Raw genomic sequence first — 111,166 nt, 5'->3', positions numbered from 1 at the left:
AAACCCACAATCCGCACCAAACTTTCGTAAGAAACTTCAGAGCGAGTTCGTCGGTCGCCAGCAGCGCCGCCGCCCTCGTTGGTGAGCGGTTTATAGTCCCACACCCCAAAAGAAGTCAACACACAGTGGGAAAGAAAATCATGTTTCTTGTAAGTAGCTGTATTTGCTACTGTATTTCCAAAACAACCAAACACACCACAAAAACCATCGAAACACCCGGATTCCAACGCCAAGAATCTTGTCCAGATAGTCAAAACGAAAGCGTACGAGATTTGCCGATATTCGCACTATCCCAAGCAGCCTGCAGGATGGTGGTTTCCCGGCCCGATATAGAGACCTCCCACCATGTCACATCCTTAACCACAGCCCTTTTTAGGGCTTCCTGTCAGTTCGTATTCCCGCGACAGTTCATTAAGCTGCCCGCGATCGACAAATGCGGCCCTCCTTGATCTGACCGGCCCTGGCCGAAGCCTCGGTTCCCAGCCGTGGAATTCCATTTTCAAATCTAACGGTCCGGCACGGCCAAACAACGCTTGAATCGCCTCTGCAACTTCTCTTGCCTCATTGAGCGGCTTGGGGATCGCCTCATTGCGCCACTGTTGCGGCCAGGGCCTGATCTCCAGTCCCTTCATTGCGCCGGATGCATGCTGGTTAGCGTGGATAATAACGTTGCTGGGGATCAGGCATTCGAAACCACCATCATCTGACATTGCCTGGAAGAGACGCGATCAGGCGCCTTTTCGGTTCCAACGGCTAAGACGCCGAAAGGCGCCGTTCCAATCGCCGAGCATCCGGCAGTTCCCGACAAGGCGCGCCAGTTCGCTCAATCCACAAGACCGCCTCCACGAACATGCGATTATCGCGCGCCGAAGAACCCCCGTGCCATAATCGCCAATGACACTGCCGCGATATCCGATCCCAGTCACGAAGAGAAGATCGGTGCGCCCGCGGACACTATCTCCAAAGCACAGCCTCGAATAACATCATCAGCTGTTTGGGATTTCTAAAAGTCCACACCCCCTGGCCTCGGTTAGGTGCGCGCGCTGGCTCTACAGTCCGAGAGCTTCCCGCAGGTCGCTTCCCCTATTTTCGCGCATGTCAAGGTCGGCTTCTATGTGATCGATGTGGTGGACCATCAGATGACAGGCACGGTCGAGGTCGTCGCTTTCGATCGCTGTGACGATATCCTGATGTTCCTGATGGCCGCAGCTTGAAATGGCTGATTGACCATAGAGGGCAATGACCAGTGAGGAACGGGCGACAAGCTCATCCATAAAACGCTGCATGACGGCATTCCCGGTTATCGAGGCGAGCGTCAGGTGAAAATCGCCAGAAGCCTTAATCTCGGCACGTCGTGCCGTCTGGCCACGTTCGCCCGTCAGGCGGCCTTCTTCCGTCAGCAATTGCCGAAGATGCTGCAGATGCGACGGCCCGATATGTTTCGCGGCTTCGCGCAAAATACCCGGCTCGATCACCCGGCGCGTGGCAAAGATCTGGCGTGCCTCTTCCGGCGAAGGGTAGGCGACGAAGGCGCCGCGGTTTTTCTCGACATTGACCAAACCCTCATAAGACAGGGCTTGCAAAGCACCACGCACCAGGGTGCGGCTGACCTTGAACAGCGCTCCGACATCTGCCTCTGATAGTTTTGTTCCGGGCGCCAGTCTGCGGTCGACGATCGCATCACGAATGGAATCGCGGATATACTGCGTGCTGACGTCGATCGGGTCTTCGGCGGGCGCTGCTGCTGATGTCATCAAGTCGTGTTCCGGGTTGTGTGCCTTAGCCTAGCGCGCTTCTGGAGCAAAGTTAATGGGAATTTGTCTGCATCTGCGTGATCAAATTGTATACGATCATTTGAATGCATTGCTGACGAACGGCTATATTTTAAGCAATCCTTAAGGTGCGTAAAATCACGGCAATTTTGTCATGTCGAAAATAATCCAGTCAATTCAGCTTCTTGTTGCGGCGCACACAGTTTGGCACGCTTGATGCATGGATATTCCCGTCACAGGGGAGACTTGATGTCCAAAGCGGCTGAAATCGATATCGTATCCGTTTCCAAGATTTATGGCAGCACGACTGCCGTCCATTCCATCAGCCTGAAAATACCGTCCGGCAGTTATTGCTGCTTTCTCGGGCCGTCCGGCTGCGGCAAAACCTCGACGCTCCGGATGATCGCCGGCCACGAAAGCATTTCCTCGGGCGACATTCGCCTCGGCAATACGGTGGTCACCGACTTCCCGCCTGCCAAGCGCGGCACGGCAATGATGTTCCAGTCCTATGCGCTGTTTCCGCATCTCGATCTGATCGACAACGTTGCCTTCAGTTTGAAGATGAAAGGCGTCGAGAAGGAAGAGCGTCGCGCCAAGGCGCTGGATATGCTCAAGCTAATGCAGATGGAGCCCTATGCCAACCGGCGTCCGGCCCAGCTTTCAGGTGGCCAGCAGCAACGCGTGGCGTTGGCGCGTGCGCTAATCACCGATCCGGAAGCACTGCTCCTCGATGAGCCGCTATCGGCGCTCGATCCCTTCTTGAAGATCCGCATGCGCGCAGAACTGAAGAAGCTGCAGAAGAGGTTGGGGATCACCTTCGTGCACGTCACCCATAGCCAGGAAGAGGCGATGGCGCTCGCCGACATCATCGTCATCATGAATGACGGGCGCATCGAGCAGGCGGCGCATCCGCGCGAGGTGTTCGAGCGCCCTGCAACGGCTTTCGTCGCACGTTTCATGGGCGATCACAATGTTCTCACCGGCCGCGTCGTTGATAGCGGCGAGGGTAAGGTGACCCTGGAGGTGGCCGAGGGCCAGACATTTACCGTCGCCGGACCGGCGCAGCAGCCTGGAGCACCGGTCGATATTGGCGTGCGCACCGACCGGGTGCGGCTGGCGCAGCCATCCGAGAAAACGCTCGGCTTCAATGGCGTCGTGTCCAATGTCGAGTATCGCGGATCGTCCGTGAAGATCACCGTCGTCGGCGCTGGCAGCGACGATTTTACCGTCATTGCCACAGACGCCGACTATTTCGAAAAACCCGTATCGGTCGGCGACGCCGTGCCGCTCAGCTGGGGCCTTGAGGATGCCGTCCTGCTTGGCCGGATTGCCGCCTGAACCTTTCCATCACCATCAAAAAAGAGGGAACTGATATGACCACTGAAACCAAGACTCCCAAAGGCATTTCACGTCGCGGCTTGCTGAAAACCGGCGCAGCCGCAACCGGTGCCATGATCGGCTCCGGCCTGATCACCGGCTTCCCGACCATCTGGGCGCAGAACCCGATTACGCTGCGCCAATTCGGCACCGGCGTATCGAACATCAACGCCATTGCCGAAAAGTGCAAAGCCGACCTCGGCATCACGCTTGAAATGACGGCAACGGACAGCGACGCCGCCGCACAGCGCGCCGTGACGCAGCCGGACAGCTACGACATTGCCGACATTGAATACTGGATTCTGAAGAAGGTGTTCCCCGCCGGTGTCATCCAGCCGATGGACATCAAGAAGCTGAAATATTACGACAAGATCGTGCCGCTGTTCAAAACCGGCAAGCTGAAGCCGGACAGCGTGATTGCGCAGGGTACCGCGCCTCACACGGTCGGCTATGTCGAAGCAGTCGGTGACAAGACGTTTGCCAAGGGCGAAACCCAGTTCTTCACCATGGTTCCGACCATCTACAACGCCGATACGCTCGGCATCCGTCCCGACCTCGTCGGCCGCGACATCACCTCCTGGGCCGATATCATGGACCCCGCTTTCAAGGGCAAGACCTCGATCCTCAACATTCCGTCGATCGGCATCATGGATGCCGCGATGATCATGGAAGCCATGGGCAACATCAAATATGCCGACAAGGGCAACATGACCAAGGAAGAGATCGACGCAACGATCGAATTCCTGATCAAAGCCAAGCAGGACGGCCAGTTCCGCGCCTTCTGGAAATCCTTCGACGAAAGCGTCAACCTGATGGCCTCCGGCGAAGTTGTGATTCAGTCGATGTGGTCACCCGCCGTTGCGGCCGTCCGCTCGAAGGGGATCGCCTGCAAATATCAGCCGCTCAAGGAAGGCTATCGCTCGTGGGGCGGCGGTCTTGGTCTTGCAGCCCATCTCGAGGGTGCGCAGCTCGACGCGGCGTATGAATATATCAACTGGTACACGTCCGGATGGGTCGGTGGCTACCTCAACCGCCAGGGCTACTATTCCGCCGCCATGGACACCGCCAAGGAGTTCATGACCGCCGACGAATGGGGTTACTGGATCGAAGGCAAGGCCGCCGCTGGCGACATCATGTCCCCCGAAGGCAAGGTCATGGAGAAGGCCGGCGCCGTCCGCGACGGTGGCTCGTTCGAAGAGCGCATGGGCAAGGTCGCCTGCTGGAACTCGGTGATGGACGAGGACCGCTACATGGTGAAGCGCTGGAACGAGTTCATAGCGGCGTAAAGGGCCGCCCCCACCTAGCCCTCTCCCCGTAGATGGGGAGAGGGGACGACAGAGCCAACCGCTTATTCCTTCTCCCCGTTCTAGGGGAGAAGGTGCCCGACAGGGCGGATGAGGGTTTTTTGCGACTCAAAGATCAAAACCGGAGACCGACGACGTGACAGCAGTCATCACGGAAGAAGAGACGCAGGCTTCGGAGCCAGGAAAGTCAGCGTTCGCTGCCAGCATCGGCAAGGTCGCGGTTCATACCGCCTCTTATCTGCAGGCTGCGCCCCTGGCGCTGATCCTCGGCTTTTTCTTCCTGCTGCCGATCCTGATGATCGCCGTCGTCAGCTTCTGGGACTACGATTTTGCCGGGCTCTATCCTGATTTCCTGACCATGAACTACAGTGACACGCTCGGCTCTTGGGTCACCTGGAAAACCTATCTCAACACGCTGAAATACACGGCGATGGTCTGGGGACTGACGTTGTTGATCGGCTTCTGGGTCGCCTATTTCCTCGCCTTCCATATCCCGCACGACAACCATGCAAATGGTGCTGTTTCTCGTCTGCACCGTGCCGTTCCTGACATCCAACATCATCCGGATGATCTCGTGGATTCCGGTTCTTGGCCGCAACGGCCTGGTCAACACCACGTTGATCGAGATGGGTGTCATCCCGCAGCCGATCGAATGGCTGCTCTATTCCGATTTCGCCGTGGTTCTGGCGATGGTGCATCTCAATACGCTGTTCATGGTGACGCCGATTTTCAACACGCTGATGCGCATCGACCGGTCGCTGATCGAGGCGGCGCGCGATGTCGGCGCCAATGGCTGGCAGGTCCTCTGGAACGTCATCATACCGCTCGCCAAACCCGGCATCGCCATTGGTTCGATCTTCGTCGTGACGCTGGTGATGGCGGATTTCTCGACAGTTCAAGTGATGTCCGGCGGCCAGAGCGCTTCTGTGGCGCTGATGATGAAGAACCAAATGTCACTGCTGCAATATCCGGCAGCTGCCGCCAACGCAGTGGTGCTGCTGATCGTCGTGCTGTCAATGGTCGCCGCCATTCTGCGTGTCGTCGATATCCGCAAGGAGCTGTGAGATGAGCCACGAAAAGCGCACCCTCGAATTCTACGTGCTGGCGGCCTTCTTCACGATTTTCGTGTTGTTTCTCTAAGGTCCGCTGTCGGCCGTATTTATTCTGTCCTTTCAGGGGCCGGACGGAGGCCTGACGTTTCCGCTCAATGGCGTCTCCGTGCACTGGTTCTTCAACCTGTTCGAACGGCAGGCGGTCGGGGATTTCGGGGCGTCCTTCAAGCGCTCATTCTCGCTCGGGCTGATGGTGATGATCGTCAACGTCACTGTGTCGCTGCTGGCTGGCCTTGCTTTCCGCCGAAAGTTCAAGGGATCAACGATGTTGTTCTATCTCACGGTCGCAAGCCTCGTTGTGCCGTCGATCATCATTTCGCTCGGAATTGGCGTTGTCTTCCAGCAGTTCGGCCTGAAACCAGCATGGTATACCTCGGCCTTCGGCGCACACCTGACCTGGACGCTGCCCTTCGGCGTGTTGATCATGTTTGCCGTGTTCAACCGGTTTTCGCCTGCCTATGAGGAAGCCGCCCGCGATCTTGGCGCCACGTCCTGGCAGACCTTCCGCCATGTGGTATTGCCGATGATCGCACCCAGCCTGATTGGCGTCGGGCTGTTCGGCTTCACGCTTTCCTATGATGAATTCGCCCGCACATTGATGACCTCCGGCACCTACAACACGCTGCCGCTCGAAATCTACGGCATGACGACCAACGTTACGACGCCGGTGCTTTATGCGCTCGGTACCGTCACAACCCTGTTTTCCTTCTCCATCATCCTGCTTGCGCTCGCCATTATCCTGGTCATGCGCCACCGGCAGGCGAAAGTGGTCTGATCCCGCATGCGCATCCTCGTCGTCAATCCCAACACTACCCGATCCATGACGGACAAGGCGGTGGAAGCTGCCCGCGCAGTTGCAGCCGCCGGTACCAAGATTGTCGCGGCGACCGCAAGGATGGGGCCGGCTTCGATCGAAGGCCATTATGACGGCGCGCTGGCGGTGCCGGGCTTGCTCTCCGAGATCGCCGTTGCGCAGGGCATCGATGCGGCCGTCATAGCCTGCTTCGATGATACGGGACTGGATGCTGCCCGCTCGCTCGCCCACTTTCCGGTGGTGGGGCTGTGTGAATCAGCTCTGGTGACTGCAGGTTTCCTGGCGCGGCGGTTCACCGTGGTGACGACGCTGGAGCGGTCGCGCGTCCTGCTCGAAGACTTGACACGCCGTTACGGCTTTGGCGGCCGGGTGCGGGTCAGGGCGGCCGATATTCCCGTGCTCGAACTAGAGGACCCTGCCTCCGGGGCACTCAGCAAGTTGCGGAGGCAAATAGAGATCGCGCTTGTGGAGGACGGCGCCGAGGCGATCGTTCTGGGCTGCGCGGGCATGGCCGATCTCGCCCACGCGCTGCAACAGCAATATGGCGTACCCGTTATCGACGGTGTATCTGCAGCCGTAAAGCAGGCAGAAGCACTGGTTGCCCAGCGCCTGACCACCAGCAAGCGTGGCTCCTACGTCACGCCGCTCGCCAAGACCTATGAGGGCGCTCTAGCTGAGTTCTCGCCGATCGGCAGGTAGGCTGCAAGTTGATCCTAGAGAGAAAACATTCCAAATACAGGTTTAAGGGTGGCGTCAGAACAAGACGCTATATGCCGAAGGCACCGTTAGTGCCGCAACGATGAGCTGGTCATGATCGAGTTTCTGCGCCGCGATCAGAACCTCGAGCCGGTTACGGAACGTTTGGCTTTTGCATGAGGACAGTCATGCAGTTTTTACCGGTCTTTTCGCTGATTTTCAGCGCGGATGCGTAGTGGCGATTGGTACAGCTCCGTGTCAGCATGGCGATGATTTGGGCTTCTTGAATGCTCAGCTTGACCGGGGGCCTGGCGGCAATCCGCAGCGAAGCCAGCCGTGGCTCCTCGACAAGTTTTCAGGCCAGGCTCAGGGCGTATTAATTAAGCTCTTTCCAATTTGGAGGAGTTTCGATTCACTCCTGGCAGGAGGACTTGTCATGAGCGATTTGTTTTTTCTGACGCCATCGCAACTTGGCCGGATCACGCCGCAATTCCCTCTCCCCAAAATCACCACGGATTTTGCACAAGCTCGAGCCGAGAAAAGGGTTTTTGCAGGTCGGTAGTTTGAAGGATGCTGGCGATTATCTTGCGGAAAAGCGCTTGGACCCTGTCAAAATTATGCAAGTTGTTCATTCACGCATGCTGGGCGCAGTTTCTCATCTACCGCGGTTTCACAAAAATACCTTGGAAATCGGATGGTTTTTTTGGCCCCGTTGAAAATGCGCGAATGCCTGTTCGGTGGCGGATTCCACGTCTGCTTGGCTGATATTCGTCGTTTTCACGATCTCGCGCGCAAATTCCTCGTTGGTCGTGGCCCCGAACGCATTGCCATGCGAAAGCATTTCGGCCATCGCCATCTTATCCGAATGGATGATCAGTTTGCGGGCTGCAACCGCGTCCTGCACGACGCCCGATCCCTGCAAGCTATACAATGAGACTTCGTAGGGCAGCAGCACGGCATCGACGGATTGGAAAAGAGCAATAAAGTCATCCTGATCCATCAAGGCCGAATGCTGTTCAACACTCACCTTCCCGTTATGGGACGCAAAAGAGGCGAGATCCTTATAGATGCCGGAATTCCCAAAATCAGGCTCTGAGCCTTGGATAATAAATTGGATCGGGGGAGTACTGCTCTGTGTTGCCTGCGCGGTGGCCTCTACAATGCCGTGAAGTCGGCGGCTACCCTTTTCTAGCCTTGGAGCTCCGAAGATTCCGACTCGGAACGTGCGTATGTTGCCTGTTTTGCAGGGCTGCGTTGCCGTGAGTTCGATGCTGCAAGGAAGGTAAAAATAGGGGTGAATCGAAAGGCCAAACTGTGCCTGTGCGTATCCGGCGAATTCCACAGTCTCCGAAAAGAGGGTAATTCTATCCGAATTCATTTTTGCTGCTGCATTTAGTGCCCGCTTGCGGATAGCGTGGTCGTGCTCGCCAAAGTCGGGGCTTAAAAAGCGCAAGCAAATCGCTGGAGCCTTACTTCCCAGGCGTTCAGCGACAATTTGAGCAGCTTCAAGCATGTTCAGGTCAGCGGACGGTATAATCACAAGGTCTTGGCGGCTCAGACCTAATCGTTTGCAGGCTTCGACAAGCGTATCGACCATGGGCTCAGGTGGACGCAGCGACGGTTTCCCACGCATTGCAATTGTCAGAAACGCGGCCAGCTTTTGTCGAATACTTCCGTACTTCGCGCGCGCGGCAAGTTTCGCCAGCTTGCTCGCATCTACGCCGAATTTTCCAACCGCAGGCCCGAGAAAGTCATCGTAGCCGTCGCCCGCCAGTATATGGCAGGAATGATTCGGCAAAAGGCGCTGCAACGCCGATATTTGCGTATGAAAGTGGCCGTTATTGCGAACAAGCTTCCTTTCAACGATCAGCATTTTGCGGACCTGTTGCTGCGCCGACGTTTTAGGTTTTTCGAGCAATTGACACCCTTTAGTTGCCGACAGTTTTAATAAGTGAAACCTGAGGATTTGGCGAGTTCAATTTTTCTAACGTGGATGCGTACGCGCAAGTTTCTTGCATTCCACGCAGGCTTCACGTAGCGATTACTTGAAGAGTTAACACTAACCCAGGCAGGTTACGACGTGGGCATTAGAAAATGGTTGGGACTGAAGAAGACCCCCCCTTCAGTGGAGCGTCCGGCTTTTTGGAACGCACACAGCTTTTCCCAGTTGCAGCAGGACCGTTGGGTTGTGGCGGAGCTGAGTGGTAAGCGTGCGGGCTTCTTTGTCGAGATAGGTGCCTTTGACGGCAAGCAGCTTAGCAACACATATCTGCTCGAAACCGAGTATGATTGGAAGGGAATATTGGCTGAGCCTAATCCCTTGTTTGCCGACGGTATTCGTCAGATCAGGAGAGCTTCGCTCTATACACAGCCAGTCGATGCGGTGACTGGCAAGTCGGTGACGATGCGGTTTGTCGCCGATCATCCTGAGCTTTCGTCCATGACCGATCATGCTTTCAAGGACCGCCACGCCGATATCCGGCGAAAGGAAAGCGTGGAAATCGTGCAAACGACAATCAGCCTCAATGAGCTACTTGATGCCCATGGCGCGCCCGCGGATATCGATTTCATCAGCATCGATACCGAAGGCAACGAGCCGGATATCCTCTCTACCTTCGATTTTGACCGATTTAACGTCCGCCTGTTCTGCATTGAGCATAACAATACCGACGCGAACGAAAAGCTGGATAAAATCCTCCTCCCGAAGGGGTATGATCGTGTTTATCGTGAATGGTCCAGATGGGATGCGTGGTACCGGAAGCGCTGAGCAATGAAGTTCGCTTGGATAGTCGGGGTAACGTCCACGCTCCAATCTTCTTCGATCGATGGCTTAGGGAAAATGGATGCTTAAAAGACTGCTTAAAAAGGTACGTGGGTCCCGTATTCCGAGAGCCTACGGAAATCCGGCCACGCTTGATAAAGCAAATATTGTCATCGAGAGATATAGAGAGATTATCTCCGATCCGCTCAATCTGTTGATCGCGAAGGTTCCCGCAGCCGGTTACGTTGACAGAGACAAATGTGTGATCCTACACAACGGTCACCGTGTTGCCGTCGAAGGCGACCTCGCCTATTATAAGGATTTTAGCGATATCCTGATCTTGAACCGCGGCGTTCACGAGCCACTGGAGGAATATTGTTTCCAGGAAACCTTGAAGCAGATCAAAAGTACTTTACCGCGTATGATAGAGCTTGGCGCATACTGGGCTCATTACTCGATGTGGTTCCTGCAGAACTTCCCGGACGCGCAATGTTTTATGGTTGAGCCTGAAGAAATCAACCTGCGATGCGGTCAGAACAACTTCAGGATCAATAACTACTCGGGCGAGTTCATCAAATCCTTCGTGGGTGTGGACTCATTTCAGGTCGATGATTTTACCGTCAGCCGCAAGTTAGATCGCCTCGATATCTTGCATTCTGACATTCAAGGATACGAAGTCGAGATGTTGCGAGGTGGCAAAAACTTCCTTAGCGAAAAACGTGTCGATTACGTTTTCATTTCGACACACAGCCAGAGTATGCACGCCGAAGTTGTAGATATTCTTGCCGGGTATGGATACAGGATCGAGGTCTCTTCTGACTTTGACAATCAGTCGACAAGCCTCGACGGTTTTATTTTGGCCTCATCACCGAATGTTACCCCCGTATTCTCGGAATTTTCTCCCCTCGGACGTCTCGATATTGCGGCGGCCGACCCGAGGCAACTCGTGGCGTATCTCGACTCGGCGCCCTGATATCCGGAGTAGGCCTCGGCGTTGGTTCGAGTGAGTGTTTGGCATCATATCATTCTATATTCAGCTTCCGAAACAGCGCTCATGTTCATTTTCTGATTGGGACACCGGGTCAAGTCTTGCGACAAGCGCCGTGGCGCTAGCGCTTCTTAAACGGCACTCCAGTTTGGAAAAGGTAGTGCAGTCTAGACAATCTGCTACCGGTCAGGTTCCTCGACCATAAAGGTTGATTGTAATCCATCACAAGCTGTAGACAGCATGCGCTTGTTAGATAATGAGGGTCGGTTTGACAAAGACAGCATTAATCACGGGTGTAACCGGTCAGGACGGCGCCTACTTGGCGCGGCTTCTGCTCGATAAAGGTTACACAGTTCACGGCGTAAAACGGCGCTCTTCGTCGTTCAATACCGGGCGGATTGAAGGCATATATCAAGATCCGCACGAGGCGGATCCGCGTTTCATCCTCCACTACGGCGACATGACGGATGCAACCAATCTGATCCGAATTGTGCAGGAAACGCAGCCCGACGAAATTTATAATCTTGCTGCGCAAAGTCATGTGCAAGTTTCGTTTGAGACTCCCGAATATACCGCAAATGCGGATGGAACAGGAACCCTCCGTCTCTTGGAAGCGATCCGGATTCTTGGACTTGAAAATAAAAGCCGTTTCTACCAAGCCTCGACATCCGAGCTGTATGGGCTTGTGCAAGAGGTACCCCAGAGCGAAAAAACACCTTTCTATCCGCGGTCTCCATATGCGGTGGCGAAGCTCTATGCCTACTGGATCGTCGTGAACTATCGCGAAGCTTATGGGATGCACGCATCCAACGGCATCCTGTTCAATCACGAAAGTCCGCTGCGTGGTGAGACCTTCGTTACGCGAAAAATTACCCGCGCCGTGGCGGCGATCTCCCTTGGCAAGCAGGAGAAGCTTTACCTCGGAAACCTCAATGCAAAGCGGGATTGGGGCCATGCGAAAGACTACGTTCTGGGAATGTGGCTCATGCTGCAGCAGGACACGCCGGATGACTATGTTCTCGCCACCGGCAAGACCACCGAGGTACGCCAGTTTGTTGAGTGGGCGTTCAAGGATGTTGGTATCGATATCGTGTGGAAGGGAACTGGGGTCGACGAAAAAGGCTACGATGACGTAACCGGTAAAATGCTTGTCGAGGTTGATCGCCGCTACTTCCGGCCGACAGAAGTTGAGCTTTTACTCGGAGATCCCACCAAGGCTAAGGAAAAACTCGGGTGGGTTCACGATACCAGTGTGCGTGAATTGGTGTCCGAAATGGTAAGGGAAGACTACGATCTCATGCAGGCTTCTGCGATCACGAAGGACGTCTGATGTTTGAACTGGCGGGCAAGCGCGTATGGGTCGCTGGCCACCGCGGGATGGTGGGCAGTGCGGTCGTTCGGCGTCTTGCTTCCGAGGCGTGCGAGGTGGTGACTGCTGACCGCAGCACAGTTGATCTCAGGCGCCAGGCGCAGGTGGAAACCTATCTCAATGATGTCAAGCCCGATGCGATAGTCTTAGCTGCGGCGAAAGTGGGGGGTATACTTGCCAACGATACTTATCCGGCAGACTTTCTCTATGACAACCTGATGATTGAGGCCAACATCATGCAGGCGGCGCACGAGAATAACATCGGGCGCCTGCTTTTTCTTGGTTCGAGCTGCATTTATCCGAAGCTGAACGCACAGCCGATAACCGAAGATTCGCTGTTGACCGGGCCACTCGAACCCACAAATGAGGCCTATGCTATCGCCAAGATTGCCGGGATAAAGATGGCACAGGCTTACCGCCGGCAACATGGGCACGATTATATTTCCGCGATGCCGACAAATCTCTATGGACCGGGCGATAATTTCGATCTGAACTCGAGCCATGTCATCCCGGCTCTTATTCGCAAAACCCATGAAGCTAAGCTCAACGGTGATAAGGAAGTCGTTGTCTGGGGCACGGGTTCACCGCGCCGGGAGTTTCTTCATGCCGAAGATTGTGCCGACGCACTGGTATTCCTTTTGAAAACCTATTCGGGCGATCAACATGTGAATGTAGGGTACGGCGATGATGTGACGATCTTGGAGCTTACACGAATCGTCTGTGGTGTAGTTGGCTTTACGGGCAAGATCGTTCAGGATTTGTCCAAACCGGATGGCACACCGCGCAAGCTAATGAGTTCGGACAAACTGAGAGGCATGGGATGGGCGCCGTCAATTCCATTGCGGGCTGGAATTGAAAGCACGTACGGGTGGTTCTTAGAGTCTACCTCGAAAAGGTCTCAATGACTGTCAACGCCTTGCAAGACACCTGCTCACGAGGAGAATGTGGGCGATCATGATCCACGCCTCGACTGAGACGATGGACTTTTCGACATCCTTAGGAAGCGCCGAACATTTGCCGCTGCGGCTTTAGGGATTTGGGCTGATAGTATAGTTCCATTCGCCATGGAACTCGTCGGTGATGATGTTGAGCGCGCATGACGGCGTCGGCAATCTTGATGCCGGCGGGATAATGGGTTCCATCGAGTTCGCAGCGTACCATCAGGCCTGTCGTTGACGTTGTGGCACCGATCAATTCGACAATGGTTTGGTAGTCAGTGAGCGGCCGCCCGCGCCAGTTGCGAGAGATGAACGAGAAGCGCCTGAGTTCGATCTTGTTCCACTTGCTGGCAAGTTTACAGGTGTTGACGAGGGATGCGATGACCGCGAAGGTCTATCCACCCCGCTCGTTGCCAACGAACAAAGAGTCCTTTCTCGTCAGTGCCACGGATTTCATCGAACGCTCGACGACATTTTAGTCTTCCTCGATCCGGTCATCATCGAGAAACGCTGTCAGCCCACCTCAACGGTTGAATGTGTAGGAAACTGCCTTGCCAAGCGCCGACTTCGACGAGACCTCGTCTTTCAGCTCGGTAAGCTTGGCCTTCAGCTCCCCCATGATGGACGCCGTCTCGCGATGCCTGACGATGAGCCGGGTATCGGCATTTTCCCCGCGCAGGCCTGCTTCGATGCGATAGATTTCGGCGATCCTGGCGAGGATCGACAAAGCCTCTGAAGAGCCGGTCAGCTTGACGACATCGACAAACTTGCGTCGCGCGTGAGCAAGGCAGAAGACCAGTCGCACTGGCGCGATGTTGCTCTTTCGCCTTGTCGCTGCGCCGGATAATCTCGACTATCCAGCCCCCGATCTACTTCAGCCGGACCGAGTTCGATGCTCTGGAGATTTTCAAGGCCGGCGAAGCCGTGAGATAATTGAAAACCGCCTCCAACAGCGCTGACTTGCTTTCCGGCGAAAGCAGTGTGTTGAGGACCAAGCGCGCGTCGCGCAGATTAGGCGCGCGCTGCGGCATGAGTCCTACCCACGGAACGGCAAGTATGTTGTCCTGAGGCGCTATAACCTCTCCCCGGCATCGCCTTTGGCGCGGCTTTCTGACGCCTGTAAGCGCGGTTGATATGACCGCTGGCCCTGATCATGAGACCCGGCCCGCTCCCTGTCATATTACCGTGCTTGATCGCTCAATACGGTGCAAAGGGCTCGAACGATCCATGTCGGTCCACTCTGCTTTTGCCTTCACATCACTCCATCATGACGCCGCCAGCTTTCTTGTCCCAGCCTTTGTTCCCCAAGCGCAGTTCGGATAGGGCCTATCTTATCGAGTTGTCGAGTATGCTGGATATCGTCCTTCTCTGGTCATGATCGCCCTTGCATTGCGCGCCATTTTGTCAGCCAGAGCGACAGCGGTTGTGCACACCTTTCCCTTCGAAGCAGAGACGGCTAGACGCGGTTCGTGGGTTTGGTTGAGCCGTACACAGCTATCAACGAGTGAGCCTCAGCAAAATCCGTTCAGCTTCAGGATCTTATACGCCTCGATCGAGGCACGAAGCTCGTCTTCGGAGGTTCGATTACCCTGGTTGGCGTCGGGATGGTGCATTTTGAGCCTTTCCTTATAGCGGCTCCTGATCTCCTCCGGTGTCGCGTCTTCCGAAAGACCGAGTGTTTCGAAAGCCTTGGCCTCGAGAACCTTGAGTTTTCGTCTTTGAAGGCTTGTGTTTTGTGCCTGGCGCTTTGTGGCGGTCTTGCGGGCGTTGATTGTCTTGGCAGAACCGGAGCGGAGAGTAGACGGCATCGGGATCTCGGTCGCTTCGCTCACCCTCGTTCCAAAGGTCGCACGACTACCGGTCGTCGCTTCCTTTTGGTAGCGGGCGACGTCCGCGTTCGATGGAGGCGTCGTGAAACTGTAGCCTTTGTTATATTCTTTCACGTGCTCAAGACAGAACAACAGATACAGGCCTTCCGCACCTGGTCCAACAGGCGCGCGATGCGTGCCAGTCTTTTCACAACCGTCCCATTGGCATTTCGGACCAGCGGGTTCGCCGGTGGGAACGGATTTTTTCCGGGCAGACTTCAGCCCTACAAATATCTTCGAATCAAGCGTCATGACGCCTATATGGACGCAGATGGGTCATTTCGGCAATAATTGATGCGTTTTGAGGAGTTGTTTTTCAATCTGCCCTAAATAGGCGCCTGTGGCGGCGTCTCGTGCGCGACTAGGAGAAGCGCATCGACTGCTCACAGGCCGTGATCCACATCGCAATGGGAAGCCTACTCATCAGGCGCAGAGCCCATCAACAGCTATTCTCAAACAGATGGGGTGATTGGTGTCTGCGCCGCGGGTGTGGCTGCTCCCTTGAGGATGTTGTTAGAAGGTGGTCCGTGTTGATCGGCCACAAGCATCGAAAGGAAGCAGCCATGACCGGGGCGGAAATCCACGGGTCGAACGCCCGAAACTGTTCACACGGAACCAACCAACTCTGTCCAACATCCGGGTTTCAGCGTCACGGATTATTGAATTGATGAAGACGGCGTGGCTCTTCAAAATGAAAACCGGACAGGCTGGAGTATCGATGCAACACATCGCTTCAGTTGCAAAAGAACCATAATTGGTCCACCAACGTCATCTGTGAACGACACGGCTTTAAGAATTGGATCAGAGCAGAATGCGTATACAATACAGCGTGATTGGTATTTTCCTGGCAATCGCGTCAACCGCATATGCTCTGGAAGCGGGATCGCCGCCGGTTTTGGAGCCATTGCAGGAGCAGGCGCAAGCCGCTCGATTGAGCGCACAATTTTTGACGCGTTCCGGCTACAAGCCCGTTCCGCTCGATAATGCATTATCGGCCAAGATTATGACCCGGTTCATCAAGTCGTTGGATCCGGACCGAATGCTGTTCCTACAGACGGACATCGATACGTTTGCGGCCGACAGCACAAAGATTGACGATGCCATCAAACGGGAAGACCTGCGGATTCCGTTTTCAATTTTCAACGTCTATGCGCAGCGCGTTGCCGGCCGTATGGAATATGCGCGCAGTGTGCTCAAGCAGAACTTCGATTTCGGTGCGCAGGAAACCTATTCGTTGTTGCGCGATGACGCTCCTTGGCCGCAATCTGAAACCGAAAGCGATGATCTCTGGAGAAAACGCGTCAAAGGCGACTGGCTGCGGCTGAAACTGGCGGGCAAGACAGACGCGGTTATTCGCGATACGCTCGACAATCGCTATCAGAATTCCCTTGAGCGCGCTTTCAAGTACAAGAGCGCCGACGTTTTCCAGTCTTTCATGGATGCCTATACGACGTCGGTTGACCCGCATACGGACTATTTCGGCGCGAGGGCTGGGGCTGAGTTCGATATTTCGATGAAGCTTTCGCTGGTTGGTATCGGCGCGGTGCTGCAGGAACGCGATGACTACACGACGATCCGTGAACTCGTGGCGGGTGGGCCTGCCCAACTGTCCGGCAAGCTCGCGGTCGGAGACCGCATAACCGGTGTCGGGCAAGGCGAGAGCGGCCCGCTCAAGGAAGTGGTGGGCACCCGCCTGGACGAAATCGTGCAAATGATACGAGGGGAAAAAGGGTCTGTCGTGCGCTTGGACATTTTGCCTGCGGATGCCGGGCCAGATGCCAGCCATCGGCTCATCAGCTTGACGCGCGATAAGATAAGCCTCGAAAAGCAGGCCGCCAGAAAGGCCGTTCTGTCTATAAAGGATGGCGATGCAACGCGCAAAATCGGCGTGATTACACTTCCGGTGTTTTATGAAGATTTCGAAGCGCGGCGAAAAGGTGACGCCGATTACAGAAGTGCAAGCCGCGATGTCGCCAAGCTTCTCGTCGAACTGAAGCAAGACAATGTTGATGGGGTTCTGATGGACTTGCGCAACAATGGCGGTGGTTCGCTGAGCGAGGCGATTGATTTGACCGGCCTGTTTGTCGGCAAGGGGCCGGTGGTTCAACAACGCGGCGCCGACGGCAAGATAGAGGTCGGGAGCGATGACCTTCCCGTGCCCGCGTGGACAGGTCCGGTTGGGGTGTTGATCAATCGCGGGTCTGCCTCGGCTTCCGAGATTTTTGCGGCCGCGATACAGGATTACGGCCGTGGCGTGATCGTCGGCGAGCCCAGTTTTGGCAAAGGTACCGTGCAAACCGTGGTCAATCTCGACAAGGCGGCCAGCAACAGCAAACCAAAATTCGGGGAACTGAAATTGACGATTGCGCAGTTTTTCCGGGTAAACGGCGGTACGACACAGCTGCGCGGCGTTACGCCCGATATCAGCTTGCCGGGCCTTTCGGACCCAAAGACCTTTGGTGAAGCGAGTTATGACAACGCGCTACCGTGGACCCAGATCAAGCCTGCGAAGTATACGGCTGCCGATACGATCGTGGCATTGCTGCCGAAACTGCAAAGCAGCCACGATGCTCGGGTGCGCAACGATCGGGATTTCCAGCGCTTCGTGGAAGATATTGCCGAATTGAAAGCCCAGCGCGACAAAGGCGTCATCTCCCTCAATCTCACCGAACGTCGAAATGAACTGGCTGCTCAAACAACACGTCTCAAAGAGCGCGCGCAAGCAAACGATGGTGTGGACCTTGGTACAGACGATGGGCTGCAATCAAACGAGCGCAGCCTGAGCGCTGATATTGCCATTGAAAATGCCCGCAAGAATGCAAAAGACGTTTTGCTCAATGAGGCGGCAGCCATTCTTGCCGACGAGGCAAATCTGCTGGAAGGAATGCGATAGCCAGCCACACGACAATTGGGAAGCACGGACCGAAATTCGCCCATTGCGAAGAGCGTTACGGCATGCGGTGTTTTGAATCGTGTATTCATTCTCCAAACGGTGATGCCTCAGGCATCACCGGACCTTGCCAAGGTTTTGAACGGCTACTCAACAAGGTGCCGTCGCTCGTTCTTGTTCTGACCCAACATCGCGCCACGAACGCGATACCCCGTCAACTCTGGGACACAGCCGAAGACAAGGGTGACAGATCGGGGGGCACTTGGGTCCGTGTTGCCGCTTCCTGGAAAGGGAGCCCCCCAAATAGCGTCTCAGAGAAAGGCCCATACCGTTCTCATTCCATCTCACCGCTGGAGTTTCGATTTCGAACGCGCTTTCATCCAGCGCCAGACCCAGGCCATGGCGAACATTGTGAGCAGCCAACCAAGCAAGACATCCGACAGGAAATGGGCACCAAGAAGGACGCGATTAAGAGCCACGAACATAAGGCACGGCACCACGACTATTGCAGCACCCAACCTGAATTTCGGTGGCACCAGGATCAGCAGTGACAGCGACGCGGCAGCAGCAGAAGATTCGCCGGACGGGAAGGAGCAGGCGCGGCTGCATGCGGCGGAAAACTGCCACACCGGCGTAAAATCCGCGGTGCCACCGAACTCGACAAGCGCGCGGGGGCGCACACGCCCGATGACAATCTTCAATGTCTGGACCACGAGAAGCGGGCCTGCGGCGAAACTCAAAAGGACGAACAGGGGCTTGTGAGGCGGGCAGATGTACATTCGCGCCGGCAGGAATTTCCACAGCGCGATCAGCACGATCATCGAGCCGATGATATAGGGCTGCGCCAGGCGGCTGACATCTCTTACCTGCAGCAAGAAGGAATTGTCGGCCATTACGAAGGTTTGTCCACTGACAAACCAGCGTGAGACCACAAGATCGAGGTTGGGAAAGACAATGAAGACAAAACTGACCCAGACGATCGAGGTTCCGATGATGGCAAGCGCGCTGTCGGCCTTTGAGAGCGGGACTGGCCGGTGCAGGCCCACGGCCCGGGAACCAGGATTCCAATAATCGAACGCAAATTTTCGCATGCCGGCATCTCCGAGGGCTGAACCGGCGACAAAATGAAATTGGATTGTCAAGAAATGGTGGGGATGCAATCAAGTCCCTGTTTAGAACCGTGCGCCTTGCGGTCGAAAGCGTACTTGGAAATTGCAGAAGTTTTTTTGTCCGTGATAGTGTCTGTCAGGTAGCAAGGCAGGCACAGAAAATTGATGAACCGCAAGGCATTAGGGTGGATAACAGTCTCGTTCTGATCGTAGAGGATGAACCGGCAATCGCGCAGATACTGGAAGCATATCTGTTGCGGGACGGCTTTCGTACGGTTCGCGCTGGCGACGGCGAAATCGCGCTTCAACATCATGCCCATCTGAAGCCGGACATTGTGTTGCTCGATGTGCGGCTGCCGAAACTCGATGGTTTCGGCGTGCTTGCCCGCTTGCGTCAGGCCGGGTCAACGCCGGTGATTATGGTGACGGCGATTGCCGACGACATCGACCGGTTGAGCGGTCTGCGCCTTGGCGCCGATGACTACGTTGTGAAGCCCTTCAACCCGCAAGAAGTGGTTGCCCGGGTCAAGGCCGTTTTGCGCCGGACGCAGGGAGAACGCGCCGACGCCATCAAGCGGTTCGGCGCCATAGAAGTCGATTTCACCAGCTATACCGCATCGGTCACCAAAGATGAGCGGCGCACGCATCTCTCCCTGACGCTCAGTGAATTTCGAATTCTCGCTTATATGATCCGCCATCCGACCCAGGCTTTTGCGCGCGCCGATATTCTCGACGCCTGCCTTCCGGAAAGCGATGCTTTGGTGCGCACCGTTGATACGCATATTTCCAACCTCAGGCGCAAACTGGAAGACATGGGGCAGAATGGCTTCTTTCCAGCCGTGCGGGGCATCGGCTACCGTTTCTCGGATCCAAGATGAAGAGACCCGGGCTCCCTGCGCTGCCGCTTGCAACGCTCACGGCGATGATCATCACAGTCATGCTGCTTCTCAGCGTCGGCATGACGTATTTTGGAGTCACGTGGTATTCCGCCTATTTGGAGCAAGGCATCACCGAAGGCCTGCCGGCGAGAGCACTCGCCGCCTATCACGATCTGGACAAAGGCGTTCTCCCCGATCAGGGTTCTCTCAAGCTCCTCCTTGATCACCTCAATCTGCTGCAAGAACCGACAGATTTCAAAGTCCAGATGTCCATTCTGGTCTGCGGTCTGCTTTCTGCCCTGGTCTGTGCCGTTATCGGCATATTCCTGGCGCGGCGGATCGCAGGCCCTCTCGCAGACCTGACATCCGCTGCTGCAGGCCTGAAATCCGGCGATTTTTCCGTGAGTGTCGCGGCATCAAACCACAGCGCTCGTGAAGTTTCGAGCCTTGTCGATACCTTCAATGCGCTTGCGACCAGCCTTGACAGCATGGAAAAAAGATTGCGCTTCAACAACATGGCGGTCGCACACGAATTGCGCACGCCGCTGACGATCCTGCAGGGGTCGTTGCAGGGCATGCTTGACGGTGTCTTTCCCATGGACAGGAAGATCATATCCGATCTCCTGCTTCAGGTCGAAGGCTTGGGTAGAATTGTTGAAGATCTGCGCACCTTGTCACTGGCCATCGGCCAAAAGCTCGTGATGGAGCGGCAATGGATCAACGTATCCCAGGTGGTTGAAGCAGTGCTCACGTCGGCAAAGCCCATGTTGGGAGCAAGCAAGCTAGAGCTCGAAACCGGCCTGCAATCTGCCTTCATCTCTGCGGACTCGCCCCGCATTCGCCAGGCCGTGCTGGCGCTGCTGGAAAACGCTTGCCGCTACGCCGCTGACGGCAATTGGCTGCGATGCGAGACAGAGACATTGCCAGATGAAAGCGTCGTAATCCGCTTTCTCGACCGGGGGCCTGGATTCCCGCACGGTTTGGATGCTGTGGCCACCAACCCGTTCTGGCGAGGTGATCCTTCTCGGTCCCGGGCAACGGGTGGCACAGGTTTGGGACTGTCCGTAGTACAGGCCATCGCACTGGCGCATGGTGGGAGTCTCGAATTCGCGAACCGGGAAGGCGGCGGCGCGATGGTCGCAATCCACTTGCGCCCGGAATAGTCCGCAAGAACCAGCATGACCGTGATTTGAACTGCTCTGCGCAGCCTCTTGCGCCAAGCCCACCGTAGGCTCGGGCCACGGCCAGCCGGTCAGGCTGTGAATTCCGTCAACCCATCTCAATAGGAATCAGGCCGACGTTCAGTGGAACAATTCGCCGACCGTGTGAAAGCAAATTTTACTGCGGCTGCGGCCGTCCGTTCCGCGGGTCACAGATTTTGGCACCGTGAACCCGTAGGTATCTTCAGGCTCGGCCGAACGCTCCGCCCAGAAGGTATCGATGGCCGAGAGCATCATCGACCGCCGTTTGCTGCTTCGATACTGGATCGGCTGTCTCGCCTGCGAGATGGCATAGAAATGCGGCATGCCGCCTTCGACCGTCAGCCCTTGCAGCACCATCAGGATCGCCTCTTTCGGGCGAACGCCGAAGAGATCGCGTGTCGCATCGACTGTCAGCCGTTTGCCGTTGCGGGGGCCCTGCATGCTGCCGACGACAAAGGTGTAGCTATCCCGCGAGCCCTTGCGAAGGAACGTGAACCTGCCGGTGCAAAGGAGGGCCATATCGCTCGAGCGGACAAGTCTGATGGCGAAAGCACCTTCGTGACGCCCGCCACACCGGTCGGCCAGTGCGATGCGACACATATAGGCCTCGTTTCGGCCATTGATCACGCCCATGTCCAGCCACTCCCCTTTCCACAGCTTCATGAGGCTTTCTCTGGACAGGATTTTTTCCGCAATACGGAAATGATCAACAAGAAGTGCGAGCCGGCGGGAACTGTGCATTCCGTAAACCAGGAACTTCGACAATGGCTTTTGTAGCAGTTCGTCATGTGGAGCCGGGAACCCTCGCGCTGTGGTAAAATCCGCAAGGAAGCGCCACCAGCGAAGGGTGAGCAGCGGATTGGCGGCAAAGCGAATCCAGAAAAGAGCAGCGCGCTTCCAGCGCGCCCGCAGGACGAAAGTCAGGATTTTTCTGAGTACGAGATATCGGAATTTCTCCGGTTCGTTGGCGATTTCCGAGGCTGTGCCCCGGCGCTGGGTGCTGGGGATTTCGCCTTTTGCCGCTGCAGCGATCAATTCGTTTTGAATCATGTTCTAAGCCCGACGAGTATGGTTGCGGCCAACCATCTGCGGCGGGATTGTCAAGAACGTGCGAAGAAACGATGGTCATCCGCTGAGGTTGCGATCGCCTTCGTCAGCCGAAAGCCGTCTGGCTGTGGCGCCGTCATCGAGAAGGTCAGCGGTTTCTAGAGGCGCATTAAATTTCTGGCTTTGAGTTGCAGGGCAGTCTCTTCAATTTCCTTGTCTGCGCGTTCAGCGTTCCAGCCGCAGGCACGGGCTACAACCGGCACTATTGCCTGCAGATCCTTGATCGTGAGGGAGCCGGTAACAGCCAACGTCGTGCGGCGCATCACGACGTCGGCAAGGTGTTCGACAAACTCGTGGCGCACGATGTAGTCGATCTCCAACAGGCTGTAATCGCGCGAGTCGGGCAGGTGGTCAGCGTCGCTCCAAGCACTTTTATGCAGCGCGACCTGCAAAGCCCGTGTTCCGTAGCGGGTCAGAAGGGTGTCCACCCGCTGCGGGTCCAAGCCGGATGCGGCGGACGCTTCGGTCAGCCATTTTGAACGTTGGGCTGCGTCTGCCGGAAAGTTCCTGCCGCCGCCGATCGGCATCGAGCGCGTGCTGACGGATCGACTGCGTCCCAGGCGCTTGAGCACTGTATCGGCCACTTCCTCTGCGAAGCCGCGAAACGTGGTCCACTTGCCACCGATCAGCGAGATGATCGCAAAAGGGCGTTTTTGATCGGGTTCAGTCACCGGTGCCGAATGATCGCGGCTGATCAGACCGGCGATGGAGGCATCGGAGGCGGGCAGGGGCCGGATGCCGCTATAGGCATAGACGATCTGCTCGCGCTCGACACGGACACCCGGCATCAGCGCGCTTACGCTGGCCAGCAAGTAATCGACTTCATCCTGTTCGCAGCGAACCGTATCCGGATTGTCGGCCTTGGTATCGGTCGAACCGACAAGGGCGCGGCCCAGATAGTCGAACACCAGACAGATACGCCCATCGTCGGCTTCGAAATAGACCATGCGGCCGGCAAGGCTGCGCACGAGTTCGTCGTTCTTCAGAAGAATGTGCGAGCCCTTGGTGCCTCCAATCATCTTGGAAGGCGCGCCGAGCGAGGTGTTGACGTGGTCGATCCAAGGGCCAGCGCCGTTGACGACCAGTTTCGGCCGTACCGAAAACGTCCTTCCGTTCTGGGTGAGGAAAGTCAGAAGGCCGTCAGAGGCCGATGTCATCGTGGTGTAATTGCCCGCCGCCGAGGTCGCGCTGGCCGTCAGGCCATCTTCGATCAATTCAAGAACCAGCCGTTCGGGATGGCTGATTTTTGCATCGTAATAGGTCCCGGCAGCGACGATCGACTTGGTCAAAACAGGCATTTCCCGCAGTGCACGGCTACGTCCGACCAGCCGGTGTCGCGGCATGACCCGGTCGCGCGACCCATAGAAATCGTAGAGTGCCAAGCCGATTTTTATCAGCACGGCGCCACGGCTGCGCGGAGCGCTGGTTGAGCCGAACAGGGTGCGCAGAGCAGCGGTTATGCCGTTGAACCAGGAAAAGATCGGGATCAGTGTCGGCAGTGGGCTGACGTAATGAGGGGCGTTTTTCAAGAGCAGATTGCGTTCCAGCGTCGATTGCGCGACAAGGCCGAATTCACCTGTCTCCAGATACTTGAGCCCGCCATGGATCAACCGCGACGGTGCAGCGCTGGTCCCGGAGCCGAAATCTCCCTTGTCGACGACAAGGCATCTCACCCCCTGCGCGCAGAGATCGCGAAACAGGCCGGCGCCATTGATGCCGGCACCGAAAATGACGACATCGAAATCCTCCTCTGAGCCGAGTGCGGTCAGCCGATCGGCCAGAGATGTTTCGTTTTGCAGTTGGTTCATACCGGGGCTGTCCTGACGACGCGCAGGCGTACGCCCGCCTGTTCGAGTTTTTGCGCTTGAGCGTCGCTGATGCCGTCGGTCACTAGAACGGTGTCGAATGCGGTGAGTTCGTCCAGGGCATGGAGTGCGACATTGTTGAGCTTGAAATGGTCAACCAGCAGGATGCGCTGGTTGGACGCTGCCATCATCGCCTGCTTGACGCGCACCACCTGTGGATCCTGGATATAGGTGGTTGTGCCGATGATGGCGGAGACCGAACAGAAGAGGACATTGGCGCGCAGCCTGGAAACGGCGTTTTCGCAAACGATGCCGATATACGCATTGTATGTCCGGTGATACTGGCCGCCAAGGCAGATGAAATCGATATCGTCGGCGGCAGTCAACAGTGCCGCTGTCGAGAGACTGTTGCTGATCACGGTCAGCGGTTTGATATCCTGCAATAGTGGCGCAATGGCGCAGGTCGTGGTCGAATCGTCCAGCATGATGACCTGACCGGCTTCGATGTAATCAAGAGCAGCGCGCGCCAAAGCATTCTTTTCAGCGGTTCCCACAGTCATGCGGTAACGGAAGGCGCTTTCGTAAACACCGGATGGCTGCGCGCTCACGGCCCCATGCAGTTTGCGCAAGACCCCTTGTTGCGCCAGATGGTCGATATGGCGGTGGATGGTCATGCGCGACACACCGAAATGTTCGGCCAGATCGTCAAGCCGGACCTGACCGAGCTTGATGACATAGTTGGCGATTTCTTCGCGCCGTTCGTCCGCCTTGATCACGCGCCGTCCCCCTCGTTTTTCTCTGCCAGTCGTTCGATATCCGGCCATAACGGCTTCAGTGTTTCCGCAATGCGGCAGTAGAGCGAGAAGCGTCGGTTGAATTCCGCGCTGCGGGCTGGGTCGGGATGATATCTGCGGCCGGTTGCGCTCAGGTCGCGGGGATCGTCCTGGACCGAGGCATAGAGGCCGACGGCGGCCCCGGCACACAAGGCCGCCCCAAATGCCGCCGCCTCGTCGGTCGATGTCACCATGACCGGCATGTCGAGGATATCGGCAAACATCTGCGCAAAAGCTGGGTTGCGCGATGCGCCGCCGGTAAGGCGCGCTTCCCTGACGGTAAAGCCGTCCTGCAGCGCGTCGATATGCGTTCGATGATTGAACGCGATCCCTTCGAGCACGGCTTTGAGCATGTCGCCGCGATCGTGCCAGCCGTGCAGCCCGAGAAAGCTGCCGCTGGCACTATTCCCGTGGGGCGATCCGAACAGATAGGGATGGAAGAGGATGGTCGACGGCCTTTGCAGCGCAGCGTCGATCTCATGCGCCAGCGTTTCATGGATGGAGGCGCCGCCCTCAATGGCAGCGTCCTGGTCCTTCCGGCACAGCGTGTCGAGGAACCAGTCGTAGTTCGCGGCTGACGCTGGCGAGATCGCCATGTTGTTCCATCGCCCTGCATCGATCGCATTGCGGCAGAACCAGCGGGGATCGACACGCACATCCCTGGAAATGACCTGGTTGATCGAATAGGTGCCTGCAACGATGCTGATGGTATCATCGACATGGCCACCGATGCCGAGCGCGGATGCGGTAACGTCATGCAGGCCGAATGCAACCGGGGTGCCCGCCGCAAGCCCTGTCAGCGCAGAGGCGTCGGATGTGACGTAACCGGCGACCTCAGCGGAATGCGCCACGGGCGGCAGAGCCTCAAACAAGTCCTCAAGGCCGAACAGACGCATTGCTTCTGGCGAAAAAGCCTGAGTACGGACATCGGTAAACGATGCGCTCGCCTCGGTCCGGTCGGTTCCGATCGTGCCTGTCAGGCAGAAGCGCAGCCAATCCTTGCAGCCAAGCACATGCCGGATGCTTTTGTAACGGTCCGGTTCGTGCTGCTTGATCCAGGCGAGCAGTGCCGAGGGCGCGGATACATGTGGGATCTGGCCTGTCAAAGCCAGGACTTCGCTGAACACCGCGTTGCCGGACCACGCATCAATGAGTGCACCAGCTCGGCTGTCGAGCGAAAGAATGCCCGGACCAAGGGGCAGCTTGTCTTCATCGAGCAGGTAAAGGCCGTCGCCGTGGGCTGTCGCAGCCACCGCCTTGATGTCTGACGCGAGCCTGCCGCTCAGGGCAATCGCCTCGCGGATCGCCTCGGCCGTGGCACTCCAAAGTCCCGTCATGTCGCGCTCGACGAAACGCGCTTGTGGTATGGATTGCGGCACGCGCCGCCGCGCGACCGAAAGCTGCGTGCCATCGATATCAAAGATGACAGCCTTCGTTACAGTCAGTCCGTTGTCGATCCCCAGCAGGCTCGCCATGGTTTTCCTCGTTGCTGATCTGGCATCCGGATACCGTTATCCATGCTGAAGACGATATCATTTTGTGATTTGATATCGTATTTCAGTGTGAAATTAACGTCAAGTCTTGTTATGTTCTTGGAGGGCTTTTTGGTGGCGGTCCATATGACCGCAAGCGCCTATCCGAAAGCGCGATGCCGCTCGGGAGGCGACAGAAACCGTATCTGAGCAGGGCTTTGGCTGGAAGGGGGCCGAAGGCATAATCCCGCACAGCATAACGGAATTGCGTGCGGAAGGCCTGAGGCATGCATCGACAGCTTATCGATTGGAAAATAAGGGAGAGGGCGCCCGAAGGCGCCCTCAGATATCACTACTCGGAGAGCGTGAACGGAGCCGTGTACTTGTCGACATTGTCCTTGGTGATCAGCAGGCAATCGAACAGCTGCTTTTCAGTCGCTGCGCCGGTTTTGCCCGTCTTGATGAAGGAGTCTGCCTGCTTGACGGCTTCGGCCGAGAAGATTGCGACCGGCTGAAGCACGGTGTATTCCAGTTCGCCTGCCTTGATGGCTGCTACGGCGTCCGGGGAGCCGTCGAAACCACCGACCTTGATGTTGGCAAGCTTGCCGGCTTCCTTCAGCGCGGCAATCGCGCCAAGCGCCATCTCGTCATTGCCGCTGATCAGGCCGATGACATCAGGGTTGGCCTGGAGCAGGCTCTGCATCTTGTCGTGTCCCTGGGTACGATCCCAGTTCGCGACCTGCGAGCCGACCTTTTCCAGATCAGGATACTGGCTGAGAACGGTCTCGTAACCGTTCGAGCGTGTTGCCGCGTTGTTGTCCGAAGGGACGCCGAGAAGTTCGACGTATTTTCCCTTTTCGCCGATGCTCTGTACCCACTGCTGGGCACCGAGGGCTGCCCCTTGCGCGTTGTTGGAAACGAGCTGCGCCTTGGCCAGGCCTTCCTGGTTGATCTCGGCATTGACGAGGAAAACCGGAATGTTGGCGGCAATGGCCTTCTTCACCGCGCCGATCGATCCGTCAGCATTGGCCGGATCGAGAATGATCGCAACCGACTTGTTGGTGATCGCAGTGTCGATCAGGTTGCTTTCGGTGTTCGTGTCACCCTTGGAAGCGCCGACCGTCGCGGTGTAGCCGAGTTCCTTGGCTTTCGCCGCCGCCACTTCGCCTTCCGTGAACCAGTAGGGGTTCGACGGGTCGTTGACGATGATCGAAATCAGGCCTTCGGCCGATGCCGCCGTTGTCGACAGCGCCATGACCGGTGCAGCCAGAATGAAGCTTGCCAGCAGCATTCTCTTTGTGAGTTTCAACATTGTACTCTCTCCCTTTGTGGTTGGTCGTATGCCAGTCAGCTGGCGATCTTCCCGTGGGCGGCATTGGCGGTCTGGCCTTTGCCATTCGGTTGCAGAGAAGCGGATGGGCCGTCGGTCCCGGTCGTCTTCTTGACACGGCGGCGATACTGAACGGCGTTGAGCAGCACCGCGAGCACGATGACTGCGCCGGTGAAAACTGTCTGCCAGTAAGAGGAAATGCCGATGATCACCAAACCATCGGACAGGAAGCCGATAACGAAGGCGCCGAGCAGGGTGCCGCGAATATTACCGCGGCCGCCCGTCAGAGCCGCACCGCCGATGACCACGGCAGCAATGGCCGTCAGTTCGTAGGACGTGCCAGCCGTCGGGCCAGCGGAGGTCAGCTGGGAAGACAGGATGAGGCCGGCGATGGCAGCGCAGATCCCGGACAGCATATAGACCGCTACCTGAACCTTCTTAACCGGGACGCCGCTGAGTTCTGCAGCACGCTCGTTGCCGCCGGTGGAATACAGCCAGCGTCCGAAGGCCGAGCGGTTAAGCACGAGGCTTCCAATAAGTGCCAGAACGACCAGAACGACGACGCCGATCGGAATGCCCGCGAGGCGGTTGAAGCCAAGCCAGTCGAACCCGGTATTGCCCAGTTCAGCCTTGCCGCCCAGATTATTGTAGGTCAGGCCATTGGTCATCAACAGCGCAAAGCCGCGCGCCACATACATCACGCCCAGCGTCGCAACGAAGGCTGGCACCTTGAAGCGCGCGATCAGGATGCCGTTGACCAGGCCGACGAAAGCGCCGAGTGCGCAGACAAGCAGCACGACGACCCAGATCGGCGGGTAGAGCACGACGCCCAGTGCATTGAGTGTCACACCCTGCATCAGGAACCCGGCAACGACGCCTGCAAGCCCGAGCGTAGAGCCAACAGACAGGTCGATGCCGCCGTTCAGGATGACGAGCAGCATGCCGATAGCAAGGATCCCGTAGATCGCCACATGTGACGACATGATCAGGAAATTGCTGACCGAGAAATAATAGGGCGACAGGAACGAGAAGACAGCGATGATCAGGATCAGCGCGAAAAATGCCCGCCCTTCAAGCAGCAGCCTGCCCAGGTCAAAGCCATCGCGGAAAAGACCTGAACGAGGTGGGGTAGTGTCTGAACTGGCCATAGTCAGGGCTCCATTAAACTCGGTAATCAGACATGCACGGCTTCGCCGGAGGCGGCCATGATCTCTTCTTTTGAAACATCTGCGCCAAACTGCGCTGAAATCTTGCCGCGCCGCATCACCACGATCCGGTGGGCAATGCTCAAGCATTCGGCGACTTCGGACGTGGAGAAAATGACGGCGAGGCCCTTGGCTGCCCGCTCGCTGAGCAGGCGGAACACCTCGGCTTTTGCGCCGATATCGATGCCGCGGCTCGGCTCGTCGAGAAGGATGACACGCGGATTGGTCGCCAGCATCTTGCCGATGACAACTTTCTGCTGGTTGCCACCTGACAGCGAGCCAATCGGCGCGCGTCCACCATCGGTCTTGATGTGAACCTTGCCGATCGCCTCGTTGACAACCGCCTGTTCGCCGGAGCGCGACATCAGCATGCGCTTGGTAAAACTTGCGATACTGGCCAGCGACAGGTTCTGGCCAACCGACATGGTCTGGACAAGACCGTCCCGCTGGCGATCCTCAGGGACCAGCACCAGCCCCCGGTCTATGCGCTGCGCGATGCTGAGGCGCGTGATGTCTTCGCCTTCGACAATCACCCGGCCGCCACTCAGCGGCATGCGACCAGCGACGGCCTCCAGCAGTTCGGTGCGGCCAGCCCCCATCAGTCCATAGATGCAGACGATCTCACCTGCCTTGACCTCGAGCGACAGGCGATCGACGACCGAATAGCCGGACCCGGCGGCATCGGTGACGCTGACATTCTCGATCGACAAGGCGGTTTCGCCGAATGCGTAGCCCGTTGGTGGAGAGCCGAGATCGAAGTTCTCACCGACCATGTTGCGGACGATCCACTCCAGGTCGATGTCTTTTGCTTCGGCATTGGCCGTCATGGCGCCATCGCGCAGCACGACGGCGTAATCGGTGATCTGCAGCGCTTCTTCCAGATGATGGGATATGTAGACGATCGAAACCCCACGGCTGGTCAAGTCCCGGATCACCTTGAACAGCACCTCGACTTCCGTCGCGCTCAGTGCCGACGTCGGCTCGTCCATGATCAAAATACGGGAATCGACCGACAGGGCGCGGGCGATCTCGACGATCTGCTGCTGTCCCAGTCGCAGATCCTCGACAAGGGTCATCGGGTCGATGTCTTCCTCGAGATCGGCCATCAGCGCTCTTGCCTGGCGTGCCTCCTCGGCAAAATCAACGCCTGTTGCGGTGCGCAATTCCCGGCCCATGAAAATGTTGTCGCGGACGCTGAGATTGGGCGCCAGGCTGAGTTCCTGGTGAATGATCGAAATGCCGCAATCGCGGGCATCGGAGGCGGACGAAAAATGAACGACTTCGCCATCGAGCACGATGTCGCCTGACGTTGGCGTCACCACACCGGACAGGATCTTCATCAGGGTCGATTTGCCGGCACCGTTCTCTCCGAACAGAGTGGTGACCTTGCCGCGATGGATATCGAAGTTGACGCCCTTCAGGGCGTGGACGTTGCCATAGGACTTGGCAATGTTTCGCGCAGACATGACGGCGTCGTCGGACGCGGGAGGTGTTGCGGGCAAAGGCTTCATTGCACGTCCAGCCTTACCGGAGTGATCAGCCAGTTCTTCGGATTGATCAGTTTGAACGCACCAATCAGCGACACCGTCTTGCCGGTCAGCTGGCTGGTGTCGATCTGGGCAAGAACATCCTTCTTCAACTGGTTGTTCAGGGCTGAGCCCGCGTCCTGATATTCGATCTGGTTTCTAAACTGGCCAAACGCGATAGTACCCGTGGCGTCGCGCAATTCCGTACCGTTGATTGCCGGCCCGGTTTGGACGCGGACGCGTACCGTATCAGGGATGCCTTCAACCTTGACGTCGTAAATGCCCGATTTCGCTTCGCCGAAAACGCCCGTCAGCTTAACGGACATGACGGGGCCGGCGCCTGCAGAAACACCATATGTCTTCTCGGCGGCAGGCCGGTCTTCGGCGATAGCGGCTGCCAGTGTCGCAGCATCGACGGCGCGCTCTTCCACACCGGCTTTCACCTTCGGAAACTCCGTCGCCCCATAATCGGCCGCGGAAAACACATTGGCCTTCACATCATCGCTTGAACCAATTTTGACGACTTTGGTGTCGAGCGCCATTGCGGCAAGGACAATCAGCACGGCAGCCGAGGCCACTATCCGGCCCATGTTGGACTGCTTGCGTCCCTTCTTTGCGGTGAATGACTGTGAACTCATATCGGGTCGACCTGTTTTTGGTGGTGGATCAATAGCGAGTGGTCGCTAGTTGCGGTGCGCATTGGCAAAAGAACCGGAGGGGATCGTGTCTGTGAGGTGCCTCGTCGGAGGGCGGTGATCCTCTCGCTGCGTTGTGAGCGCTACCGTTTGCTGGAGATGCTCCAGAGCGCCAATGCAAGCTGCGCCGGAGCCCGGGAGATACCGGGTTGCGCCTGGTCGAACAGTCATCGTCTGCATTGTTTGCTCCTCCGCCGTTTCCTGCACGCGGCAATTTCCTCCCACCCGTGCGGCGCATTGCCGTGCTTTTGTTGGCGACCCAACACTCATGTTACGCAGGCGTTATAACCTACCTCATTCATGTGATACGTTTTCGCCCATGTCAACTCTAACGGCGTTAAGATAAAGGGAAAATATGATACGTTTCTGTTGTGACCAGCCAGAGCACGCTGGCGAGACGAAAGCCTTCACTCCTGCACTCCACCCGGAAAGATGCTGCACCCGCAGGATTCTCGTATTTTCAATGGGCGGGGCCCAAGTACGCGGGCTGAAGTTGGCAGCCTCGAAAACCCTTTCTTTTCAGCCCCGCCTCCAAAAATTCCGTGTGTGATAATCAAGGGTTTGCGTGTGATCTTGTTGACTTAGATTACGCATTGTGTAAAAAAATGCAATAGGTGAAATTAATTACATTTTGCAACGACCCGCGCGGGAGGAAAGATGGTGCGAACGGTTACAACTCGCGACCGGGATGACAGTCTGGCTGTCCGGGCGGCATGGCTCCATTACGTGGGAGGCCTGACGCAGGCCGAGGTTGCCGCTCGGCTCGGCATACCGAATGTCAAAGCACACCGGCTGATCATGTGGGCAAACCAGAATGGCGTGGTGAAGTTCTCCATCCATGGCGACGTGACGGAATGCGTGGCGATCGAAACCGAGATCGCCGACCTGTTCGGGCTGGATTATTGCGAAGTCTTGCCGGACCTCTATGACAAGAACCTCCTGATGCGCGCACTTGGCGTTGCCGGCGCCGAATTCCTGCAGCGCGAAATCAAAAACCTGCAGGGGCAGGTGATCGGCATCGGCAACGGCCGCACCCTGGCCGCTGCTATCGCTGCCATGCCGAATATGGATGCCGGAGATGTGCGGTTTGTTTCCCTTCTAGGCGGACTGACGCGAAACTATGCGGCAAACCCCCATGACGTGATGCATCGCTTGGCCGAAAAAACCGGCGCCGTCTCCTATGTCATGCCAGTGCCGTTCTTTGCCAACTCGGTCGAGGACCGGGAGGTACTTCTTTCCCAGCGTGGCGTGCGCCACGTCTTCGACCTGGCAGCCCGCGCCGATCTGATGTTGATTGGGATTGGTACGGCGGAGCTCGATTCCCAGCTCGTGGTCTCGCAGATGATCGAAGTGCCGGAAATGCAGGACGTACGCGATCAAGGCGGCGTCGGTGAGATGCTTGGCCATTTCTTTGATGCCGACGGAAAACCGGTCGAAACCACATTGGGTGAACGGACGCTGTCGCCAAGCCTCGAAAGCATGAAGGCACGCCGTATTGTCGCGATCGCCGGTGGGCCTGGAAAGATCCCGGCAATCCGATCGGCCTTGAAGAGCGGCTGTCTCAGCGGACTAATTATCGACGAACAGACGGCGTCTGCGCTGGTCAACGATGCGCTCTGAAGCCGCAAACAAGTTGGAGGTCTTGTGATGGCCCATTCCGGGAAAGACATCCTGATCGGCATCGATGCCGGAACCTCGGTGATCAAGGCGGTCGCCTTCGATCTAACCGGTCGCCAGATTGCCGCGGCTTCCATACCTAACACCTATGTGACGGGTGAGGACGGTGCAGCAACGCAGTCGCTGGAAAAGACGTGGGCCGATTGCGCCCGCACGATCCGCGATCTCGCAACCAAGGTCGAAGGTCTTGCGCAGCGCACGGCCGCACTCGGCGTCACCGGGCAGGGTGACGGCACCTGGCTCGTGGGCAAGGATGATGCGCCGGCAGCAGACGCGTGGCTCTGGCTCGATGCGCGGGCTGCGCCGACCGTGCGTAAACTCTGTGCCTCGCCAGACGATCGCGCCCGCTTCGAAGCGACAGGGACGGGACTTTCCACCTGCCAGCAGAGCGCTCAACTCGCACATATCGCCTCCGAAAGTCCCGGTTTACTTGAACAGGCGGACATTGCCCTTCACTGCAAGGACTGGCTTTACCTCAATCTGACTGGTGTTCGAGCCACCGACCCGTCCGAGGCGAGCTTCACCTTCGGCGATTTTCGCACGCGCCAATATGACGACAACGTCATCGCCATACTGGGGCTGACTGCACGGCGCCGGCTGTTGCCAGAGATTGTCGATGGAACGCAGGTCAGCCATCCGCTGTCTCTGGCTGCAGCGGCGCAGACGGGCCTACTGGAAGGCACGCCGGTGAGCCTCGGTTATGTTGATTTCGCCTGCACCGCGCTGGGTGCCGGCATCTTCACAGAGGGCAGGGCATCTGCCTGCTCGACGATCGGCTCCACGGGCATGCACATGCGCGCGATGGCGGTCGATGATATCCGCCTGAATGCCGAAGGAACGGGCTATATGGTTGTCCTGCCGATACCGGGCATCGTTGCACCTGCACAATCGAACATGGCAGCGACGCTCAATATCGACTGGGCACTTCGGATGGCCAGCGATCTGATGGGCGAGATGGGCCACCAGGTCACCCATACCGAGCTGGTCGGGCGGATCGAAGGCTGGCTTGCGGCAAGCCGCCCCGGCGCCATCCTCTATCATCCCTATATTTCAGAAGCGGGAGAGCGCGGACCATTCGTCAATCCTGATGCTCGCGCCGGGTTTATTGGTCTAAGCAGCGGGCACCGGTTTCCGGATCTGCTTCGGGCGGTGATCGAGGGGCTGGGATTGGGCACGCGCGATTGTTATGCGGCGATGGGCGAGATGCCCGTCGAATTGCGAATGACGGGTGGAGCGGCACGTTCACCAGCATTGCGCTCAGTTATCGCTGCCGCGGTCGGCTCGCCGACCCGGGTCTCGTCGCGCGAGGAGGCGGGCGCGGCAGGCGCTGCCATGATCGCCGCCGTCTCCATCGGTGTTTACGAGGACATGAACGCTTGCATCGCCGAATGGGTGACGCCGCTGCTCAGCCCTGCCGAGGCGCCCGATAGCGCATTGGTCGAAACCTATTCCCGGATGTTTTCGCCCTACCAGAATGCCCGCCGCGCGCTTGAGCCGGTGTGGGACATGATGGCTAGTCCCACAGGGCATGCGACGAACTGACGACATTGCAGCGCTGCCGGAACGAAGCCGGTACTGCGCATCCATCACGATTGGCTTTGCCAAAGGAGAGTGACATGAATGATACCCGGATGATCGACCTGTTCATTATCGGGGGCGGCATCAACGGCGCGGGCATCGCGCGCGATGCAGCGGGCCGGGGCCTATCGGTTATCCTGTGCGAAAAAGACGACCTCGCGCAGGGAACATCGTCCCGATCGGGCAAACTTGTTCATGGTGGCCTGCGCTATCTCGAATATTACGAGTTCCGTCTCGTGCGGGAAGCGCTCATCGAGCGCGAAGTTCTGCTGAATTCCGCCAGCCACATCATCTGGCCGATGCGCTTCGTCCTGCCGCACAGTCCTGATGACCGCCCCGCTTGGCTCGTCCGTCTTGGTCTGTTCCTCTATGATCACCTCGGTGGCCGCAAGAAGCTGCCGGGCACACGCTCGCTCGATCTCAGCCGCGATCCCGAGGGCGCGCCGATCATGGACAAATACGTCAAGGGTTTCGAATATTCCGATTGCTGGGTGGATGACGCGCGTCTTGTCGTCCTTAATGCCGTCGGCGCAGCTGAAAAGGGTGCAGAAATCCTGACGCGCACGGCCTGTACCAGCGCACGGCGCGAAAACGGTGGCTGGACCATCCAGATGCGTGACGAGAAAAGCGGTGAAGTGCGCACGGTTCGCGCCCGCGTCGTCGTCAATGCCGGCGGCCCTTGGGTCAACGATATCGTCGGCCGCGTTGCCGGCTCAAACAGCCGCCGCAACGTGCGCCTCGTGAAGGGCAGCCACATCATCGTGCCAAAATTCTGGGAAGGGCAGCATGCCTATCTGGTTCAGAACCACGACAAGCGGGTCATCTTCATCAACCCGTATGAAGGCGACAAAGCCCTGATCGGCACCACCGACATTCCGTATGATGGGGCGCCTGAAGAGGTGACGGCAGATGAATCCGAGGTCGAATACCTGCTGACAGCCGTCAACCGCTACTTCAAGGAGACGTTGCGGCGCTCGGACGTGCTTGAGACATTCTCGGGCGTCCGGCCACTGTTCGATGATGGCCAGGGTAATCCATCAGCCGTGACGCGCGATTATACGTTCGATCTCGATGAGACCGATGGGGCGCCGCTCCTCAGCGTGTTCGGCGGCAAGATCACCACCTTCCGCAAGCTGTCCGAACATGCGATCGAGAAAATCGCCAAATTCTTCCCGACCATGGGTGGAAACTGGACGCGGCAATCGATTTTACCAGGGGGCGAAATCCCCAACGCCGATTTCATTCAGTTCACCGAGAACGTGCGCCGCGCCTATCCCTGGATGCCCCGCACGCTCATTCTTCATTACGGCCGTCTTTATGGATCACGAATTGACAAGATCATCGGCGATGCGACCGCACTGGATGGCCTTGGCCGGCATTTCGGTGCTCATCTGTACGAGGCCGAAGTGCGGTATTTGATGGCGCATGAATGGGCGATGACGGCTGAAGACATCCTTCAACGCCGGACGAAGCAGGGCTTGCACCTGAGCGACAGCGAAAAGGCATCCTTTGCCGTCTGGTTTGAAGCGGACGGCGCCCATGGCGTCCGGGCCTCCGGCTAAAACGCGTTCCGCCTGAGACTTCGTTATCGTCTGCAATCCGAACCTGAGAAGCCATCATGTCCCTGACCCTCTCGCTGAATACCAATCCTCTGGTCAACCGTTTTGCTGCCGCCGACGACCTCATTGAGACCGTTGCGCGGGACCTGAAGATCCGCGACCTACAGCTGACACACGAATTCATCAACCCGTCATGGCCCGCGCCGGTGATCCGCCGCGTTACACGCAGCTTCCGGGCCGCGCTTGATCGAACCGGCGTGCGCGTCACGTCCGGCATGACAGGCCCCTATGGCCGGCTCAATCATTTCGGCCATCCCGATCGCGACGTGCGCCGCTATTATGTCGACTGGTTCAAGACCTTTGCCGATATCTCTGCGGACCTGGGAGCCAAATCCATCGGCACCCAATTCGCGATCTTCACCTTTGCGGATTTCGATGATCCGCAACGCCGCGAGGATTTGACCCAGATCGCCATCGATTGCTGGGCCGAAGTGGCCGAACATGGCAAGTCGGCCGGGCTGGATTATGTGTTCTGGGAGCCGATGTCAGTGGGACGCGAGTTCGGCCATACCATTGCCGAATCCATGGCGCTGCAGGACAGGCTGACGGCAGCCGACATGGCGATTCCGATGTGGATGATGGCCGATATCGATCACGGCGATGTCACCTCGCCGAACCCGGACGACACCGACCCGTATGCGTGGGCGAGGGCGGTGCCGAAGGTTTCGCCGATCATTCATATCAAGCAGAGCAAGATGGACAAAGGCGGACACCGTCCCTTTACCGCCGAGCACAATGCCACGGGGCGGATCCAGCCTCAACCGTTGCTGGAGGCGTTCCAGCAAGGTGGTGCACTGGACAACGAAATCTGCCTCGAGCTTTCGTTCAAGGAACGCGAGCCGGACGACCGCAATGTCATCCCCGCCATCGCCGAAAGCATCGCCTTCTGGGCGCCTTACATCGATTCGGGGGCGGCCGATCTCAAGATCTAGCGCACGGCGCGCGAAAATGTGCAAAACAAAGATTTAAAGCGGCAGAACGTCCGTGAAAACTCACAGAAGACATTAAGGAAGCCCCCAAAACGGTTGTAATGACAACAATTTCTGGGGCTTCAGAGTACTCTGCGCTTCGCAAGATACGAGGCTTTTCGGGCGATGACTGCCTGCGGCATTGGCACTCCAGATTTGCCCCCGGATAGAAAGTTCGCTGCCACCGTCCCTGGTTAGAAGGGATAGTGCTGAGCAGAATCCTCGATGGTGATCCAGCGCAGGTCGGTGAATTCGGCGATGGCAGCCTTGCCGCCGAAACGGCCGTAACCGCTGCCCTTGACGCCACCGAACGGCATTTGCGCTTCGTCGTTCAGCGTCGGGCCGTTGATGTGGCAGATCCCGGATTCGATACGGGCGGCAACGGCCATGGCACGCTGGATATCGCGACTGAACACGGCCGACGACAAGCCGTATTCCGTGTCATTGGCGACACGGATCGCTTCTTCCTCATCGGCGACGCGGATGATCGGCTTGACTGGGCCGAAGGATTCTTCCGAATAGACCCGCATATCGGATGTAACGTGATCGAGCAGCGTTGCCTCGACCACGGTGCCGGTGCGTTTACCGCCGGCCACAAGCTTGGCGCCCTTGGCCGTTGCATCGGCAATCAACTCTTCCATTTTCCTTGCTACCTCAAGGCTGATAAGCGAGCCGAGCACGACATGGCCGCGTGGATCTCCGGCCGGAAGCTGCGCGGCGCGGGCGGCGAGCTTGGCGACGAACGCGTCGGCGATTGCCTGATGAACGATGACGCGTTCCGTCGACATGCAGATTTGTCCCTGGTGCATGAAGGCGCCGAAGATGGCGGCATTGACGGCGCCGTCGATGTCGGCGTCATCGAGAATAACCAGTGGCGCCTTACCGCCGAGTTCGAGCAAGGCGGGCTTCAGGTGTTCGCCGCAAAGTTTTGCGATAATCTTGCCAACCTTGGTGGAGCCGGTGAAGTTAACGCGGCGGATAGCAGGATGGGCAATCAGAGAGGCGACAATCTCGGCTGCATCTTCCGGCGCATTGGTGATGACGTTGATGACGCCGGCGGGAAGGCCGGCTTCCGTCAGTGCCGTGGCGATCAACCGGTGGGTTCCCGGGCATTGCTCAGATGCCTTGAGGATAACCGTGTTGCCGCAGGCGATCGGCATGGCGACGGCACGGGTGGCAAGAATGACGGGGGCATTCCAGGGCGCAATGGCAAGGCAAACACCTGCCGCCTGGCGGACCCCCATGGCGAGCGTGCCCGGCTTGTCGGAGGGAATGATCTCACCGGAAATCTGCGTGGTCATCGAGGCCGCCTCGCGCAGGATATTGGCGGCGAGCATGACGTTGAAACCGGCCCAGGGTGCAGTCGCGCCGGTCTCCTCGATCATCAGCCGGGTGAACTCTCCGGCCTTGGCGTCCATGATATCAGCCGCCTTCATCAGGAGAGCACGGCGCTGGCCGGGGCCGGTCTTCGACCAGGCTGGAAAGGCATTCGAAGCGGCTTCGATTGCGGCCGCGACATCGTCGGGACCGGCGGCAGCGGCGCGGCTGGCGAGCTTTTCTGTGAAAGGGTCGATCCGGTCATAGGTCCGGCCACTGCTTGCCGCGCGATCCGTGCCATTGATGAGGAGGGAAATGTTCATGATTGTCTCCTGGGGGAAGGACATTAGAAGCCGAGAACTTCGGCGTTGATCGAAGCTTCGAGGCCGCCGTCGGTTGGAAGATTTGCGCCGTTGATCCAGCGCGCACCGTCCGAGGCGAGGAAGAGAACGGCAGGTGCAATATCTGCGGATGTGCCTGCACGGCCGACACGAGTGATGTCGCTATCGACGCGGGCATCGCCGAGCACGGCGCGGAATTGCTTGAGGATCGGCGTTTCAACCGGGCCGGGGCTGACGGCGTTGACGCGGATGCCGCGATCCTTAAACAGCGGTTGGTGAGCGGCGCGCATGGTCCAGAGCAGCAACAACTCCTTGGACAGCGGATAACCTTCCTCGTCCTTCAGGCCATGTTCGGCAACGATGCCTGCCACATCCGGAAAATCCTGAATGCCGGTCAGGATCTTTGCCCGTTGCAGATTGGCGCGCCAGCCGTAACCGGCGATCGAGGCGACATTGACGATGGCGCCGCCTTCGCGGAGACGCGGGGCGACTGCTTCGGAGAAGGCGCGCAAGCCATAGAAATTTACCGACAGCGTCGAGATCACGCCGGTATTGCCGGAAAGCCCGGCGACGTTGGCGAGCGCATCAAGGCGCTTGGGCAGTTGTGCGACGATATCGGCCACTCCGGTGGCGGTCGAAAGGTCGCCCTTGATGAAATTCGCGGTGCTGCCGGCGGGCTCGCGAACGTCGATACCAATGACATCGGCGCCCATCTGCCCGGCCAGTTCTGCCGTGCGCGCGCCAATGCCGGAGGCAACGCCCGTCACCAGGATAGTTTTTCCAAAGAGCATGTCTTCACCTTTCATAAGATTCTCCGGATAGCCGGATATATTATTGGTTCCATTGAATTTTAGCCGGGCCGGGAAATTTGACGCGGTAGCCGACCGGTAGCAGCCGCAGGCCGAAACGGCGTTCGATCTCACCCCATAGGCCCTGCGGCAGGAACAATGAGAACAGCACCGCTGTTGCGCCAAGGCCGATCAGGTACCAGACGCCCATCGCTCCGAAGAAGGTCTCGATGACAAAGAACAGCACAGCGCCAAGGATGGCACCCTCGAATTTGCCGATGCCACCGACCAGCACCATGAAGATCATGTAGGCTGTCCATTGCACGCTGAAATAGGTCTTTGGCTGGAAAGTCGTAGATGTCGCCAGCCACAGCGCACCGGCGACCGCGATGCCGAAAGCGGCAAGCACGAACAGCAGCCGTTTGGTGGCAAGGACGCGCACCCCGAGCGATGTGGCAGCATCCTCGTTGTCTCGGATTGCCTGGATGGCGGCTCCGGCCCGGCTGCGCAGCAGGGCAAAGAGAATGCCGAGCAGGGCGGCCATCGAGGCAAGCGCCAGCCAGTAGATCACCACCCGGCGGGCGCTGTTGTCATAGGCATTCAGCGAGATCAGGGACGTGCCGGTTTCCCCCTGGATCAGGCGGTCGAGGTTGACCAGCATATGTGTCAACGCCGAGATCACCCACATGCCTATGGCAAATTCGCCACCCTTCAGCCGCAGCATGAAGAAGGACAGGGGCAGCGAGATCACGCCGGTCAGGAGTGCCGCTGCAAACAGCGACACGAATGGATTGAGCCCGGCATCGGCAAGCCGGATGGTGAAATAGGCCCCGAGACCGAAGAACACTTGCTGGCCGACGGAGACGAGGCCGCCGAAACCGGCAAGAGCATTCCACATGGCGGCAAGGATCACGTAGATGAACAACGCCGTCAGCCGGTCGATGGCGCCGGCACCGAGCGTCAGCGGTGCAATGGCAAAGAGTGCCAGCACCAGCGCGACGCCGCCAAGCGCCAATCGCGAGGAGCGCGTCCAGCGCTCGATGGAGATGCCGTTGGATACGAGGGTCATGGTGTGCTCCGGAGCGCGGCGCGGATTTTGGAGAGGCCGGTTCTGCTGAAGCCGGCCTTGCCGATGAAGGGAACGCCGGTGAGAAAGAGCCGGGCAAACAGCACAGCCAGAAAGACGGCATGGCCGCCGATGAGAAAGCCCTGCGGATGGATCTGGGCGCCGAGCGACTGTGCAAGTCCAAGCACGATGCCGCCGATCAGCGTACCCCAGAGCGAACCGGCGCCGCCGATCACCGCTGCTTCGAAGGCGAACAGCAGTTGTGGTCCGCCCGAATAGGGATCGAACGTGGCGCGCATCCCAAGGAACGCCCCGGCAATGCCGACGGTGACCATGGCGATGGCTGCGGCAAATGCATTGACCTTGCGGGCATCGATACCGACGAGACCGGCCGTATCGGGGTCTTCGGCCGTGGCCCGGATGGCGCGGCCCAGCGCAAAGCGGCTGAGAAAGAACTGCAGGCCACCAAGAAGGGCAATCGCGGTTGCCATCGTCATCACTGCCAGCTTGCCGACATAGATCCCGCCCGGCAGTTCCCAGCTATCATAAGACAGGCTGCCGATGAACGGGGCGAGCGAGCGGGTGTCCGCACCGAACTGTTCGAACATCAGGTTGTCGATGACGATGGCAAGACCGAACGTCGTCAGGATCGGCAGGAGCGCACCGCCGCGGGCGCTGCGTTCCAGCAGGTAACGCTGCAGCATCCAGCCAACTGCCGCCATGACGGGCAGCACGATGAGAAGGCCGGCAAAGGGGGAGATGCCGAATGTCGAGGCAAGCAGCCAGAGGCCGTAGGCGGCCGCAACGGCCAGACTGCCATGGGCGAGATTGATGATCCGCATGACGGAGAACATGAAGGACAGGCCGCAGGCGATGACGGCATAATAGCCGCCGAGCAGGATGCCCTGAATGAGTGTGTCGATCACGATGCCGCCCTCCCGGCACTGTCGCGGTGGAGCCCGAAATAGGCCTTCGTCACCTGGTCTCGCGTGACGCTTTTCGCAGGACTGTCAAGCACGACACGGCCTTCAAGCATGCAGATGACACGGCTGGCGACGGCCATGGCGCGGCCGAGATCCTGCTCGACCAGAATGATGGTCGTGCCCGAGGTAAGCAGGGTCTGCAGCTGGGCATAGACGCGGTCGACCACCAGCGGTGATAGGCCGAGCGACACTTCGTCGAGCAGCAGGATATCCGGATTGCTCATCAGCGCCCGGCCGATCGCCGTTGCCTGCTGCTCGCCGCCGGACAGGTGTCCGGTCTTCGCATGACGGCGGGGGACAAGATTGGGAAAGGCCGAAAAGACGCGGTCGACGGTCCACTCGCCGTTTCTGCCTGCACTTTTGCCGAGCAACAGGTTTTCCTCAACGGTCATTTGCGAAAACAGGCGCCGGCCTTCCGGCACCAGCGCTATGCCCCTGGCGATACGCTGGTGCGAGGGCACGGCGGTCATATCGCCGCCGTTCAGCATGATGCGGCCAGAGGCGGGGAGGTGGGCTCCGGCGAGCGAGCGGAGCAGCGTGGTCTTGCCTGCGCCGTTGGCGCCGACCAGCGCCAGCACGTCGCCTTTGGTAAGGTCGAAGCTGACATCGCGCACCGCCTGCAGCAGGCCATGGCGGACGTCGAGATTTTGAACGGAAAGGATGGTCATGCGGGCGCACCCCCAAGATAGGCCTTGACGACGCTGGCATCGGCCATGACGGCGCACGGCTCCCCATCGGCGATGATCCGCCCGGCATCCATGCAGATCAGCCGTTCGGCAACCTGCAGAAGGATATGAACGATATGCTCGATCCAGACGATGCCGATGCCCCGGCGGCGCAACTCGAGGATGGTTGTCACCAGTTCGCTGGCCTCCGCGTCGGTCAGGCCGCCACCGATCTCGTCAAGCAGCATCAGCTTCGGCTTGGTTGCCAGAGCACGGGCAAGTTCAAGCCGCTTGCGGTCCAGCAGGCCCAGCGTGTCGGCCTGCCGGTTGGCAACGCCCAGCATGCCGCAAAGCGTCAGGCTGTCGATGACGCGCTCATAGGCTTCATCACGGCTGACAGCATCGCCATGCGAAGCGGCAACGAAGACGTTCTCGAACGCCGTCATGCCGCTGAAGGGTTTGGGAACCTGATGGGTGCGGACCAGGCCTGAGCGGCAGCGCTCCGCCGCCGACAACGCGGTGACGTTGCGGCCATCGAAGATGATGGTGCCTGCATTCGGCGGGAATGCGCCTGCGAGCGCGCTGAGCAAGGTCGTCTTGCCTGCACCATTCGGGCCGACAATGCCGATGGCATCGCTCTGGCCCATGGAAAAATCGACATTGTCGAGAACCACAAGCGCACCGAAGCGCTTGTGGATTCCCTTGGCCGAGAGAAAAGGGTCTCCCGCCCCTTGCTGGTGAGTTGCGATCTGCACTGTGTTCTTATCCGTTATACGCGATAAGCTTTGCCGCGACCGGGACATTCGGGTCTGTAGCATTCTCGGTGACGACATAATCGAGCGGGAATTTCGAGCCTTCTGGCGCCTTTACCCATTGCGTTCCGATGATCGGGCCAGGCGAGACATTAGCGACCGGGCCGGAAGTGAAATCGACTTTGCCGGCGATCGTCGTCGTCTTCAACGTCGAAATTGCCTTGGCGACGGCTTCCTTGTTCCTGGCATCGGTTGCCGTTTTCAAGGCTTCGAACCCGGCATCGAGCAGCGACAAGCTGGCGCCGAGTTGCTGGGTCCACTGTCTGCCGCTTTCCGCCTCATAGCCATCGGCAAGCTCGGCGCCGGAAACGCCGGTCAGTGACGATTTGTAGGGGAACGCCTTGTGCCAATAAGCGGCACTGGAAATGTTGACGCCGAGGTCGCCGAGCGCCTCGATATCGGAGGGGAAGAGGCCCGTCTTTGCCACCTGGCAGATCTTGATCTGACGGGTAAGACCCTGCTGGGCGGCCTGGCGCCAGAAGGCGGCGAAATCCGGGGGGATCGGGAAGGAGGAGAAGATTTCGACACCTTCCTTCTTGAACAGGGCGATCTGCGCCGAAAAATCGGTGGTGCCGGTTTCATAGGCGCCGGGATCGATGATGGTAAAACCTTCCTTGGCGAGAAGCGGCGCGAGATTGGCGCGGATGGCGTTGCCATCGGCGTCGTTCGGATACATCACGCCGACCTTCTTGTTGGTCTCGATCAGGTTCCATTGCGACACATAAGTCTTGTGGAATTCGCCGACGCCGAAGCCGAAATGAAAGGTCCACTTGAACGGGGAGGGGGCGCCCGGCTTGGCGCCTCGGCCGAAATACCAGGCTTCCCAAGGCATGACGGTGGAGAGGCAGGGAATGCCAGCGGCCTCGCAAGCATCTGCGACAGGATTGATTGTTTCCGGGGTCGAGACTGCGAGCATCAGATCGATGCCCTGATTGTTGATCAGATCCTTGGCCAGCTGGCCGGCGCGGGACGGATCGGACTGGGTATCGCGATCGAGGATTTCGACCTGGAATGTCTTGCCGTTTGCCTGAAAGCCGTTGGCCAGCGCCTTGCGGGCGAGATCGAGCACATAGCCATCGGTCTGGCCAAACCCGGCAAGTGGCCCGGTGCGCGGGCTGATGAAGCCGACTTTCAACGTGTCGCCGCTCTGGGCAAAAGCCACGCGGCTCGACAGAGCCAGTGCGGCACCACCGGCTGCGGTTGCTGCCATGAAAGAGCGGCGGGTCAGCGCCGCAGGGTCAAATTTTCCGTTTTGGAAAGTGTCGTTCATAAAATCGTTCCTCCCGTTTATGCGGGCCTCCCAGCCCGTTCGTTTCGTCATTGTCAGCCGATCGGCTCCGCCGCTTTGGCGATCAGATCGGGTAATCCCGTTTGCCAGACGCCAAGGTGATCCAGCGCAGTTCGGTAAATTCGTCGATCGCGGCCTTGCCGCCGAAGCGGCCGTAACCGCTCGACTTGACGCCGCCAAAGGGCATTTGCGGTTCATCGGAGACGGTTGCCTCATTGATGTGGCAGATGCCGGATTCCAGCCGTTTGGCGACGGCAAGAGCGGCATTGATGTCGCGGCTGAAGACCGCCGATGACAGGCCATATTCACTGTCATTGGCAACGGTCACGGCCTCATCGATGCTACCGACACGGATGATGGCGGCGACAGGGCCAAAACTTTCCTCGCGATAGATGCGCATGGCGGGCGTGACATGATCGATCACCGTGGCATCCATCAGGGTGCCATGGGGGGCACCGCCACAAACGAGCATTGCGCCCTTTTGCACGGCATCATCGATCAGCGTCCTGACGCGCCGGGCGGCTTCGCCATTGATCAGCGTTCCGAGCGGCGCCCTGCCGTCCTGAGGATTTCCAGCCACGAGTGTTGCGGCCTTGATACGGAACTTGCCGAGGAATTCATCGGCAATCTCGTCCATCAGGATGATGCGCTCGGTCGACATGCAGATCTGGCCCTGGTTCATGAAGGCGCCGAAGGCCGCAGCACGGACGGCCTCATCGATATCGGCATCGGCGAGCACGATGAAAGGCGCTTTGCCGCCGAGTTCGAGCAGGCAGCGCTTCAGATGCCTTGCCGAGGATTCGGCGATGATGCGGCCGACGCGGGTGGAACCGGTGAAATTGATGCGGCGCACGGCCGGATGGGCAATCAAGGCCTCGACGACGGCGGCAGCATCCTTTGGTGCATTGCTGACGACATTGACAACGCCGCGCGGAAAACCGGCCTCGCGCATCACGTCGCCGATCAGGCCATGGGTTTTCGGGCAGAGTTCGGAAGCCTTGAGCACAACGGTGTTGCCGCAGGCGAGCGGCATGGCGATGGCGCGGGTGCCAAGGATGATCGGCGCATTCCAGGGGGCGATACCGACGCAGACGCCAGCCGGCTGGCGCACGGCCATGGCAAGGTTTCCCGGAATGCCCGATGGGACGATTTCACCGGTGACCTGCGTGGACATCGCTGCCGCCTCGCGAAGAATATCGACGCCAAGGCCGCAGTTGATCGCTGCCCATTGCGCCGTTGCACCGGTCTCAGCGGTCATTGCGGCAATGAAATCCGGGGTGCGGCGGTCGAGGATATCGGCTGCGACATTCAGCAACCTGCGGCGCTCGCCCGGACCGGTCTCCGACCACGCTGGAAAGGCAGCGGCAGCCGCACCGGCGGCCTTGGCCATGTCGGCGACCGAGCCTGCCGGGGCGATCGTCGCCACGTCTCCGGTCAGTGGATCGATACGCTCGAAGGTGGACGCATCGGATGCATCCATCGCTTCGTCGTTGATCATCAGCTTTGCCACGAACACTGTCTTCACCCATTCATCAGCAGGTCAGGCCTGCATTTTCCAATGGGGGAAAGACACACGCCAGGGCCGGGCCTCTATGCCGCGTGTCCTGCAGGGATATGTTGAAGTGCCTCCTCCCAAAGGCTGATGAAGGAAGACTACGCCGAACTTCAACAGATGGAATGCGATTTATCGGCTTAATATTGTGTTTATCTGGCATGTCAGCCATTGTTGGCGCTGATCGAGGGGGAAAAGGTGGCGACGGACGGAGGCATACATCATCATGCGCGCGGCGAGTGGCGGGAGCCGTCGCTATCGCATCGGCGCATCCGGTTCCAGAAGGGGCTGTATGCCGATTTTCATCATTTCGTCCTGGTGAGTGACGGCGAAGGCGAACTGCATTTCGACGATGGCGAGCATCGGACCCTGCATGGCCCGGCTCTGGCTTTCCTGCCGCCGCAGGTCCGCTGCGAGGTTTCAATCGGGGCTGGTGCCGAGGCTTATCTGATTGGCGCATCGCCGCAGATCATGGTCGATGCGATCGGCGACAAGGTCGAGTCCTACTCGCTGCGCATCTTTATCGAGCAGATGAAGCTGATCGAACAGCCTGATGCTCTCTCGGTGAGCGAGATCAATCCGCTGATCTCCGGCTTTGTGCGCGAACTCGGAGATCCCACCCGCGCGTCCTGGATGGTGGCTTCGGCCTATATGCGGCTGATCCTGATGGCCGTCTGGCGCGGCTCCGGCGGCGAAAAAGGAGAACAGCGTGGGCGCGGCGAAAGCGGTTCGATCCTGCAGCGCTACCGGCAGCTGGTCGAGGTCTGGTTCCGCCAGCATCGGCCGATCAGCGACTATGCCGACGAACTGGGCGTGACGGCCGACCGGCTGCATTCGATCTGTCAGCGAACACTGGGCCGCTCGCCGATCCAGCTTTTGCACGAGCGTGTCGTGCAGGAGGCAAAGCTCAGGCTGGAGCGATCCGCCCGCAATATCCAGGAGATTTCCGACAGTCTCGGTTTTCGTGACCCGACCTATTTCAGCCATTTCTTCAAACGCAAGACCGGACTTTCACCCGCCGGCTATCGTCAGGTGGCCCGCGCCAATGACCGGACAAACAGCAACCCTCTATCATCCGGCTACGCCGATTGGCCGTAGGGAACGGGGCCAATCCTTCTTTCTGAAATCATGCCATGATGGTCTATGTCGCACTTGGAAATAGAATGTACCGGTGTTGATATTTCCTACATATGGACCCGCGAGGGTTGGTTGTAGTCCCATGAATTACACTTCAAATCACCGCGATTCAGGTTGATCATGCAGGGGTAGGTTGAAAACACGACTAAAAAGTTCCGTCTGATAAGTGTTCGGAAATGTTGCGCATGAGGGTGCTGAAAATTCCCTATGATTTCAATAGGCTGCAGAATCAATCTTCGTGTCCGAGAAGGATTACATTTTTGGACAGCTCATTCACGATATTTGCAAGACTATGCTATTGCGTGTTTTTCTATGTTCAAGCCTTTTATCCGTATTTTCAACCTAACCCACAAAGAAGGCGAAGCCGTTGCGTGAATAGCGATTCTGCGCAAGCATTAGATAAACGCGTCACTTATATCAGAAGGGCATTGCCATGCAGCCGCAGACAATCGATGGCAAGGCCGTAAAAAACCTGGCTACCGCTCACGCGCTCCACGGTGCCGTTGTTTTTGGCCAGCCGGGCGGGTTTGCCGTTCTCGTGAAATATAGAGCCAACGAAAGAGCTGTGGCCGCTCAACGATCGCGCCGGATGCGCATCTGGCGGAATGTGAACACGGCTGCTGCTTATGTTCATGACGAGCTTGGACTTGAACGGTTCGAAATCGACATGACCGAATATGACGCTGCTGCCGTGGAACGCAAGCGCCCTGATACGGCGGAACGTCAGCGACAACTCCATACAGCCGGAGAACATGATGCGTGGTTCCGAAGTCAGGTGCGAAAGGCAATGGATGGGATTGAGGATGGCTCGAACCGCGCAATTTCCGAGGACGAATGGGCGGATAAGGCGCAGTCGAAGCGGGCGGACCTACAGCGCCGTAATAGCGCGCAAGGTCGCTGAGTACATGCGGATCGTCAGACGGCATTCGTCGATCAGAAACGTCATCCCGCCTTCCTGGGGCGAAGAACGTGGCGATCGGTGATGATGGTTGAGCCTTCGGGAAGCCTCCCAGCGGTGCGAGGTCGACCACGTAGGGGATTTGCCTCCACATAGACTGAGGCGAGCCTTATCCTTTCGCCATCAAGGCCGGGATAGGCCTCAAGGATGCGTGCGATCGGATATCCTGCGACTACGGATGCGGAGACATCATATACCGGTACACGGGTGCCTCGGATGACGGGCGTGCCGCCGAGGACGTCGTCCGATGTGGTGACGATTTCGCGTGCGGCAGCAAGATCGTCCAGCCGTTCGCTTATGCCCCTCACAAACGGTAAAAGGTCGATGGTCAGGAATTCGGCGCGCACAATCCAGTCTTCGCGCAGCAGCGCCGCCCAGGCGAGCGCGGGAGTGCATAAGCCTCGGACCAACCGTCTTGATGGCAAAAAGCCTTTCTTCCGAAGTCAGGCGCTTTGCGCTCTCAAAATAGAAAGCAATGAAAGAACAAGCGCCTGCAAGAACGTGTCGGCCATTGTCGAGAGAGACAAAAGCGTCGGGCAGGATATGCTCATCGATGACGCGATTGACGTCACGCAGGCTCACGCGCGAGACGACTGCGGCCTCACTCGCCTTCAGCATTTCCGCGACAGCGGGCATGTGGGCCTCCTGATTAAATCTTCCGGTACGTCGGAATACATATTGGAGCACCTCTAAATTCAAGCGCTGAAATGAGATAACGGTTTTGCGAAGGGAATAGGATAGGCATTGGGAAAGACAGTTCGGAGGCATCAACCCACCCTGTCGATAACGATTATGGGACTTGCACACTTAGAACGGACCCGAGCGTGCCCCGGTAAGTTGCAACGGACTGGACGGAGGCGTTGGCTTTCGTTATCAGCAGTCCCAGAGGCGACGCTGAAAATGTCGCTGCCCCTCCTCGGTTACGCAGGGCCTTCAAAATTGAAAAAAATCCAACGCAGTTTTGCCGTCGAATATAAATCCGGGCGGCGGAGAGCAGATCCCAAATCAAACTCGATCTGGGGCACCATTGATCTCAAGTCCGTATCGCTAGATGTGCTCGAAGAAGCGATGCCCCCCGTGTTGGATAGGCGCCCGATAAGCAAATCCGCCGGCGAAGTCTCTCTGTCGAAAGCTGCGCCGGCAGCACTCTTGTTGACACCTACGAATGGGCAACACACAACTGCGGCAGTAAAAGAGAAGACGACGATGGCCGACGAATTCGATACCATGACCACTACTGATGCGCCGGCCGTTGTTGAAACGCCTATCGCGCCAAAAAAGCAGAGTAGACCTCGCGCCACTAAGGTAGCGCCCGAAGACGTAGTCGGCGACTCTGCAGCAAAACCCGTACTTGCTTCGACTGAAGGTGCTGGAAAGCAGAAGCGGGGACGAAAGGCGAAGTTGGTCGACGTTGTTAGCTCCGCAAGGCGTGCACCTATAAAACGCGCTCCGAGGACGGTGCAAACCGCACCGGCCGTGCCGAGCGATGAGATTGCGGATATCCCGCAGCTGGAAGAAGAGAACCAAAGACTGCGCAAGCTGCTGGCGGAAAAACTTCGGGCCGAAAACGCCGATCTCCGGAAGCGGCTGAAGCTCAATTGATATTGGGTAGGCGGCCGATCGCGGGCTGACCGGGATGAATATCTGGGGGCGGTTACAACCGCCGCCGGGACGTCAGCTCGCACCCTGCTTGCGGGATAAAACGCGAGGTCGAAGTGATGGCGTCTCCCTGGAAGTTTCCGGCATTATGGAGCAAGTGCCACAAACACTTAGGTTGTATCCCTAATATTAAATGCCCGCAGGGTGGGCATTTAATCAAGGACCTGGTTGATATCCTAGCGAAGGATATCCAGCCCTTTACGCTCAACAAGATCGAGAATCTTGATAGCTGTGCTGTTTGGTTTTTTGCTTCCCTGCTCCCACGCGGCAACAGTAATTTTCTTAACGTTGATGAAGCTAGCAAATACAGCTTGGCTTGCCTTCGTCCCTGCTCTGATCTTCTTGATCTCATCGGGAGAATAATCACGCAAAGGAGGGAGGCAAAGCGCGTCGAACTCTCTCATCGTCATGTCGTCGACGAAACCTGCTTCGTGCAGTCGCTCAGCAGACTTATGTACGTTCTTCAGTATCCGGCTCATTGCACTCAATCTCCAGTATGGTTTTCTTTTTAATCATCTCAGCGAGCTTTTTGTCGTCAGCGCCCATGTAGACATCGCATAGCTTTCGAAGGGCGGCCTTCTCGTTCTTCTTGATGTTATCAGTCTCGTTTTTCGCGAAACCATGAACAAAAATGAGCCTGTCAGCTTGCCGATGGCCAACGATGGTCCGATAACTTCCTGACTTGCCTCGACCCGGCGCGGCAACCCGTTTCTTTAGAAGAAAGCCGCCGAGGCGGGCCTCGACGAGGCCGTCCTCGATCTCTTTTGCGGCCACACACAGCATCTCATCCGTTACGCCGTATTCGATGGCCCAGTTGTTAAACTCCACATCCTTCAAAACTCTCACTGGCAATTTATATATCACTCCGTAATACAGACATCAAGACGGTTATCGCAATAATCTCTCATGGCACTTGTGGTAGTCACCGCATCCTTGAGTTGATCTGTGGTCCTGAACATAAATATTCCTCGAAGCTTTTGCGATCGAAACACCTCTCAAAAGTGGTGCACCAAAGCGTCGATTCGACTCTTAATCCACTTTCTGCTACCGAAGCGTTTATGTTCAGATCGGTACGAATAGAGCGCTGACCTTTCGTTTCCGTCCTTCGACGGAGTCGTCCGCCTATGTCTCGCGTATCGAACGGAAACCTGAACATGCTCCAGAAGCGCATTCCCATCCTCAGGCCGAACTCCTACGACCCCTTCTCCGCAGGAGACCGGAGGTTCGAAATACGACCGTTGCGCCTGGGCTGACCCGAAAGGAGGCTTCGGGCAGCATCCACTGTTGCGTCCGGATGGCCGCGATCTCGATCCTGAGAAGGTATGGTCGCTCAGCGAAGACGACGCCTATGGGCTATTTGTAGACTTCCGCTGGGCCGACAACGGCGGCAAGCCCTATCGCCATCGCTGTGGATGCCTGGAGCCGTACAGCGTGCGTCGCCGCCGTTTCCGATGCTCGGAGCCGGAATGTCGTGCCGAATTTTCGGTAACGTCCGGGACGGTCTTCGCCAACCGGAAGCTATCGTTCAAGAAGATCATCATGGCGATCTGGGAGGAGATCACGGCCGCCAAGGGCATGGCTGCGCTCCATCTGAGCCGCAAGCTCAACGTCCAATACAAGACCGCATACGTCCTGCTTCAGAAGCTTCGAGAGGCTGTTGGACTTCGCCGCAGCGCCATCACGCTCCAAGGGCTGGTTCAGATCGATGGCAAGTATGTCGGCGGCGTCCTCCGCAAAGCGAATAACAAGGAAGACCGCAAGGACGGCCGCAAGAACGAGAACCAGAACGGCAAACGCATGTGCGTCCTGGCGCTAAGAGAGGCGAACAAACACGCCCCGAACCGGACGCTGACGCGGGTCATCATGGATGGGAACGGCAGGGATGCCTGGGCGGCCGTGGCCAAGCATGTCGATGCGAAGGCCGTCCTGATCGCAGACGAACACAAGGCGTATGACGATCTCATTGGCCTTGTCTCCATGCACCGTGTGAACCACAGCCTGCAATATCAGGAGGACGACGGGCCGAACTCGAACGCTATCGAGAGCGTCTTCAGCCGCGTGGAAAAGGCCTACAAGGGCATCAACCACCGCTTCTCGACGAAGTAGCTCGATTGGTACATGGCGATGTTGTCGTGGAAGGAGGACACGCGCTACATGGGACTGCGCTGGCAGTTCGCCGATCTCCTGCGAACGATCACCTCGAGGCCGGTGTCGCGAAACCTCTGCGGATATTGGCAGTGCGCGGCCCAGAACATCGTCGACCAAGTGTGGGTCCAGGGTGAGCCGCCGAACTAGCGGCTGATCTCCCAGAGGTGGCGACGGCCATCCTCGGCGGTGCTTGCCTGTCGAACCAGTCCCTGCTTCACCAGACCGTTCAACGTCGCGGAGAACCTGCTGGTGAGGGCGGACTCCAAGCGTGCTGTTTCGCTCCCGAGGCCTGCCTCGCTTGCGAACTCCTCGGCGATCTCGGCCGTCGTCGCCGGACGCTCGGAGCGGCGCAGGATGTCGAGCACGATGTGACGGTTGTTCTTGCCCTTCAAAAGCTCTGTCACGCGACCGCTTGCCGTTCCGCGTGACGAGGCGCGACGTGCCTTCGAAGGCGGCCCAGCCAGTTCAAAGTCAGGATCGTACCCTGATCACCTTCTCAAATGCCGCCTTCTGATCATCGAGAACGACGATTTCGCGACGCAACTCCTCCATCTTGCCGTCGATCTCGGCCAACTTCACTTTCAATTCGTCTACGACTTCCACCATAAGCAACACCCCCGAAGCACCCTCAGGAGATAGCATCAGCCCTCATCGGAATCTTGTGGCACTTGCTCCATAATGCCGGAAGTTTCTTACCCGACTTGTGTCGCTGCGACGCCAGCAAGGCCAGAATGACGGCTCGATCGAGGATGTCAAACCGGACGAGTTGGCGATTGCGCGCTCGACTGAAACTCCTGTTAAGAAGAACTTCAATCTCGCCGATCAGCCAACCCGCGAACATCCGCAGCCGATCGTTCAATCCGAGCCGGTTTCTGCAGAGCCTGAACCGCTGGCGGAAACCGGAAGCGATATTCAGGGCACGAGGGAGAGCGATAGCGAGGAGGGAGCGGAGACCTCTGGTCCGGCGTCATCTGATATCGGCACCACGCTCGCATATTCCGTTGCGAGGGTTGAACCGATGGCTAAAGCCGCGCCGGCCAAAAGGAGAGGCCGTGCCAAGAAGATAGACGCAGTCGCTATTGTTTCACAAACAGCTCCATTCGTTCCGACAATTTCCGACGAGATGAGCCTGGATCAAGAAATTAGGGTACTTCGGGGTCAACTGGCGAGTAAGCTACGGCTGCAGAATGCGCAATTGAAGCAGATGCTGGAGCGGTTCGAACGTTGAACCAGTGTGATATCTGGCTCCTTGAATGCGCATTGGGTCACGCATCGGATGTTCAATCTGACCAGTGATTTAGCGAACCGTGGCGAGCGCGACGCGTTGCGGCGGCCAAGCGGCTGTGGAAGGAAGTTCGTGCTTAGATCATCCGACTTCAGCGCTGCGCGCAGACTTTGCCCACCGATCGCGCCAGCGCGACGTGAAACGATCGGCCGCGCCATGATCAGCGCCGCAAACAGGGCGCTTGGAACTCGAGTCAATCCGCCCACCACGAAATTCCGGCCCGGTTCCAAGCAGGCTTGCGAATCGCATAAGTGTGTGCTTATGTGTTGTCATGATCGAACGTGATATTTTCCGCGCTCTGGCGGATCCGACCCGCCGCGCGATTTTCGAAAAGCTGGCGAACGGCAGCATGAATGCCAGCACGCTGCGGCTGGGTATGGATATCAGCCAGCCGGCGATGTCCCAGCATCTCGCCGTATTGCGAGCGGCGAGGCTGGTGCGTGAGCAAAAGGAGGGCCGCTTCGTGAACTATGAAGTCGATCCGGACGGGCTGGCGCTTATCGCCCAATGGCTGGCGAAATACCGCGCCTACTGGCCGGCACGCATCGACGTTCTCAAGCTTTTGCTGAAGGATATGGATCAATGAAGGACGTGAAAGCCGAGGTGCAGGAAAGCGGTTTCGAGCAGAGATACGAACTGGACGCGTCGCCGGACAAGGTCTGGCGGGCGATCAGCATCGCGGAATTCCGGGAGAAGTGGCTGCCGAGGGAGGCGCTTGCTGACCCACAATCGCTCTCCGAAACGTCGGGCAAGGAAATCCGCTACAAATTGCGCGACGATACCCCGCCCCATCTCGAGAGCACCGTGACTTTCACGGTTACCCCGAATGGATCGGGCGGAACCAGCCTGCGGATCGTCCACTAGCTGACCGGCGCGACCTTCGAGCGGCTGGCAAAAACGGTCGCCAACGGCAACGGCCCGACCCTCATGCTCGCCGCTTGACGCGGTAAGCCTTCCCCAAAATCTCGAATGATTGGAGTTCGCCGATGCGCGAAGCAATGCAACTCGTCCCTATGGTCGTCGAACAATCCAGCAGAGGAGAGCGGTCTTTCGACATCTATTCCCGCCTGCTTCGTGAGAGGATCATTTTCCTCAACGGGGAGGTAAACGACACGGTCGCAGCGCTTGTCTGCGCACAATTGTTGTTTCTCGAAGCCGAAAACTCCAAAAGCCCGATCCATCTCTACATCAATTCGCCAGGTGGCGTCGTAACCAGCGGTCTCGCGATGTACGATACGATGCGCTACATTCACGCCCCTGTGCATACGCTGTGTATGGGGACCGCCCGCTCGATGGGCTCGTTCCTGTTGATGTCCGGCCAGGCGGGCGAACGCACTGCGCTTCCCAATTCCAGCATCCACATTCACCAACCGCGGGGCGGATTCCAGGGGCAGGCATCGGACATGCTGATCCATGCCGAGGAAATGCAGAAGACCAAGCATCGCATGACACGGCTCTACGCCAAGCATTGCTGCCGCACCTACGAAGAATTCGAGCAAGCGATGGATCGCGACCGCTTCATGACGGCGGAAGAGGCATTGGAATGGGGCCTTATCGACCGCATTCTGCAGGTTCGGGAAGATGCCACCGACCGCGCCGATGCGACGTGAAACGAGCCGGGTGCAATCCGGAAACAATGGAGAGTATTGGAGAAATCAGCATAGATGGGGTAATCGGCTCCGTACCCATCTCTTCCGCCCAGAAGGGGGAGCTTGCATTGCATGCCGATGAATTCACGGCGAAATCGCGGGTTTCAGCGCGTGGGTGGCCGTCGATATCGGTTGACTAGAGGGCCACTCGACACTATGTTGAGAGCTAACAACTAACCCAGTATCCTGAGAGACATGCGCTCCGGGCGGTTGGGGGAAAAAGCCGGCGCAAGCCGGTTTTTTTATGTCTTGGGAGCAAGGAGTGTCAGCGTTACGAACACGCGTCTATATCGACGGCTACAATCTCTACTATGGTTGCTTGCGCAAGACCGCCTTTAAGTGGCTCGACGTCCTGACCTTGTTCGAAATGCAAATTCTGCCGTCGATCCTCTTCCGGCCAGCGCCGGACGACGCGCCGGCAACGATGACGCTCCATCCGGACTGCGCGATCAAGTATTTCACTGCGAAGATCATAGAAAGCGCGGCCAAAGGTGAGGATTCCGTATCATCCCAGGCCCAGTATCACAATGCGCTGACGACGCATTGCGGTGGTCGGCTATCTTTCGTGATGGGCAATTATTCGCTCTACAAGGCCAACCAGCATATTGTTCCAGCCGACGATCCGAAGCGCTGGCCACGCGATTGCGACAAGATACAGGTCTGGAAGCTGGAGGAAAAGCAATCGGATGTGAATCTGGCGCTTCAGCTCTACGACGACGCCCTGAGCGGCGAGGTCGACCAAGTGGTGCTCGTCACCAACGATACCGACCTTACCCCGGCGTTGGAGATGTTGCAGGCGCGTTGCCCGCATATCGTCCGCGGCTTGGTGATCCCGACGCGAAAGGTCGGCACGGGCGGGAAACTCGAACGCGAGGCAAACGTGTCACTGGCGAAGCTGGCTCATTGGGTCAGGCGGCATATCTCCGATGACGAGTTGCGGACGTCGCAATTGCCGGATGTCGTCCCCGGGCGTCGCCGGGCCAGTGTCAAACCGCATTCATGGTATGCGAAACCGCATCACCTCGCGAAGATGCTGGAGATGGCCCGCCCGGTGCTGCGCACCGAAGGCGAAGTCCTGAAATGGGCGCGCCGGGAGAGCGCACATCTCGGCGGCCGTCGCCCGATCGATCTGATCGAGACGGATACCGGTGCGGTCGAGGTCTTCGACTATATCGAAACCTATATACGCGAACAGCTCGACAAGGCTGGAGATCAGGACGATTTGTCCTCGAAATCCTGAACTTCACGGGTGGGAAGGGAGTGCGAGGGATGGGGCTTCGGGGCATCTCTCGTCCTGGCACGCGCCGCTTGGATAGCGGTGAGGGACAGGCAAACGGCAAACATCGGTGGCCAAGACTCATCATCTTGCAAACAAAAGGGACCGAGCGCGGAGGCGTTGCTCCGCCTCTTGCGGCGGCGCATGTGCTTGCCTGCTCACGCCTTCAGCGCCGCCATCCTTTCGCCGAGGAGCCAAAGGGCTTTGTTGAGCTTGATATCCTGATCGATGCCATTCACGGCGCGGGACTTCACACGGCGCGGCCTACCGAGATCGGCGCGGCCCACGCCACGCAACCCGCCTTTGATGGCGTTTTCCTGAACCACGTTCCAGACGGTCAAGAGATCTTTGGCGCGGTCGTCGTGGCGGCGGGGTATAAGTAACTGTTGCGCCTTGATCGGCGTGGTCGTCTCGCCTTCGTTGTCTCCGAAGCGCAGGACATGGGCGGCGCCTGCGAGAATATCGGCTTCCTCATGGTTCAGCCGCAAGGTCGACCAATCCTGCGGAACGGCGCGCTCGCTCAGATCAAGCACATGCGCCGCCGACACCATCGTCATACGGCCAGCCGTTACCTTCGACAAAACCTCAATCCGCTGCAGATCACGCTCGCTCATCGCTATCAATCCCATCTGCATTCTCCCAAACGTCAACCAGACCCGGGGAGAGTGATCTGCGTGTAGCATCGAGACATGCCAAAATCTCCAAAGTGAAGCCATTGTAATCATTGGCATGTCGCACTTCATCCTTGAACCCACCCACCTACATAAATCAGTCACATAAGTGTTATTATGGAACAAATATCTCTATATCGCAGCCAGTAATTCTTCATGCTTTGAGACCGTCGTTGCGTCCGGGCGATCGCATGAATGGCAGAGATACCACCGAAGGCGGAACTTTTTGTACGAAAAGCCATTGTGGATAATGAGTTCCCATATGCCAAAGGACCACACATGAAAACCGTTCTCGCGGCGGCCATTGGCCTCTTCGTTTCTATGCTTTCCCAGGCTGCTCTTGCGGATGAAAGCGGCTTCCTCAAGTCGATTGGCGGCACTTGGTCCGGCAGGGGCATCGTGATCACAAGGATTGGCTCCTCGCCGGTGAACGTGACCTGCAAGTTTGCAAGTAAACCAAGCGGCACGGCTCTCTCGATGTCAGGCCAGTGTCGAGGACTGCTTGTCGTACGCAGGGCGGTTTCGGCCGACATCCGGGCAACAGGTGCGCATTATGGCGGGACCTATATCGGCCCGTCTGGGCGTCCCTCCAGCCTGTCAGGAACGAGAAAGGGAGGCACGATCAGCTTCGCGGTCCGTTGGAGCCGCGAGATCAACGGTGATCGGAGCGCCGCGATGACGATTGAGAAAATAGGCACGCATGGCTTGCGGCTCCGGACCACCGACAAGGATTTGAAGACTGGCAGGAATGTCGTTACCAGCGACATCCGACTATCGCGATGAACAGGCGGCCGACGTCGGATATATACACAGAATCCGCGTGGCGGTGTTCTCGGATAAGCCGAGCCGGATCATGCCACCAACAGACAGCCAACCGATCCGTTCAGCGCGGGGCGAGTCAGCTTGGTCGAGTAGCGTCTTCAAAGTCAACTCGCTACTTCAGGGAAGCCAACGAACACAAAAGCAGCTCCGGATTTTTTTTACGCGCCCTCAACGGAACAGAACGGCGCAGGAACTCGATTCCTGCGCCGCCAGAGTGCATTCGAACTGTAGCAATCAGATATTGGCAAGCAGGTCGTTGATACGGCTCTCGGCGCTGCCAAGGGCTTGGTCGATCGTCTTGTCGCCGTTCACGGCCGCGCCGACTTCTTCGCCAATAATGTCCTGGATGGCGAACTGGCGCTGAACGGCGCCCGGCAGCGAGCGGCCGGTCTGCGCAATCTCGGCAATATTCTCACGATGTGGTAGCGACTTGAATTCCGGCATGCCGAAGACTGCCTTGACCGCCGGGAGATGGCCGGTCCGCGCCCACTGGAAGTCGTTGTCAGCCAAGAACTTGAAGAGCTTGCCGATGGCTTCGGTCTGTTCCGGCGTGCGGTCCTTGTGCGGCATGACCCAGCTATGGCCGTCCGCATAGGTGCTGTCCTGGCCCGGGTAGAGCTGTGGAACAGGATAGACGGTGTAGCCGCCTGCAAGCGCTGTGCCTTCCTTTTCCGACTGGGCAACAAAATCGCCAATCAGCCAGGTGCCGTTGACGGCAATACCGCCATCGCCATTGGTGAAGGAGGAAACGGCCGCTGCATAGTCGAGGCCGGTCGTGGACAGGCCTTCGTCCTTGATCTTTTTCATCAGCTCGACGACGTTTTTGGCTTCCGGCGTGTTCAGCGTGATTTTGGTCGGATCAGCGAAGAAGTCGGCATTCTGCTGCTGCAACAGCGTGTAGAGGACGCGCGCATAGGCCGCTGTCTCGTTGGCAAGAATCTGAACGAGGTAAGGCTTTCCGGTCTTTTCCTTGAACTGCTTGCCCTGAGCAATCAACTCGTCGGCGGATTTCGGCAGGATCGGCGTCCCGTCAGCGTTGACGAGGCCTGCCTGCTTCATCAGGTTCATGTTGACGTGAAAGAGCATGGTCCAGTTGTCGAAGGGCAGACCGAACATCTTGCCTTCCTTGGTCACGCCGCCCCGCGCCGCATCGGTAAAGTTATCGGGCGAGATGCCCTGTGTGGAAAGGACTTCGTCAACCGGGTCGATCAAACCGCGTGACTGGTAGTCGGAGATCGCAGAGTAATGCATCGAGACGACATCAGGAGCAGCCCCCGACGCGAGCTGGGCATTGAGCTGATCGTAGCCGGGCCATTCGACGGTGGTCACGTTGACATCGACATCCGGGTTGTCAGCTTCGAACTTGTTGATAAGCGAGGTGATGATGCCGCATTCGCCCACTGCCTTGGACACGTCGGTAACCGTGCCATAGTCCGCATCGCAGGCACCGAAGAAGCGCTGAAGTTCGATTTTGGTCTGGGCGTGAGCCGAGGTGGCGCAGGTCAGCGCAATCAGCGCAGCCGTGCTGAGTAGAAAACGTCTCATGGTCTATCTCTCCCTTTGAAGGGGCTCCCTGCCCCGTTGAAACCCACTGCGGCCATTCCTCCTGCCCGCAGCGGCACTCACTTCACGGCGCCACCCGATACCGCAGTGACGATATGGCGCTGAAAAATCACGTAGACGATCAACACTGGCAGGCTGGCAAAGACCGCCTGAGCGCTGAGGAAACCGAGCCCTTCGCTCTGGGCAAAATTGGTCTGCGACGAGGCGATGCCAATGGTAAGCGTGAACATCTCCTTCCTCGTGGCCGAGATCAGCGGCCACCAGTAGTCGTTCCACGCATGCAGGAACGTGAATATGCCAAGCGTCGCCTGGGCCGGTAGCGTCAGAGGCAAGAGCACCTTCCAGAAGATCCGCAACGGCGAGGCGTTGTCGAGCACTGCAGCCTCATCGATCTCCTTGGGGATCGCCTTGAAGAACTGGGTCATCAGGAAGACCCCGAAGGCAGACGACATGCCGGGCAGCATCAGCCCGATATAGGAATTGTGCAGGCCGAACCAGTTGAACATCTGATGGCGGGCGATGATGACCGCCTGTTCCGGCACGGCGAGGCCAAAGAGCACAATGACGAAGATCGTCTTGCGGAACGGAAATTCGAGGCGGGCGAAGGCGTAACCAGCAAGCGACGACAGAATCAGCACGCCAACCGTCTGCCCGATCGCCACCACGAGGCTGTTGAAGAACCAGCCGAACGCCTGCGATGAATAGATGATGTTGACGTAGTTGACGAGCGTGTAGGGCAGCTCGAAAACGGATTCCGTTCCGAGCATCAGCTCCTTGTTATCCTTGATCGAAAGGCCGACGAGCCAAGCGACCGGAGCCATCATCACCACGGAGAGGATGATGGCGATTGTCAGCAGCGTCCGGTTACCGGTGAGCGCCTCTGGGCGGTAGGTCCGTTGATCCGTGCTCATTCGGAGGCCTCCGACGTGCGGGTCGAGACCACGTATTGAGCCATCGCCGCTATGAGAATGATGAGAAACAGGAACTCGGAGGCTGCGGCGGCCTTGCCGACATCCCAACGCACGAAGCCCACTTCGTAGATATACATCACCAGCGGTCGAGACGTGCCGTTCGGGCCGCCATTGGTCATGATCTGCGCCTGGCCGAAAAGCTGGAACTGCATGACGATCTGGATGATGGTCACCAACATGATCGTCCGGGCAATCGACGGCAGTGTCACGCGGATCAGCACCCGCCAAGGGCTGGCATTGTCCAGGGCCGCAGCCTCGTACAGATCGTTCGGGATCTGCTGCAGAGCTGCGAGGAAAAGCATCATCGGCAGGCCGAGGCACCACCAGACAGTGGCGACGCCGACGGAAAAGAGAGACCAGCCGCTGGTCGAAAGGAAGTTGATCGGCTGTATCCCGAACTGTTCGGAAATCACGGCCAGCAAACCATCGCCGGGGATGAAGACGAAGCGCCAGATGAGCGTCACGATCGTCACCGAAAGCACCGAAGACGAGAAAAACAGGCCGCGCAGGAACGAGGTCGTCCGCGTCGTCTTGTTGAGCGCAAGTGCCAGAAACAAGCCGAGCACCACCAGTGTGGGAACACTGACCAGCACGAAAATGATGGTATTGCGCAGCGCTTGCAAAAAGACCGGATCGGCCAGTACACGCGCATAGTTTCCAAGGCCAACAAAGCGGCCGGGGCCGAAGAGATCGACCTTGTGCAGGCTCAGCCAAGCCCCCCAAAAGAGCGGAAAGACCAGCAGCACCGCAAAGACGGACAGGTACGGAAGAACGAAAAGGCCATTGCTCCACTGGCTGCGGCGATAACTTTCCGCCATATCATTCGCCCTCCGAATGGTGGGCAATGCCGGCGGCATCGAACAGGTGGATTGCTGTCGTATCGAGCGCGATCTGAAGCGTGTCGCCGCCACGCGCTTCGCTGCGGCCGTCGGTTTCGGCCGTCAGCTTGGTGCCATCGGCTAGGTGGCCATAGATCAGGGTACGATCGCCGAGCCGTTCAACGACTTCGGCCGTGAACGCAATGCCCTTCTGCCCTGCTGGGAGCACTGCAACATCTTCCGCGCGGATGCCAAGGCTCGCGCCTTCTGGCGAAAAGTTCACGGGCAGGCGGAAAGCGGCATGGATATCGCCAAGGCCGTTGGTCCCGATTGTCAACGTGCCGCCAATGCCTGTAGCACTCTTCAACGGCACGAAGTTCATGGCTGGCGAGCCGACGAAACCCGCGACGAAGCGGCTCGCGGGACGTCGATAGATTTCCATCGGCGTGCCGACCTGCTCGATCTTGCGATTATGCATGATGACGATGCGGTCAGCGAGCGTCATTGCTTCCACCTGGTCATGCGTGACGAAGATCATCGTGCTGCCGAGGCGGGCATGAAGCTGGGCAAGCTCCAGCCGGGTGCGGCCGCGAAGCGCTGCGTCAAGGTTCGACAGCGGCTCATCGAACAGGAAGGCCTTCGGTTCCTTGACGATGGCCCGGCCGATTGCAACGCGCTGGCGCTGGCCACCTGACAGTTTTGCCGGCTTGCGGTCTAAAAGATGGGCGATTTCGAGGGTTGCCGCGGCTTGCTGGACGCGGCGCTCGATCTCGTCCTTCGGCAGGCCGATGTTTTCAAGGCCGAACGACATGTTCTGGGCGACGGTCATATGCGGATAGAGCGCATAGGACTGGAAGACCATGGCAACGCCACGCTTGCCCGGCGGCAACGTATCCACGCGCTGACCGGCTACGGATATCGTCCCGTCCGTCACGTCTTCGAGACCGGCGATCATCCGCAGAAGCGTGGATTTTCCGCATCCCGAAGGACCGAGGAAGACGACGAACTCGCCTGCCTTGATGGACAACGAAATGTCGTCCAGCACGCTGAGCGCGCCATAGCGTTTTGTCACATTGGTAATTTCAATCGATGCCGACATGGTTCCTCCTCCCCGTCGTTGCCTGCCTTACGCGCCGAGCCGGATCATCCGGTAACTCAGCGGCGCGATGGAAGCAGTAAGACGGCGGCCGGTAGCCGATGCGCCCGAACCGTCGCGCGGTTCGATTGCTTCGTCGCCGGGGCCATTGACGGCACGAAGGTCGTGCCCTTCCATGACCTTGTCCGCGATCACCTTGCGGTCGCCAAATCCTTCGAGAGAAAGGTCGAGCTCGATCGCTTCCGTCTGGTGGCGATTGACGATGAAGAACGTCAGGGCACCATCGGTCTCGGTCTCAACAGCGGACATATCAAGATAGGAGACGTTTTCGGCAAAGCTGGTTGAGTAGCTGGGGCAATCCAGCGCCAGTTGCAGCGCCTTCCCGCGGCCATAGCGTGAGGCATAGGCATAAGGGAAGAACGTCGTCTGACGCCAAGCCGGGCCACCCGGAACGGTCATGATCGGCGCAATAACGTTGACGAGTTGCGCAAGGCACCCGACCTTAACCACATCCGAGCGGCGGATGAAGGTATTGAGGATGCAGCCGACCTGCAGAACGTCTTCGAAATTGTAGATGTCTTCGAGCAACGCCGGAGCATGTGGCCAGCCATCATTACCCTCCAAGACCTTCCGGTCAGCCTCGCGGGAGTGGTACCAGACGTTCCACTCGTCGAAGCTGATATAGACATCCTTCTTCGAACGTTTCTTGGCCTTGGTATAGGTGATCACACCGGCAATGGTGGCGATATAGTCGTCGAGACGGGCGTTCTGTGCCAGATAATCCGCAGTATTATCCGCATGATTGTCGAAATACATGTGCAGGCTGATGTAGTCGATCGAATCGTAGGTGTAGTCGAGAACAGTTGCTTCCCAGGCCGGGTAGGTCGGCATCTTTGGCGATGAAGAGCCACAGACGACCAGTTCGATCGATTTATCGAAGGCGCGCATGGCCTTGGCGGTCTCGAAGGCGATACGGCCGTATTCTTCCGCTGTCTTCTGGCCGATCTGCCAGGGGCCGTCCATCTCGTTGCCGAGGCACCACATCTTGACGTTCCAGGGTTCTTCACGGCCGTTCTTGCGGCGAAGATCCGACCAGTAGCTGCCACCCGGATGGTTGACGTATTCGAGAAAGGCGCGGGCGGAATCCAGGCCACGCGAGCCGAGATTGACGGCCAGCATCATGTCGGTGTTGGCAGCTTCGGCCCAGTCGGCGAACTCATGGATGCCGACATGGTTGCTCTCGGAGCTGTGCCAGGCGAGATCAAGGCGCACGGGGCGCTCTTCGCGCGGGCCAATGCCGTCTTCCCAATCATAGGCTGACACGAAGTTTCCGCCCGGGTAGCGGACGATCGGAACGTCGGCTTCACGGACGAGGTCGATAACGTCCTGACGCATGCCATTCTTGTCAGCAGTCGGATGATCCGGTTCGTAAATGCCCGAATAAACGGCGCGGCCGAGATGTTCGACGAAAGAGCCGTAAAGGCGTGGATCAATAGTCCCGATGACATAACCGCTGTGTGCGGTGCCGACTGCGCGCATGCTTTCCTCCCTGCATATCTGAAAAACAGATATATATCCATTAGTATGATAATTTACACAGGAAGATGCGGGCGTCAAGCCGCCTTTGGGAGGCAAACGCGCAATGGGTAGAAAATCAGGTCTTCAATCGCAGGACGATATCCTGGTCATAATTGCCAAAACCCCGGCCAAAAATGTTGATTCCGCCCGGATGTTCTGCGGTCTCGGGCACTTCGATGCGTAGCCGGATTGAGCGGTGCTCCAGAAGACCGAGATCGGCCAGGCTGGTATCGGAAATTCGGATACCGTCGATAAAGGTCCCGTTGTCCGTCACGCGGAAATATTTCAAAACACCGTACTGGCTTCCTCTCAGCTTCCACCAGTCGGGTGTGTACTTTCCTCTACGATCGCCAAAGTCACCGGGCGAAGTCCAGACGCCGATGCCCTTGCCATTAATAGAGAGCGTGATGTCGGATGGCCAGTTGTCGGAGGTGCCTGGAACCTCCGAAGAGAGCTCCAGAGCCACTTCCAGCTCCTTGACTTCAGCCCCCTTTATGCGGGCGTTGTTGGGAAACTGATATTCCACATATCCCATTGTAAACCAAAGCAATCCGGCCTTCATCCGATCGGGAGCCAGGAAAGTATCGGGGCTGTCGAGATATCCGATAATGCCATCGCGCGAGCACATGCCACAGGGTGCCGCGACCTCGTAACCGCTATAGAGGCCGACAGGCATGGCGACCTCGATCACCTCCTGGCCTGTCTTTGCCGGGCTCGCGAAAGAAAGTACAATTTCCTCATGCACGGCATGACAGACTTTCTGGCTGCCCTTGCGTGCCTTTGAGACCTCGGTTCGAATGAGACCCGCCTCTTCCAGGAGGTTAAGATGGGTCGAGGTGGTCGACTGCGGCAACTCAAGGGCATCTGCGATCTCGTTGACATTGAGCGGTCCGCGGGCATGCAGAAGCTCCAGCATGGAAAGCCGTGCGGGTGCAGCAAGGCATTTCAATACCTCTTTCCCATCCTCCGGACCAATCATCAGAAATCGCGTGCTCATATATCCTCCCAGAATGCGGAATTGATGTGTATCAGAAAACTAGATACGATCAATGCCTGCTGAACCGTCGGTTGGACTTCCGCAGTTGGAGCGCGTCCGCGTTTCCGCCGACAGCCCAATTGTCCGCATCAACCGCGTCAACCGCATATCCCCGCAAAGATCCGGAATAACCGGGACTAAGTGCAAAAGTGAGAAAACCTTTTCTCACTTGACAGTTGATCTGGTAAAAGGTTTTCTCATGGCAGTTGAGGGAGGATATTCTGGAGATCGGGGGAGCAAAAAGGCGAATTACCATTCATGACGTTGCAGCGGCGGCCGGCGTCAGCATTTCGACGGCCTCGAAAGCGCTGAACAACAATGGACGTATGGGAGATGAGACCCGTGAGCGGGTTAAACGCGTGGCCATGGAGATCGGCTTTCGCCCGAATGCTCTTGCACGCGGCCTGCTCAGTAAACGCAGCTTCACCATCGGGCTTCTGACCAATGACACGTATGGACGCTTCACCCTGCCCGTGATGGCTGGCGTGTCGGAAGCGCTCGTCGATCATGGCGTCTCGGTCTTTCTTTGTGCGATCGAGGATGACCCGGCGCTGGGGCAAATCCATGTCGAAGCCATGCTCGACAAACAGGTGGACGGCATCATCGCCACCGGCAAGCGGCTCGACAGGCGCCTGCCCGTCGATCTTTCGAACCTGCCTGTTCCGGTAGTTTATGCGTTTACCGAGGGGACGCCCGATAGCGTCACGTTCCGCTCCGATGATGCACATGGTGCGACGCTTGCCGTGCAGTGGCTACAGCAGATCGGACGGCAGCGGATCGTCCATATCACTGGCCCAAGAGACTTCTTTTCGGTGCACGAACGCGCCGATGCCTTCAGCCAAGCGGCAGGTGTTGCCGAACCGGTTATGTACGGCGTCTGGTCGGAAAGCTGGGGCCATGAGGCAATTGCTCAAATCTGGAGCAGGTCTGGAGAGAAGCCGGATGCGCTGTTCTGCGGCAATGACCAGATCGCCCGTGGCGCGGTGGACGCGTTGCGCGAGCGCGGCATCAAGGTGCCGGAAGATGTCTCCGTCATCGGCTTTGACAATTGGGAGATTGTCGCAGCCCAGACGCGGCCACCGCTGACGACGGTGGATATGGAACTGAAGGAACTCGGACGGCAGGCGGGATTGACCGTTCTGGCGCTCGCTGAAGGACGGCCTGTCGAGCCGGGAGTGAGGAAACTGCCATGCCGGCTGGTCGTCCGGCAATCATGCGGGGGTGATAGCCCGAGGAAATAAACTGAGGCGCCGAGGAGAGGCGCCATATTGGGAGGAGTGTCATGATCAAGCGTCTATTGGCAGCGACCAGCATCGCTACCCTTTGCCTGGTATCCGGCGCGTCGGCCGCCGAAAAGGTCGAAATGTGGGTGAGGTCGGGAATCGGCGAAGCCTTCAAGAAGACCGTCGAAGCCTACAATTCCAGCCACGAAAACCAGGTTGCTATGACCGAGGTGCCATTCTCGGAACTCGTGCAGAAATACGCGACGGCGATCGCCGGCGGACAAGCACCCGACGCGCTTTCGATGGACCTGATCTACAACCCCGCCTTTGCCGCCGCCAGCCAGCTCGAGGACTTGACGGACTGGGCGAAGTCCCTGCCCTATTTCAACGCGCTGTCGCCGTCCCATGTCAAACTCGGCACCTATCAGGACCGTATCTACGGCCTGCCGCTGTCGGTCGAGACATCCGTTTTCGCCTGGAACAAGGACCTTTACAAGAAGGCCGGTCTTGATCCGGAAAAAGCGCCGGCGAGCTGGGACGAAATCACCGCCAACGCGGAGAAAATCCGGGCACTGGGCGATGATACCTACGGCTTCTATTTCTCTGGTGGCGGCTGTGGCGGCTGCATGATCTTCACGTTCACGCCGCTCGTCTGGGGTTCCGGTACCGATATCCTCTCCGCCGACAGCAAGACCGCGACACTCGATACGCCGGAAATGCGCAAGGCCGTCGATATCTACCGCAACATGGTCAAGAAGGACCTCGTGCCGGCAGGTGCCGCCAGCGACAATGGCGCAAACTTTCTCAGCTTCACCAACGGCAAGATCGGCCAGCAGAGCCTGGGGGCATTTGCCATAGGATCTCTGGTGACGGAACATCCGGACATCAATTTCGGAGTAACACTGATACCCGGTGCCACTGGCGGGACGTCATCGTTTGCCGGTGGTGACAATTTCGTCATCACCAAAGGCACGCCGAAGATGGATGCCGTCAAGGAATTTCTCGAATATATCTATTTCGAAGATGGCCAGAAGATCATGGCGAAGTACGGCAGCCTGCCAACCCGAGGCGATATCGCCGACAAGGTACTGGAAGGTCTCGACCCCCGGCTGCAGGTCGGCATCCAGGCCATTTCCGTCGCCAAGACGCCATACACGCTGCAGTTCAATGACCTGATCAACAGCGCCAATGGCCCATGGGCAACCTTCACCAGCGCTGCCATTTTCGGGGATGACGTCGACGGCGCGTTCTCGAATGCCCAAAGTGAGATGCAATCGATCATCGACAGCGGCCAGTAATCTCCCCCGGCCGCTGTGGCCGGGAGGCAAAGCCGCCTCCCGGCCAATTTCCCTAAAATCATGCGGAGCATTTTCGATGACCGGTTCCGGTTCGAAGACCCTGTCGCCTCAACGCAAGAGACGTCGCAGATCGGGTTGGCGCGGCCTTATGTACATCGCACCGGCGATGGCGCTCGTGATCCTGTTCTTCGTCATGCCGGTGATCTTTACCGGCTGGATGAGCTTGCACAACTGGCCGCTGATGGGCGGGACGCGCTGGATCGGCCTCAAGAACTACGTCCGCATGATCCATGACGCGCGCTTCATGTCGGCGCTGCAATTCACCGCCTACTATACAGTGATCGTGACCATCGCGATCTTTTCTGTCGCCTTTCCACTGGCGATCTTCGTCGAAAAGCAGCGGCGCTTCGTCAGCACCTACCGCACCATCATCTTCCTGCCGGTTGTCGTCGGGTTGGCGACCGCCTCGTTGCTCTGGGTTTGGCTGGCCAATGTCGATAGTGGCTTCATCGGCCCGGCGCTCAAAGCACTTGGGCTGGTTGACAAGAGCCCGAACCTGCTCGCCACCTTCGACAGCGCCTTTCTCACCATCATCGTCATGGTCGTCTGGAAGATCGCCGGTTTCACCATGATCATTCTCCTCACTGGCCTGCAGGCCATTCCCGCCGAATTGACGGAGGCAGCCCGCATTGATGGCGCAGGCCGCTGGCAGCGTTTCCGGCACCTGACGCTCCCCTTGATGCGCAAGACGATCGCGCTGGCGCTGATCATCTCCGTCACCGGCTCGATCCTCGCCTTCGATCAATTCTACATCATGACATCGGGTGGACCGCAGAACCGGATGATCTCGGTGGTCTACTATATTTTCAACCAGTCCTTCGTGTCCTTCAATCTGGGCTATGGCGCAGCGCTTTCGATCGTCCTTCTCGCGATACTGGTCGCAATCAGCATCGTGCAGCTCTGGCTGCTGCGCGTCGGGGAGAACCGGCTATGACACCGTCCCAAAAGAGCCTTTCGAAGCAGCGCCGCGCCCGCAAAACCTTCCAGGCTAACAGCGCCTATCATGCGACCGGTATTGCCATCTGCCTGTTCTTCCTGGCTCCCTTCATCATTACGTTCCTGGCATCGTTCCGTCACGGGACAGAGGCTCGCCTGCCACCGCTTCCACCATGGCCAACAAACGGCATCAGCATGGATTCCTACCTGTCGCTCGACACGTTCGGCGCAGGCATCTGGCAACACACAATCAATTCGCTGCTCGTCTCGATCGCAACCGTTGTGCTGACAGTCGTCGTCAGCCTTTTGGCCGGCTATGGCTTCTCGCGTTACCGGTTTCCACTGAAGAACGTGCTGTTCGTGCTGATCATTGCCACACTGATGATCCCGTTTCAGTCGATCCTGACGCCACTGTTCATCATCCTCGCCAAGCTTGGGCTGAACAATTCGCTGTTCGGACTGACGCTCGTTTACGTCACACTGCAGCTCCCCTTCTCGGTGTTCATGATGCGCAATGCTTTCGATGCCGTGCCGAAGGAGATCGAGGAAGCTGCGCGCATTGACGGCGCACGCGATCTCAAGCTGCTCGTTCGTGTGCTCCTGCCGCTGGTCCTGCCCGGGGTGGCGACCGTCGCCATCTTCGCCTTCCTCAATGCCTGGAACGAGTTTCTGGCGGCCCTGATCCTCTTGTCCAGCAACGACAAATACACGCTGCCGGTGCTGATGATGGCGGTACGCGCCGGGCGCCTTGGTGCGGTCAACTGGGGTGCAGTACAAGCCGGCGTCGCCGTCATGACGATCCCCTGTCTGATCGTCTTCCTGCTGTTGCAACGCTATTACATGCGCGGGCTGATGGCCGGCGCTGTGAAATAATTTCGAGAAACGGATCAAGCCATGAACACGATGAAAAGAGACCGCCAGTTTCGCCCCCTGCCCGTGCCCTGCGTCGATATTCACGGCCTTTTCGGCGACCGGCAGGAGGCGATTTGCGACACCACGGCCGAAACGCTGCTCGATCGCTGCGTCGCGGCAGGTATGATCAGCGCCATCGACACCCGCCAGCCAAGCCCCGGCATTGTCATTCCTATCCAGCCATGGGGCGGCACGACGCAGATGTTCTGGGATTCGGATCTGGGCAAGTCGATCGAGACGGTGGCCTACTCGCTCTATCGCCGGAAAAACCCGAAACTCGAAGCCCGTGTCGACGCGATCATCGACATGTACGAGAAGATGCAGGATGAGGACGGTTACCTGAACGCCTGGTTCCAGCGCGTCCAGCCGGATCGGCGCTGGACCAATCTGCGCGATCATCACGAGCTCTACTGCGCCGGCCATCTGATCGAAGGTGCCGTCGCCTATTTCCAGGCAACAGGAAAGCGCAAGCTGCTCGACATCATGTGCCGCTATTCCGATTACCTCATCCAGACATTCGGACGTGGCGAAGGCCAGCTGCGCGGTTACTGCGGTCATGAGGAAATCGAACTGGCACTGGTGAAGCTGGCGCGGGTGACAGGCCAGAAAAAGTATCTCGATCTTTCCAAATTCTTCGTCGATGAGCGCGGACGAGAGCCCCATTATTTCACCGAGGAAACGATCCGCGATGGGCGCGACCCCGCCAATTTCATCCAAAAGACGTATGAATACAGCCAGTCGCATCTGCCGGTCCGCGATCAGAAGAAGGTCGTCGGCCACGCGGTGCGCGCCATGTATCTCTACGCGGGCATGGCCGACATCGCCACGGAATACAGCGACGACACCCTAACAGCGGCGCTCGAAACACTCTGGGACGATCTGACCACCAAGCAGATGTATGTGACCGGCGGCATCGGCCCGGCGGCCTCCAATGAGGGCTTTACCGACTACTATGACCTGCCCAACGAAAGCGCATATGCCGAGACCTGTGCGTCTGTCGGCCTGGTATTCTGGGCCAACCGCATGCTAGGCCGTGGCCCGAACCGCCGCTACGCCGACATCATGGAGCAGGCGCTCTATAATGGCGCGATGTCGGGCCTATCACTCGACGGCAAGACCTTCTTCTACGAAAATCCACTGGAGAGCGCCGGCAAACATCACCGTTGGGTCTGGCACCATTGCCCTTGCTGCCCGCCGAACATCGCCCGCCTTCTCGCGTCCATCGGCTCCTATATGTATGCGGTATCGGAAGACGAGATCGCCGTGCATCTCTACGGCGAAAGCAACGCGCGTTTCAACATCGGTGGGGCCGAGATCGAGCTGGGGCAGAAGACCCGTTATCCCTGGAATGGTGCGATCCGCTTCGACGTGACGACGGACAAGACGGCGCGGTTTGCCATCTCGCTGCGCATTCCGGAATGGGCCGATGGCGCGACGCTGAGGGTTAACGGCGAGACACTGGATCTCACCGCAACGATGATCGACGGCTATGCCCGTATCGAGCGGGACTGGAAGAGCAGCGATCATATCGATCTCGATATCCCGTTGGTACCGCGCGCGCTGTTTGCCAATCCGTTGGTGCGGCAGGACGCCGGACGCATCGCTTTGATGCGCGGCCCGATGGTCTATTGCGTTGAGGCCACCGACAATGGCGAAGGCCTCAACGGCATCCAGCTGGTGGGTAATTTGTCGCATGCAACGACGACCGAACTCCCGGAGCTACGTGGGGCCGTAGCGCTTGACCTGCCGGTCACACGCGATCAGTTCGACTGGGGCGACGCTCTGTACCGGACGTCACCGCCGAAAAACGAAAAGTCGACGGCCCGCTTCGTGCCCTATCCGTTCTGGGACAACCGGGCGCCGGGTGAAATGCTGGTCTGGGTCAGAGCGGGCGAACTGAACGGTGAATAAAATGACCGACACCAGTGTAGTGCTGACTGATATTCGCAAAAGCTTCGGCAATCTCGAAGTGATCCACGGCATTGACCTGACGATTACGGAGGGTTCCTTCGTGGTCTTTGTCGGTCCGTCCGGCTGCGGAAAATCAACATTGCTGCGGATGATCGCTGGGCTGGAGGATGTCACCGACGGTGAGATCGAGATCAAGGGACGCAACGTTACGGATCTCGATCCCTCCGACCGGGGTATCGCCATGGTCTTTCAGTCCTATGCGCTCTATCCGCATATGAGCGTGCGCGATAATCTCGCTTTCGGCCTGAAGATGGTGCATACGGACACAGCGGAGATCGAGCGTCGTGTCTCCGCGGCCTCGGCCATCCTGAAGATCGACCCGCTGATGGATCGCCGTCCCGGCCAGCTTTCCGGCGGCCAGCGCCAACGCGTGGCAATCGGCCGTGCGATCGTGCGCAAGCCGGACGTCTTCCTCTTTGACGAACCGCTCTCCAATCTGGACGCGGAACTGCGTGTTTCGATGCGCATCGAGATCGCCCGGCTTCACCGTGAACTTGGCAACACGATGATCTACGTCACCCACGATCAGACTGAGGCAATGACGCTCGCCGACCTGATCGTTGTGCTTCGCGATGGGAGAGTTGAACAGACCGGCAGCCCGCGCGAAATCTACGAAAACCCGGCCAACACATTCGTCGCCGGGTTCATCGGTTCGCCGCGGATGAACCTTCTCACGACGGAATGGGCCGGCGATGGGACCGTCCGGATCGGCAAAAGCCGGATCGCGACGCGGATCAATGGCACGCTGATGACGCCGGGCGACAGACTGACGCTCGGTGTGCGCCCCGAGCATTTGACTGTTGTCGCAGACGCCGAAGGGACGCTGCGCGCCAAGGTGGATTTCTACGAATATCTGGGAGGGACGCAGTTTCTCTATTGTCAGCTTGAAGACGGCCAGGCAGTGACGGCCGAGCACCGTTCACCCATGCCCGTCCAGGCAGGTGACATCCTCCATTTCAAATGGCGGGAAGATGACCTTCGCTTCTTCGACACTGCCGGATTAAGGCTGAGGCGCCGTGATGATTGCATCGCACAGAAGATCTAAAACTCTGGCCGACCGGCACTGGAACCTTGACGCTGCAAACACATGCTTTGAACGTGCAGTTCTGGTTTAGGCAGCACGACGGCGTGCAATTTGTCTCGCGTGTCGGCACCATTGTCAGGGCACCGAGGGTCCAGGCAAGTGTACCGATGAGGGGGCCGCGTGTGGCGCTGCTATGTTTGGCGTGGAAACACCAGCGTTACGGTTGTCCCTCCACCGGGCGATTGTTGAAGATCAATGGAGCCGCCATGAATGTCCATCACCTGGCAAACTATGGATAAACCAAGCCCTACTCCATCTGGACTGCCATCCTTGCCTTTTACAAATGGCTTCATGATGTCTATCCATTCGTCAGCCTGAATGCCCGGACCTTTGTCAATGACGGAAACGTGGCCGCCGTCAGCAACGTGTATGGTCACTGTTGGCGTTCCTGAAGCGTGCCTCAGTGCGTTTGCAATGAGGTTTGTGATTGCTGTGTGGATAGCAAGTTCTGATCCGTGCACGTGAACCGGAGTGTCCGGCGCTTCCAAGCGAATATCGATATTCTTTTGGATGGCAGCCGGGACGTATTCGGATGATGCCGCGCGGGCTATGGATACCAAATCCACGGTTGTCATGGTCAAGGACTGTTTCGACAGTCTCGCGAGCTGTAAAAGCGTCGTTACGATGGAGGACAGGCGGATTGTGTCCAGAACCAGCATCTTTTTGAGCTCTTGATCTTGGACATCTTCGAGCTTGACGCGCAACTTGGTAAGAGGTGTCCGCAACTCATGCGCCGCGTTTGAGAGGAAATGGCGTTGCGAGTCAAACGCCAGATCAATTCGTTGAAGTGCCGTGTTGAACGCTGCCACCATAGGAAGCAATTCCGTCGGAGTGAAATCGGAGGGGAGCCGGCGGCCGTTTGGAAGGCCGTCGATTCGTTCCGCCGATTTGACAACGCGCCTCACCGGACCTGCGATCGTTGACCGGAGAATCAAGACCGTTGCCGTGGTCGTCGCCAACAACACCGCGCCCAGAAACGGGTAAAGTCCACCGTCCAGTGACGCCACCAAAACAAACCAGATCGCTTCTGGGAGCGACAACACGAGCCCCCCCACCTCAACCGTGGTTCCAATGTGATTATATGATGCCGTACGCACGCCGACCATCTGTTGCCCGTCCTGAGCATAGATATACTCGGCGTGGACTATGTCTTCCTGGGCCCCTCCTGCAAATAGCGGGTCAGCGTGCCGCCTTATAGGACCATAGGAAAGCTCTTGTTTTCCATTTGTCACTAGGTACCAGAATGATTGCCGTTGTTTGGCGAGGGCGAGGAGTGTCGAATTTGTGATGTCGTCGGCGATATGCATGCGGCCGGCTGCGTCATGCGTGATTGCCGCGTCCAATGCACTCGCAATGGTATGGGGGCCGATGCGGCTTTTTTCTTCCGGCATCATTGCGAGAAAAAGGCCAAGCGTGACGATGATACTGAGTGTCATCACGATGATTGAGCCCACAACAAACAGCGTGGCGACCCGGAAACTTAAAGACTTGCCATAATATTTCATTGAGGTGTCACCACGTAGCCCAAACCTCGAACGGTCTTGATCTGGACACTGCAGCCAGCCTCTCTCAGTCGCCGCCTGAGCCTTGAAACATGCGAGTCGAGCGCGTTCGACTCAATTTCGTCATCGATACAATAGACAGCGCCCTCAAGCCGGTCTCGCTGCACGACCTGGCCTGCTCTTCGGATCAAAGCTTCCAGTATCGCCAACTCACGCCGAGGGATCTCAACCGGAATGTGATTGACTTCTACCGTTCGGTGATGGGTATCGAAGCTGAGATTTCCCACGACGTTCAATCCGCTTCGGTCAGCATTATACCGGCGCAATACCGCTCGCGCCCTCGCAATAAGCTCGGGAGGCTCGAACGGTTTGCAGATATACTCGTCAGCTCCACCATCGAGGGCAGTCAGGATATCTGTCGGATCATCGTAGGCTGTCAGGAACAATGTGGCGGGTCGCGGTTTACACGCGCTGATCTTGGACAACAGCGAGAGCCCATCTCCATCCGGAAGCCCTCTGTCGATCACGATCAAATCGAAATGAAATGCATCAAGCGCGGCTTCCGCGTCTTCGATGGTCGAGAAGACATCGGTTGCGCCGATGGCCGTTGTGAATGCACTTCGTAACCACTGCGCCAGCTCTTTGTCGTCTTCCAGTATCAAAACTCGCACAAAAGTCTCCAGTGACACACGATATCGCCCTCAGTTCGCGGGCCAGGATGAACGTTCCAATTCACAGAAGCCCCTGTATGTCTTTAGCGGCGAGGGCGCGATTAGCTCAGAATCGTTGCACCAACATTACAGCATGCGTTGCCCGAACCCGGCATGTCGCAAAACATCCCCAAACATCCCCAAACATACCCCTTAGCGCCGTGCCATTGGTCTCGGCCACAGCGAGTGTACTTGACGGCTTCGGACATGCATGGGTGCATCAGACGATTTTGGATATGGCGATAAATGCTGCGACGCCGATCAGAATGGGCACGCAGTTCACGCTCCAGTTGGTCAAGATATCTCGCATAACGGGTTCCGGTTCAAACAATCATTTCACGGATGGAACAAGGCGCTTTGTGCCCTGTGATTCCCACTGATGCGTAGGTTGTGTTGCGGCAAGATTACCTGCGGTCCAAGCGGAGCGAGCTTGGACAGGCCTCATCCGCACAGGTCTTGGCTGCGGATCAGCGGTGGCTGGCAATTGGCAACTCGTGATCTTTCCAATCCCGGCGCTGCTGCCGAGACGACAGTTTTATCACGTAATATTCGGGTAATAGGCGCGCCATCCTATCAGCCTTGCAAAGGGCCCTACGGTGGGGAACCCGCAGATGCCGCAAGGTATGGACCGATATGCAGCGGATCAAGAAAGCTCTCAGCTGGAAATGAGCACAGAATAATATGAGACCCAAGAGTGCCCTACTTTTATTCAGTACAGCCGCGACCCTCTCGTTCCTGACGGCGTGCACCGCAGATTAAATCGACCGCCACGGTTATCCTGGCCGTGGATACCATGAGCGTCCCGACTTCTGCTCTTCAGACTATGCACCTGTTTGCGCAGCGCGAGGGGGCTACAGAAAGACCTTCAGCAATGCTTGCCATGCGGATTCTGAAGACCATCGCGTAGTTTTCCTTGCTCCGTGTTGAGCTGGGCTCGTAAAGCCCCCCTCCCCGGAGCTGCTGACGTCCCTAACAAGGGTATTGGCGCCATGCCGCAAGCTTGCGGCTGGCCAACGCCTGGCGCCACTACCTCCTCCCTCTCCGATACAAAGCCTACATATCCAGGAGTCAATTCGCATGCCATTCTTCAGGTTCAAACCAATGCTGCCATTTCCGGGCCGCTGGGTGGTCGCGATCTTGGCGCTTGCCATCTCCGTACCCTTTCACGTGAGCGCCGTGGGTTTTATCGAACCGGCAGCGATCGCCATTCCCCTCGCAAAAAACTTCGACACCAGCCGCTTCGGCAGTGTCAGCAAGAAACCTTCCAACCGGAAAATTATTGTCCACACCGGCGCAGTGTATGCACCTAAATTCGAAGGTTCGAACGAATTCAAAGCCAGCTCCTCCCCGATGATTTCGGGAGTGTTCGCGGACAGTGTGGGTTTCGGTGCCGATGGACTGACTTGTTTATGTTCAGAACTGGCTCGACCCTGACGAAGCTTTGCAACGCTCTCTTCTGGACTGTGTCTTTTCGCTGCAATAAATTGTCCCTTTCGGCTCATAAGCCGTCCTTAAAAAGGAACACTTTCTAAGGGCTGCCTCGCACACTTGCTCCCGAAGACCGCCAGATCGCTCTTTCGTAGAGCCTGGCCTTCAATGTATGGGGCTCTCAAAGCTGATGTCTGGTGCGGCGATCTGGACAGGATAAGATTATCCGATCCGGATAGAAATCGGCCAATCTCGCTCAGAACACGTCATGTTCAAGGCCATATGCCAAGATGGAAAAATTGCGAAGCATCAGACCATCCAGCTTGCCTCTGGCAAGAGGGCGGACGTTATTGGCGTCTATTCGAGTGGCAATGTGAGGCAATCTGCAGTGATGCCTTCCTGGTTCACGCTCGCTTCGCGGCTGCATATCCTCCCGCATTGGGACGAAGCGCCTCGCCACCCTGGACAACGTGAATGCAGCAAACAACCGACTCGTCCGCAGCCCGTATCAGCGTTTCTCGGACCACTTCTGCTGGCACAAACCCGTGAAGTGCATCTCGGCAAGCCCTGAGAGCGCCAATGTATTCTCTGCCACCATTTGCCGGCCAATGTTGCAGCAGCATCTGCGCCGCCTCATCAACGGTTTCAACGATCTTGTATTTTTCTCCGACACTGGTGAGTAGCCAAACTGCAGGAAAATGATGCGACATGTTCATATCCATAACACTTCTCCTCTTGTTTACGTTGCTATATTAGCTACTGCGCAATAATCGTTCCAGTTCCGCCAATCCAGCCATAATAATTGCTATCCGGGCCGCTATCGCCCTCCGTGCGGCGAGGATCCCTTCCCGTCCACAAACTGCATTTCAGATTTCCCGAGAGCTGACTGAAGCAACCCGATTGGCGAGAAATCACTGACCCAACGCCAAACACCGCTTGGGTTATTGGCAGCGTCCGGAAAGAAACCCGGTCATCGCAACAGGTGCTGGTGACGGTTTATGGCGGCGTATTGGACTTAATTTAAGACTATGCTAATTTACGAAAAAGAGAGGGGTGTGAAACATGCAAATCGCTTCATCAAGATTTCCGCCAGCCCACCCGGACCGCAGTCTCCAATGCCACGCACTTATTGCCGACGCGATATGCGAAATCGTGGACGTTGCGAAGACGCGAGGCTGGACCGCTGTCGAAGTCTTGAACGTCATGGATGAGGTCCTCAGCGCTCTTCGCACGTCCTCTGGCGAAACTGGATCTGTCCAAAGGGTCCGCCTGTCTGGCCACCCGACAAACGGTAAAAATCTGCGCTGAGGTGATCGGCCGAGGCTCCCGCGGTATCGTCGGCCGATGGAAGGGCCGTCAGACAATGTCACTACACTCTGATTGCTCTGCCTTGCCACAACGATTGATGATGAACGCTCCAGTCGGCAACGGACAGCGTTATTGTTGCCAGCTCCTGTTCGTCCGTAAGACCAAGGCTGAACAGTTCCATCAATTGCTGAGCGACGAACAGGGCCTCAACCCCTTCGGGGACGATACACAGGCTCTCGCATTGACGAGATAGCGCGCGTTTCAACAGTTCTATTTCCTGATCCGATGGAATGCGGTTTATCATCGTTTCCCCCATGAGGCTGGTTATCTTTGATGCTCGTAAACGTGGAATGAAGCAGAGACAAAAAGACGTTCGACGGCGAGTGTCGCTAAGCCGATTCCGGAATTACTCCTCCCTGAAAGCTCTCATCATTTGGTCGGTAAAAGGCTTTGCAAGGTATGACCACGCCGCGCGCTCATCTGTCTGGACGTAGACCTCGATGGGCATGCCCGGCATCAGTTTCTTGTTGTCCAGATTGATGTTGTCGAGGTCCATCGTGATCGTCGCGAGATAGTAGGGCTGTCCAGTTGCTGGATCCGTGACGGTTGCGCCGGCGATGATTTCGACGCTCCCCTGTACTTCCGGCGTCGTCGCCTGATTGAAGGATGTCAGGCGCATCCGGGCACTTTGGCCGGCAGCAACGCGGTCGATATCGGCCGGGGCAACGCGGATTTCAACCTTCATCTCGTCACCCCTGGGAACGATCGACATGACGGTGGCGCCGGGTGCGATGACGCCACCGACCGTGTGGATCTGCAGATCGTAGACAAAGCCATCGACCGGAGCGCGAAACTCCATGCGCGAGAGCCGGTCGCGGGCAGCGACTTCGCGTTCGCTTAACTCGGCAAGCTTGGCCTCGATGCTGACGATTTCCTTCTGAGTTTCCGACCGGGTCGTTTGGTCGATGGACAGAAGCTTGACCTTGAGCTCGCTGATCTGCCCCTCCGCCTCTGCAATGCGCGCATCGATATCCCCCCGTGTACCGTCGATGCGCGTGACCTGTTTCTGCAGGTCTCGAAACTCGGCCATCTTGATGAGGCCGCTTCCCGCCAGTTTCTCCATCACGGCGATTTCGAGCGTAACGATAGCGCCCTCGGCCTCGTTGGCCTTGCGCTGCGAACCAAGACCCTTAATCTGATCACGCAACTGCCCGGCCTGCAGCTCGAGCTGTTGTTTCTGATTGAGGATCATCAGGCGATTTTCCTCGAACAGCTTGGTTTCGCTGCGTGCCACATCGGGGGAAAGGCCGGCATTGAGAAAGTGGATCGCGGTGCTGCCGTCACGCTCGGCCTCGAGCCGCACCTTCATGGCGCGAAGCTGCGACAGCTGGCTCTGGATGATCGTCAGCTCGACCTTCGTCTGGGTCTCATCGAGACGCAACAGCACGTCCCCGGCCATCACCTTGTCGCCATTAGTCACCGGGATCGACGCCACGATGCCGCCGTCGCGATGCTGGATGGTCTTGACCTGATCCGGCACGACGAGTTGACCCTGAGCGATCACCGCCCCGGCGAGCTTGGCCTGTGCTGCCCACCCTCCGATACCGAACACCAGGCCGCCTGCGAGAAGTGCCGACACGACGACGCGGGAGGTCAGCCCGAAGGACGAGCTGTCCCTGTCCTTCGGTCTGACCACTGCTGCTTGCACACTACCGGTTTCCTGGCGTTTCTGGCTCATGGTAATTTCCCCCACACATTGGCCTTTTTGATTATCGCGGCCGGTTCTCAATTTAAAATCCAACAGCACCCGTCAGGCGCGGCCAGCCGCGCCGTAGTCATCGTCGTTGCGGGCGGCGAGGATGAAGTCCTCTTCCGTCAGGCCCTGATGGCTGTAGATGATCAGTTCCAGATCGTCGTGATCGTCCTGGAGGTCGATCACTGCGCGCACGATCCGGGTCTCGCCGTCGTCGAATTCGCCGTAGAGCCTAATGCGGGTCACATCTTCCTGGTCGTCAACACTGTCCATGATGCGCTCGAACATCAGTCCGCCGATCTGATCGGCAAGCGCAGAGAGGTCGATGCGATCTCCGACCCTGAAGTCGAGAATGCGATCACGGTTTTCATAGTTGCCTCCGAAGGGGCTTTCGCTGGAATAGTCGCCATTGTGAAGCGACGCGATCGATCGGAAAACAAAGACGTCGTTGCCCTCGCCGCCGATGAGAACGTTGATCTCCGAACTCGCGACGAGAACATCATCGCCGAAACCACCGATCGCAGCCTCGAAACCATCCAGATCGTCGCATCCGATCTCGACGCCATGAGCCTCGCCGGTATCGAGATCGATGACGACACCCGAGAGCGTCGCTCCTGCATCGTATGTATCGACGCCGGCACCACCTTTGTAACTGTCGTCTCCGTCCCCGTTGGCGACAAGCGCCACGACGACACGGTCATCGCCGTCGCCACCATCGACCACATCATCACCGGCACCACCCTTCAACACATCGTCGCCATCGCCGCCGGACAGGCGGTTATCGTGCGCGTCTCCGGTGATTTCGTCGTTGCCCGCGCCAGCGATGACCACCTCAAAGTTCTGAATGGTGTCGAGACCGATCTCGCGGCCGCTCGCTCGCATTTCCGCAAGGTCGATCACCACGTCGTCCCTCAGGGGTGCGGCGTCGAGGGTGTCGTAGCCGTCGCCCCCCTGATAATTGTCATTTCCGTCCGGGGTTTCTGGCGCAGCAACAGGCCTGCCCTCGGCATTGCGAATCTCCTCCGCCGAAAGGCCGACGATCACCCGGTCGTTACCCGCGCCGGCAATCACGACGTCATCGCCCGTGCCGCCGGTCAGCATGTCGTCACCATCGCCGCCATCCAGAAGGTCTTTGCCCGCATCGCCAGTCAGCTCATCGTTGCCGTTCTCGCCGAACAGCTTGTCATCACCGCTGCCACCGCTTGCCACGTCGTCGCCGGCGCCGGCAATCAACACGTCGTCCCCCGTTTCACCGTAGAGCTGGTCGTCGCCATAGCCCCCGAACAGGATATCGTTGCCGTTGCCCCCAAACAGACGATCATCGCCCGCTCCGCCATAGAGGATATCATCGCCGTCACCACCCAAAAGCGTGTCGTCGCCCTCACCGCCGGCGATGATGTCGTCGCTCTCACGGCCATAAACGATGTCGTCGCCGCCGAGTGCATCGATGATATCGTCTTCGGGCGTGCCGAGCAGCAAATCGTCGTTCTCCGTCCCGCGGATTTCGCGTGGCGGCGCTTTCAGCAGGTCGAGATCCGCCTGCGCCGAGACGGTGCCCGTGCCGTCGCCAATGCCGTAGTTGAAGGTGACATCGCCGAGATAGCCGCGATCTGGCGTGTAGATCCACATGCCCGGTCCATAGGCACGCACCGTGCCCGACGATACCGTCAGATTGGAGACCGACAGCGGATCCCCGTCCGGATCGCTAGCGAAAGCGACAAGCGTATCGAGCAAGATCAACGCTGACAGGTTCATCAGCCCGCTGCCCAAAGACACCCGACCAGTCACGACCGGCAAGCTGTTGCCGCGCGGCGGCGTGACGCCGCCATTTCCGCCGTCCCCGGGACCTGAGCCCGAACCTTGACCCGGGCCAGAGCCACCAGGACCCTCTGTGCCCAACGTACCACCAGGGCCAGGGATGGCCAAATCGTCATCATCGCTTCCGGCGCCGCCCGATGCGGGATTGCCGGCCCTGCGGCCACTCCCGAGAGGCAGCAAGGCGGCAAATTCGAAGATTTCCGGGACGGGATTGTCATTGGCTGGCCGGCGGAGGGCATCGTCGCCCGCATCACTCGCACCACCGGTATTATCCGCATCAATAACAGGAAAATTTGACAGCACCTTGCGCAGGCGGCCCGGCTCCGCATCGTTCTCTTCGGTGATATTGCGCAGATAGGCTGCCACTTGTTGGACGATATCGAGGCCTTGCGGATACGCTGTGTCACGCTCCGCATCCGCCAGAGACAGATTGGAAACAGCCGAGGACGACGACGGTTCAACGGTCTTGGCTTCGAGTTCCGCGCGCAGTTTGGCAAGAAATACCCCAACCGCGGCCGAAACGAAGGCCGGCAGCAGCACGCGCCGCGTTTTCGCCGTGGGCTTTTCCCGTTCGGCGAACCGGTTCATCGGCGCGATGGGGGCTGCCGTATCGGGCAGTCCAAGGATAAGTTTATCTTCCATGCCGCTCCCCTTTTCTTCTCGCCGGGATCGCCTTGATCACCAGCGCCCCCTTCAGCCGCACTACTCCGCAGCGGCGGCGCGCTCAGGAATCTGCCGCACCAGTTGCGGCGCCGGCGGCTTGATCACGTCCTCCTTCGGACCGAAAGCCACGAGTTTGCCGTTTTGCATCACGCCGACCATATCGACCGGCTGCAATGCGCTTGGCCGATGGGCAACAATCACCACGATGCCGCCGCGGGCCCGCACCTTGGTGATCGCCAGCATCAGCGCTTCTTCGCCTTCCGAATCCAAGTTGGAATTCGGCTCATCCAGCACGATCAGGAAGGGATCGCCATAGAGCGCCCGGGCGAGAGCGATCCGCTGGCGCTGGCCGGCCGAAAGCGACATGCCGTTCGGTCCGAGTTCCGTCTGGTAGCCATTTGGCAGCCGCACGATCAGTTCATGAATGCCGGCCTGCCGTGCAGCGCGGATGATACTGCGTGGCTCCGGAGTATCGGCGAACCGACAGATGTTGTCCGAGATCGTCCCATCCATCAACGCCACATCCTGTGGCAGGTAGCCGACATGTTCGCTAAAGAAGCTTGCTGGCCATTGTTTGAGGTCGGCGCCATCAACGCGAACCGCCCCACGCAGCGTCGGCCAGATTCCCAGAAGCGACCGTACCAGCGTGGTCTTTCCGCCGCCCGACGGGCCGATCAGGGCCAGTGCCTGCCCCGCCTTCAATTCGAAACTGACGTCGCTGAGCAGCACGGCGCCGGTATGCGGCGCCACCGTCGTGATTGCCTCCACCGTCAGGCTCTCCTGCGGTGCTGGCAATGACAGCAGACCATCATCGTCGGTAATCACCGCCAGCGTTTCCTTCAGCCGCGCATGGCTACGCCGTGCCGCCACCATGCCTTTCCATTGCGCGATCGCCTGGTCCACAGGCGCCAGGGCCCGGGCTGTGACGATCGAAGAGGCAATGATCGAACCGGCCGACAATTCACCCTTGATGGTCAGATAGGCGCCAAGACCGAGGATCGCCGATTGCAGCATCATCCTCAGCACCTTCGACAATCCCGAGAATGTTCCCGAAATGTCCGATGTTTTCGTTTGTGTCTCCAGATGACGCCGGTTGGCTCGCTCGAACCGGTCGATCGCACGGCCGGTGATCCCCATCGAATGCATGATGTCGCTGTTACGTGCATTGGAATCGACCACCGCGTTGCGCAGAACGGCAGACCGCAGCATCTCTTTGGCGTGCCGCCGGGTCAGGAGTTCGGTAGCGAGTGTCAAAAGTCCGAGCACCACCGCTCCGCCGATCGTCAACAGCCCAAGCATCGGATGTAGCAGCCAGACGAAAACCAGATAAATCGGCATCCAGGGAAGGTCGAAGAGTGCAATCAGGCCAGGGCTGGCGAGAAAACCTCGCAGCGTATCCACGTCCCGGCCTCGCTCCGTCGCCTCCGCCGTCGAGTAACCGTAGCGCGGCATGTCGATGACAACTTTATGGGCGAGCGGCGCAAGCCTCTCATCCAGCCGGGCGCCTAACCGCACCAGAATCTGCGAGCGGAGAATGTCGAATACGCCCTGAAACAGATAGAGCCCGATCGCTAGCGCCGATAGCGCCACCAGCGTCGAGATGCTGCCGGAAGCCAGCGCCCGGTCGTAGATCTGCAGCATGTAGAAGGCACCGGTCAGCGCCAATATGTTGATGATCCCAGACAGACCAAACACATAGGTCATCAATCCGCCCATACCATTGACCTGATGGTCTGGTTTGTTCCTGCTCATAACATTACCCCCAATGAAGCTGGCCTGACTTTATCTCACGTCCGATTGGCAATACCGCTGCCGCGAGAAGCGGCCTCGGTCAGCCCGGCCATTTGACCGGGCTGACCAGTAAGCGAAGCCTCTCAGGCAACACCTTGGAAATCGCCGCTGGTCAACGTATGCCTACCGGCGATGGCAAGCTCGAAGTCGGCGGCGTTATCAACGTCCGTGTGGCCGCGGATGATCGTGAACTCTTCGCCGTCGCGGACCTCATGGCTGATTGCGACGCCACCGACGGCCGTGAGCGCTGTTCCAGCGTTAAGGACGAAGTTCTGCTTCCCAGCAACGGTGCTGTTGGCATCAATCGCCGAGAAATCGATCGTGTCGCCAGGCCGGAACCCATAGATCGTATCGCCATCGGCGGCGGCCGCCGAGGTGAAGCTGAACCTGTCGTCCCCCAGCCCCCCGTCGATGGTATTGGCAGCGTTCGACGCCGTGATGACGTCATGGCCGGAACCGCCGATGAAGTTTTCGAAGCCAAAGAATGTGTCGTTACCGGTCGTGCCGCCGGACACCGACCCGCGCCCCATGAACCCGTTGCCGAGGTCGACGGTCAGATTGCCCGCAGCGACCGAATAATCGAGCGTGTCGATGCCGGCATCGCCCCAGTAGCGGTCGTTACCGTCATTGGCTGTTGCCAGCACAGTGTCGTTGCCGCCACCACCCCAAGCCTGGTCATCGCCGGCGCCGCCTTCGATGACGTCGTCGCCGTCGTCACCGAACAGGAGATCCGAACCGGCATTGCCGAAGACAAGATCGTTGCCCGCACCGCCATGCACTTCGTCATCGCCTGAGCCGCCAGAGGCAACATCATTGCCCGCACCTGCCGTGATCACGTCGTCCCCGTCTTCGGCCCTCAGGATGTCGTTCCCGGCATTGCCCGCCAAGATGTCTGAGCCGCCACCGGCCAGAACGGTATCGTCACCCGAGCCACCGGCGAGAACCTCGCCAGCCATCGTCCCGAGTAGTGCCAATGCTGCGATTGGTACCGGAACCGCGACGCCACCGTTGCCGGTATCAGTGCCGGAGCCGCACTCTCCACCATTGTCATCATCATCATCGTCGTCTTCCCCCTCTGATCCGGCCACCAGCACGTTCGGTGCGCCTTCGGCAAAGAAGCTGACCGAGTGGCCACTGACTGGATCGGTCAGCGTCATCATGCCGCTTGCCGCATTCGTCCCTGCCACATAGTTCGCCAGAACAGATCCTGCCGGAAGCTCGATGACATCCTGTGCCCGCAGTGTTCCGACGATCACGTCCTTGCCGCCATTGGTGCGCAGAACGATGCGATGGGCCGATTGCAACGCGCTGATGTCGATCGTGTCATCACCGGTGCTGCCATCGATGGTGATTGTATTCAGTGCCAGGCTCGTTTCGGAGAAATTGCCGAACACCTGGATGGTGTCGCCACCCAGCACGGTACCGATTGGACCGCCCGGAGGCGAAGCCGTGTTCGAGTTGATGACGATCTCCTCAATATTGTCGAGTTCAGCAATTACCGAGGCATTGTTGGTCCCGTTGCGAGTGATGACGATCTCCGTCTCCACGGCAAGTCCGGTGATCCCGGCTGCCGTTGCAGCCGCCCGCGTATAAATCAGGAACGTCTCCGCACCCGTGGCTCCCGTCAGGGCGTAGGTATCAACGTCCGCTCCACCGTCGATGATATCGCGGCCGCCGGTGTTCGATGTCTGCGAAATCGTATCGTTGCCGACACCGCCATTGATGTAGTCATCGCCTGCACCGCCGTTGATCGTATCCGCGCCGCCGAGGCCGAACACTGCTTGGGAACCATTGGCACCGTTGTTGCCATTGAGACCAGTGTTGTTGCCGGCGGTGCCCGTGACGATACCGTAGGTGGCGCCGTTGAAGCTCAGGCTCTCGACAGCAGTGAGCGCGTCTGTTCCCTCTCCACCGGCAAGATCGGTGACAGTCAGAACCGCGCCGTTATGCGTAAGGCCGAAGTTGCCGATGCCACCGGCAAACACTGCGGTGTCCGTTCCCGCACCGCCGTTCAGAGTGTCATTGCCGGCACCGCCATTGAGGATGTCATTACCACCCGCACCGTTGAGGATATCGTTGCCGCCATTGCCGTTCAACGTATCGTTGCCGCTGAGAAGCAGTGGATCGACGCCGTCGGCGATGTCGTCTCCTGCGGTGCCGTTGAAAGTATTGTTGACGAAGATCAGCCGGATGCCATCCCAGTTGACGCCGACCGGCGCCGTTGGGACCGACGTAACGGTTTCGGCATAACCACCGAGATCCGTGAAATTGACGACGGCGCGCAGCATAAGGGCCGCTTGGGCGCCGAACGCGGTCAACGGAAGGTCCTGCGGCGTGAAGGTGGCGCCGGTCGCTCCGATGATGTTGGTCCAGGTCGTGCCGTTAGCCGACGTTTGCCATTGATAGGCAAAGCTGTTTGGGGCGATGCCGTTGCCGTCCTGGATTCCACTGACGTTGATCGACAATTGCTGGCCTTCGGTCGGGGTTGTGTCGCTGATCAGCGGAACACCGGTCGCCGGTGCATTGATCAGTTGTCCGGCCAGAAATTCGCCGTCGGCAAACCGCAGTTTCTCGATGTTGTAGAGACGGTCGATGCCATCCGATGCGCGCACCCGGCCGCTGGTCGGATCGATGACCGGATCTCCCTGGTTGACGTGTTCAACGGTTATGCTGCCATCAGCGTTTGCCGTGAAGCTATAGTTGTCCTTGACGTCCCAGTAGACGGCAATATCGACGTCGCCGGCCTTGCCGCCATTGACAATCTCGCGGACCATATCGAGTTGACCGGCTGAAATAGTGCGGCTGAACAACAACTTGTCGAGCGTCTGCCCGGCAAACTGCGCCACGGCACCAACCGCCGGCACGCCGTTGATATAGTCGGCCTCGCGATAGATCAGACCGCTAAGGCTATCGGTCGTATAGCCTACGCCGCCCTGATCGAACCGGATGCGGGCGTTGAGCCAGCGGTCTCCGTCGATGATGTCGTTGCCGGCCATCCCTTCGAGGAGGTCACTGCCGCCGCCGCCCAGAAGGATATCGGATGCATCGGCAGTATCCATGATAATCGTGTTCGGATCGATGGAACCGCCCGCTGGCATCAGGTGCCCGACGAGACCATTAAGACCGTCGATGAGGCTGACATTCTTGTAGAGCAGCGCATTCGAATAAGAATCGAGCGGCGCACCGGGGGCACCCTGCGCGGCGTTGCCGTTGGCATCATAGGCGCCGACAACGACCTCCCGCCCCCTTAGCTTGTCGTCGAGCTTCCAGCCCGACAAGCCTTCGACGAGATCGAAGCGGTCGCGCAGGATGTTGTTTTGTTGATTGGTGAACAGAGATACATTCATATCGCTGTCGGCGGCGATATTGCTCCCCTTGTGAATGGCCCAGTCGAAGCCGGCCATGCCGTTGTTGCGCTCGATACCAGCGCCCTGGAACATGATGTCGTCGCCGGACTCAGCGTCATAGTCGTTATCGTTGCCGCGACCATTGAGGATGTCGTGACCGATGATGGTGGAATTGAAGAAAAGCTCCGAGTTTTCGCCCGCCAGCGTGTCGAAACTGTCGCCGCCTTCCAGCCAGTCGTCTCCCTCGTTGCCCGCGATCATGTTGACACCGGTGCCGCCGCGGATAAAGTCGTTGCCCTCGCCGCCTGCGATCGTCTTGGCCTCGCTGCCGCCAAAGATGAAATCCTGGCCGTCGCCACCGAAGACCAGATCGAGACCACTCCCCGGGTTGATCACATCGTTGCCAGCATCGCCATGAATAACGTCTGCTGCGCCGATGTCCGTTCCGCTGTCGGTAATGATGTCGTCACCATCGCCGCCATGGAGATGATCGACGCCATAGCCGCCTTCCAGACGGTCGTTACCCGCTCCACCCCAAAGCGTGTCGTCCCCCTCGCCGCTAATCAGGATGTCATTTTGTGCGGTGCCACCAAGCACGACGTGATCGACGCCGGCGTAGCGCAAGGCGTTGCTATAGCCGCTGACCGCCGCCGGTGCCGTGCGATCGACCATTGGGTTGATCGCCTGCAGAATGGGATTGGTGTGCAGCGGATCGGCCTTGCCGTCGATGCCCAGACCCGTCAACTGTTTGGACTGGTCAACCTCAAGGATATAGGACGCGGTCTGGAAAGCTGAGCCGTTGATATGGCCGCCATCCTCGCCAACGGTGGTGTTGCGCTCGATCAACTGAGCAAAGGAGTCGGCCTCGAGCTCATTGAGCAGATTCAGGCCCTGGGTCCGGCTGAGATAGTAGAACCGGTCTCCAGCCTGCAGTGTTTCCATCTGGTATTCGAAGACATAGGTGAAGCTGGATCCAAGCATCGAGCCAAAGGCCATCTTCTTTTCAGCGAGGCCGCCGATCCAGAAATCGACGGTGTTGAGCCCGCCGAGCGTGCCGCCGGCATAGGCGCCGCGCCCGTTGAGGAAGTCGAGGCGGTCATTGTAGACCATGCCATTGATTGTGACGCCGTCGCCGTCGTTCCCGTCGCCGAGCACGAGGCTCGCCGCAGCGTCCCGCTTTTGTTCGAGGGTCAAAGTACCGGCGAGCGCCGCATGGCTGCCATAGGCCGCGATGAAATTGATCAGCGAGGCGGGGTTCTTCATCGACAGGGCAAAATCGTACCAGCTCTCATAGGGCTTGACCCGTGTGTCCTGCGTATTCGCATAGAACTGGCTGCGGGCTTCGTTGAGCGATGGCACGCCGGTTTCGCGGGCACGGGCAATGTTGAGGGCACCAAGATCGAGGGGCAGGCCGACGAGATTGTTGCGCAGAGCATCCGTCAGATGTTCGTCGATCTCGTTGCCGGCCTGGCGGGTCATCCCGCGCAGGATAGCGCCCGCGGCATGCTCGGCATCGCTGCCCGCTGCCTCGAAAGCGACAGGGTTGAGGAACGCCTCGATCAAGCCGATCGACTGCTCCTGCGGCCCCCGCGGCGTCATGCCGACGATATCAATCGTATCGGTCAACATCGAATGGCCGAACCGATAGACGACATGGGCAAATTCGGCAACGATGGCGCCGTCCAAATCCACGGTGTTGGAGAAGATGAACGGATCGACGTCCGGTGCGGCAGCGCGGGCAAACTCCTCGAAAACCAGATGCTGGTAGACCATCTCGGTGGCAAACCGGCCGGCCTGGAACAGGCGTTCGCCGTCCCAGACGAGGGCGGAAAGGTCAGCGGGCAACGCTGCCACATCGACGGAAAGCCACTCATTGATGAAGGCGAGGTCGCCGCTTGCGAGGATGGTTGCCTTCGTCTCCTCGACCTGACGATTGTGTTCGCTGTGGAAGAGATGGTGAACGGAGGTCAGGCCGATGTTCTCATTGCCGCGCCCATCGCCGACGATGACGTGCTTGTCGAGCAGTTCGTTGTCGTAGGTGGTGGCGATGCCGAACATGTTGGGAACAATGGCATTTCCAGCGATATTGTCGGCGTCGGGAAGAACGGCGATCGGCGCCGTGGCCGGATTGCGGTCATGATCAACGAAGCCGGTCGGTACCGCGCTGTGGGCGATATCGTTGAGAAACGCCCGGCCGGCCGACATCGCCTGCGCTGCCGGAACCGGGGTGACAAGACTGCCCTCGCTCGGCCCCCCTGCGCCTGATGCGACCAACTGCGGCAGTCCATTGGCGCCGCGCACGAATTCGCCGTACTGGTCGGTAAGCAAGCCCGGCACCCGCAGCACGTCTGCGTCCGTTAAGAGAATGCCCAGTTTCTCGGCGGCTTGCAGCTTGACATCTGCCCAGGTTGCGGGTCCGCCTGCGGCACTTTCCAGCATGCGGCCGGTGGACACTGGCTTGCCATCGACCATCACATATTCACGCAGGAAAACCTGATGCGACGCATTTGAAGTATAGACCTGATTAAGATCGATCCAGGGCGTCGTTTCGTTGTTGTGATCCACCGTATCATCGGCGGTTCCGAGTTGGCCATCGGCACCAGCCCCAATGACCGGCGTTGCGCGCGTCAGCACCATGAAGTTGGTGCGGCTGCCTTCGACATACAGCGGGTCGTCAGGCTGCAGCGGAATGTAGACCGTGCCCGCGCCTCCCTTGCTGACAAGATCCAGACCATGATCGAAGAACTGGCCGAACAATGTGAAGAACCCATTGAACGGCGCGGTATCGCCAAGGTCCGGCGCAACGTTTTCAACGAAAACGGTATCGCCTTCCATCGTGATGCCAAGGGTATCTTGCAGCACGTCGTAAGCGCTCAGCTTGTCGGCGAGTTTGCCGTCGAAGTCTGTCTGGGCTGTTGCGACCCGGGCCGCCGCAGCTGCTGCGACCGCCGGTGCAGGCGGAGGACCAAACGCGAGCGCCTGGAGCGCCGCTTTGGCATTGGCCAGTTCCCGTTCTGCCCCATCGGCCGCCTGGAAAGCCAGAACGGCAGCAACATAGACGCTGTTATTAGCGGGCATGGCAAGGATGGCATAGGGGTCTGCATGACCCAAGCTGGATAGGGCACCGATGATGACGGCGGGATTGCCGAGGGTTTGGTCCGAGATCAGGTTGGAAATGATGCGCGGATCGGCATCGGCAACGTTCTGACCGATGTTTCCATAATTCGTGTTGGTGACCGCTGTCGGCCCGGAGCCGTAGGTGTCACCGTCCTGATCGTTGAGGAAGACGGGGTCAAGCAGGCGCGGCATGATCTGGTCTGCGGAACCGTTATATTCGCTACCCGGAACGATATTGTTATAGCTTCCGTTGACCGTTCTGAGGCCATAAGGAACGAGCGGATTGTTGATTACGAGCGGGAAGCTCTCATCGGTCGTCGGGTTGCCGTTGGCGTCGAGACGCACCTGTGTGATGGCAACCGGATTGAGCGAGGCCGCGCCTGATGTCGCTTCCGCAATCTTGATCTGCTTCAGAATGAATTCAAGATCGTGTCTGTTGAGGTCTGCCATTTTATTCTCCCCTCGACGCGTGGCGTCTCCTGATTGCTTGCGCTGTCAACAAAGCTGCGCCTGCCGCTCGAAAGGTCCGAGCGGGCGAAACGCCTAAGTTCTGGATCGAAGTTCCCCTGTGACGGCTCTCGTCCAGTCTGAATTTGAACAGGTCGACCGAGGATTTTGAACTTCGGAAAGTCCTACGAATATTCGGATGTTTGTCGGCATCGAGACGCAGCGTTTCGTCTGAAAAAGGCTGGTCTGTGGATGCGGTGCAGTTGCCGCCGAAAGTCCAAGCGATGCTGGCCTTAGGTCGTAAGTCTGCGGAGGCCTTTCAAACGGCGGAAAACTCATCCATTCATAGGCGATAGCGCGCCGCAGGAAACAAGGAGACTGCTATCCAAGTGATTTTGTGCAAAAATTGATGCGCGCATGAACGCTTGGACAAAGCCATGGACATCGCCAGAATGAGACTAGAACCATACGCCACAGCGATCGCACGGTTGCCCATTTCCCGGCTCCTGGGTTCGACGCTGTCAACACAGTTTCTTGTCGCCGGTGGACTGTTCATGCTGTTGGCAATGGGGATTGTCGGCTGGCTTTTCGGAGAGATCGTCTCGCGCGACGTCATTCGAAACCGTGCGGTATCCTCGGCGCTTTTCATGCAGAGCCTGACCGGGCCGCTGGTGCTGGACCTGGCAACATCACCGGTCCTCAGCAAGGAGGCCATCCGCCAACTGGATGGCCTGTTGTCGGATGAGGCCTCCAGCCAGCGCTTTCCGCACCTTGAAATCTGGACGCCGGATGGCACGATTGTCTATTCGCGATCCGATGCGCTGATTGGAAAACGGTTCAAGCCTCCAGAAGGCCTTTCCCGCGCGCTGAACGGCGAGATCGCCGCGCAGTTTGCCGATCTGAGCGCTGGCGAGCATGTGACGCGACAATTCGATACGCCTTACCTTGAGGTGTATAGCCCCCTGCGGGTTCCGTCCTCGGGCCAAATTATTGCCGTTGTCGAAATTCACGAACAGACGGCGCCACTACAAGAAGAAGTTAACGGCGCCTGGCTGCGAAGCTGGGCGCTCGTCGCACTCGCCACCAGCATTGTCATGGCAGGACTGTTCGGCATCGTTCATCGCGGCAGCCGCCTGATCGCCAACCAGAGCGCGATCCTGAAATCCAGGGCCGAAGAGGCCGAGCTGGCATCGCGCGAGGTCTTGAGGCTCAAGGATCGGGCACAGCGGGCCTCGGCACGCGTCGCCGAACTCAACGAACAGTTCATCCGCAATATCGGTGCTGACCTCCACGACGGACCATCGCAACACCTGAGCTTCATCGCTCTTCAAATCGAGAAACTGCGCAGGGCTGATTCAACCGGCGCCCGTGAGCGCGTCATCCGGACGATCGCCCAAGCCATCGACGACGCCTTGCGGGAACTGCGCGCCATCGCCAAACAGCTTCTCCTGCCCGAGCTCGAAAACCTGGAACTCGCAGGCATTGTCGAGCGTGTGACCAAACTTCACCGCGCACGAACCGGCAAGGCCACCGTGGTTGAAGCCATCGGCGACGTGCCGCCGCTCACAAACGCCGTCAAGATCTGCGTTTTCCGCTTTCTGCAGGAATGTCTCAACAACGCACAGCGCTATGCCGGAAGCCAGGGGCTGACGATCAGATGCAGCTATACCGAAGCAAAGCTGAAAGTGGCAGTTTCCAATTCCGGGCCGTCATCCACGTTTTCCGCTCCGTTGCGCGATCCCAGCGACACGCTTGGCCTGTTTGGGCTACGGGAGCGGATCGAGAGTCTCGGCGGCTTTCTTCAAATTTGCCCCCTTCGCGATGGTGGGATGCGCATCGAAATGCAGCTTGATTTGGCAGGAGGTTTGAATTTTGAACACGAAAACGTCAGTCATCGTCGTTGATGACCACGCCATTTTTCGAATGGGTGTGGTGCAGGCCTTGGCGCTGAGCGACGAGATCACGGTTGTCGGCGAAGGCTCTTCGGCGCTGGATGCCGTGAGGCTTGCCGAAACGCTGCAGCCGGATGTGGCCTTGATCGATATATCAATGCCGGGCGGCGGAATCAAAGCCGCCGCAGACATTCACCAGCTCTGCCCCGAGGTCAAAGTCCTGATGCTGACCGTATCTGAGGAGGATGACGACATCTTGCAGGCCCTTGATGCCGGCGTTGCAGGCTACGTTCTGAAAGGTGTCCCGGCTCCGGAACTTATCGAGATCGTTTCCATGGTCAAGGGTGGAAAATCCTACATCGCCTCCAACCTCGGTCTGCGCCTCTTCAATGTGATGCGGGAAAAATCCGAACCGGATGCTATTGCCTCCAGACTTTCCGGATTGACGCCGAAGCAAAGAAGCACGTTCGAACTGCTGGCAAATGGATATAGCAACCGCCAGATCGCCGAACGCCTCGGCGTGCAGGTCAAGACCATCAAATTTCACATGTCGAAACTGTTCGAGAAGATCGGCGTTCACAATCGCGTAGAAGCGGCCTTGCTTGCGCACGCGTATCTCAATCGGAAAAAATGACGGATGCCATCCGTATGGCGATCCATCACCGGAATAACGAACAGACATTCCCCTCCTCCACCGCGGGGATTGCCTCGTCCAGACAGCCATCGGCGATGGCTGGTTCGCACCAGCTAATTCAAAAGATCCGGTGAGGAACCGATCTTTTGCGCTGCAAGCACCACCTCGACACGGTTTCGGACATCGAGCTTCTGCATGAGAACCGTCATATAATGCTTGACGGTTTTTTCGCTGATATCAAGACACTGTGCGATTTCCCGGTTTGTCCGCCCCCGCAGCAGATTCTGGACGATCTGCTCTTCACGGGCGTTCAGCCTGTTGGCCCGTAAGGCTTTCTGCCGTATTTCGGCAGTTTTCATCGACATGATCACCTTGGTTGCAAAACCCGGCGTCATGTAAGTCTCGCCATTATAGGCCGCGATAATCGCTTCGTGCAGTTCCATTGTGGTGCTGCCCTTCAGCACGTAGCCGGAAACACCGAGATTCAAAGCCTTAACCGCCATCTCGATGCTGGACGTCGCGGTAAATATAACAACCTTTGTTTTCGTCACAGTCTTGATGATAATGTCGATCGCGGCCAAAGAATCCCCGGGCATGCTAAGATCTATCACAATAACATCCGGCGTATGCTGCTCGGCAATCTTTACTGCGTCAACGGCGTTGTTCCCATGCGCAACAATCGACAGATCTTTCTTCATCGAATACAGGCCAATCATCCCTTCAAGCAATATTGGATGATCATCCACAAATGCGACACATATTGTCATGATTAATATCTTTTCTATATTGAGGCGTTTTACACATTAATTCATCAAAACGTTTTCTTAAATCTCTTACTTAAGTTTTAGTTAAGATGCTAAACTGAGACGCTGCGGTCGTCAACTCAACCGAACAGCAAGTTCAATCGGATAACGAACGTTGCAGGGCATATTTGGGGGCGGCCTTTAAGGCTTTTTACTGAGGGAGGACATGACCTTGGGCACGACGGATGATTTGACCAACGTCCCTAATCCCGGACGCGGAGAATCTGCGACTTTCCAGTTAACCCATTTGTGGCAACGGCTTAGCCTTCGGTCCCAATTCCTGCTGGTCGCATCGCTGTTCCTTGGCCTGTCGATGGCCGTCCTGGGCGAATGGGTCAGCCTGCAGATGGCGGCCAGCCAGCTCCAAAGCCGTGCGGACTCAGGCGCCCTTTACATGGAGGGGTTTCTCGCGCGGCATGTTCAGTCGGGCGATCTTGTTCCCACCGTCACAGCTGAGGGGATCAAAGAACTGGACGACCTGCTGATCAATCCGGACTTGGCGCAACGGATTGAAAGCCTGCGGATCTGGCGGCGAGACGGCTTGATCCTCTACAGTACGGACAAGGCACTTATCGGCAAAACCTTTCCATCGCCGAATGTCGAGGTGGCTTTCTCTGGCAAGGTCGTAGCTCACCTTGAATCCGGGCATGATGACGAGGGGAATCTGATCCATGCCGAAGACCGGCCCTTGATCGAAATCTACGCCCCCATCTATCGCGAAGGGACCCGAGACACGCTCGCGGTGGGAGAGGTGTACGAAGATGCCAGTGAATTCGTTGAGCGGATGGATGTGGTGCAACGACGGACATGGTCAATCGTTGCCGCAACGACGCTCGTTATCCTGGCAGCGCTTTACGCGATCGTCAGCCGTGCAGACAGAATTATCGGCATGCAACGAAGCAGATTAAAAAATCAATTAACCGAAGCCCAGGCTCTGGCTCAGCAGAACACGGCGTTGCGGGAACTCGCCAACAGGACCCGTCTCGAAGCGGCAAAGTCCAACGAGAGCCTTCTGAACCGTGTTGGCTCCGATCTACATGATGGGCCGGTGCAGCTTCTAGCTTTGCTTATTTTGCGCTTAGGATCGGCTATGCGAGCAGAAAGTACAGCAGAAGTGCCCGAGCATCTCACGCCCTCCAGCCTTGCGGCTGAGTGTCTTACCCAGATCCGGGATCTTTCGACGGGGCTCATCATGCCGCAGATCGAGACCCTTTCGCTGGAGGAGGCCCTTAGACTTGCGGTGGATCGCCATCAGTTCACAACAGGAACCCGGGTGAACGCCAAATACACGAAGCTTCCGGCATCAGTCACCGGTTCGCTCAAGATCTGTCTCTATCGCATCATCCAGGAAGGACTTAACAATGCATTTCATCATGGAGACGGGATCGATCAGCAGGTCAATGCCGCCGCTGATGAAACGACAATTACCATCACCGTCAGTGACGGCGGTCCGGGATTGCGGGAGACCCAAGCTCGCAAAGGCCGATTGTCGCTTGGCCTTTTGGGCATCCATAACAGAGTGGAAGCTTTCAATGGCACACTGAACATAAGACCGCGAAACGGGCACGGAACCGAGCTTGTCGTCGTCGTCCCGCTTAAGGGGAATAGCGAGTATTAGATGTTGAGGCCTGAATGCATCATCACAACCCGGGATCAAACAGCTACAAATCTTCACATTGATCGAGCTGCAGCGACAGATTGAACCTGCCCAATATTGTTCGATTGACTATCAGGCACGGCTACAGTGTAAATTCATATAAAAGTCAGTGCCAAGAACAGGAAACACAATCCCGTACGGTTGTACCCGGCGCGTGTTTATTTAAGCCGCGCGCAGGTTGAGAGACTGGCCTATGATCTCAATTTGCTTCTCCACTTTGCCGACGCAAGCCCACAGACCCAAGGTTCAAATTTTTTGGCAAGAGTCTCAGAACCCAGACACGTAGCCGATCAGCATCGAATCTTCATGGGTTGGCGCCGGGGCAATGTTGATTTTGCCCCGCATGGTCTGCAAGTTGAGGCCGATACTGAAGCCGGTCTTGATGATGGTGCCTTCATTGGCGTTCAACGTTCTCAAAGCGTCATCAATTTGGATATCGATCAGAAATCTCAAGCCTTTTTTCAGTTGCGACCTGTCGCTGAGCGCCAGCCTGCTGCGCAACATGGCCAGGAAAGGATCGTTGAACAGAAAGATCTTTCTTTCTCTGGTCAGAACCAATGTCGGGGCCGGAGACGCTTGAACGATGGCATTCAAATTGGCCATCGATGCTTTTGCCTCGAGCAGCTCAATGCGGCAGAGTGCCCACTTGAAAGTGATCGCTCGCAGCAATGATGCAAGATTGGAATCGGGAATTTGGCTGGCAGCCCACTCGACAAGATCCGCCGTGTTCACACCTGATCCCGCTGCGATGTGGCTCAAGCCGTCCCAATAAATGCGTTCCAGGCGGATGCCTCGGCGTTCGCCTGTTCTGCCGCCAACGGCCTTGAAGTGTGGCTCGACCTCCTCGGCAGCGATCCTCGGCAGTACGCTGCGCGTTTCCAGCATTGGCGGAGCCACTTCCCTGACTGGTCCGGCATCCTCCAGCGCCATATCAACGCTCCGTCAGCGCTTCCGAGCGCGCCTTGTTGATCGGCTTGAGGAGATAGCTGAGGATCGTCTTGCGACCCGTCATGATTTCGACCGAAGCTACCATGCCCGGCATGATCGGATAGGATTGTCCGTTCCGTTCCAGTTCAGAGCGATCGGTCTTCACTTGGACGAGGTAATAGGTCTCGCCTTTTTCCTTTTCGACCAAACTATCGGCGGAGATGTTGGCGACCTCGCCATCCAGCCCTCCGAAGATGGAGAAATCATAAGCCGTCACCTTAACGACAGCTTTCTGACCACGGCGCAGGAAGGCCACGTCACGCGGCGATATGCGGGCTTCAACGAGCAGGGTATCTGCGGTTGGAACGACGCCGGCAATGACACTGCCCGGATCGACATAGGCGCCAATCGTATTTACCTCAAGCGTGTTGACGATGCCGTCGACGGGCGAGCGTACATCCGTGCGCTTGACCCTGTCAGTTGCTCCGCGGATCGTTTCATCGACGACCGAGAGCTCGGACAGCGCCTGCGCCTTCTCCGTCAAGGCCTGCTGCTGCAGCTCAAGCGATACGTCGTTGACGAGGAGTTTTGCCTCTTCGATGCTGCCCTGAAGCCGCACCAGGCTTTCCTCGTAGACATTCAACTGCCCCTGCTGGTCGGTCAGATCGCGTTCGACCTTCAAAACCTCCGTTTCGGCGATCAGCTTTTTCTTGGCAAGAGGCGCGATCAGATCACGCTGGCGTACGGCGCCTTCGATGTTCTGCTTGAGATGGCTGATGTTGGCATACGCTTCGCTGAGTTCGTTCTGCTTCTGCTTGGTGCGCTCGTTGAGCACATTCACCTTGTTTCGATAGCTCGCACGGTTGGCGTCCAGCAGTTTTTGTTCGTTGATACAAACGTCTTTAGCGACAGCCAGGATTTCCGGCGGGCAGGCGAAATTGGTGACATAGTCGCCCGCCTCCTCCAGCGTCAGGCGCGCCACTCTGGCACCCAGCGCGCGAGCCTTTGCCACGGATTCGCCAAGGGACGATTCGGTGGTGGTATTTTGCAGCTGGACGAGCAACTGTCCCTTTCGGACGACTTGGCCGAGATGGACGGCGATTTCCTGGACGATGCCCGCTTCGGACGTCTGGACGACCTGCGTCTTCGAGACAGGAATAACCCGTCCTTCGCCGCGTGCCAGTTCATCAATCTCGGCAAACGCCGCCCACGCCACGAAGCAGACGATGCACAGTGCCACGATACCAAGGATGGCACGGGCGAGGAGTGGCGGGTTGTCGATGTTGGCGGTGCTCATGCCGGCACCGGGCGGGCGCGCTGCATCGATTCGACGACTGCAGCCTTTGGACCATCAGCAACGATGCGGCCTTTGTCTACGACGATCAGACGGTCAACGAGTTCGAGCATGCTATGCCTGTGGGTGGCGATCAGCAGTGTTGTCTGAGGGCCAAACGCGCTGCTCAACCGGGAGATTAGATGCCGTTCGCTGGCGAGATCCATCGCGCCTGACGGCTCGTCAAGGAACACGATCTTGGGCTTGACGAGAAGCAACCGGGCGATTGCCAAGGCCTGCTTCTGGCCGCTGGACAGATTGCTTCCGCGCTCCCCTACCGGCATGTCGAAACCGCGCGGATGATTACCCACGAAAAGATCAACACCTGTCATACGCGCGACATCGAGAAGCTCCGCGTCTGTCGCGTCCGCGCGGCCCATCAGCAGGTTCTCCTTGACTGTTCCGGAAAACAGATCGGACGATTGCCCGGCAACCGCGACGGCAGACCTGACTTCCGCCATATGGTACTGGCGGATATCGACGCCATCAATCAACAGACGGCCCGACGTGGGCAGATAAAGACCGTCGAGTAGTCGGCCAATCGTCGTCTTGCCGGATCCGATGCGACCGATAATGCCGATCTTCTCGCCTTCCGAGACCGAGAAAGACAACTGATCGATCACCGGATAATCGGAACCCGGATATTGGAACGAGACGTTTTCAAAGCGGAAGCTGCCTTGCTTGATCTGCCGGTTGACGAAGCCCGCGGTGGACGGCCGGTCATCAGGCTGCTCCATCACCTTGTCCAGAATTCGGAGTGACATGGTTGCCTGCCTGAAACGGGCAAGCGTCATGGCGATCTGCCCGAGCGGAGCGCCTGCCCTGCTCGCCAGCATAACGGTGGCGATGATCGCACCCATGGCGATCCGGCCTTCGGCGAATTCGTATGCGCCCGCAATGACGATCAGCGTCCCAACGGTCTGCTGGATAAAAGTCGTCGCATTGACCGCATTGGCGGAAATCTGCTTGATCTTCTCGCTCGTCCGGCTGGAATTCTTCGTCAGCTCCTGCCAGCGCCGCAGCATGCCGGCCTCTGCACTCAGACTCTTCAAAGTCTCGATTGTCGAAATCGTCTCGATCAAAAGAGACTGCCGCCGGGAGGCCTCGTTTGCGGCTGTCGCCATGCTCTTGCCGATCCTGGCCTGGGCAACGAGACCGACGATGACAGTGAGAATGAAAGCAACAGCAGGTATAACCACCAGCCAGCCAGCAATCAAATAAATGACGAGGAGGAAAATGAACACAAAGGCACTGTCGATCAAAACGCCGATCGTATTGGAGGTGAAAAACTCCCTCACGAACTCATATTGCGTCACCCGGTTGGCATATTCGCCGGTAGACATCGGCCGCGACGCGAGCGTCGAGTTCAGCACCTTGTCGAAGATGAGTTGTGACAGCCGCAGATCGGCTTTGCGTCCGGCATAGTCGATCAACGTCGCGCGCGCGGTCTTCAGCAGGTAGTCAAACAGGTAGGCCAGCGTAATGCCCATGGCGAGCACCCATAGGGTCGGCATCGCCTTGTTTGGCAGAACCCGGTCATAGACGTTCATGGTGAATAGCGGTGAACCGAGCGCGATGATATTGATGAACAACGCAGCCACGATGACGCGCATGTAGGTCCGCCAATAGGGGATCAGCGTTGTCGCCAGCCAATGGCGCTTCTCGATCTCCACGGCATTGCCAACATGGGCTTCCTCGGTCGCATTGACGTAATACACGCTGAAGGCCAAGGCAGCCAAGGGCTTGAAGGTGGTCAATTTTTCGCCTGGCAGGCGAATGGCGGCGCCATTTTTGGCGACCATATCGAGAAGATATGCGCCATCCTCATCCCGATCGAGAAGCGCAAGAACACGGCCCTCTGGCAGGATGACCACCGCAGGACAGTCAAAGTTTCCGGTGCGGCAATCGCGCTCTTCGATCCTGCGGACTTGCAGGCCGATGCGCTCGGCGATCCGCTCGACATCATCCAGTTCCAGCGATTCCGTCAGCTCATCCGGCAAACCGGAAAAAAGCACCGTGTCCGAAGCGGGGCGACCAAAATAGGTCGCCACCGACTTGAACGCGGTTTTAAAGTTCCGCAACGGAATGGCACCGGTATTTTCCATCGCTATGTTGAGCATTGCCCAGCGCCTTTCGGTTACTGGGACCGGATGGGGGCAAGCAGATCGAACGGCATATCAGCGCTCTGATGGGAATCAAGCTCGACATAATTGGCGTCCTGAACAGTGGCGGGAACACCAAACTCCTGCCGGGCATATTCAGTCGCCTGGTCCATCGGCTTCAGGCCCATGGTTGCCACCAGCTTTCCGGATGCCGCCAGAATTTTATACTCGGCAAACAGCGCGGCCAACCGGGCCGTGTCGGAGAGGACACTGGTATTGAAGCGGGTGTTCTGTGCGTCCAGCACGTCGAGCAACGACCGCTGTCCGACCTTGAACTGTTCCCGGTAGGACGAAACCAGCTGGGCGTTTGTCTTCGATTGACGCGACAGGGTTGCGGCAAGCTCGCCACGGCTCTTGCGCTCGTTCCATGCCGACCGCACTGATTCCTCGACTTCGCGATGCGTCTCATGCAGCACTTCGCGCTGCTCGCTTGCGCGGCGGATCTGTTCTTGTTCGCGGGCGATATCGATGCCGCCGCGATAGAGATTCCAGCGGGCGACAACGCGCGCCTGCAGGTCATTGGTATTTCCGGTATCACCGTTGATGTCATCACCGGTCGAAGCGCTTGCTTCGAGATTGACCTTCGGCAGATAATTTGCCCGGGCACCCATTACACCTGCATCGGCAGCATCGATGTCAGCCACCGCCGACGAGATCCGCGGGCTGGCCTTTGTTGCAATAAAGATCGCATCATCCAGTGTGCGCGGCAGATATTTCGCGACTGACCCTGGGGTCTGCACGTCCTTGATCTGCTCCCCGACAACCTTCAGGAACCGGATCTTCGTTGCTTCCAGCTCTTGGTTCGCCTCGATCACACGAGCGCTCGCCGCTTCGAGGCGCTCTCTTCCCTGAATCCCGTCTGCATCGGTCAGGGCGCCGCCTCTGATGCTCTCGCTGATATCGCCAACGATCTGCTGATGAAATCCGAGATTCTGTTTGGCAGCCTGCACGATCTGGGTCTGCAGGATATATTCCAGATAGCTTTGAACGACCTCAAGAGCGAGGGACTCTGATCTTTCAACAACCCGGAACGACGCGCCATCGACGCGCGAGGCCTGCCGGTTAACTTCGGCGCGCCGTGCACCGCCATCAAACAGCGTCTGGGTGATGCTCAAGCTGACATCGGACGGAGAGAGACTGTCATGATTGGACGACAAACCACCGGATGTCGGGCTCGCAAGCCGGCGCTTGCCGGCTCCAGCTTCCAAATCAATGGAGGGCAGGTAGAGGCCGCGCGCCTGACGCAATTCAAATTCTACGGCCTCGCGATTTTTCGTCGCCTGCAGAATCTGCGGATTGGTCTTCAATGTCTTATCGATCGCCTGCTTCAGGCTCATCGCCTCTGCGGTACCGCCAAGAACAAAACCAAACGACACAGTCGCACACAAAACAGCGATCAGCCCGCTTTTCATCTTCATCACTTCCCCAACTCCCAGCCGTGCACAGAGCCGTCCCACCCAAGAACAAAGCTCATGAATCCCAAGAGGAAAATCCCCGATACAAATATTTACATTCTCTATCTACGATATGGATCAGCGATCCATATAAATATACACAGTTTTTATTATAAAATAACCGATCAAGACTGGTTAACATTCTCTTCCATGAAAATAACCGAAAGAAAGAATCCCCCATTTCGTCGACCCGAGCGCAGTCATACGACAACTGATTTCTTTTAGCCTGTCCATTTTTGGGCCATTTCTCTCGGGAAGAATCTTCCCAGTGGATAGTTGCATTTCTGCGACAGAGACCAGTCATTTCCTCGAGAGGAAACTACATATCAATATTGAATTCCACCGCCAAATATCATTCTACACGTAAAAACTTAAGGTCGACTCGCCATTGAAATTTAACCTTAATTCCAAAATAAAACGCGGCCGGTTTTTCGGCCGCGTTTCTTTTTCTCAGGGTCAATCCCCATTCGTTAGTTATACAGAATGGGATGCTGACGTTGTATTGTGATCGTCATCATAGAGAACCTTGACGGTCGATGTGTAATCCTGAAGGTCTGCCACATCATGCCATGCGCCATTATCGTTGACGCTGACCACGGTATCAGCACCGTTGACGGTCGTCTTCACGTTCGCCAAGGCATCGGCTTCGCTTGCCTCGTGACCGAGCAAGGACGTCAGAAGGTTGGACACATCCAGGACGTCGCCCTCACCAGCCTTGTAGTCAGTGATGACATCAGCAAGCTCGATCCCCTTGAAGGCATCGGCATCCAGAACGAAGGTGTCGGCGCCAGCGCCGCCCGTCATGCTGTAGTGACCAAGACCCGCAGCCAGGATGTCATCGCCTGCAGTCCCGAAGGTGCCATCGCCCAAGATGGTGTCGAAGCCGACTTCGATGAAGTTGCCGGTAGAGCCGTTGTCGAGGGTGAACGTACCTTCGGCGAGAACGGACTGGCCGTCTTGCTGCCCATCAACCACTGTCGCACCAAGCGAGATGCTCGCAATATGGTGGTCCAGCAAGCTCGACAGTTCACCAGCATCGCTGATGCCATTGTTGTTGGCATCAATCCAGACGGAGAGCTTGGAGTAAGCCGCATCCTGCGCATCGATCTTACCGTCGCCATTGCTGTCGAGGGTGGCAAGAGCCGCTAAACCGCCGGCATGGTTGCCTCCGTTAAAGCTCGGCGTGAAGATCTCCGAACCATTGTCGATCTTGCCGTTGCCATCGACATCATACGCCAGGATCGCGTCGTCCTTGGTCCAGGCGATCTTGTCGGCCTTGCCATCGGCATCGATGTCGAAGGTAACACCGTGCTCGATCGATGAAAACGCAAAGCCATTGTGATCGAGATCGAGGATGATGGGGTCCGTTGCGCTGTTATACGCGACGAAATCGCTGCTGGTCAGTGCAGCAACCTGCGCGGCGGTAACGCCGTTCAAAGTGGCGATGAGCGAACGGCTCCCAGCATTGCTCCAATCTGTATCAAACCAAATCTGGGCGGCCCCTGCATTGCTGTTATAAACAACAACGTAAGAATTGGAGATGGACGCCGAACCCGACAATATCTGCGCTTCGCTCTGCCCGCTCGTTATGGCAATAACCTGCGAAACCGGAGAGAAACCGACAGAAGCTATACTTGCAGCTTTCCCGAAATCGTTAGAGCTTAATCCCGCTCCTGCGGATGAACCAATGGTACTCAAAAAAGCAACAGCGCCAGGCCCCGGGCCGAAGATGCTGCCGTCCAAGAGACCAATTTTGTCTTGCCCTGTGATAAAGCCATTCACAGTGTCGCTGCCGGTGTTGGTGGCGAAGCGAATCTGATCCCGGTCCGCGTTTGACGCAGAAAGGTTGATGATGTCGTTGCCACCACCGCCATTGATTGTGTCGTTTCCAGCGCCACCCGTTATCGTATCGATACCGGAAGACCCCAGGATCTTGAAGCCTTCCGTCTGGTTCGCGAGGTTGAGCGTGGTGCCCGTTGTGAGAGTGAAGGCTTCCACCCCAACAATCTGAGCATCGCCTGCGCTCGTGAAACTCGAGGCGACCCTGACCGTATCGGTGCCGCCACCGCCACTGATCAGATAATCGTTCTGATCGCCAATGATCGTGTTATCGGAGCCGCCGCCAATGATGAAGTCGCGCCCGGCACCGCCATCGAGTGTCACCGTTCCCGAGGACCGGGTATCGATGAGGATATCGTCGCCGTTGCTTCCAAGGATGGATTCGCTATCTGAACTACGCAGGACGGACACATCAACATTGGACGTCGAAGCAGACCCGTCCGTAGCGGTGTATCGGAACAAACCGGATCCGCCTTGGTTCAAATCGACAACAATCCGTGTGTCGCCGTTGTCAAAGGCGGATGCCTGAACAATCTCGACGCCAGAATTATTCGCCCAGCTGAAGCTGCTCATGCTGAGGGCATCGCCGTTGGCATCGGTATCGTTCTTCAGCAACCATGCATGCATGACGTCAACATTCGTACCCGAACCTGCGCTCGAGGCATTGGTGTAGATGCGATCGGAAACACCAACCGGTGCGATGTTTTCGGCCACATCCGTCACCGTAACGGCCACATCCTTTGTCGCCGCCGGATTGACGCCATTCGAAGCATTGACTGTGAAGTTGTAGACATTGTTGCCACCGACATCTGTCGCCACCTCGAAGTTTGGCGACACCTTGAATGTCACCGCACCTGTCGCGGAGATAGTGAACAGATTGGCGTCGGCTCCCGTCAGCGTATAGGTCAGAGCCACTCCCTCCGGATCGCTTGCAACCGTCTGGTATACGACGTTGGAGATCGCCGTGTTCTCAGCTTCTGTGCCTGTCGCACCGGATGTTATGACGGGCGCTTCGTTGACGTTGGTAACCGAAATAGCAACAGCCTTGGTCACTGCCGCGCTCGCACCGTCCGTCACATTGACGATGATGTCATAGACATTGTTGCCGCCGTTATCAGACGGCGCCTCAAAGTTCGGAGATGCCTTGAAGGTCACTGCACCCGTCGATGAGATATGGAACAGATTGGCATCAGCGCCGGTTAGCGAATAGGTCAGCGATGCGCCCGGATCGACGTCGCTCGCCACAGTCTGGTAGACAACATGGGAGGTCGCGGAATTCTCGGCTTCGCTGCCTGTGGAGCCAGAGGAGATAACCGGGATATCATTCACCTGCGTTACCGTCAGGTTGAAAGTCCCGACCACAGGTACCGAACCATCTTCATTGCCATCTTCAACGCTAACATTGAACGATGCTGTCGGACCTTCCGAGCCATCATGATTGAACTTGATCAAGCCGGCGATCAACTCCGCAGCCGTGAACGAGGTCGCTGGAGCACCACCGTTGGTAATCGTTCCAAAGGCCACATTAGATACCCGGAACACCACACCGCTCGGCAGGTCATCCGGATCTGTGTAACCCAGCTTGGCAGACGTGAGCGTCAGGCTGGCGCCTTCGGCAACAGTATCCGCGAGAGGACCTGCGAGTACCGGCGCATCGTTGAGGGCGATGAGATGGATGGTCGCAACCTGCGGCGCGCTGTTGGCAGTACCGTCGTTGACGATCACCGTCACGGTACGGTCGGTCGCGACATGCGGGTTATCGCTGCTGTTGAGATAGATGGTGTTTTTCAGGATAGTTTCATATCTATCAACCGACGCGCTGCCAGTAACCTTTAAGACACCGGCAATGTAGGTGACCGTCAGGCCCACCGCAGCGGCCGTCGCGGCCCCGTTCAGCGACAGGGTTTCGGATGATCCGTCTTGGATATTGCCAAGCGTCAGCGTCATTGATGTCAGGTTCGGCGAGTCGACATCAGAAAGATCGGCCTGCCAGGCGAATTGCTGAGCCGTCTGCTCGACCGCGCTGATCGCCGTATCATTGCCCGCAGTCGTGGTGCTGAGGTCGATTACCGGCGCATCGTTGACCGGGGTTACCGTCAAATTGAACGTTCCCACAGTTGGTACCGAGCCATCCTGATTGCCATCTTCAACGGCAACGTTGAACGATGCTGTCGGACCTTCCGAGCCATCATGGGTAAACTTGATCAGGCCGGAATTCAGTTCTTGAGCCGTGAACGAGGTCGCCGGAGCGCCACCATTGGTGATCACACCATGAAGCACATTGGACACGCGGAACACGACTTCTGTGGGTCCATTGTCCGGATCTGTGTAGCCCAGTTTGGCAGACGTAAGCGTCAGGATGGCGCCTTCGGCAACAGTATCTGCAAGAGGACCTGCAAGCACCGGCGCATCGTTGAGGGCGATGAGATGGATGGTCGCAACCTGCGGCGCGCTGTTGGCGATGCCGTCGTTGACGATCACCGTCACGGTGCGGTCGATTGCGACATGCGGGTTGTCGCTGCTGTTGAGATAGATGGTGTTCTTCAGAATGGTTTCATATCGATCAACCGACGCAGGACCGGTAATCTGCAAGACACCAGCGTTGAACGTGACCGTCAGGCCCACCGCAGCGGCCGTCGCAGCCCCGTTCAGCGACAGGGTTTCGGATGCTCCGTCCTGGATATTGCCAAGTGTCAGCGTCATCGAGGTCAGGTTCGGTGAGTCGACATCAGAAAGATCGGCCTGCCAGGCGAATTGTTGCGCCGTCTGCTCGACTGCATTTGTCGACGCATCATTGCCCGCAGTCGTGGTGCTGAGGTCGATCACCGGGATATCGTTGGTGCCGGTGATGGTGATCGCTATATCCTTGGTGACGGTGTCGCCGTCTCCATCGGCAACCGTGTAAGGGATATGCATCACCACGGTCTGGCCAGCCGCAAGAACATCGAATGCCGTGCCAGGCACGATCGAGATCTTGTGGTTGACAGTGTCGAAGGTGATGGCCGGTGTGCCGAGAGTTATCCCAGCCGGCAGGCCGGTATAGCTCGGCGTACCGAACGAAAAGGCCGTGCCAATTTCGTCTGCACCGAAATTGAAGTGAACGCCTTCAATCAGGGTAACGCTCTTGCTCTCGTTTTCGCCCATGGCTGCGGTCATGTCGGTTGCCGTCGGCAGGCTGTCGGCCACGTTGACGAAGAACCTGCCGCCACCGATTGTCACCACGTCGTGGTCACCGTCTGCAGCCTGCACATAGGCGCCGAGATCCAGTCTCAGCGTGTTGTTACCAACGCCGTGATCGAGTTCGCCAATCAGCACAAAGGTTGCAACACCGATCGCTGAAACCTTCAGCGTGAACAGCGGCGTACCAGGCGCACCGTCGGCATAACCGGTCAGTGTCGTGCCATCGGAGACGATCTTGACCTGATGGCCACCGGCCATGACAGTGCCAAGGTTTTCCGCAGTTGAGATGGTCTTCAGCGAGAACGCCGCGCCGCCATTGATGTCATCCGCGCCGACCGAAACCAGCGAGGAAAGATTGACGTTGGTCGATGACGTGCCAACCACTTGCAACGACTGTATCTCTAGGCCCCAGTCGCGAAGCGTGCCGACGTCAGCCCCAGTTTCGTCTTTGATTTCGAGCTTCCACGTTCCAGACATGTCTTTTCCGTCGAGAAGCGAAAGCGCTGAGGTCGTCGGACGCCATGTGCCGACAAATGGCGCGCTAGCCGACGTGAAGCTATTCGCAGCCTCGTCATCGAACTTGATGACACCATTGGGATCGCCACTACTACCGTTGTTGTTGACCAAAATGACACGCGTGCCATCGGGTGCAATCAAGGTGATCTCGAGATCCGACATGAACGTGTGGTGAAGATTGATGGAGACGTTCAAGTCCTGGATCGTCCCGCCGGTCGGCACTACGATGCTAGATGTGATGGTGGCCAAATCGGGGATTGCTTGGTTGATCGTGCCTGAAGCAAAAGTTTGCGTATCGAGGGCCAAAGTGCCCTCGGCGACATCACCCGAGACCGACGTTCCGGAAACGAGAACCGGAACGGTGTCGGCAATGCTGATCGTGAACGGCTGATCGACGTAATCGCCGTCACCGTCATAGATCCGAGCCGACAGGTTCAGGACCAGACTGGCATCGTTGTCGCCAAGATGATCGACGTTCTGATACAGAACCGCAACGAAGCTGGCGGGGTGCAGTACGGAGACGATGAAAACCGGGTTTGCGGCGCCGGCGACATCGCCGTGCTTGAAGGCAACCAATTCCTGGTCGACGCCGTTGGTCGTCCGCACGATGTAATCGAGCGCAACACCATCGGATGTCAGACCGGCATTGATGATCGGTTTACCGTTACCGTTCAAACCGATGCTGACATGGCCGTTCCGGTAATCCGCGCCGACATCGATGTTCAGGCTGCCGGAAACAAGGCTGATCCCAGAGGCCAGACCAGCCTCCGACAGGTTGCCGGACTGTGCCGCTCCATTGATGACCGGAGCGTCGTCGCGAATATCCACCTGGATGTGGCCGCTGGCTTGATCGCCATCGCCATCTGTGACGGTGAAGTTGATGCGCATCCGCAACGGATCGGCGGCACCCGCTTCGTTCACATCCGGATGATCTATGGCTGCGAACTGCTTGAACGTGTATTCGCCTGTCGCCGCATTATCGACATGAAGGGTAAACACCGTCACGCCACTTGCCGTCTTGCCGGTCAAGGTCAGGCCATCAGCAGAGGTCTCGACCGAAATCGGCCGCCCCGCTGATGTCAGCGGAACCCGCGTCACGCCAGGACCAGCCGCATCGGCGTCATAGGCCAGAATGCCAGTGGCGTTGCTGCCTGCACCATAGGCCAGCGACGTGACCTTGGCGCCATCGGCGCCGCCATCAAAGATGAAGCGGCCGGAAGCCGTCTGCGGCATAAACACCGTACCGGATGCATTCTCGGTTACTACGACGTTGCCAGAATAGGCTGCTGTCGGGAGGTCGTCCTGGATGTCGATCTTGAACGACTGATCGACGTAGTCGCCATCACCGTCATAGACGCGGGCAGACATATTGAGGGTCAGCGAGTCGCTGCCGTTCGCATGGTCGATGTTCTGATAAAGGGTGGCTGCGAAGCTGCCATTGTGCAGAACGGAGACGACGAAGACCGGATTTGCAGCACCAGCCGGGTCACCCTGTTTGAAGGCAACCAGTTCCTGGTCGACGCCATTGGTTGTCCGCACGAGATACTCGAGCGCGACGCCATCGGATGTCAGGCCGGCATTGATGATCGGGGTACCGTTGCCGTTCAGGCCGATGCTGACATGGCTGTTCCTGTAGTCGGCGCCGAGATCGATGTTGAGGCTACCGAACGTGGACGAGACGAATGGCAGGCCGGTTTCCGACAATGCGCCCGTCTGGGCTGCTCCGTTAATAACCGGGGCGTCGTCAATGATGCTGACCGTGAAGTTTCCGGGCACGGTGTCACCATCACCGTCCGTCGCAACATAGTTGATCGTCAGGTTGAGCTGGTTCTCGCCGTTGTTGACGTTCGGGCCATGCAGCAGCGTGTTCTTGAGCAGGGTAAAGGTGTAGGTACCGTCACCGTTGAGGACGACCTTCCACGAACCGTCGAGCGCCGACAGGGTCGACTTTCCGGCGTCCCAGCCAGCACCGGTAGCACTAAGCGCGACCTTGCCACCATCGGCACCTAGATCGATATTCAATGTTCCCGTTGCAGAGAGCGCCTCCTTCGAAGCGTCCGTGCCATACTGCAGGTCGTCTTCGTTGAGTGTCAGGCCAGTTGTCACCGAGCCGACAACGACCGGGGTGTCATCGGACAGCGCAATTGTGAAGCTCTTGCCACCAATGCTGTCTCCATCCGAGTCAGTGGCGGAGAAGCCAAAGGTCAGTCCCAGGCTCGCATTGTTTGCACCTTGGCCGTGGTCGATGTTGTCGAGCAGCTTGAAGGTCCAAGTTCCCTTGTCGGTAGCCACTGCGCCATCGTCCAAAGTGACTTTGAAGATGACACGGCCGTTCGCGTCGACCGAGCCGTTGCCATCATCGTCGGCGACGCCCACCAATTCGGTGGCGGAAATGCGCACCAGCAGGACTGCTTTGCCATTGGAGGTCAGTGGCCCGTTGGCCGTATTGACTGCCGTGTTGTTTGACAGGTTCGCGTCAAACGAGACGGAGCGAAGCCCCGGATCGTTGTCGGCACCCCAATTGATCGCAAGCGAACCCGTATCCGACAGCGCAGGCATCGTCGAGAGTTCGACATTATCGATGAGAATCTGGTTGCCATTGCCTGGCGACGTTTGCTGGATCTCGATGCGGATATGATAGCCTGCAAGCGCAATGGCTTGTGCCGCAGTCAGCGCGAGCGAATTCAGCTCAACCGATGTCCAAGTCCCATTGGCGGGTGTCGGCAACGTCTGCGAAGCCAAGATAATGGTATTGACGCCGTCGGTTGCAACAATACGCACTTCTCCACCCGGCCAATCCTGGTCGGTCCGATCTGCGACGTTCAGGCGGATTGTGTAGCTCTCGCCTTCACCAACGATCTCGCCCGTATCCTGCGCCAGCATCGCGCCTTCCCGCAACCAGACGACGTTACCGCCAGCATGGTTTGTGGCATCAACGATCGAGCCGGTCGGTGCATAGACGCCGCCCGTGCCGCCAGAAATTGTCCAGCCAGCCGGGCTGCCGTAGGTGTAATTGCCCTTGACAAAGTCAACATTGACGCCCGGAGCGCCAGCAACGAGCGATGTTGTTTCGAAGCTGCCGTTGGCAAGCGGCACCTGAACCGTGTTTTCTGTCAGAGCACCGGCCTCTGGTGTGCCAATCACCGGGCTGTCGTCGATGACTTTGACCTCAAACGTATTCTTGACGATGTCGCCATCGCCATCGCGAGCCGTGAAGATGAACTTGAAGGACAGGACATCTTCGTTGGCCGCACCCGACGCCTTGACCGGATGATCAAGCACGCCGTTAAGTTCGAAATCGTAGCGGCCACTACCTGTGTCTGACAGAGTGACGGTGAACACGGCCTGACCTCCGGCCGAAGCTGTCAGCACTGTGCCATTGGCAGACAGCGTGTAGGTGATCGCCTGTCCAGCCGAGCTCAACGAGCCAAGCGCAACCGCGCCAGCCCCACCACTTACCGACAGGAATTCGCCAGCCTGCACTGCCGTTAGAACCCGGTCAGCGCCGGTGCCATCGGCAAACACAACCGAGAGGTCGCCGGCAATCTGGATGCCGGCATAGCCACCGTTTACAAACTTGTTGCCGTCATCACCACCCCAAAAGATGTTGAGCGGACCGCCGGCGGACTTGCCGGTCACATTCCCAAAGATGCCATCGAGATCCGCTCCGAGGGTCCCGGATCTCGTATCCTCGTTGCCGCCAGACAGTTCTTCTTCTTCAACAAAGCGAGGCAGGATGGTGCCCAAAGCAATCGGTTGATCGTCGATCACGCTGACCGAGAAGCTTTTCGGCTCGGTCGTGTCGCCATCGCTGTCGGTGGCGGTGAACTGGAAGCTCAGTATCTGGCTGTCCTCGCCCTGAACCGACCCCTGATGATCCAGCGTGTCGTAGAGCCTGAATGCATAGGAGCCATGGCCACCGTCGGACAGAGCGACCGAGAAGATGATATTGGCAGCAAGCGCTGCAGAACTACTGGCCGGAACCGCGATCGGAGCGACCGCACCGGTATAAGCAAGCAGGATTTGCTGACCAGCGACCGTGACCGTGGTGTATTTGACCGCATCGCCATCGGAGGTGAGGTTCAGAGCGGTCAAATTGGTAATGGCACTGGGGCCAAACTGGACCGAACGATCGTTAACGCCGCCAGCATTGGCATTGTCCGAACCCCAGGAGATGGCCAGTGAACCTCCTGCCTCGTGCGTGGTGCGTGAGGGGTTCAGCAAAGTATCGTTATCGCTAGCGCCACCGCCGTCTTCATTGCCGACGCCGGCAACTTCCTCCTGCTCTTCTTCCACAACACCGCCCGCAAACGGCGTACCGATCGTGGCGACATCGTCGATAACGTTGACGGAGAAGGTGTTGCTGCTCGTGTCGCCATCGCTATCGGTGGCGGTGTAGTTGAAGGTCAGCGACAGGCTGTTCTCGCCATTGCCGGCTGCGTGGTCCAGCGGCTTGACCAGCGTGAAGTCATAGGTGCCGTTGGCAACATCGGAGACCGACGCGAAGAATACGACATTACCAGAGCCTTCGCCGGTGACTGCCGTCGGGGCTGTTTCGCCGGTGTAGCCGACCAGGACGCCGTCGATCAGAACCGTCTTGACCGCCAGACCGAGCGAGGTCAAAGCTTCGCCGGAAGCGCCGGAGACCGCAACCGTGGTGTTGGTGAACGCGACCGAACGGTCGTTCAGACCGCCAGCATTGGCGTTGTCAGAACCCCAGTTGATATTGAGCGAGACGCCGGAGACACCAGCTGCAAGGCCATCGACCTCGTTGTTGCCGCCGTTGACGGCTTCGTCTTCGACCGTCGATGCGGTACCAGCAGCGGCAACCGCTGCATCGTCGATAACGTTGACGGTGAAAGTGTTGCTGCTCGTGTCACCATCGCTATCGGTGGCGGTGTAGTTAAAGGTCAGCGACAGGCTGTTCTCGCCATTGCCGGCTGCATGGTCCAGCGGCTTGACCAGCGTGAAGTCATAGGTGCCGTTGGCAACATCGGAGACCGACGCAAAGAACACGACATTGGACGAG

Annotated in this window: 80 protein-coding genes and 9 pseudogenes; 38 read left to right on the top strand and 51 right to left on the bottom strand. The window is 58.0% G+C overall.

What is annotated here, in order from left to right; translation table 11 throughout:
- The 3 genes and pseudogenes from R6X40_RS30170 to R6X40_RS30155 form a co-directional block, all read right to left on the bottom strand.
- A partial coding sequence (locus tag R6X40_RS30170; protein ID WP_318418725.1) for a hypothetical protein occupies positions 1 to 233 on the bottom strand: 233 nt, incomplete at its 3' end.
- A gap of 384 nt (positions 234 to 617) precedes the next feature.
- Positions 618 to 912 (bottom strand): annotated as a pseudogene (locus R6X40_RS31710) (transposase); the annotation flags it as partial.
- Positions 913 to 1,049: 137 nt separating this feature from the next.
- Positions 1,050 to 1,754, bottom strand: a complete 705-nt coding sequence (locus tag R6X40_RS30155) for a GntR family transcriptional regulator (RefSeq protein ID WP_318418723.1) — start codon at positions 1,752 to 1,754, stop codon at positions 1,050 to 1,052.
- 267 nt (positions 1,755 to 2,021) lie between these two features.
- On the opposite strand from R6X40_RS30155, the gene R6X40_RS30150 reads away from it, so the two are divergent.
- The 6 genes and pseudogenes from R6X40_RS30150 (at position 2,022) to R6X40_RS30125 (ending at position 7,637) form a co-directional block, all read left to right on the top strand.
- Positions 2,022 to 3,110, top strand: a complete 1,089-nt coding sequence (locus tag R6X40_RS30150) for an ABC transporter ATP-binding protein (protein ID WP_318418722.1) — start codon at positions 2,022 to 2,024, stop codon at positions 3,108 to 3,110.
- A 35-nt stretch (positions 3,111 to 3,145) separates the two neighbouring features.
- Positions 3,146 to 4,435 carry a PotD/PotF family extracellular solute-binding protein gene (locus R6X40_RS30145; protein ID WP_318418720.1) on the top strand — a complete coding sequence of 430 codons (1,290 nt, stop codon included), beginning with the start codon at positions 3,146 to 3,148 and terminating at the stop codon, positions 4,433 to 4,435.
- A gap of 223 nt (positions 4,436 to 4,658) precedes the next feature.
- Positions 4,659 to 5,517: pseudogene (locus R6X40_RS30140) on the top strand (ABC transporter permease).
- Between the two features lies 1 nt (position 5,518).
- A pseudogene (locus R6X40_RS30135) lies at positions 5,519 to 6,340 on the top strand (ABC transporter permease).
- Between the two features lie 6 nt (positions 6,341 to 6,346).
- Complete coding sequence (locus tag R6X40_RS30130; RefSeq protein WP_318418718.1) at positions 6,347 to 7,078, top strand: aspartate/glutamate racemase family protein; 732 nt, start codon at positions 6,347 to 6,349, stop codon at positions 7,076 to 7,078.
- A 169-nt stretch (positions 7,079 to 7,247) separates the two neighbouring features.
- Positions 7,248 to 7,637, top strand: coding sequence for a hypothetical protein (locus R6X40_RS30125; RefSeq protein WP_318418717.1), 390 nt, complete (start codon positions 7,248 to 7,250; stop codon positions 7,635 to 7,637).
- Positions 7,638 to 7,745: 108 nt separating this feature from the next.
- On the opposite strand, the gene R6X40_RS30120 is transcribed toward R6X40_RS30125, so the two are convergent.
- Complete coding sequence (locus R6X40_RS30120) at positions 7,746 to 8,993, bottom strand: hypothetical protein (protein WP_318418716.1); 1,248 nt, start codon at positions 8,991 to 8,993, stop codon at positions 7,746 to 7,748.
- Positions 8,994 to 9,155: 162 nt separating this feature from the next.
- Between R6X40_RS30120 and R6X40_RS30115 the strand changes: the two genes are divergently transcribed.
- From R6X40_RS30115 to fcl, 4 genes are all read left to right on the top strand, one after another.
- Positions 9,156 to 9,842, top strand: a complete 687-nt coding sequence (locus R6X40_RS30115) for an FkbM family methyltransferase (protein WP_318418715.1) — start codon at positions 9,156 to 9,158, stop codon at positions 9,840 to 9,842.
- A gap of 76 nt (positions 9,843 to 9,918) precedes the next feature.
- Positions 9,919 to 10,809 (top strand): FkbM family methyltransferase, encoded by an 891-nt coding sequence (locus tag R6X40_RS30110; protein ID WP_318418713.1) that lies wholly within the window; start codon positions 9,919 to 9,921, stop codon positions 10,807 to 10,809.
- 283 nt (positions 10,810 to 11,092) lie between these two features.
- Positions 11,093 to 12,154 (top strand): GDP-mannose 4,6-dehydratase, encoded by a 1,062-nt coding sequence (gmd, locus tag R6X40_RS30105; protein WP_318418711.1) that lies wholly within the window; start codon positions 11,093 to 11,095, stop codon positions 12,152 to 12,154.
- Positions 12,154 to 13,098, top strand: coding sequence for a GDP-L-fucose synthase (fcl, locus tag R6X40_RS30100; RefSeq protein WP_318418709.1), 945 nt, complete (start codon positions 12,154 to 12,156; stop codon positions 13,096 to 13,098). The genes gmd and fcl overlap by 1 nt, the downstream gene beginning before the upstream one ends.
- A 3-nt stretch (positions 13,099 to 13,101) precedes the next feature.
- On the opposite strand, the pseudogene R6X40_RS30095 reads toward fcl, so the two are convergent.
- From R6X40_RS30095 to R6X40_RS30080, 4 genes and pseudogenes are all read right to left on the bottom strand, one after another.
- A pseudogene (locus tag R6X40_RS30095) lies at positions 13,102 to 13,212 on the bottom strand (IS5/IS1182 family transposase); the annotation flags it as partial.
- Positions 13,213 to 13,221: 9 nt separating this feature from the next.
- A pseudogene (locus tag R6X40_RS30090) lies at positions 13,222 to 13,486 on the bottom strand (ISAzo13-like element transposase-related protein); the annotation flags it as partial.
- Between the two features lie 42 nt (positions 13,487 to 13,528).
- Positions 13,529 to 13,969: pseudogene (locus tag R6X40_RS30085) on the bottom strand (IS66 family transposase); the annotation flags it as partial.
- Between the two features lie 673 nt (positions 13,970 to 14,642).
- Positions 14,643 to 15,251 (bottom strand): J domain-containing protein, encoded by a 609-nt coding sequence (locus tag R6X40_RS30080; protein ID WP_318418708.1) that lies wholly within the window; start codon positions 15,249 to 15,251, stop codon positions 14,643 to 14,645.
- Between the two features lie 89 nt (positions 15,252 to 15,340).
- Between R6X40_RS30080 and R6X40_RS30075 the strand changes: the two are divergent.
- Both R6X40_RS30075 and R6X40_RS30070 read left to right on the top strand, forming a co-directional pair.
- Positions 15,341 to 15,439: pseudogene (locus tag R6X40_RS30075) on the top strand (IS5/IS1182 family transposase); the annotation flags it as partial.
- A 371-nt stretch (positions 15,440 to 15,810) separates the two neighbouring features.
- Positions 15,811 to 17,892 (top strand): carboxy terminal-processing peptidase, encoded by a 2,082-nt coding sequence (locus tag R6X40_RS30070; RefSeq protein ID WP_318418706.1) that lies wholly within the window; start codon positions 15,811 to 15,813, stop codon positions 17,890 to 17,892.
- Between the two features lie 341 nt (positions 17,893 to 18,233).
- Here the strand turns inward: R6X40_RS30070 and R6X40_RS30065 are convergent, their stop codons facing one another.
- Entirely contained in the window at positions 18,234 to 18,980 is a 747-nt protein-coding gene (locus tag R6X40_RS30065) for a phosphatase PAP2 family protein (RefSeq protein ID WP_318418704.1), read from the bottom strand.
- A gap of 203 nt (positions 18,981 to 19,183) precedes the next feature.
- Between R6X40_RS30065 and R6X40_RS30060 the strand changes: the two genes are divergently transcribed.
- Positions 19,184 to 19,876, top strand: coding sequence for a response regulator (locus R6X40_RS30060; protein ID WP_318418702.1), 693 nt, complete (start codon positions 19,184 to 19,186; stop codon positions 19,874 to 19,876).
- A gap of 44 nt (positions 19,877 to 19,920) precedes the next feature.
- Positions 19,921 to 21,039 (top strand): ATP-binding protein, encoded by a 1,119-nt coding sequence (locus tag R6X40_RS30055; RefSeq protein WP_318418700.1) that lies wholly within the window; start codon positions 19,921 to 19,923, stop codon positions 21,037 to 21,039.
- Positions 21,040 to 21,177: 138 nt separating this feature from the next.
- Here R6X40_RS30055 and R6X40_RS30050 read toward each other — a convergent pair whose 3' ends face one another.
- The 8 genes from R6X40_RS30050 to R6X40_RS30015 all read right to left on the bottom strand — a co-directional run bounded on the left by R6X40_RS30050 (position 21,178) and on the right by R6X40_RS30015 (position 30,994).
- The gene (locus tag R6X40_RS30050) at positions 21,178 to 22,128 is read right to left on the bottom strand and encodes a DUF535 family protein (protein WP_318418699.1); all 951 of its coding nucleotides are present in this window, start codon (positions 22,126 to 22,128) and stop codon (positions 21,178 to 21,180) included.
- A gap of 155 nt (positions 22,129 to 22,283) precedes the next feature.
- Positions 22,284 to 23,993 carry a glycerol-3-phosphate dehydrogenase/oxidase gene (locus R6X40_RS30045; RefSeq protein WP_318418697.1) on the bottom strand — a complete coding sequence of 570 codons (1,710 nt, stop codon included), beginning with the start codon at positions 23,991 to 23,993 and terminating at the stop codon, positions 22,284 to 22,286.
- On the bottom strand, positions 23,990 to 24,766 hold the full coding sequence (locus R6X40_RS30040) for a DeoR/GlpR family DNA-binding transcription regulator (protein WP_318418695.1): 777 nt from the start codon (positions 24,764 to 24,766) through the stop codon (positions 23,990 to 23,992). Before R6X40_RS30040 ends, R6X40_RS30045 begins: the two co-directional genes overlap by 4 nt.
- Entirely contained in the window at positions 24,763 to 26,298 is a 1,536-nt protein-coding gene (locus R6X40_RS30035) for an FGGY-family carbohydrate kinase (RefSeq protein WP_318418693.1), read from the bottom strand. The genes R6X40_RS30040 and R6X40_RS30035 overlap by 4 nt, the downstream gene beginning before the upstream one ends.
- A gap of 349 nt (positions 26,299 to 26,647) precedes the next feature.
- Positions 26,648 to 27,607: a D-ribose ABC transporter substrate-binding protein gene (locus tag R6X40_RS30030; RefSeq protein ID WP_412178493.1), complete on the bottom strand. Its 960-nt coding sequence runs from the start codon at positions 27,605 to 27,607 to the stop codon at positions 26,648 to 26,650.
- 35 nt (positions 27,608 to 27,642) lie between these two features.
- Positions 27,643 to 28,773, bottom strand: a complete 1,131-nt coding sequence (locus tag R6X40_RS30025) for an ABC transporter permease (protein WP_318418691.1) — start codon at positions 28,771 to 28,773, stop codon at positions 27,643 to 27,645.
- A 26-nt stretch (positions 28,774 to 28,799) separates the two neighbouring features.
- A complete protein-coding gene (locus R6X40_RS30020; RefSeq protein WP_318418690.1) occupies positions 28,800 to 30,341 on the bottom strand; it encodes a sugar ABC transporter ATP-binding protein in 1,542 nt (513 codons plus the stop codon).
- Positions 30,338 to 30,994: a DUF2291 domain-containing protein gene (locus R6X40_RS30015; protein ID WP_318418689.1), complete on the bottom strand. Its 657-nt coding sequence runs from the start codon at positions 30,992 to 30,994 to the stop codon at positions 30,338 to 30,340. The genes R6X40_RS30020 and R6X40_RS30015 overlap by 4 nt, the downstream gene beginning before the upstream one ends.
- 714 nt (positions 30,995 to 31,708) lie before the next feature.
- Here R6X40_RS30015 and R6X40_RS30010 point away from each other — a divergent pair.
- The 4 genes from R6X40_RS30010 (at position 31,709) to R6X40_RS29995 (ending at position 36,857) form a co-directional block, all read left to right on the top strand.
- The gene (locus R6X40_RS30010; protein WP_318418688.1) at positions 31,709 to 32,671 is read left to right on the top strand and encodes a sugar-binding transcriptional regulator; all 963 of its coding nucleotides are present in this window, start codon (positions 31,709 to 31,711) and stop codon (positions 32,669 to 32,671) included.
- A 27-nt stretch (positions 32,672 to 32,698) separates the two neighbouring features.
- Complete coding sequence (locus R6X40_RS30005; RefSeq protein WP_318418687.1) at positions 32,699 to 34,270, top strand: FGGY-family carbohydrate kinase; 1,572 nt, start codon at positions 32,699 to 32,701, stop codon at positions 34,268 to 34,270.
- A 74-nt stretch (positions 34,271 to 34,344) separates the two neighbouring features.
- A complete protein-coding gene (locus R6X40_RS30000) occupies positions 34,345 to 35,868 on the top strand; it encodes a glycerol-3-phosphate dehydrogenase (RefSeq protein ID WP_318418686.1) in 1,524 nt (507 codons plus the stop codon).
- A gap of 56 nt (positions 35,869 to 35,924) precedes the next feature.
- Positions 35,925 to 36,857: a TIM barrel protein gene (locus R6X40_RS29995; protein ID WP_318418684.1), complete on the top strand. Its 933-nt coding sequence runs from the start codon at positions 35,925 to 35,927 to the stop codon at positions 36,855 to 36,857.
- 230 nt (positions 36,858 to 37,087) lie between these two features.
- On the opposite strand, the gene R6X40_RS29990 is transcribed toward R6X40_RS29995, so the two are convergent.
- The 8 genes from R6X40_RS29990 to R6X40_RS29955 form a co-directional block, all read right to left on the bottom strand.
- Positions 37,088 to 38,533 (bottom strand): aldehyde dehydrogenase, encoded by a 1,446-nt coding sequence (locus R6X40_RS29990; protein ID WP_318418682.1) that lies wholly within the window; start codon positions 38,531 to 38,533, stop codon positions 37,088 to 37,090.
- Positions 38,534 to 38,556: 23 nt separating this feature from the next.
- Positions 38,557 to 39,342, bottom strand: coding sequence for a coniferyl-alcohol dehydrogenase (locus R6X40_RS29985; protein ID WP_318418735.1), 786 nt, complete (start codon positions 39,340 to 39,342; stop codon positions 38,557 to 38,559).
- A 40-nt stretch (positions 39,343 to 39,382) separates the two neighbouring features.
- The gene (locus R6X40_RS29980) at positions 39,383 to 40,408 is read right to left on the bottom strand and encodes a branched-chain amino acid ABC transporter permease (RefSeq protein WP_318418681.1); all 1,026 of its coding nucleotides are present in this window, start codon (positions 40,406 to 40,408) and stop codon (positions 39,383 to 39,385) included.
- Positions 40,405 to 41,331, bottom strand: coding sequence for a branched-chain amino acid ABC transporter permease (locus tag R6X40_RS29975; protein ID WP_318418679.1), 927 nt, complete (start codon positions 41,329 to 41,331; stop codon positions 40,405 to 40,407). The genes R6X40_RS29980 and R6X40_RS29975 overlap by 4 nt, the downstream gene beginning before the upstream one ends.
- Positions 41,328 to 42,056: an ABC transporter ATP-binding protein gene (locus tag R6X40_RS29970; protein WP_318418676.1), complete on the bottom strand. Its 729-nt coding sequence runs from the start codon at positions 42,054 to 42,056 to the stop codon at positions 41,328 to 41,330. Before R6X40_RS29970 ends, R6X40_RS29975 begins: the two co-directional genes overlap by 4 nt.
- Entirely contained in the window at positions 42,053 to 42,727 is a 675-nt protein-coding gene (locus R6X40_RS29965; RefSeq protein ID WP_318418734.1) for an ABC transporter ATP-binding protein, read from the bottom strand. Before R6X40_RS29965 ends, R6X40_RS29970 begins: the two co-directional genes overlap by 4 nt.
- Positions 42,728 to 42,815: 88 nt before the next feature.
- Positions 42,816 to 44,135: an ABC transporter substrate-binding protein gene (locus tag R6X40_RS29960; RefSeq protein ID WP_318418675.1), complete on the bottom strand. Its 1,320-nt coding sequence runs from the start codon at positions 44,133 to 44,135 to the stop codon at positions 42,816 to 42,818.
- 82 nt (positions 44,136 to 44,217) lie between these two features.
- A complete protein-coding gene (locus R6X40_RS29955) occupies positions 44,218 to 45,651 on the bottom strand; it encodes an aldehyde dehydrogenase (protein ID WP_318418732.1) in 1,434 nt (477 codons plus the stop codon).
- 252 nt (positions 45,652 to 45,903) lie between these two features.
- Between R6X40_RS29955 and R6X40_RS29950 the strand changes: the two genes are divergently transcribed.
- Both R6X40_RS29950 and R6X40_RS29945 read left to right on the top strand, forming a co-directional pair.
- Entirely contained in the window at positions 45,904 to 46,803 is a 900-nt protein-coding gene (locus tag R6X40_RS29950) for an AraC family transcriptional regulator (protein ID WP_318418674.1), read from the top strand.
- Between the two features lie 472 nt (positions 46,804 to 47,275).
- Positions 47,276 to 47,743 (top strand): hypothetical protein, encoded by a 468-nt coding sequence (locus R6X40_RS29945; protein WP_318418672.1) that lies wholly within the window; start codon positions 47,276 to 47,278, stop codon positions 47,741 to 47,743.
- Positions 47,744 to 47,784: 41 nt separating this feature from the next.
- Here the strand turns inward: R6X40_RS29945 and R6X40_RS29940 are convergent.
- Positions 47,785 to 48,436, bottom strand: a pseudogene (locus R6X40_RS29940) (DUF433 domain-containing protein).
- Between the two features lie 303 nt (positions 48,437 to 48,739).
- Between R6X40_RS29940 and R6X40_RS29935 the strand changes: the two are divergent.
- Positions 48,740 to 49,402, top strand: coding sequence for a transcriptional regulator (locus R6X40_RS29935; RefSeq protein WP_318418730.1), 663 nt, complete (start codon positions 48,740 to 48,742; stop codon positions 49,400 to 49,402).
- Positions 49,403 to 49,635: 233 nt separating this feature from the next.
- Here R6X40_RS29935 and R6X40_RS29930 read toward each other — a convergent pair whose 3' ends face one another.
- Positions 49,636 to 49,938, bottom strand: coding sequence for a helix-turn-helix domain-containing protein (locus R6X40_RS29930; protein WP_037068639.1), 303 nt, complete (start codon positions 49,936 to 49,938; stop codon positions 49,636 to 49,638).
- Positions 49,910 to 50,305, bottom strand: coding sequence for a type II toxin-antitoxin system RelE/ParE family toxin (locus R6X40_RS29925; RefSeq protein ID WP_318418670.1), 396 nt, complete (start codon positions 50,303 to 50,305; stop codon positions 49,910 to 49,912). The genes R6X40_RS29930 and R6X40_RS29925 overlap by 29 nt, the downstream gene beginning before the upstream one ends.
- Positions 50,306 to 50,743: 438 nt before the next feature.
- On the opposite strand from R6X40_RS29925, the gene R6X40_RS29920 reads away from it, so the two are divergent.
- Positions 50,744 to 51,565 (top strand): IS1595 family transposase, encoded by an 822-nt coding sequence (locus R6X40_RS29920; RefSeq protein ID WP_318418668.1) that lies wholly within the window; start codon positions 50,744 to 50,746, stop codon positions 51,563 to 51,565.
- Positions 51,566 to 51,750: 185 nt separating this feature from the next.
- On the opposite strand, the gene R6X40_RS29915 is transcribed toward R6X40_RS29920, so the two are convergent.
- Together R6X40_RS29915 and R6X40_RS29910 are read right to left on the bottom strand one after the other, a co-directional pair.
- Positions 51,751 to 52,011 carry a hypothetical protein gene (locus tag R6X40_RS29915; RefSeq protein ID WP_318418666.1) on the bottom strand — a complete coding sequence of 87 codons (261 nt, stop codon included), beginning with the start codon at positions 52,009 to 52,011 and terminating at the stop codon, positions 51,751 to 51,753.
- 67 nt (positions 52,012 to 52,078) lie between these two features.
- Entirely contained in the window at positions 52,079 to 52,213 is a 135-nt protein-coding gene (locus tag R6X40_RS29910) for a hypothetical protein (protein WP_318418665.1), read from the bottom strand.
- Between the two features lie 97 nt (positions 52,214 to 52,310).
- Between R6X40_RS29910 and R6X40_RS29905 the strand changes: the two genes are divergently transcribed.
- From R6X40_RS29905 to R6X40_RS29885, 5 genes and pseudogenes are all read left to right on the top strand, one after another.
- Positions 52,311 to 52,835 carry a hypothetical protein gene (locus R6X40_RS29905; RefSeq protein WP_318418664.1) on the top strand — a complete coding sequence of 175 codons (525 nt, stop codon included), beginning with the start codon at positions 52,311 to 52,313 and terminating at the stop codon, positions 52,833 to 52,835.
- Positions 52,836 to 53,163: 328 nt separating this feature from the next.
- A complete protein-coding gene (locus R6X40_RS29900) occupies positions 53,164 to 53,478 on the top strand; it encodes a metalloregulator ArsR/SmtB family transcription factor (RefSeq protein WP_318418663.1) in 315 nt (104 codons plus the stop codon).
- Positions 53,475 to 53,834 (top strand): annotated as a pseudogene (locus tag R6X40_RS29895) (SRPBCC family protein). The gene R6X40_RS29900 and the pseudogene R6X40_RS29895 overlap by 4 nt, the downstream one beginning before the upstream one ends.
- Before the next feature lie 44 nt (positions 53,835 to 53,878).
- Positions 53,879 to 54,502 (top strand): ATP-dependent Clp protease proteolytic subunit, encoded by a 624-nt coding sequence (locus R6X40_RS29890; protein ID WP_318418662.1) that lies wholly within the window; start codon positions 53,879 to 53,881, stop codon positions 54,500 to 54,502.
- 301 nt (positions 54,503 to 54,803) lie between these two features.
- Positions 54,804 to 55,781: an antitoxin Xre/MbcA/ParS toxin-binding domain-containing protein gene (locus R6X40_RS29885; protein ID WP_318418660.1), complete on the top strand. Its 978-nt coding sequence runs from the start codon at positions 54,804 to 54,806 to the stop codon at positions 55,779 to 55,781.
- A 194-nt stretch (positions 55,782 to 55,975) separates the two neighbouring features.
- On the opposite strand, the gene R6X40_RS29880 is transcribed toward R6X40_RS29885, so the two are convergent.
- Positions 55,976 to 56,446 carry a hypothetical protein gene (locus R6X40_RS29880; protein ID WP_412178495.1) on the bottom strand — a complete coding sequence of 157 codons (471 nt, stop codon included), beginning with the start codon at positions 56,444 to 56,446 and terminating at the stop codon, positions 55,976 to 55,978.
- A 321-nt stretch (positions 56,447 to 56,767) separates the two neighbouring features.
- Between R6X40_RS29880 and R6X40_RS29875 the strand changes: the two genes are divergently transcribed.
- Positions 56,768 to 57,271 carry a hypothetical protein gene (locus R6X40_RS29875; protein WP_318418659.1) on the top strand — a complete coding sequence of 168 codons (504 nt, stop codon included), beginning with the start codon at positions 56,768 to 56,770 and terminating at the stop codon, positions 57,269 to 57,271.
- A gap of 273 nt (positions 57,272 to 57,544) precedes the next feature.
- On the opposite strand, the gene R6X40_RS29870 is transcribed toward R6X40_RS29875, so the two are convergent.
- The 6 genes from R6X40_RS29870 to R6X40_RS29845 form a co-directional block, all read right to left on the bottom strand.
- Positions 57,545 to 58,855, bottom strand: a complete 1,311-nt coding sequence (locus R6X40_RS29870; protein WP_318418657.1) for an extracellular solute-binding protein — start codon at positions 58,853 to 58,855, stop codon at positions 57,545 to 57,547.
- A gap of 77 nt (positions 58,856 to 58,932) precedes the next feature.
- Positions 58,933 to 59,784: a carbohydrate ABC transporter permease gene (locus R6X40_RS29865; RefSeq protein ID WP_318418655.1), complete on the bottom strand. Its 852-nt coding sequence runs from the start codon at positions 59,782 to 59,784 to the stop codon at positions 58,933 to 58,935.
- Positions 59,781 to 60,662: a sugar ABC transporter permease gene (locus R6X40_RS29860; protein WP_318418653.1), complete on the bottom strand. Its 882-nt coding sequence runs from the start codon at positions 60,660 to 60,662 to the stop codon at positions 59,781 to 59,783. The genes R6X40_RS29865 and R6X40_RS29860 overlap by 4 nt, the downstream gene beginning before the upstream one ends.
- A gap of 1 nt (position 60,663) precedes the next feature.
- Positions 60,664 to 61,761 carry a sn-glycerol-3-phosphate ABC transporter ATP-binding protein UgpC gene (locus R6X40_RS29855; RefSeq protein ID WP_318418652.1) on the bottom strand — a complete coding sequence of 366 codons (1,098 nt, stop codon included), beginning with the start codon at positions 61,759 to 61,761 and terminating at the stop codon, positions 60,664 to 60,666.
- Between the two features lie 27 nt (positions 61,762 to 61,788).
- Complete coding sequence (locus R6X40_RS29850) at positions 61,789 to 63,297, bottom strand: alpha-N-arabinofuranosidase (protein WP_318418651.1); 1,509 nt, start codon at positions 63,295 to 63,297, stop codon at positions 61,789 to 61,791.
- Between the two features lie 115 nt (positions 63,298 to 63,412).
- Complete coding sequence (locus R6X40_RS29845) at positions 63,413 to 64,333, bottom strand: metalloregulator ArsR/SmtB family transcription factor (RefSeq protein ID WP_318418650.1); 921 nt, start codon at positions 64,331 to 64,333, stop codon at positions 63,413 to 63,415.
- Positions 64,334 to 64,578: 245 nt separating this feature from the next.
- On the opposite strand from R6X40_RS29845, the gene R6X40_RS29840 reads away from it, so the two are divergent.
- The 6 genes from R6X40_RS29840 (at position 64,579) to R6X40_RS29815 (ending at position 71,817) form a co-directional block, all read left to right on the top strand.
- Positions 64,579 to 65,613 carry a LacI family DNA-binding transcriptional regulator gene (locus R6X40_RS29840; RefSeq protein WP_318418649.1) on the top strand — a complete coding sequence of 345 codons (1,035 nt, stop codon included), beginning with the start codon at positions 64,579 to 64,581 and terminating at the stop codon, positions 65,611 to 65,613.
- 41 nt (positions 65,614 to 65,654) lie between these two features.
- Positions 65,655 to 66,893 (top strand): sugar ABC transporter substrate-binding protein, encoded by a 1,239-nt coding sequence (locus R6X40_RS29835; RefSeq protein WP_318418647.1) that lies wholly within the window; start codon positions 65,655 to 65,657, stop codon positions 66,891 to 66,893.
- A gap of 76 nt (positions 66,894 to 66,969) precedes the next feature.
- Positions 66,970 to 67,887 carry a sugar ABC transporter permease gene (locus R6X40_RS29830; protein ID WP_318418646.1) on the top strand — a complete coding sequence of 306 codons (918 nt, stop codon included), beginning with the start codon at positions 66,970 to 66,972 and terminating at the stop codon, positions 67,885 to 67,887.
- Positions 67,884 to 68,762 (top strand): carbohydrate ABC transporter permease, encoded by an 879-nt coding sequence (locus R6X40_RS29825; RefSeq protein ID WP_318418644.1) that lies wholly within the window; start codon positions 67,884 to 67,886, stop codon positions 68,760 to 68,762. The genes R6X40_RS29830 and R6X40_RS29825 overlap by 4 nt, the downstream gene beginning before the upstream one ends.
- A gap of 21 nt (positions 68,763 to 68,783) precedes the next feature.
- Positions 68,784 to 70,712, top strand: coding sequence for a glycoside hydrolase family 127 protein (locus R6X40_RS29820; RefSeq protein WP_318418642.1), 1,929 nt, complete (start codon positions 68,784 to 68,786; stop codon positions 70,710 to 70,712).
- A 1-nt stretch (position 70,713) separates the two neighbouring features.
- Positions 70,714 to 71,817, top strand: coding sequence for a sn-glycerol-3-phosphate ABC transporter ATP-binding protein UgpC (locus tag R6X40_RS29815; RefSeq protein WP_318418641.1), 1,104 nt, complete (start codon positions 70,714 to 70,716; stop codon positions 71,815 to 71,817).
- Between the two features lie 170 nt (positions 71,818 to 71,987).
- Here the strand turns inward: R6X40_RS29815 and R6X40_RS29810 are convergent, their stop codons facing one another.
- Positions 71,988 to 73,361 (bottom strand): HAMP domain-containing sensor histidine kinase, encoded by a 1,374-nt coding sequence (locus R6X40_RS29810; protein WP_318418640.1) that lies wholly within the window; start codon positions 73,359 to 73,361, stop codon positions 71,988 to 71,990.
- On the bottom strand, positions 73,358 to 74,047 hold the full coding sequence (locus R6X40_RS29805) for a response regulator transcription factor (protein WP_318418638.1): 690 nt from the start codon (positions 74,045 to 74,047) through the stop codon (positions 73,358 to 73,360). Before R6X40_RS29805 ends, R6X40_RS29810 begins: the two co-directional genes overlap by 4 nt.
- A 1,098-nt stretch (positions 74,048 to 75,145) precedes the next feature.
- Here R6X40_RS29805 and R6X40_RS29800 point away from each other — a divergent pair.
- Positions 75,146 to 75,502 (top strand): hypothetical protein, encoded by a 357-nt coding sequence (locus R6X40_RS29800; RefSeq protein ID WP_318418636.1) that lies wholly within the window; start codon positions 75,146 to 75,148, stop codon positions 75,500 to 75,502.
- Positions 75,503 to 75,900: 398 nt separating this feature from the next.
- Here the strand turns inward: R6X40_RS29800 and R6X40_RS29795 are convergent, their stop codons facing one another.
- The 6 genes from R6X40_RS29795 to R6X40_RS29770 all read right to left on the bottom strand — a co-directional run bounded on the left by R6X40_RS29795 (position 75,901) and on the right by R6X40_RS29770 (position 89,743).
- Positions 75,901 to 76,218: a DUF982 domain-containing protein gene (locus R6X40_RS29795; RefSeq protein ID WP_318418633.1), complete on the bottom strand. Its 318-nt coding sequence runs from the start codon at positions 76,216 to 76,218 to the stop codon at positions 75,901 to 75,903.
- Positions 76,219 to 76,865: 647 nt separating this feature from the next.
- Positions 76,866 to 77,108 carry a hypothetical protein gene (locus tag R6X40_RS29790; RefSeq protein ID WP_318418632.1) on the bottom strand — a complete coding sequence of 81 codons (243 nt, stop codon included), beginning with the start codon at positions 77,106 to 77,108 and terminating at the stop codon, positions 76,866 to 76,868.
- A gap of 102 nt (positions 77,109 to 77,210) precedes the next feature.
- Positions 77,211 to 78,542 carry an HlyD family type I secretion periplasmic adaptor subunit gene (locus R6X40_RS29785; protein WP_318418631.1) on the bottom strand — a complete coding sequence of 444 codons (1,332 nt, stop codon included), beginning with the start codon at positions 78,540 to 78,542 and terminating at the stop codon, positions 77,211 to 77,213.
- Positions 78,543 to 78,614: 72 nt separating this feature from the next.
- Positions 78,615 to 81,017, bottom strand: coding sequence for a calcium-binding protein (locus R6X40_RS29780; RefSeq protein WP_318418629.1), 2,403 nt, complete (start codon positions 81,015 to 81,017; stop codon positions 78,615 to 78,617).
- Positions 81,018 to 81,077: 60 nt separating this feature from the next.
- Complete coding sequence (locus R6X40_RS29775; protein WP_318418628.1) at positions 81,078 to 82,790, bottom strand: type I secretion system permease/ATPase; 1,713 nt, start codon at positions 82,788 to 82,790, stop codon at positions 81,078 to 81,080.
- Between the two features lie 122 nt (positions 82,791 to 82,912).
- Positions 82,913 to 89,743 (bottom strand): peroxidase family protein, encoded by a 6,831-nt coding sequence (locus R6X40_RS29770; RefSeq protein ID WP_318418627.1) that lies wholly within the window; start codon positions 89,741 to 89,743, stop codon positions 82,913 to 82,915.
- A 449-nt stretch (positions 89,744 to 90,192) separates the two neighbouring features.
- Between R6X40_RS29770 and R6X40_RS29765 the strand changes: the two genes are divergently transcribed.
- Both R6X40_RS29765 and R6X40_RS29760 read left to right on the top strand, forming a co-directional pair.
- Positions 90,193 to 91,644: a sensor histidine kinase gene (locus R6X40_RS29765; protein WP_318418626.1), complete on the top strand. Its 1,452-nt coding sequence runs from the start codon at positions 90,193 to 90,195 to the stop codon at positions 91,642 to 91,644.
- Positions 91,613 to 92,266 carry a response regulator transcription factor gene (locus tag R6X40_RS29760; protein WP_318418625.1) on the top strand — a complete coding sequence of 218 codons (654 nt, stop codon included), beginning with the start codon at positions 91,613 to 91,615 and terminating at the stop codon, positions 92,264 to 92,266. The genes R6X40_RS29765 and R6X40_RS29760 overlap by 32 nt, the downstream gene beginning before the upstream one ends.
- Before the next feature lie 113 nt (positions 92,267 to 92,379).
- Here the strand turns inward: R6X40_RS29760 and R6X40_RS29755 are convergent, their stop codons facing one another.
- Positions 92,380 to 93,033: a response regulator transcription factor gene (locus R6X40_RS29755; RefSeq protein WP_318418624.1), complete on the bottom strand. Its 654-nt coding sequence runs from the start codon at positions 93,031 to 93,033 to the stop codon at positions 92,380 to 92,382.
- 208 nt (positions 93,034 to 93,241) lie between these two features.
- Here R6X40_RS29755 and R6X40_RS29750 point away from each other — a divergent pair, with 208 nt between their 5' ends.
- Entirely contained in the window at positions 93,242 to 94,687 is a 1,446-nt protein-coding gene (locus tag R6X40_RS29750) for a sensor histidine kinase (protein ID WP_318418623.1), read from the top strand.
- A 306-nt stretch (positions 94,688 to 94,993) separates the two neighbouring features.
- On the opposite strand, the gene R6X40_RS29745 is transcribed toward R6X40_RS29750, so the two are convergent.
- The 5 genes from R6X40_RS29745 to R6X40_RS29725 form a co-directional block, all read right to left on the bottom strand.
- Positions 94,994 to 95,656, bottom strand: a complete 663-nt coding sequence (locus tag R6X40_RS29745; RefSeq protein ID WP_318418622.1) for a ribbon-helix-helix domain-containing protein — start codon at positions 95,654 to 95,656, stop codon at positions 94,994 to 94,996.
- A gap of 1 nt (position 95,657) precedes the next feature.
- Entirely contained in the window at positions 95,658 to 96,950 is a 1,293-nt protein-coding gene (locus R6X40_RS29740; protein ID WP_318418620.1) for an HlyD family type I secretion periplasmic adaptor subunit, read from the bottom strand.
- On the bottom strand, positions 96,947 to 99,106 hold the full coding sequence (locus R6X40_RS29735; protein WP_318418618.1) for a type I secretion system permease/ATPase: 2,160 nt from the start codon (positions 99,104 to 99,106) through the stop codon (positions 96,947 to 96,949). The genes R6X40_RS29740 and R6X40_RS29735 overlap by 4 nt, the downstream gene beginning before the upstream one ends.
- A gap of 17 nt (positions 99,107 to 99,123) precedes the next feature.
- Positions 99,124 to 100,485 (bottom strand): TolC family outer membrane protein, encoded by a 1,362-nt coding sequence (locus tag R6X40_RS29730; protein ID WP_412178494.1) that lies wholly within the window; start codon positions 100,483 to 100,485, stop codon positions 99,124 to 99,126.
- 591 nt (positions 100,486 to 101,076) lie between these two features.
- Positions 101,077 to 111,153 carry a DUF5801 repeats-in-toxin domain-containing protein gene (locus R6X40_RS29725; protein WP_318418616.1) on the bottom strand — a complete coding sequence of 3,359 codons (10,077 nt, stop codon included), beginning with the start codon at positions 111,151 to 111,153 and terminating at the stop codon, positions 101,077 to 101,079.
- Between the last annotated feature and the right edge of the window lie 13 nt (positions 111,154 to 111,166).

The organism is Rhizobium sp. PL01 (assembly GCF_033447125.1).
Lineage (GTDB): Bacteria > Pseudomonadota > Alphaproteobacteria > Rhizobiales > Rhizobiaceae > Pararhizobium.
The sequence above is the reverse complement of the archived record's forward strand: the minus strand, read 5'-3'. Positions and strand labels throughout refer to the sequence as shown.

What these genes read in the sequence shown, in the direction of transcription:
- R6X40_RS30155 (WP_318418723.1), bottom strand. Translation starts at nt 1,754, where the DNA reads ATGACATCAGCAGCAGCGCCCGCCGAAGACCCGATCGACGTCAGCACG.
- R6X40_RS30150 (WP_318418722.1), top strand. Translation starts at nt 2,022, where the DNA reads ATGTCCAAAGCGGCTGAAATCGATATCGTATCCGTTTCCAAGATTTAT.
- R6X40_RS30145 (WP_318418720.1), top strand. Translation starts at nt 3,146, where the DNA reads ATGACCACTGAAACCAAGACTCCCAAAGGCATTTCACGTCGCGGCTTG.
- R6X40_RS30130 (WP_318418718.1), top strand. Translation starts at nt 6,347, where the DNA reads ATGCGCATCCTCGTCGTCAATCCCAACACTACCCGATCCATGACGGAC.
- R6X40_RS30110 (WP_318418713.1), top strand. Translation starts at nt 9,919, where the DNA reads ATGCTTAAAAGACTGCTTAAAAAGGTACGTGGGTCCCGTATTCCGAGA.
- fcl (WP_318418709.1), top strand. Translation starts at nt 12,154, where the DNA reads ATGTTTGAACTGGCGGGCAAGCGCGTATGGGTCGCTGGCCACCGCGGG.
- R6X40_RS30080 (WP_318418708.1), bottom strand. Translation starts at nt 15,251, where the DNA reads ATGACGCTTGATTCGAAGATATTTGTAGGGCTGAAGTCTGCCCGGAAA.
- R6X40_RS30070 (WP_318418706.1), top strand. Translation starts at nt 15,811, where the DNA reads ATGCGTATACAATACAGCGTGATTGGTATTTTCCTGGCAATCGCGTCA.
- R6X40_RS30065 (WP_318418704.1), bottom strand. Translation starts at nt 18,980, where the DNA reads ATGCGAAAATTTGCGTTCGATTATTGGAATCCTGGTTCCCGGGCCGTG.
- R6X40_RS30055 (WP_318418700.1), top strand. Translation starts at nt 19,921, where the DNA reads ATGATCATCACAGTCATGCTGCTTCTCAGCGTCGGCATGACGTATTTT.
- R6X40_RS30050 (WP_318418699.1), bottom strand. Translation starts at nt 22,128, where the DNA reads ATGATTCAAAACGAATTGATCGCTGCAGCGGCAAAAGGCGAAATCCCC.
- R6X40_RS30045 (WP_318418697.1), bottom strand. Translation starts at nt 23,993, where the DNA reads ATGAACCAACTGCAAAACGAAACATCTCTGGCCGATCGGCTGACCGCA.
- R6X40_RS30035 (WP_318418693.1), bottom strand. Translation starts at nt 26,298, where the DNA reads ATGGCGAGCCTGCTGGGGATCGACAACGGACTGACTGTAACGAAGGCT.
- R6X40_RS30030 (WP_412178493.1), bottom strand. Translation starts at nt 27,607, where the DNA reads ATGTTGAAACTCACAAAGAGAATGCTGCTGGCAAGCTTCATTCTGGCT.
- R6X40_RS30025 (WP_318418691.1), bottom strand. Translation starts at nt 28,773, where the DNA reads ATGGCCAGTTCAGACACTACCCCACCTCGTTCAGGTCTTTTCCGCGAT.
- R6X40_RS30020 (WP_318418690.1), bottom strand. Translation starts at nt 30,341, where the DNA reads ATGAAGCCTTTGCCCGCAACACCTCCCGCGTCCGACGACGCCGTCATG.
- R6X40_RS30015 (WP_318418689.1), bottom strand. Translation starts at nt 30,994, where the DNA reads ATGAGTTCACAGTCATTCACCGCAAAGAAGGGACGCAAGCAGTCCAAC.
- R6X40_RS30010 (WP_318418688.1), top strand. Translation starts at nt 31,709, where the DNA reads ATGGTGCGAACGGTTACAACTCGCGACCGGGATGACAGTCTGGCTGTC.
- R6X40_RS30005 (WP_318418687.1), top strand. Translation starts at nt 32,699, where the DNA reads ATGGCCCATTCCGGGAAAGACATCCTGATCGGCATCGATGCCGGAACC.
- R6X40_RS30000 (WP_318418686.1), top strand. Translation starts at nt 34,345, where the DNA reads ATGAATGATACCCGGATGATCGACCTGTTCATTATCGGGGGCGGCATC.
- R6X40_RS29995 (WP_318418684.1), top strand. Translation starts at nt 35,925, where the DNA reads ATGTCCCTGACCCTCTCGCTGAATACCAATCCTCTGGTCAACCGTTTT.
- R6X40_RS29990 (WP_318418682.1), bottom strand. Translation starts at nt 38,533, where the DNA reads ATGAACATTTCCCTCCTCATCAATGGCACGGATCGCGCGGCAAGCAGT.
- R6X40_RS29985 (WP_318418735.1), bottom strand. Translation starts at nt 39,342, where the DNA reads ATGCTCTTTGGAAAAACTATCCTGGTGACGGGCGTTGCCTCCGGCATT.
- R6X40_RS29980 (WP_318418681.1), bottom strand. Translation starts at nt 40,408, where the DNA reads ATGACCCTCGTATCCAACGGCATCTCCATCGAGCGCTGGACGCGCTCC.
- R6X40_RS29970 (WP_318418676.1), bottom strand. Translation starts at nt 42,056, where the DNA reads ATGACCATCCTTTCCGTTCAAAATCTCGACGTCCGCCATGGCCTGCTG.
- R6X40_RS29960 (WP_318418675.1), bottom strand. Translation starts at nt 44,135, where the DNA reads ATGAACGACACTTTCCAAAACGGAAAATTTGACCCTGCGGCGCTGACC.
- R6X40_RS29955 (WP_318418732.1), bottom strand. Translation starts at nt 45,651, where the DNA reads ATGATCAACGACGAAGCGATGGATGCATCCGATGCGTCCACCTTCGAG.
- R6X40_RS29945 (WP_318418672.1), top strand. Translation starts at nt 47,276, where the DNA reads ATGCAGCCGCAGACAATCGATGGCAAGGCCGTAAAAAACCTGGCTACC.
- R6X40_RS29930 (WP_037068639.1), bottom strand. Translation starts at nt 49,938, where the DNA reads ATGAGCCGGATACTGAAGAACGTACATAAGTCTGCTGAGCGACTGCAC.
- R6X40_RS29910 (WP_318418665.1), bottom strand. Translation starts at nt 52,213, where the DNA reads ATGGTGGAAGTCGTAGACGAATTGAAAGTGAAGTTGGCCGAGATCGAC.
- R6X40_RS29900 (WP_318418663.1), top strand. Translation starts at nt 53,164, where the DNA reads ATGATCGAACGTGATATTTTCCGCGCTCTGGCGGATCCGACCCGCCGC.
- R6X40_RS29890 (WP_318418662.1), top strand. Translation starts at nt 53,879, where the DNA reads ATGCGCGAAGCAATGCAACTCGTCCCTATGGTCGTCGAACAATCCAGC.
- R6X40_RS29880 (WP_412178495.1), bottom strand. Translation starts at nt 56,446, where the DNA reads ATGGGATTGATAGCGATGAGCGAGCGTGATCTGCAGCGGATTGAGGTT.
- R6X40_RS29875 (WP_318418659.1), top strand. Translation starts at nt 56,768, where the DNA reads ATGAAAACCGTTCTCGCGGCGGCCATTGGCCTCTTCGTTTCTATGCTT.
- R6X40_RS29870 (WP_318418657.1), bottom strand. Translation starts at nt 58,855, where the DNA reads ATGAGACGTTTTCTACTCAGCACGGCTGCGCTGATTGCGCTGACCTGC.
- R6X40_RS29865 (WP_318418655.1), bottom strand. Translation starts at nt 59,784, where the DNA reads ATGAGCACGGATCAACGGACCTACCGCCCAGAGGCGCTCACCGGTAAC.
- R6X40_RS29860 (WP_318418653.1), bottom strand. Translation starts at nt 60,662, where the DNA reads ATGGCGGAAAGTTATCGCCGCAGCCAGTGGAGCAATGGCCTTTTCGTT.
- R6X40_RS29855 (WP_318418652.1), bottom strand. Translation starts at nt 61,761, where the DNA reads ATGTCGGCATCGATTGAAATTACCAATGTGACAAAACGCTATGGCGCG.
- R6X40_RS29850 (WP_318418651.1), bottom strand. Translation starts at nt 63,297, where the DNA reads ATGCGCGCAGTCGGCACCGCACACAGCGGTTATGTCATCGGGACTATT.
- R6X40_RS29845 (WP_318418650.1), bottom strand. Translation starts at nt 64,333, where the DNA reads ATGAGCACGCGATTTCTGATGATTGGTCCGGAGGATGGGAAAGAGGTA.
- R6X40_RS29835 (WP_318418647.1), top strand. Translation starts at nt 65,655, where the DNA reads ATGATCAAGCGTCTATTGGCAGCGACCAGCATCGCTACCCTTTGCCTG.
- R6X40_RS29830 (WP_318418646.1), top strand. Translation starts at nt 66,970, where the DNA reads ATGACCGGTTCCGGTTCGAAGACCCTGTCGCCTCAACGCAAGAGACGT.
- R6X40_RS29825 (WP_318418644.1), top strand. Translation starts at nt 67,884, where the DNA reads ATGACACCGTCCCAAAAGAGCCTTTCGAAGCAGCGCCGCGCCCGCAAA.
- R6X40_RS29820 (WP_318418642.1), top strand. Translation starts at nt 68,784, where the DNA reads ATGAACACGATGAAAAGAGACCGCCAGTTTCGCCCCCTGCCCGTGCCC.
- R6X40_RS29815 (WP_318418641.1), top strand. Translation starts at nt 70,714, where the DNA reads ATGACCGACACCAGTGTAGTGCTGACTGATATTCGCAAAAGCTTCGGC.
- R6X40_RS29810 (WP_318418640.1), bottom strand. Translation starts at nt 73,361, where the DNA reads ATGAAATATTATGGCAAGTCTTTAAGTTTCCGGGTCGCCACGCTGTTT.
- R6X40_RS29800 (WP_318418636.1), top strand. Translation starts at nt 75,146, where the DNA reads ATGCCATTCTTCAGGTTCAAACCAATGCTGCCATTTCCGGGCCGCTGG.
- R6X40_RS29795 (WP_318418633.1), bottom strand. Translation starts at nt 76,218, where the DNA reads ATGGATATGAACATGTCGCATCATTTTCCTGCAGTTTGGCTACTCACC.
- R6X40_RS29790 (WP_318418632.1), bottom strand. Translation starts at nt 77,108, where the DNA reads ATGATAAACCGCATTCCATCGGATCAGGAAATAGAACTGTTGAAACGC.
- R6X40_RS29785 (WP_318418631.1), bottom strand. Translation starts at nt 78,542, where the DNA reads ATGAGCCAGAAACGCCAGGAAACCGGTAGTGTGCAAGCAGCAGTGGTC.
- R6X40_RS29780 (WP_318418629.1), bottom strand. Translation starts at nt 81,017, where the DNA reads ATGGAAGATAAACTTATCCTTGGACTGCCCGATACGGCAGCCCCCATC.
- R6X40_RS29775 (WP_318418628.1), bottom strand. Translation starts at nt 82,790, where the DNA reads ATGAGCAGGAACAAACCAGACCATCAGGTCAATGGTATGGGCGGATTG.
- R6X40_RS29770 (WP_318418627.1), bottom strand. Translation starts at nt 89,743, where the DNA reads ATGGCAGACCTCAACAGACACGATCTTGAATTCATTCTGAAGCAGATC.
- R6X40_RS29765 (WP_318418626.1), top strand. Translation starts at nt 90,193, where the DNA reads ATGAGACTAGAACCATACGCCACAGCGATCGCACGGTTGCCCATTTCC.
- R6X40_RS29755 (WP_318418624.1), bottom strand. Translation starts at nt 93,033, where the DNA reads ATGACAATATGTGTCGCATTTGTGGATGATCATCCAATATTGCTTGAA.
- R6X40_RS29745 (WP_318418622.1), bottom strand. Translation starts at nt 95,656, where the DNA reads ATGGCGCTGGAGGATGCCGGACCAGTCAGGGAAGTGGCTCCGCCAATG.
- R6X40_RS29740 (WP_318418620.1), bottom strand. Translation starts at nt 96,950, where the DNA reads ATGAGCACCGCCAACATCGACAACCCGCCACTCCTCGCCCGTGCCATC.
- R6X40_RS29735 (WP_318418618.1), bottom strand. Translation starts at nt 99,106, where the DNA reads ATGCTCAACATAGCGATGGAAAATACCGGTGCCATTCCGTTGCGGAAC.
- R6X40_RS29730 (WP_412178494.1), bottom strand. Translation starts at nt 100,485, where the DNA reads ATGAGCCTGAAGCAGGCGATCGATAAGACATTGAAGACCAATCCGCAG.